Here is a 115,343-nt window from a genome sequence, read left to right as displayed (position 1 = left end):
AAAATATTGTTCCTCGATGAAGCTACCTCACATCTTGATGTAGGATTAGAGTCTGTAGTGAATACTACAATAAAGAAATTAAACATTACAAGAATAATTATTGCTCATAGACCCGATACCATTGCAATGGCAGATCGAGTAGTTGCATTACAAAACGGCCAGCTACTAGAAGCAAAAATACCAGATATTGCTGTAACGATTTGATGATATTGTTGTAAAAAAGAATACCATATCTGATCAGATATGGTATTATATGAGATTGTAAAGGGTGGTTTTTAAAATTGTTTATTTTCTATCCACATAAATAGTATCACAATCATTATTACGCTTACAAGATTGAGAGGCACAGCCGGCCTCATTTTGAGGTGTACTACCTCCTCCTGGAAATCCTCCATAAATTTTACTTAATCCATTAAGTTTAGAAATTTCAAGTTTTTTTAAAGTTAGTTTTTTTGTGTTGAGTGATTTTTTTTTCATGACTAATATGTTTTGTTGTTTTGTGAGTTGATCACGAATGTATGTAAAAACCGTTGTTAAAAATGGTTTTGAAACTATTCATCTTCTAATCAAATTGATAATAGATAGAAGAATCACATTTTCCATTATTTCCACAAGAGTCAGAGACACATCGAGCAGCTCCATTTTGCGGTACACTACCTCCTCCGCCTCCATAAATTTTATTTAACTCATTAAATTTAGAAATTTCAAATTTTTTTAAAGTTAGTTTTTTTGTGTTGAGTGATTTTTTTTTCATGACGTAATATGTTTTGTTGTTTTGTGAGTTGATCACGAATGTATGTAAAAACCGTTGTTTTTAAATGGAAAAATTATTCACATTACACGGAATTCTGGAATTTCGTGTTTTTAAGAAGCGTTAATAGCTTAAATAAATGGAGTTTCTTTATCATTTTTTACCTTTCTTAATTCTTTAATAAAATAAGAAGGTTTTATCTTTACCTGTTTGTAAAAGGCGTTAGAAAAAGTCTCAGCACTGTTATATCCAAATTCGCTAGCGATAGCTTTTATAGTAAACTTTTGTAGCATTACATTTTCCTGTAGTTCTTTTACAGCATAGGTGATTCGTAACTCATTTAGATAGCTGGTGAAACTTTTGTTTTTGTAATGATTAATGACTCGTGATAGATATTTAACATTGGTTTCTATATCATCAGCCAGAGATTGAGAACTTACTCCAATATTTAAAAAACCATAGTTTTTTTCAAACTCATCAAGCTTACTCAGTATATAAGTTATATGTTTTTCGGGTACTTTTAAATCCGAACTTTTAGTAGACTTAACTTCTTGGTTTGAATGAGGTGTATGCGTATTTGATTTAGAATCGATAATCAGCTGTTCGAACCTAATTTTATACAATCGTCTTTTTCGATACTGGTAGTAGATTAGTCCTCCAGAAATTAGTAAAAGTATTCCCGAAATTAATAATCCCGAAATGTAAGTATCATTATTTTTATTTAGTTTTTTTATGATTGCCTGTTGCTCCTCTATTAGCAAAGGAATATCATAGTCTTCTTTTACTTTTCTACTAATAAAAATTTGATCATTTAGATAATTATCTAATACAGTATTTAATTTATCTAAATATTTATTTTGGTTAGGTAGATCATTTATTTCTTTATAGTAATTTTTTAAGTACTCGTAGGTTTTAACATGTTTGTATTGTGGGATAGAATTTAACGTTTCTAATATAGAATCTGTTTTTTTAAAAAGTGGTATTGCTTTTTCTTTGTTACCATGGTCATAATATGATTTTCCTAAATAAAAATTACTATCAATGATATTAGAAATATCGTTATATTCTATCATTGTAGGTATAGCTTTATTTATACTGTCAATAGAGGCTGTGTATTTTTTTTGAGTATATTGGTTAATCCCTTCACATAAAATAAAATAGGCTTTCATTTTGTTTTGTTCAGTATTAGCCCCGTTTACAGCTTTGTTATATCCCAGGTTATTATAATATGATGCAGAATCGTATTTTTTAAGACCTATATACGTTTCTGCAATTACATGTAGAGTAAATAAATATCTATAGATATATTTGTCGTTATCTTTATAAAATTTTTCAGACTCTTTAAAAATAGCCAAAGCCTCCTCTTTTTCATTTAAATGCTCACTTTTAATAATGCCAATGTGATGTTTTATTCTATATAAAAGACGGGTATTGTTATTCAATTTTGCATACTTACGAGCCAGGTTAAGATTATTTAATGTCTTTTCAATATTTCTTTGTTGATGTAGAAAAAACTGTGCTTTCCTGTGATAAGCAAAGGCAGGGTAGTTTTTATTTTGTTTATTCTTAGTAATGGCAATAATACTATCTAAATAGGGTTGTTTTTTTTCTTCACTTTTATCCAGGCAATAAAGTCGAAAGGCTTGTGCTATTTTCAGAGTATCTAGGTTTTTCTTTGCTTTTTCTATATAAACCTTCAAAATCTTTTTTGCGTTTACAGAATCTACATTGCGATTTTCTAAAAAAAGATTTTGTAACTCTTTATAACTTTTTTGCTGTAGTGAATCTGAATAGTGTTGCGCCTTTAATGAGGTCGGGGTAAAAAGAAATTGCAGTAAAAAACAATATATAAAAAACCTATACATAATATTTTTTTGAAGGAACATTTATTTTAGAGCAATATGTTAGTGCTATTCGCAAAAATAGCATTATTTTTATTGGTCGAGTAGATTGCAATATAAATCATATAGTATAATAAAAAAATGAAAATAGATCTTAGAAGTGATACCATAACCAAACCTACTCCAGAAATGCTTACTGCAATGATGAATGCTGAGGTAGGGGATGATGTGTATAAAGAAGACCCTACAGTAAATGCATTAGAGGAAAAGGTAGCACAAATGTTTGGTAAAGATACTGCATTGTTTTTCCCTTCGGGGAGTATGGCAAACCAGGCTGCTATTAAATTGCATACACAACCAGGCGAGCAATTGATAGCTGATAAATTTGCTCATGTATATAATTATGAAGGAGGAGGAGTTTCTTTTAATAGTGGCGTATCATGCAAATTACTAGATGGCCATAGAGGAATGGTTACAGCAGAACAGGTAGAAGCAGCAATTAATCCACCAGATTTTTATCATAGTCCGTTAACAAGTTTGGTGTGCATAGAGAATACGACCAATAAAGGAGGTGGAGCATGTTATGATTTTGAAGAAATTAAAAAAATAAGACAAGTATGTGATCAGCATCATCTTGGATATCATTTGGATGGGGCACGATTATGGAATGCCCTAGTAGCCAAAAATGAAAGAGCTGCACAATACGGAGAAGTTTTTGATTCGATCTCTGTTTGTTTAAGCAAAGGTCTGGGAGCACCAATAGGATCTGTTTTAGTCGGTAGTAGTGATATTATGGAACATGCGATTCGTATCAGAAAAATATTAGGAGGAGGAATGCGCCAGTTAGGGTATTTGGCAGCTGCCGGATTATATGCTATAGAACATCATATCGATCGATTAGCAGAAGATCACAAAAGAGCCGAAGAAATTGGAGAAGTATTAGAAAAGCTACCTTTTGTAAAACAGGTCGAACCTATAGATACCAATATAGTTATATTTATTATAGATGGTAATGAAGAAGAGTTTATTGCAGAAATGGCATCAAAAAATGTTCATTTTTATGGAATGGGGCAAGGTAAATTAAGATTTGTAACACACTTGGAGTATACCCAAGAAAAACATGAATACTTTTTAGAACTACTAACTTCGGTTACTTTGGATAAAAATAAAACTGCTCATGTATAAATGAGCAGCTTTATTTATAAACACTTAAAAATTAAATTTCTTTAGTATCGGCACCCGATGCATTTTCTTTAACCGAATTGATGCCATTTTCCATTCCAGATTCAGAAGCATACATCTGACTACTACCTATTACCTGGCCATTACCTGCTTTTAGGTTAAAATAGAATTTACCATTTTTTGCTGTCTTACGCTCATATCTTCCATCTTCAGATGCATTTTTCTTAACCGATGCAATTCCGTTTTCTGCAGCAGATTTACTATTGTAAACCTCACTACTTAAGATAACTTGTCCGTTTTTAGCTTTTAAGGTAAAATGATAGCTAGACCCTTCCTTATTTTTGAGTTCAAACATATTGTCAGATTTTAGTTAATTTTTTAGCTTTTGTTAAAATTATAGAATTAAAAGGAGAAAGAAAAATATAAAAATAGCTAACTGCACTTTTTTAAAGTCCAATACCCTTTAATTAATGACAAGGCTATTTAAATAAATCCATCCCGGGGATATTTGGCATACCTTCTTTAGCAACGGCAGCCAATTCTGTTTCATTAACCTGTGTTGCTTTTGTGATAGCCTTATTTAAAGTTAAAATTAAATAATCCTCTAGCTGTTCCTTGTCTTCTAATAGTTGATCGGATATAGCAATTTTTTTGACTTCTCGATTTGCGGTGAGCGTAATTTTAAGTAAACCATCAGAACTTTCTTCATCTACCAAAACGGTATTTAATCTTTCTTTAGTTTTCTCTACTTTTTGCTGGGTTTCCTTTAATTTACCCATCATCCCCATCATATCTCCAAACATGTGTATGTGTTTTTAAAATTTATAAATACAAAATTAGTACTTTGGCTGTTAATAAACTAACAAGATTATTATGAAAACTTCATTCATTATATTCTTATTATCTCTTATTTTTGCAACTTCTTGTAAATAAAATACCATGACGACATTGGATTCTAAAGTTCAACCTCCTATAGCAGCTAAAAAACCAACAAATCTAGAAAAACATGATGATGTTCGTGTTGATAACTATTTTTGGTTAAATGATCGAGAAAATCAGGAGGTACTTGATTATTTAGAACGAGAGAATGCTTATAATGATAAGATGACTGCTCATACAAAGAAGTTTCAGGAAAACCTTTTTGAAGAAATGAAAAGTCGTATCAAAGAGGATGATTCTTCAGTTCCGTATAAATTAAATGGGTATTGGTATTTAACTCGTTTCGAAAAAGGAAAAGATTATCCTATATATTCCAGAAAAAAAGAAAGCCTTGATGCAGAAGAAGAAATTCTTTTTGATTGTAACAAAGAAGCCGAAGGATATAGTTATTATAGATTATCCGGACTTAGTATTAGCCCTGATAATAAGTTAGCTGCATTTGGTGTAGATACCGTAAGCAGACGTAAATATACCATACGAATAAAAAACCTTGAAACAGGTGAAATATATCCAGAGATTATAGAAACTACAACTGGCGGTAGTACCTGGGCTACAGATAGTAAAACCTTATTTTATACCAAAAAAGATAATGAAACATTACGGTCTAATAAGATTTATAGGCATGTTCTGGGAACTTCAATATCAGATGATGTAGAGATTTTTAATGAAACAGATGATACCTTTTCTACATTTGTATATAAAACCAAATCTAAAAAATACCTTGTAATAGGGTCAAGTAGTACGCTAACTTCAGAATATAGAATTTTAAGATCCGATGACCCTACAGGAGAATTTAAAGTTTTTCAGCCAAGAATAAGAGGAGTAGAATATGGGATAGCACATTATGAAGATCATTTCTATGTGTTAACCAATGCAGACGAAGCTACTAATTTTAAGCTGATGAAGGTATCTGAGGATAATACTGCCAAAGAGAACTGGAAAGATGTCATACCACATCGAAAAGATGTTTTACTAGAAGATGTAGAGATTTTTAAAGAGTATTTAGTTATTAGTGAGCGTAATAATGGTTTAAATAAGATTAATATCAAAAGATGGGACGGTACTGCTGATTATTACCTTCCTTTTGATAATGAAACCTATACCGCTTATGTAAGTACAAACCCTGATTTTGATACCAAAAGCCTAAGATACTCTTATAATTCTCTTACTACTCCTAATTCGGTAATTGATTTTGATATGGAATCTAAGGAGAAAAAAGTAAAAAAGGAACAAGAAGTCCTTGGTGGTAAATTTGATAAAAGTAATTATGTTTCAGAAAGAGTATGGGCAACCGCCGAGGATGGAACTAAAATTCCTATTTCTTTAATATATAAAAGAGGATTACAAAAGAATAGAAGTAACCCATTATTACAATATGGTTATGGTTCATATGGATCAACTATAGATCCTTATTTTTCTACGGCGAGATTAAGTTTGCTGGATAGAGGATTTATTTATGCCATTGCCCATATAAGAGGAAGCGAATATCTGGGACGATCCTGGTATGAAGATGGAAAACTTCTTAAAAAGAAAAATACGTTTACAGATTTTATTGATTGTTCAAAGTCTTTAATAGCACAAGGATATACTTCTACCAATCATTTATATGCTATGGGAGGTTCTGCAGGAGGATTATTGATGGGGGCGATAGTTAATATGGCGCCAGAATTATATAATGGAGTAGTAGCATCGGTACCTTTTGTAGATGTTGTAAGTACAATGCTTGATGATAGTATTCCTTTAACCACAGGAGAATACGATGAATGGGGTAATCCTAATGAAAAAGAATATTATACATATATGAAGTCATATTCTCCTTATGATAATGTTGTAGCTCAGAAATATCCTAATATGTTAGTAAATACAGGTTTGCATGATTCTCAGGTGCAATATTGGGAACCTGCAAAATGGGTAGCAAAATTAAGAGAGTTAAAGACAGATAAGAATTTATTGATATTACATACAAATATGGAAGCCGGGCATGGAGGAGCCTCAGGAAGATTTGAAGCACTTAAAGAAGTGGCAGAAGAATATGCCTTTTTATTAGATTTAGAAAGTATCAAAGAGTAATTAAAAAAAATAATGTAACTTCGTACCGTTTTTGTAACAGTTAGTGGACCCCCATTTTATCCCACAAATCTGTAAAACACAATTATATGAGAGAAGATATTAGGGCTTATAATAATGTTTTAGAGCTTATTGGCGATACCCCGCTTATAAAATTAAACAGAATTATGAACGATTTTCCGGGAAATTACTACGCAAAAGTAGAATCTTTTAACCCGGGACACTCCACCAAAGATAGAATTGCACTTTATATTATAGAAGAAGCAGAAAGAAAAGGTATTCTTAAACCTGGCGACACCATTATTGAAACAACAAGTGGTAATACAGGTTTTAGTTTAGCAATGGTTAGTGTGATCAAAGGTTATGATTGCATTCTTGCTGTTAGTTCTAAATCCTCTAAGGATAAAATTGCAATGCTTAAGAATATGGGAGCAAAGGTATATGTATGCCCGGCCCATGTAAGTGCTGATGATCCAAGATCGTATTATCAGGTGGCAAAAAGACTTCATGAAGAAATAAAAGGATCTGTATATATAAATCAATATTTTAACGAATTAAATATTGACGCTCATTATAATTCTACTGGACCAGAGATTTGGGAGCAAACCAATGGTAAGCTTACACATTTTATAGCATGTTGTGGAACCGGAGGAACTATCTCAGGTACTGCAAGATTTTTAAAAGAAAAAAATAGTAATGTACGTGTATTGGGAATCGATGCCTACGGATCGGTTATAAAAAAGTATCATGAAACCAGAGAATTTGATGAGGAAGAAATATATCCTTATAGAATTGAAGGTCTGGGTAAAAATTTAATCCCTACTGCAACAGATTTTGATGTTATTGATAAATTTGAAAAGGTTAGTGATGAAGATAGTGCACATACTGCTAGAGAATTAGTGAAAAAAGAAGGCCTGTTTTTAGGATACACAAGTGGAGCAGCTATACAAGGTGTGAAACAACTTGCAGAACAAGGTGAATTTGATGAAAATAGTAATGTTATTATTATTCTTCCCGATCATGGATCACGATATATGAGTAAAGTATTTAGTGATGATTGGATGACAGAACAAGGATTTTTTGATAGCAAGAATGAAATTGATGCAACAAAAGTGCAATTCATTAAATAAAATATATTTAAAATAGAATTATAAACATCCCGATATTTTGGGATGTTTTTTTTTGATATTATTTTCATAATATGGTTCCTATTTCCTCAATTGTTGATATCAGTTTTATTTATTAAATTACAAGAAATCATTAAAATACTTATGGTTCATTGTGTAGTAGATTTTGTAAAGTGTTAAAATAGCACTTTATAAAAGTGAAATTGAATATAATTATGTCATCAAATCAATTTTCCGTATTTTCGCACACTTATAAGAAACAATTTTTTGATAAATGAGAGATTTATTTGATAAGATTTATAAAGACAAAGGACCATTAGGAAAGTGGGCGGATCAGGCAGAAGGATATTTTGTTTTTCCTAAACTAGAAGGACCTATATCAAATAGAATGAGGTTTCAAGGGAGAGAAGTAATTACCTGGAGTATCAATGACTATTTGGGATTAGCAAATAAAGAAGAAGTTCGTAAGGTAGATGCAGAGGCAGCAGCAGCTTATGGATCTGCGTATCCAATGGGAGCTAGGATGATGAGTGGGCATACAGATCTTCATGAACAATTACAAGATGAATTAGCAGAGTTTGTCGATAAAGAAGCAGCATATTTATTAAATTTTGGATACCAGGGAATGGTTTCTACAATTGATGCACTGGTAAGTAAAGATGATATCATTGTATATGATGTAGATGCACATGCTTGTATTATTGATGGAGTACGATTACATCAAGGACAGCGATATACGTATCGACATAACAATATAGAAAGTATTGATAAAAACTTGATGAGAGCCACCAAAATGGCACAAAAGACTGGAGGAGGGATTTTACTGATTTCTGAAGGTGTTTTTGGAATGCGAGGAGAGCAAGGAAGACTAAAAGAAATTGTAGCTTTAAAAGAAAAGTATAACTTTAGATTGTTTGTTGATGATGCACACGGATTTGGTACATTAGGAGCAACAGGAGCAGGAACAGGTGAGGAGCAAGGTATTCAGGATCAAATCGATGTATACTTTGCTACGTTTGCTAAATCTATGGCGAGTACAGGAGCATTTATTGCTGCTGATCAAGAGATTATAGATTATTTAAAGTATAATTTACGTTCTCAAATGTTTGCAAAATCATTGCAGATGCAATTAGTAGTAGGAGCTCTTAAGCGTTTAGATATGCTTAGAACAATGCCCGAACTAAAAGCTAAACTATGGCAGAATGTAAATAATTTGCAGAATGGACTTAAAGAAAGAGGGTTTGACTTAGGAACTACGCAGAGTTGCGTAACACCAGTATATTTAAAAGGAAGTATTCCTGAAGCTATGGCTCTGGTAAAAGATCTTAGAGAGAATTATGGGATTTTCTGTTCTATTGTAGTATATCCAGTTATACCTAAAGGACTAATATTATTGAGGTTAATTCCTACAGCCTCTCATACCTTAGAGGATATAGAAGAAACACTTAATGCATTTTCTGCCATACGAGAACGATTAGAAAACGGAACTTATAAACGTATGTCTGCTGCTGTTGCTGCTGCAATGGGAGAATAAAAAGCTAACACCAATATTTCTTGAAATAGGGTAGGGAGTTGGTTTTACTACAAAATAAATAGAATTATAAAAAAGGCTACTAAAATTACTTTTTAGTAGCCTTTTGAGTATAAATACTCTAAGTATTTTAGCAATGACAAGTCACATTTAATGTTGGATCTTTGGTGATCTGCTCATCCATACGTACTCCACCAACAATTTTTCTAAGATTTAATTCTGTAACAGTTGACTTTTCAAGGGATAATTTTTTGAAACTTAATTTTTGTTTTTTCATAATAGTAATAATTTAAAGTAAATTAATATTTAATAGATTTTTCCCGAACCATTATAGACACTCAGGCATATGTCTTTGTGTTTACTGTTATTACATTGGATAACTGAGGTAAATGTAGAATTTGACTATAATGTTCTGTCCTGATTCTTTTAGTTTTCAAGAAATCAGGACAATATTTTGATTATAGAAAAATTTATAGATCAAACTGTGACCAAATCTGAATGTTTCGCTACTTGGGAAGTTGTTAAGGAGATAATCAATATCAATCATATAAGGAGGTACCATATTGATCAGTTATTAACTATATTTGAAAAACGGGTTCAACTTTAAAAAGTCAAACCCTTAATATTTTTGTTTTTAGATTGCATTATATCTATTTACTACAAGTAGAAATGTTGGTCTTACTAAAAATAGATGAAATCTACGAAGATGGTGTTAGCTATTCATTATTTAACTACGTATTAATAATCTTAAATATAAAATTAGGATTATAATAATCCTCCTTAACACAATTAATATATAGTTAAAAATAAAAGGGGTTAAATGCTTTTTCTAAACGTTCGCCTCATCTTATGTTGCTCATGTTCATAACCATTCCAAAGGGCCTGGATTGCTTTATTTTCTTCAAGCTCGGGATTAGTTTCGACAACTTCGATCCCATTACGAAGAAAAGCTTCATTCATTTCTTTAAAGATAAGTGCAGTAACTCCTTTATTTTGGTATTCTGGATCAACTCCTATAAGATAAAAAGCTGCTGTATCATTTCTACGTTGTGCTTTTAGGATATGTAAAAATCTTAGCGGGTATACTTTACCATTCATTTTTTTCAAAGCCTTAGAGAATGAAGGCATTACGATCGAAAATGCTATAAGTTTCCCTGTTTTATCAGCAATGCAGGTAATATATTCGGGATTTAGATAGGGTAAGTATTTTTTCTTATACATATCTATCTGGTACTGCTGTATAGGAACAAAAGTTTGTAAGCTACTATAGGTTTTGTTTAGTAGATCAAACATGTCATCTGCATACTGAAGTATTTCTTTACTTTTTTTGAATTTGAGAAGTTTAAGCTGATAGCGTTCTTTAATTACCTCAGCAAATTTTATTACCTTTTCTTTTGTCTTTTTCGGAACTCTTATTTTGTATTCTACCCATGTAGCAGCTGGTTCAAAATTAAGTTGCTCCATATGTTTTGAATAGTAAGGGTAATTATACCAGGTAATCATGGTATTTAACTCTTCGAATCCTTTAATTAGAATTCCTGCTTTATCCATATTCGAAAAACCTACCGGGCCTTCCATATATTCTAAACCATGTTGAGTTCCATATTCTGAAACTTTTTTTAATAACGCTTTAGTTACTTCAATGTCATCGATCACATCAAACCATCCAAAGCGTACTTTAGGTTTTTTTTGTTCGTTTACTTCAATCCAATTTATAATTGCAGCGATTCTTCCTACTATGGTATCGCCTTTGTAAGCCAAAAAATATTTTGCATCAGAGTTTCTAAAAACAGGATTCTTCTTTGGATTCATCACATCTACTTCTTCTTTGATAATAGAAGGGACATAGTATGGGGAATCTTTATATAATTCAAAAGGAAATTTAACAAACGTTGTTAAATCTCCTTTTGAAGTAATTTCTTTAATCGTAATCATATATCATCTCTAATTCATCACAAATATATAATCCTTTTATTAAATATTATGGTTGCATACAGATCATTTTAGTAATAATTGCATTAGATTCTTTATTTAGGTGCTTTAAAGAGTTTTATTCCTGCTTTTTATCACTAATTACTGATCTATTTTTTCTAATTCTTTATCAAGATCCGAATCATCGGTTTTATTATCCTTTTCTTCTTTGCTTTTGCGCTTTTGTTCTTCTTTTTTCCTTTTCTTTTCTTCTTTTTGACGCTTCTTTTCCTCTTTTCTTCTTCTCTTTTCTTCTGCTTTCTTAGTTTTTTCTTGTTCTTTTTGATACTTTTCGTATTCAGCATCTACATCTTCCTCTTCCTTTTTCTCTTCTTTTTTCTCTTCTTTTTTCTCTTCTTTTTCTTGATTATCAGAATCTAAGTCTTTTTCCATTTTTTCGAGTTCCTGAAGCTCTTTATCTATATCTTGTAGTTCTTGATCCACACCTTGTTCTTTCTCCATTTTATCCAATTCGGCATCGATATCATTGATCATTTTTTGCTTTTCTTTCTCGGCTTGGATTTCAGCCTTTTCAGCTTTTCTGGCTTCTTTTGCTTCACGTTTTAGACGTCTAGCTTCTTCTTTTCTAAATTTCTTATCTTCTTTTTTAGCTATTTTCTCGTTTTCAATACGTTCACGTTCCAGTCGTTCTTCAGTTCGTCTTTGATCAAGGTCGCTTTCGATTGCATCTCTGAAACCATCGTCTTCAAAATCATTAACAAAAGGAGTTTTTCTCAATTTAAGGCTATCATTTTCTATTTCTTCTCCTTCTTCAAGTTCATCCAACCCATCTTGTTCATCTTCTTCATTCTCTCCTTCATCCTCATTTTCTTCTTTCTCTCCTTCTTTAATGCCGCCTTCTAATCCTGGTTGCTCAATGATCTCGTCTTTGGTATGCCAATCAAATCGATAAGATGCCCCAAAACTAAAAGTAAAAATAGAAGGGGTGTCTTTAAAATTGAAAGCAATGTTTGCATCCAGCTGCAGATCTTTATTGTATAAATAGGCTCCTCCAAGTCTAAGAATATTATCACTATAAAAATCACTTTTTTGCCCTTGGTATTCTCCAAAAGCAGCCCATTTTTCATTTATTGTATGAGTAGAAGTAATAATCCAACCGATAATCGGATCATCTGTTGTTACTTTATCGACAATCAAATTAGTTACCAATACCCAGTTTCCATTCAAACTCGTAGTCCAGTTATTCTGGGTCATTAAAACAATCTTTGGACTAAAGGTATCATCATTAGGTGCAGTAAAAGGGTTGTCTTTTGATACAAAATTGGCTCCTACATAAGCAGAAACTGCAGGGATTAAGCTTTTCCACTTAAATCTGTAACGCTCTTTCCAGCTTTTTAATTCATCATAATTAGTAGAATCTTTTTTTGGCTTCTTATATGGATCATAAATCAAATATTTTGCACCAATCGTATTTACTTCAAAGTTACTTCTCTTTATTTTTTCTTCATTACCTCCAATGGTTTGTTTTACTCCATCTGCTCTAAAGGTACCATTTAGTCTAAGTTCTAATTGTTCGATTAATAAACCGTATCGCACAGAATAATCGAACTTAAAAACATTTGTCTTTGTATTAAGGAGTTTATGTTTTTCTTTTCCAAAGCCAAAACCACCTTCTAATTGTAAAACATTATTACCAACCGAGAAAGCACCCTGTGATGTACCAGGTCTATTGGTATTGATCTTCTCGGTATATTGTGCAGAAACCGTTAGGGTACATAGAAATGTGATAATTAATAACAGAATAGACTTAGGGTACATACTCAATAGATTTGGTTCAAATATAGCAGATTTTATCATTTTTTTAGGACTGTCTACATGTAATTGTATACAGAGTTCATTATTTTTGAAAAAAAATGTTATGCAGGAAGCATCGCTACAAGGGGTATTAAAGATAATTCTCATTATAATCTTAGTATATTATGGACTAAAGATAATAACGCGGTTATTTGGTCCTCTATTGCTTAGATATGTTACAAAGAAAGCTGGAGAGAAATTTAAACAGCAATTTGATCAATATCAACAACCCCGGCAGTCTACAGAAGGTGAGGTAACTATTGAAAAAAAAACTAAACAAAATTATTCTAATAAAGATGTAGGAGAATATATCGATTATGAGGAAATTGATTAATTTGGCTCTTTATTAGTAAACTCACACACATCATGTCTTTAATTAAAAGATTTTTACCTCATATTCTTGTCGTTTTAGGTTTTGTAATAGTTTCATTAGCTTATTTTAACCCAGTATTAAGTGGGAAAATGCTCTATCAAAATGATATAAAGCATTATGAGAGTATGGCTAAACAACAAAACGATTATCGAACTAATACCGGTAAAGAAACGTATTGGAATAATTCTGCTTATGGGGGAATGCCTACTTACCAGTTAGGAGCAAAATTTCCGCATGATTACATGGATAAATTGGATCGTTTGATTCGTTTTTTACCTAGACCAGCAGATTATCTTTTTCTTTACTTGCTTAGCTTTTATATTTTGATGCTTGTCATGCGCATCCCATGGAAAATTGCTATTTTGGGAGCGTTAGCTTTTGGGTTTTCGGCATATTTAATTATCATAATAGGAGTGGGGCATAATTCTAAAGCACATGCTATTGCTTACTTTCCGTTAGTTCTTTCGGGAATTATAATGGTTTTTCAGAAAAGATATGTTTGGGGGTTTTTATTAACAGCACTGGCAATGGGCTTAGAAATACAAGCCAACCATTATCAGATGACATATTATCTGGGGTTACTTACTCTGGTTATGGGAGTAGCTTATTTTATCGACGCTATACGAAAAAAAGAAATTCCACATTTTTTAAAATCTGTAGGTACATTGGTGCTAGCGGTGCTATTAGGGTTGGCGACAAATGCAACAACTTTATTATCTACATCAGAATATGTTGATACCAGTATTAGAGGTAAAAATTTATTGGCAGAAACTACAGCGACTTCTTCAGAAAAGAATGGATTGGATTATGAATATATTACAGAATACAGTTACGGTAAATTAGAATCACTAAACCTTTTTGTTCCTAAATTAATGGGATTAGGTAGAGCATCTGATTTGGGGATGGATTCTGCTTTTTATCAAAAATTGATTGAATTAGGACAGCCGAGAGAACAAGCTAATTATTATGCTAAAGTTACAGGCCTGTATTGGGGAGAACAACCTTTTGTAGAAGCTCCTCCATATTTAGGAATAACAGTAGTGTTTTTAGCCCTTTTAGGGTTGTTATTGGTTAAAGGAAGGCTTCGCTGGTGGCTACTGGCAGGAATGATATTATCTCTCGCTTTAAGTTGGGGTAAGAATTTAGAATTTCTAACAAGATTTTTTATAGATTATGTACCTTTTTATAATAAGTTCAGAGCAGTATCAAGTATTCAGGTCATTTTAGAGTTATTAATACCTATTGCTGCTGTTTTTGGGTTGCATCGATTCTTTAATGACAAAATATCTATTGAAGAAAGGCAAAAGAAATTTTTAATTTCATTAGGAGTTTTTGGAGGATTGTGTCTGATTTTTTGGCTGTTTGGAGGAAGTTTATTTAGTTTCAAATCATCTTCAGAAGTTCGACTAGGGATTGAACAACCTGCTATTTTTGATGCTATCAAAGAAGATCGAATTGCAATCATGAAAAGCGATAGTTTGCGTTCACTTCTGTTTATAATTCTAATGGGAGGTGTGCTTTGGCTTAGTTTAAAGAAAAAGTTTTCAGAAAATATTACCCTTATCGCACTAGGAGCACTAATTGTAATGGATTTGGTTACCGTAGATAGACGTAGTGTTGATAATGAGGGTTTTATCTCTAAGCGTGAATACAGAAACTATTTTCAACCAACTGCGGTGGATAAAGAAATTTTAAAAGACGAATCTTATTTTAGAGTATTAGATCAGGCAAGAGGTTTTAATAATTCACACACGAATTACTTCTTTAATTCTATTAATGGGTATACTGCAGTACGTCCCAGAAAAATGGAAGATATGTATTTCGGCCATATTGCCAAAGGTAATCTGGAAGTAATTAATATGCTTAATGTAAAATATGTAATTCAACAAAATAAAGAAGGACAGCTAGATGTTCAGCAAAACCCTTCAATTAATGGAGCAGCCTGGTTTGTAGAAGAACTAAAATTTGTAGACAATTATAAAAAAGAATTTGAATCATTAAATACTATAGATACCAAAAAGACGGCGGTTATTAGAAAAGATTATCAAGGAGATTTAGAAGGTTTTACACCTAAAAAGGATAGTATTTCTACAGTATCAATTTCTAAAACCCAACCTAATCATCTGGCATACAATGTTTATGCAGCTAATCCAGGTTTTATTGTCTTTTCTGAAACATATTATAAAGATGGTTGGAATGCATATATTGATGGAGAAACTACACCTATATACCCGGTAGATTATATGCTAAGAGGTCTAAAAGTACCAGCAGGAAAACATTCGGTAGAATTTAAATTCGAACCTCAGGTTGTTAAAACAGGAAGTACCATTACGCTTACAAGTTCTATTCTTTTTGTTTTACTGATACTTGGCGGATTGTATTTTCAATATAAGAAAACAGGGAGTTTGCTATCTTTAACCAAAGAAGATAAGTAAGATATATTGTGAAGGTCCTGATCATTACATATTATTGGCCACCTGCGGGAGGTCCTGGAGTACAGCGATGGCTTAAGTTTGTTAAGTACTTTAGAGATTTTGATATAGAACCAATAGTATATGTGCCCGAGAATCCTACATATCCTCTAGAAGATACTTCTTTATTGTTTGAAATCCCTGAAGGAATAGAAGTGTTAAAACAATCTATTTTCGAACCTTATCGTTTTGCTCAGGTATTTTCTAAAAAGGAGACCAAAACAATAAGTAAAGGGATTATTGCCGGTGCAGCAAAGCAATCTTTTATGCAGCGATTGCTATTGTATGTACGTGGTAATTTTTTTATTCCAGATGCCCGTAAATTCTGGGTGAAACCTTCGGTAAGATATTTAGAAAAGTATCTTTCAGAAAACAAAATTGACACTATAATTACTACCGGGCCACCCCATAGCGTACACTTAATAGGGAAGGAGTTGAAACAACAAACTGGCCTAAGGTGGTTTGCCGATTTTAGAGATCCATGGACTACCATAGGGTATCATGATAAACTGAAACTCACAAAACGATCTATGCAAAAGCATATATCTATGGAGAAAGAGGTATTGAGTACCGCAGATCATATTGTTGTTACTAGTTTTACTACACAAAAAGAATTTAAAGCCATTACCAATACTCCGGTTTCTGTAGTGACTAATGGTTATGACAGAGAATCGATTCCTGAAACGATTTTGGACACTAAATTTACCCTTTCACATATAGGATCTTTATTGTCTGGTAGAAATCCAGAGAATCTTTGGAAAGCCTTGTATGATTTAACTAAGGAAAACGAAGCATTTTCTGAAGCATTTCAATTACAATTGGTAGGAGCTGTTAGTGATGACGTATTGTCTTCAATTCGAGAGGCTGGGTTATCAGATTTTTTAGAATTGAAAGGATATGTCCCGCATATAGATGCTATTAAAATTCAAAGAAGTTCGCAAGTTTTACTATTGATCGAAATAGATAGTAAAGATACCCGATGTATTATACCGGGTAAATTATTTGAATACATGGTATCTAAAAGACCTATTATAGCGTTGGGGCCTGCAGGTGCAGATGTATCTAAACTTATTTTTGATACAAATTCAGGATGCTTTTTTGAATATCATGAATACGAAAAGATAAAAACACAAATACTCGAATATTTTGTTCAGTTTCAAAAAGGAACATTAGCATCTCATGTTATTGGTGTTGAAAAATATAGCAGGAGGGAGTTAACTAGATCAATATCTGGTTTATTAAAAGAAGTAATCATAAGAAAATAAAATTTAAGTTATCTAATGATAATTAATTGAGGTTTTTATTTTAGAAGGACAACCTAATTTCCATATTTTTTTATAATTTCTTCTCTACTATTCACTTGTAATTTTTCATAGATATTTCTGGTATGAGTTTTTATTGTATTTATGGATACATTAAGCTCATTACCAATTGAGGCGTAACTTTTTCCTTTTGATAAGAGTTGTAGAACATTATTCTCTCTATCAGATAAACTTTTCTCTTTCGGTAAGACAAAAGATTCTACAACTTTTCTGGCAATTAATGCACTCATCGGTGCTCCTCCATTATATGCTTCGGTTAATGCATTGATTAATTCTTCGGGCTCTGTGTTTTTGGTTAGATATCCAATAGCTCCTGCACACAGTGCATCAAAAATATACTTTGTGTCGTTGTATACCGTAATCATTATGGACAGAAGGTTTGGTTTGATGCTTTTTAATCTTTTAACTCCTTCAATTCCATTTATACCGGGAAGTCGTATATCAAGAAGAGCAATATCAGGATCATCACTTTTTATATTTAAAATAGCCGTTTCGCAATCTTCATATGTGCCTATAACTTTAAATATCTCGGCTTCATTAATGATGTCTTTGTAAGAATCTAATAAAGTGATATTGTCCTCAATGATTATTACTTTTATTTTAGAATCACTCATTTTTTAAATAAAATTATGAATTTAAGTTACCTACAAAGGTTATTTTTAACCCGTTTTTACTTTTTATATTTACTTCTGAATTAATTTTTTTAGCTCTTTCAATCATATTCGTTAATCCGTTTTTTCGCTTTAGTACGCTGATATCACATCCTATCCCATTGTCTTGAAGAGATAAGGTTAGTATTTTTTCTTCGATGTTTATATATAACAAAACCTCTTTTGCTTTACTATGTTTTAAACAATTGGTCATGGCTTCTTTAAAAATAAAAATAAGCTGTTTACTCCAATAGTAAGGGAGCGAAATCTGCCCAGGTGTATCTAGATTTTCTACATAAAAAGTGATGTCTGAATTAGAAAACAAATCTTCTCCAAAATCTTTTAGATAACAAAAAACATGATCTAACTCATTGCTGTTTTGATCTAAGGACCAAATAAAATCTCTCATTCCAGAGTATAAAGAATTAGAATCTCTATTGATTTTTTTTATCTGTTTAAATTCTTTGGTATTCTCTTTCATTTTTTTACTCATTAGATTAGAGAGTACCGATATACTAGCAATTTTGTTTCCTAATTCATCATGAAAATCTTGAGCAATATTTTTATGAACGTTAGCCAATTCTTTTTTCAAAAGTTCTCTTTCGTGCAATGTAGCTTTTAGGAAAGAATTCTTTGCTTTACTTTTTTCTAATTTCAAGCTGATAATAACGAGAAGTAAGGCTGAAGTTATAATTACAAGAAAAGTAATAAACCAGGGACGTTCGTACCAAGGGTGATAAATGGTAAAAGATTGTGGTGAATTTATTTTCCAATCACTTAATCCGTCTTTATATTTAAATTGAATTTTATGAATTCCGTGACTTAAATATTGTACAAATAATGTATCTGCATTTAAATGCCTCCAAGAATCTTTATTTATTTTGTACTGTATTTTTATACTATTGGGATTTAAATAATTTATAGGATTAACAATAAAATTTGCTTCCTTTTTTTTAATGATAATATCTGTGTTAGATTTCACTTTAAAAGGATAAAGATTATGTTTAATAAACATCCCCTTATTACCTGATATATATATGTAATCATCTAACTCCATAATTGAGGTTACAAAAGAAGATTTTTGCCCCGAATCCTTATCTAGAGTGTACATAATATCATTTTTATAGATATTTACACCTCTTTGAGTTGCAATCCATAATATGTTATGTTGATCAAAATAGATATCATTAATATGGTTACTTAGGAGTCCTTTCTGCTCACTAAAGTTTTTTCTTATCTTATTTTTTTCTACAATAAATAAACCTCTATTTGTAGCAATCCATATTTTATGATTATGGAATAATACTTTAGTTACTTTTTGTAAAGGAAAACCTGTTGTTTTATCCCAAGTTTCAATTAGTGTTCCTTTATAGGCATCATAAATTCTTATACCAGGTTGATTATCCCGAATTATGTAAAGTTTACCTTTATGTACATAAACCTCTTTTAACAAGTCTCTTTTAAAGCTAATACTATATGTTTTCTCGCCATTTTTGTAGGCATTTAATTCACCTCCATGTTTAACATTTTTATTGGAAATAAGAATGTTACCATCTTCAGTTAATAGTTCAAATTGTTTATTAGCAACGACATTAACTGGTGTTCCTTGAATTTTATATTTTTTACCCTCATAACTTCCAAATATGTTAATGCTATGGTTGTTTTTATTTGCCTGAATTTTTTCACGATGTTCAGTAATACTAATAGAACTTAAAATTTGTTTATCCTTGATTTTGTATAATCGATTTGTAGATAAAACATACAAGGTGCTATCAAGTTTTTCAATATCTTTTAGATCATGGTTTATAAATGTGTTACTTCCTAAAAAAAATGGTGGATCCTTAGGAAGCATGTAGACTCCTTCTCCGTATGTTGTAATCCAAAGATTACCATTTTTATCTATTAAATTATCTGAAACCATACTTTTAATACCTATCTCTTTTGATAAATCAATAAGTTTTTTAGACCCTAAATCATATTTCAGAGTGACTCTACTTGCATCTGTTATACTTTTGCCTATACAATATAATGTCGAGTCTTTCACTTGTATATCAATAATAGTTCTTTGCATATTGGTAGGAAGTACGATACTATCGATCATTCTATCATCTTTGTACTTGTAAATAGTGTTTAGTCCACCCAAAAAATACGTGTTGTCTGCTTTAGTAATGGTATAGATTTTTTTGCTTTTTACTTCATGAAAAATAGAAGTAACTTTCAAAGTTTTTGTATCTAGTGTATATACACCTTTAACATTACCAGTAATGCGATCTCCTTTGAAATTTGAATGTATAAAAAGAGTGTCGTTTATAATACTTTCATTAGATAACATTTGAGTGTTTGTAGAATCATTTCTCGAGAAAATTGTATCTAAATAAAGTTGTTGTCTTTCCTTATTTTTATTTTTCAGATAGTAATTTTTATTATGATTTTTATTAAAATCATAAATCGAAAAACTATATCTATTCACATTTGCGTATAACAAATTATTAGATAATAAATGTATCTTATCAATCTTTGTTAATTTTTTTTGCCCAACAGAAATATGGTAAATACTATCGTTTTTTAATTGATAGACTCCTGCTCCCCATGTGGCTACATAAAAGGATTGATTAGAACTGTTTTCAATTATATCTATAACAAACGAAGAGTCTAATCCTTCTTTATAGTTATACGATTTAAAATGATTTCCATCAAACTTTACTAAACCGTTATCTGTACCCATCCATATAAACCCTTCCTGATCTTGAATAATTTGATACGTAATATCATGAGGTAAACCATTATCTGTTGTAAAATGTTTGAAAAACTGAGATTGTGCATTAAGAATCACACCATTTAGGACAAGAGTATAGCATATTATAATAAATCTCGACATAGATATGATTATGTTTTTACAAAATTAGTAATCTAAAATAGATAGTATTATTGATTGTCGATATATTTTATTAGCATTAAACACTTGAGTAGTACAATAAACCTACACTTTAAAATTTACTATTTAATAGTTTACATATAGATTTCAAAAGTGTCAAAATAAATTTATAAAAAAATCACCCTAAACGGGTGAAAATTGAAATTGAGTAATGAGATATTTTTGGCGTATAATTTAAATCCAAATATATCATGAAAAAAAACTACAATCTAAACTATTTCTTCGCAAATACTAATCAAGATTTTGATTGCCCAAATTAAAGTATTTGACATATTAACTAAATTAATTTAAGGAATACATCTATTCTTCTAGACTTATTTACTTGAGATTGTGCTTAAAATAAATACATAATGTTTTCTGCAGTTTGCTATGAAAACTTAACACTTTATTCGTGCGCTCAAGATAGATAGTAGCATCTCAAAAAATTACACCAAAATAAAATCTAATTATGAAAACATATTTAACAAAAGGAATTATACTACTTATGGTATTGGTAACATTCTCATGTAGCAATGATGATGAACAACCGCAAACCCCTCCTGTAGTTAATAAAGCACCAGAGATCAGTGCTCAAACATTTACTGTAGCAGAAGATATTGCAGATGATACAGTTATTGGTAAAGTAGCAGCCACAGATCCAGAAAACAAAGCACTTACATTTACACTGACTAAAAATAGTGACGCTCTTTTTGAGTTAACAGATACAGGGGAATTAAGTTTGGTAACTGATAAAAAACTGGATTTTGAAACCACTACTTCGTATACGCTTTCTGTAGAAGTATCAGACGGTACTCATAAGGCCAGTGCAGATATTACGATAACTGTAGAGAATGTATCAGAACCTTTTATTACCACCTGGAAAACTACAACCGCGAATGAAGTTATTACTATTGACCTTAACAAGGATGTAATTTACGATTACACCATAGATTGGGGTGATGGTACTGTTGATAAGAATCAGACTACCACTCCAAGTCATAGCTATGTAACCGCCGGGACATATACAGTTTCTATATCAGGAACATTTCCTATGTTTAGGATATCAGAAGATAGCAGGGAAGCACTCGAAACCATAGAGCAGTGGGGGGATAACCAATGGGAATCGTTTTATGGAGCTTTTTCGGGAGCTGTAAATATGACATATAATGCTAAAGATGTACCAAATTTATCCAAAGTAACCAATATAACAGGTCTATTTGCTAATTGTGCTAAGTTTAATGCAGATCTTAATGATTGGGATGTTAGTACTATTACAGATATGATAGCGGTGTTTGATAATGCTATTTCTTTTAATGGAGATATTAGTAGCTGGGATGTAAGTAAAGTTGTAAATATGACATCAATGTTCGCTAATTGTCCTAAATATAATGCTGATCTTAATAATTGGGATGTAAGTAGTGTTACCGATATGGAAAGCATATTTTATAAAGCCTTGTCTTTTAACGGAAATATAAGCCAATGGGATGTTAGTAAAGTTACAGATATGACAGGTCTGTTTTATGGAGCGACTGCTTTTAATGGAGATATAAGTAAGTGGGATGTAAGCAATGTTACTAGGATGAGAAGCATGTTTATTGATGCTACATCTTTTAATGGGGATATAAGTCAATGGGATGTAAGCAACGTTACTGATATGGGAAGCATGCTTTCTGGGGCTACATCTTTTAATGGAGATCTTAGTAAATGGAATGTAAGTAAAGTTGTAAATATGAGATCTATGTTTTGGAAGGCTACATCTTTTAATGGAGATATAAGCGATTGGGATATTCAAAATGTTACAGTTATGGAAGGAATGCTTGATAACACTAATATTTCTACAGTCAATTACGATGCACTACTTACCAAGTGGTCGTCTTTGCCAAATGTACAATCTAATGTAACTTTTGGAGTAGAAGGATTAATCTATTGTAGTGCAGCTAGAGAAAGAATCAATTTAACAGACGGTAAACGTTGGAGAATTATTGGGGACACTTCTTGCCCTAGATAAATATAAGTGATCAGTAACATAAAAAAGGAAGCTATCATATAATTTGAGAGCTTCCTTTTTTACCAGATTTTGAATATTCTATATTCAAATTATCAACCAGTTCCTTTTAAAAACGTATGCACAATACTTGGCAAAAAACTACTGCTGTATTACCACTAATAGCTAGTCATAATAAAATAAGAACTGATATCTGTTACCTGAGATACTATTAAAATTTTGAAATACTACTTAACTAATAAGTAGTTGTTAAATAAAACTTTTATGGTAAATTTCTGTAAATCAATAAGTAAAAGTAAATGGTTTCAAAACTTGGTCACCATTGCAATTTTAGTTGCTGGTGTCCTGGTTGGGATTGCTACGTATCCCAAATTTTCTTCAGAGCATGAAATTGTATTAGAGGTATTAAATGAAATAATTTTAGGGGTTTTTATTATAGAAATCGTTGTAAAAGTGATTGCAGAAGGAAGAAAACCCTGGTTGTACTTTACAGATGGGTGGAATGTTTTTGATTTTATCATTGTAGCAGCTGCATTTCTCCCTTTTGGAGGAAGCTCTATAGCCATATTACGTTTACTACGTTTATTAAGGGTTTTAAAACTTATAAAAGCATTACCAAAACTTCAAATGTTGGTAGGAGCACTATTAAAAAGTATCCCTTCTATGGGATATGTTTCTATTCTATTATTGTTGCTCTTTTATATCTATGCTGTAGCCGGTGTGTTCTTCTTTTCAGAAAATGACCCAATACATTTTCAGGATTTACAAAGATCAATGCTATCCTTATTTAGAGTGGTAACATTAGAGGATTGGACAGATATTATGTACATCAATATGTTTGGGTGCGAGAATTATGGGTATGATGGTAATATGAACCTTTGTATAAATTCAAAAGACTCTTTAGTCCTCTCGGTTACTTACTTCGTATCATTTGTCCTTATTGGTACTATGATTTTCTTAAACTTATTTATTGGAGTTATTATGAATGGTATGGACGATGCTAAAAATGAAATGTTACTCGAAAATCAAGTGCAATCCGGAGAACAAGATACAAGTATCGAAGATGTAGAAGGCAAAATATATGAACTACAAGAACTGTTGATGCTCTATAAAATTCAGCAAAAAGATGATGAAATATAAAAGTGAATGGGATTCAATAATTAAATAAAACTAATAAAATGGGATTTTTTGATAAAGTAAAAAATAAACTAGGTATTGGAGGAGTAAAAGTAACCTTACAACTTCCAGGACATGTTGCTAAAGAAAGTAAACAAGTAGAAGGTAAGGTAGTGTTAACAACCAAAAGCGAACAAGAAATTATCGAAGTCGAAATCAAATTTGTAGAGGAGTTTACAAGAGGACGAGGGGATAATGCGAGTACAGAATCTTTTGATTTGGGTGTGGTTAAGTTTACTGAGACTTATGCTATTAAACCAGGGGAAGTAAAAGAAATCCCTTTTGTTTTACCGTTTAAGTTATTAAAATCTAAAGCAGATTCATTGGCCGAAAAAGGAGGAACCCTTGGTAAAATAGGAAAACTTAGCAAATTTGCATCTAACGAAAAATCAAAATACATAGTAGAGGCTAATGTAGATGTAAAAGCAGCTGTCCTTGACCCTTCGGATAAAAAGGATATTAAATTAACCTAGAAATGGTTGCATCAAAATATCAATTATTAAAAACAAAATTACGTATACCCCTCTGGTTTTTTGATCAGAGCGTAATCCTGATAAATTAATATACAAATGAAGAAACAAAAACAAATTAAAGTAAGCGCATTGGCTTTATTTATAATGGCCATAATAGTAACAGGATGTAAAAGCGATGACGAAAATATTGCACCGATCACGGTGACAACTGCTGATTTTACTATAGCAATAGATGAAAACCCGACAGTAGGGCAAAGTATAGGAAAAGTAACCGGCAAAGCTAGCCAAGGAGAGGTGTCTTTTACTCTGACTAGTCAGGATCCTAAAAATGCGATGTCTATTGATGCTAAGACAGGAGAATTAAAAGTGAAAGAAATATCACTGTTTGATTTTGAAACCCGTACTTCGATTATTGGAGTAGTTACTGTAAAAAGTGGTACAGTTTCAAAAGAAGCTAAAATTACGATAACAATTGCAGATGTTGATGAAACAGATCCACCAACAGTGATCGTAACGACAACCGATTTCAAAACAGAAATAAATGAGAACCCAGAAGTGGGACAGAGTATTGGTGTGGTATCCGGTACAGCGAGCGAAGGAGATGTCACTTTCAGCATCACTTCTCAAGAGCCTGCAGACGCTTTAAGTATTAATAGTGCTACAGGAGAGTTAAACGTAAGAAATCCATCTTTATTTGATTTTGAAACTCGCACTACTATTACAGCAGTGGTAAAAGTAATGAGTGGAGAAGTATCAAAAAACGCTACTGTAAACATAACACTAAAAGATATAGCTGCTAGCTGGAAAATAGTAGGTAAAGCAGGATTTTCTGTAGGAAGAACCTATGAACATAGCCTAGTTATTTCTAATGGAATACCTTATGTTACGTATGGTGATATTGGTAATCAATTTAAGGCTATGGTAATGAAGTATGAAAATGGTAGTTGGAAACATGTTGGATCAGAAACTGGGGTTTCTAAAGGAGGAGCGGGTCACCCAAGTTTAAAATTCTATAATGGAATCCCTTATATGGCTTATAGTGATCATAATAGTGAAAGAAAAACAAGTTTGGTGAAGTTTGAAGGAGGAGTATGGAAAAATATTGGTGTTGCCGGTTTTTCTGCTGTTAGAGCATCTCATCAAAGTTTGGCTATTAACAATGGAGTGCCATATGTAGCTTATAGTCAGAATGGGAATGATGGAAAAACTACAGTAATGAAGTTTGAAGCTGATAAATGGATAAATGTAGGTGAAGAAAGGTTTTCTGCAGGTTTTGCCAGTTATCAAAGTTTAGTGATTGATAATAATATTCCTTATGTAGCATATAAGGATCAGAATAATGGTAATAAAACTACTGTAATGCATTTTAAAGATGGAAAGTGGAGCAATGTAGGTAATACTGAAGTATCAGCAGGACGAGCAGAATACCAAAGTATGGTAATTGATAATGGAATACTATATGTTGCATATAAAGATTATGTGAATGGCGGAAAAACAACAGTGATGAAATATGAAAATGGTGCTTGGAGTACAGTAGGAAATCCTGGTTTTTCTACACGTTCTGCAAGATACCAAAGTTTAGTGATTCATAATAATATCCCTTATGTGGCATATATAGATGGAGGTACTGAGGTTACTGTTATGAAATTTGAAGAAAATAAATGGCAAAAAATAGGAACTGCTGCTGGATATACTCTATCAGAAGCAAGATCTGTAAGTTTGGTAGTCGATAATAACGTACCTTATGTTGCATATTCGGATTCTGTAAATGAAAGTAAAACTACTGTGATAAAATTTGATGAATAGTTATTTTTTTGAGTCATTTTATACTTCAAAAAAGTGTTTTTCTGGAAAGGTTGCCATTATTTGGCAACCTTTATTTAAGTAGTGTTTCACTATAGTATCAATTTTTATAATATTAATAACTACGTATAATCAAATATCAAATAAAACATAACGAATATCTAACAAGGTATACCGAATAAAAAATAACATCTTTTCGTGATCATCATCTTTCTAGGTTTGTATCAAAATATCAAGTATTAGAAACAAAATTACGTAAGCTCTGAGATTTTCTCTATAGAAAGACCGAGAGTGAGCCTCAAAAAAAGGGATGCAAAAATGATGAAACGAAAACAAGTAAAAGTAAATGTATTGGCACTATCGATGATAGCTATATTGTCTATTGGATGTAGTAAAGACGATGATGTACAACCTCAGACAGAAACCCCTGGTGAAACCCCAACAGCAGAAGTTAATAAAGCACCAGAGATCAGTGCTCAAACATTTACTGTAGCAGAAGATATTGCAGATGATACGGTTATTGGTAAAGTAGCAGCTACAGACCCAGAAAGCAAAGCACTTACATTTACACTAACTAAAAATAGTGATGCTCTTTTTGAGTTAACCGATACGGGAGAATTAAGCTTGGTTGCTGATAAAAAACTAGATTTCGAAACAGTTACTTCACATACGCTTACCGTAGAGGTATCAGACGGAAAACATAAAGTTAGTGCAGATATTACTATATCTGTAGAAAATATAGTAGAACCTTTTATTACGACCTGGAAAACTACCACCGTTAATGAAAGGATTGCTATGTTTATAAATGGAGGATTCACATACAACTATACTATCGATTGGGGTGATGGTACTATAGAAGAGAACAAAACTGGCTCACCATCGCATACTTATGTAACAGCTGGGACCTATACCGTTGCTATATCCGGAGATTTTCCTGCAATAACATTGCGTGAGACCGGAAATGCTTCAAAATTAGTAACAATAGAGCAATGGGGAGATAATGAATGGGAATCTTTTTTAGAAGCTTTTATGTTTTGCGAAAATATGACCTATAACGCAACAGATATCCCAAACCTATCTAAGGTAACCAATATGAAGTATATGTTTTATGGAGCTACACTTTTTAACGGAGATGTAAGCAATTGGGATGTAAGTAATGTGACTAATATGGAAGGTATGTTTACTATTGCCAGATCTTTTAGCGGAGATTTAAGCAATTGGGACGTGAGCAATGTGACGAATATGAAAGATATGTTTGCTAATACTAACTCTTTTAATAGTGACCTAAGTAGTTGGAATGTAAGTAAAGTGACTAATATGTATGCGATGTTTTCTCGTGCAGGCTCTTTTAATAGTGATCTAAGTAATTGGGATGTAAGTAATGTGACCAATATGTATGCGATGTTCTGGAATGCTACTTCTTTTACTGGAGATGTAAGCAATTGGGATGTAAGTAAAGTAACCAATATGGAAGGCATGCTTAGTAATACAATACTATCTACAGCTACTTATGATGCATTACTTACCAAATGGGCAGCTTTACCAAATTTGCAATCCAATGTTACTTTTGGAGTAGAAGGATTGGTTTATTGTGATGCATATGTAGCTAGAAGTACATTAATAAACGACAAGAACTGGACATTCACTGGTGATAATAGTTGTCCTAGATAGGTAATTGAGGGAAATTTGTAAAAAAATAGGTTGTCTGATCAGACAACCTATTTTTTTTATCAGGTTTTGAATGCTCTATATTTAAATTAGTAATCATTTCCTTTTGAAAATATGTGCATACTACAGATATCAAATAAAACGTAGCGAATATCCAACAACGTATAGCGAATAAAAAACAACTTCTTTTCGTGATAAACATCTTGCTAGGTTTGCATCAAAATATCAATTATTAGAAACAAAATTACGTAAGCTCCTCAGGTTTTCTTTTTTTGAAACCTGAGCATGCGCCTCAAAAAAATTGTACAAATGAAGAAACAAAAACAAATTAAAGTAAGTGTATTGGCCATGCTGATGATGGCCGTACTATCTATTGGATGTAGCAAAGATGATGACGCACAACCCCAGCCTCCTGCAGTTAATAAAGCACCAGTGATTAGTGCTCAAACATTTACTGTAGCCGAAAATATTGCTGATGATGTAGTTATTGGTACTGTAGCAGCAACAGACCCAGAACAAGCTTCGATTACTTTTAAACTTACCCAAAATAGTAATGATCTTTTTGAGTTGACCGATGCAGGAGAATTAAGCTTGGTAGCAGGTAAAAAACTAGATTTTGAAACAAATACTACATATACGCTTACCGTAGAAGTATCTGATGGTACGCATAAAGCAAGTGCAGAAATCACCATTTCTTTAGAAAATGTTGAAGAATCTTTTATTACAACCTGGAAAACTACTGCAGCTAATGAAGAAATTATTTTTCAACTTAATGATGAGCTAACCTACAATTTTACTATCGATTGGGGTGATGGAACCATAGAAGCTAATGTAACAACTACCCCGAAGCATACCTATGTAGAACCAGGTGTACATACCGTTTCTGTTTTTGGAGTATTACCTGCAGTTCAATTTAAAGATAAACCTGGTGAAGTTGAAGGTGAAGATGCTGTTTCAAATGCAGCAAAATTAGAAACGATAGAGCAGTGGGGAGATAACGCTTGGGAGTCTTTTGCAGAAGCTTTTATTTTTTGTAAAAACATGACTTATAATGCCAAGGATATACCAAACCTATCCAAGATAACAGAATTGCAATCTATGTTTTATGGTTGTACTAAGTTTAATGGGGATATTAATAATTGGGACGTAAGTAGCATAACAAGTATGAGAAGGATGTTTGAAGGAGCCAAATCTTTTAATAAAGATCTTGATCAATGGGATGTTAGTAATGTAACGGATATGACAGGGATGTTTAGTGGTACTACTTCGTTTAATGGAAATATAAGTAATTGGGATGTAAGCAAGGTAGAGCGTATGGGATCTATGTTTTGGAATGCTACTTCTTTTACAGGAGATCTTAGCAAATGGAATGTAAGTAATGTAACTTTTATGGGATCTATGTTTTATAATGCTACTGCTTTTAATGGTGATTTAAGCCAATGGAACGTTGGTAATGTAACTGAAATGGGATCTATGTTTGGCCAGGCTTTTTCTTTTAATGGAGACCTTAGTAATTGGAATGTTGCTAATGTAGTTAATATGAGAGGAATGTTTTCTATCGCAAAGGTTTTTGCAGGAGATCTTAGTAAATGGGATGTGAGTAAAGTGGTACATATGGAGAACATGTTTAATGGAGCTATTGCTTTTAATGGAGACCTTAGTAATTGGAATGTAAGTAATGTAATTACTACCAAAGGAATGTTTACTCATGCTCAATCTTTTACAGGAGATCTTAGTAAATGGGATGTGAGTAAGGTTGGTAATATGAATTCTATGTTTTCTTACGCTACCTCTTTTAATGCAGATATTAGTACATGGAATGTGAGTAGTGTAGTAAGTATGTCATTTATGTTTAATAATGCTACGTCTTTTAATCAAGATCTTAGTACATGGGATGTGAGTAAAGTAGTGAATATGTCAGGAATGTTAGACGATTCTATGCTTTCTAATCATAATTATGATACGCTATTAATCGAATGGTCCAAATTACCAAACATACAATCTGATGTAACTTTAGGAGCAAAAGGTCTAGAGTATTGTAATGGTAATGTAGAAAGAAACACTTTAATAGTTGCAAAAGGCTGGACTATTACAGGGGATGTGGCTAAGATTTGCCCTAGATAAAAATATATATAATGTCATTAAAAGAGGTTGTTACTTCTAACAACCTCTTTTTTATTATAACAAGTAATACTGTAGTATGAAAGAATTTGATATGAAAAAATAATGAAATCGTAATAAGCTATTATCCCTAATCTCGTATTTTGTACTTTTAGACTCTAAAATTAAAACTATCGAGAAATAGTAATGGGTGTAGTTGTTAATCAAACCATACGAAATATTATTATTACCTGTCTTGGGTTTGGTATTGGAGCTATAAATACCTTGTTCTTATTCACCAATTTTATGGATGAAGAACATTATGGATTGATTTCTTACTTGATTACAGCTTCAAATCTGATATGGCCATTAATGGCATTTGGTGTACACAATACTCTGGTGAAGTTTTTTTCATCCTATTCAGACCAGAAGCAACAGGATAAGTTTTTAACTATGATGTTGATCTTACCATTATTGATAGCTCTAATTCTTGGAGTAATAGGTTCGTTTTTCTATACTACAATTCTAGGCTTGTTCAGTGATAAGAATACAATAGTACAACCTTATGTGTGGACTATTTTTATTCTGGCCTTTGCAGTATCTTATTTTGAAGTGTTTTTTGCATGGTCTAAAGTAAAGCTGAAGAGTGTGTTCGGAAACATCATGAAAGAGTTATTTTTAAGGCTATGTATAAGTATTCTTTTGTTTTTGGTATATTTTGAAATTCTTACAATTCAGCAATTCGTATATGCACTCATGAGTGCATATGTATTGCGTACTGGGATTATGCAAGCATATGCATTGAAGCTTCACCGTTTTAAGCCACAATTCTCATTACCCGATAATTATATTTCTGTATTTAAATATTCTGGATTAATATTGATTGCCGGCTCTGTGGCTACCTTATTAATTGATTTGGATAAAACAATGATAGAACGTTATCTTCTTATAGAAAATGTGGCTAAATATGGTATATGTGCTTATATCGCTAGTGTGATTATTATTCCTTCTAGAGCCATGCATCAGATTACATATCCTTTAACCGCTAAATTAATTAACGAAAAGGCAAAAGATCAATTGCGAGATTTGTATAAAAAAAGCTCTCTAAACCTTTTAGTAACCAGTGGATTACTTTTTGTGCTAATTATTTGTAATGTACATCAGCTTTTTGAAATTATTCCTGATGAGTATGAACTGTTTATCTGGGTTGTAATTTTGATAGGGAGTGCTAAGCTATTCGATAACCTTTTAGGAAATAATAATGCAATTCTATATAGTTCAGATTATTACAGGATGGTACTATATATAGGAGTAGGGATGGCAATTCTCACTGTGATACTCAATATGCTTTGGATTCCTACATATGGAGTTACTGGTGCAGCTATCGCTACATGTATTGCTGTATTTTGTTATAATTTTGCTAAGTTATGGATTGTCTATGCTAAACTTGGGATGCATCCATTTTCGAAAAAAACAGCTTTGGCATTAGTGCTCATTATAGCTTTTGTTTTTGGATTTTATTTTTGGGAATTACAGTTTCATCCGATTCTTAATATCGTTCTTAAGAGTATTATGATTGGTCTAGGATATGCTACTATTTTTTATATCCTAAAAGTATCTGTAGATATTAACAATTTAATACAGAAAATCCCTCGAGATGCTTAAAGCATACTACTCTGAGGGATTTTCCAACTAACCAACCAAAAAATTTAATATCTTATATATCTTCTTAGCTTCTACTTCTGCTGCTACGAGAACGAGAAGTATTTGATCTCGATGCTCTGTTAGAAGTATTGCTTCTTTGTCTATTTGTTGTTGTTCTAGGTCTATTTGTTCTCTTACTACTATATTGACTGTTATTAGAACGTTTTGTTACATTACCAGAGTAATTTCTACCAGAACTTCTTTGTCTTTGAACCTGATTTGTCTTTGCTGCGGTACTACGAGATCTACTGCTTCTGTCGTACTTAGGTCTGTTAGTTACAGCACTTCGGGTTCTTTTTTGAGTTGACTGAACTCTTTGTCTAGATGGTGTACTTCTATTGTTTGATTGTACTCTCTGTCTGGTCTGTGTATTTCTACTCGTTGTACGTGCTCTTGTATTTGGCGTTACAGAACGTGTTCTGTTTATGTTTCCAACCTTATTGTTATTCGATCTACTTCTGGTAGTAGTTCTGGTTCCATAATTATTTGATCTACTTCTAGCATTACTTCTAGTGCTATAATTGTTTGATCTGCTACGAGTCACATTACTTTTATTGTAATTAGATCTGCTACGAACTACTCTACTATTATAGTTACGATCATTTCTTTTGTACATTGCTGTTCTATGATCTCTTGTTCTATAATTGGTGCTTCTGGCACGAGAACCTCTATATCCTCTATTATAACTCGATATTCTACTATTAGGCCTGTAATAATTACGACTTCTATAGGGTCTGCTATAGTATCCATTATAATAATTAGTTCTGTATACGGTATATGAACATCTATACGGAGTATAATATCTTCTGTATGGTCTTTGATATACAATACATCTACTTACTACTGGTACTGTGAAATAAGCGTGAAATGGTCTGTATTCGTAATATCTGTTATAACGGTTAATATAACCTGTATAGTTTAAGAAATTTCCGTAGCTATTATAATGAACATATAATCCACCAACTCTAGAAATACGACCATAATTGTTATAATTAATGTAAATATCTCCTGCTTGTACAATTCTACCATAATAGTCATAAAAGATAGGTACATCTTCTACTTGCACTACAGCTCCATAATCATCATATTGTACATAAGCGTCATAGTCATACCCAGAATTAAAACTTATATTTACTCCCGGCGCATTAACTCCAATACTTACACCGCTTCTTTGTCCGTTGATATAAAAATCAAATTGACCATCTGCGTATACCGAAAAATCGATTCCTCCTTCAGAGAAAATAAATGATTTTCCATAGTTATAATATCGAGCAGATGATTCTGTATTCGTTTCTGAAGCGTTAGCAGTAAATGATGCTAACAATAAGCCTGTAAAAAGTAAAACAAAATTTTTCATAATCTGTGGTTTTAAAATGAGAACAGAAATTAATTTTTCATTCTCAATTTTATAGTATCAAGCAGTGTGCCAAAAAGTTAAATATGTGAAAATCAGTTATTTGTGTTTTAAAGGTGTCTAAAACTGTTCTACTTGTGTATAAAAGATTATAAAAATATATTCATAATAGGGGTAACAATACTCTTTGTGTATTGATATGAAGATGTAAAACTTTAAAAATTAAGATGATGAATACGTTAAAGAATATATTCGGAATGATATTGGTATTATTAACTGCTTTTTTGATAAGCAGTTGTTCAAAAAATGATGATGAACTTATACCACAGCAAGAAATTCTTGGGTATCAAGATATCCTGGGATTTTATGAGGCAAATGGTGTACAAAAACAAGATTTTACAATTGATGCAACGACTGGGGGTACTATTACTGGAGAAGATGGGACTAAGATAATTTTTCCTCCAAATTCTTTAGTCGATAGTGATGGAAATTTAATTGGAGGTACAGTAGATGTTTCTATTAGAGAGATTTTTACAGCAAGTCAAATGATTTTGTCTAATAAACCTACTAATGCAGTTAATTTTTCTAGTGAAAACACCTTTCTTCTTTCTGAAGGAGAGACAGAAGTTGTGGTTACTCAAAACGGAAATTCTCTGGATATGGCACCAGGTACATTTTATCAGGTTCAGGTTCCATCTGCGGGAGGCGAAGATAATGATATGCTCCCTTTTGCTGGTACTGCAACAAATGATGGAGGTATTGTTTGGAATGCAACACGAGATGTTGGAATTGGTAATGGAACAAGTGGTATTGCATATAATGCAGCTCCGTCTTCTTATATCTATGATGTATTTGAAACGGGATGGTCAAATTGCGATAAGTTTTATGCATATCCAGGGGCGAAAACCACAAATTATATCAATTTAACTAATAGCCCTAATGCTACAGAAACTGCTGTGTATTTGGTCTTTAAAGAAAATAACTTGCCTGCTGTTGTTAAGATCTTTAATGCCGGGACTCCAATTATACAAAGCTATACAGACTCTTTACCAGTTGGGCTGGCGGTTACTTATGTAGCAATTACTATAGAAAATAATCAACAGTATTTAGCCACCAAAAATGTGACTATCTCTGAAGAAGAAGAGCTTTCGTTTACTTTTGAGCCTAAAACTACACAAGAAATTTTGGATGTTCTGGCATTATTAGATTAGTAGTATAATTGGTTTATGGTTTAGATTGATATACAAAATATCATATATGCGATATTTTGTATATCAATTGTATTATAATAAGGAAATCTAACAAATCGCTTATTTTCTATTTTGGAAATAGGCTTTTATCGATATTAGGAATTATCTTTAATGCATTTTTATAATACAGCTTTTTTAATACTTCATCATCAAGATCTAACCCGTACATTTTCCAGAAAGCATGATATCTTTTGTAATAAGGAAAATACTCATCGTTTGATTCTAAAACCCTAAAGTAGGTATAATACTCTTCGGGATTCCAAGAGTCTTTTCCAAACATTACTCTATCCTGGTATTTGGTAAGGAAAGCTTTTGCGTTACGGGGCTGCCTGCCTAATTCTGCTATAACCGCTCCAATCTCGCTGTACATATTAGGTATTTCATCCATAAGTTCAGCAAGTTTTGCCAGGTTGTTTCCGTACCAACCTAAATGTGCATTGATAAATTTGGTGTTTTTATGTTTTTTAAAAATATTGTGTTGTTCTTGTATAATGGTTTCCCAGGAACCGGTTACTTTGGAATCTCTTTTTCTTCTTGATCGTAGTTTAAGTTCTAGCCAACGCTCATTCTTATTATCATGTGCATCCCAAAATGATTTTGGATCTGCAGAATGTATCAAAACCGGGATACCTAGCTCACCACATTTTTCCCATACAGGCCCTATTCTAGGATCATCGATCTTAATGCGATTACCTTTACTATCCTTATTATCCATCCCTTGACTTTTATAGATTTTTAATCCGTTGGCTCCCATGGCTACATCTTTTTCTATTTGAGCAACTGTTTTTTCTGTCCAACCAGGTTCATCAATTCCTTTAAGATCAATATTTGTAAATACGATAAATCTATTTGGGAAATTAGTTTTAACATTTTCTAGTGATTTGATAAGATGTTCATCAGATCCTCGACCTCTTCCTGATAGATTTACCATAACCCCCATGTTTAGTTTATCCATTTCGGTAACAACATCCTGCAGGTTTTGGGTTGGCATTCTAAATTGATGGTTATGAACATCGATAAAAGGGAATTTTGCTTTTTTAATTTCTGTCTCGGGAACGACTAGAGTAGAGGGCGGGTCGTAGTCTTCGAATTGCATTTTTTGAGCATGTATTGATGCACTAACGATTATAAAAAATAATAGAAAAGTTTTGCAGAAATTCATATTTTTTTGATTTGATATTTATTGAAATGACTACTGGTATAAGGTATAAATATATAATATTCATACTGTCTTGAAAAAAGGTTAACAACACTTTAAATTTAAGTCAGAAATGAGATGAATCAATTGTATGTATTTTGCGTTAGGGATAGTAGTGTAAATCCCACAGTGCGCAATAGCGTGCGAGGAATTGCAACGGATAGCCCGCTCGAACGCCCTAAATAAAAAACCCCGCTACCAAATACTCCTGGCAACGGGGTTTAAACAACTAACCAATCTTTATACGTTCTATTTTCTAATCATCATCGTTATCACTATATCTTTTTTTTCTTTTTCTATTTTTATAATAATGGCCATCATCATCGTCGTCGTCATTATGTTTATAATGTTTATTTTTCCAATTTCGGTTATAGTATGGGGAATGAGTGATTGAACATCCGTCTATTCCACAATACCCACAACCATCATAGTGAACATTACCTTCTACATATTTTATTCGTCCATATTTTTTATAGTAGATGTGTAGTCCTCCTATTTGATACACTAATCCTCTTCTGTTATATCTCATAGATATCGAGCCTATTCTACGTACTCTATTGTATCGATCATATGTAATATAATTACGTCCTACCTTTTTTAGTCTACCATAATAATCATATCTAATGAAGTTATTATAGTTTCTGCGATGTGCATATGAACCTGGTGTATTATATACGTTATGGTTCCAGTTTCTATGATGGGACCTACCTCTTCTTTTAATGATTCTGTAATCAATGTCTCCTTCTGGATACACAAAAAACTTTATTCCGCCCTCTACAAATACAATAGGTTGTGCATGGTGATAGCGTTTTGTAACCCTATCCTGGTGATCCGAGTGTTTTTGGTCGGTCGCTTGTGCAGTCGTTCCTACTAGTAATAATACTGCAATAAAAAGTATCATTTTTCTCATAACTTACATGTTTTGGGTTTATGCCTACTCATTAGCTTTTCGGCTTCCGCTATTTGATAAGTAGTGTTTCAAATGGCGTGCCAAAAATTTGCAAGAAATTGAAAGTTGATTGTAATTAATTGTTTTTTAGGATGTTATTTTTTGAAAAAGTATTTTCGTTCTCTATGGTTCTTTATTGAAGAAATGGTAGCTGATGATTCTATTTTGATTGGTTGTTGAGATTAGAATTATAAAAATTTATATAAATTTTGGCTGGATTTTTAAGTGGACACTATTTTATAAAATAGTGTTCAAAATACTTTGAATTTGCATGTTTTGGTAGGTTGTATTGATTTCGGATTAATGAAATATGTAACAAATTAACCTATTGTATACTTTGTAATTACGAAGTAAGAAGTATTAGAACATACAACGAGTTAGAGTGGCATTACTTTTGATAATAAAATATCGCTAAAATTATAACTTCTCTTTTAAATATGCTCCTGTATAAGATCCCTTGATTTTTACAATTTCTTCGGGTGTTCCTTCTGCAATGATATTACCTCCGTTTTTACCACCTTCGAGTCCAAGATCAATTATATAATCGGCACATTTTACAAGATCTAAATTGTGTTCTATCACTAAGATAGAATGCCCTTTTGCAATCAATTCATTAAAAGATTTGAGCAATTTTTTGATATCATGAAAATGAAGCCCTGTAGTGGGTTCATCAAAGATAAATAATGCTTTGTCTTTGGTATTTCCTTTTACCAAAAAGGAAGCAAGTTTAATTCGTTGAGCTTCACCACCAGAAAGAGTAGAAGAACTCTGTCCTAATTGTACATATCCCAAGCCTACATCTTGTAGAGGTTGGAGTTTCCTCTGTATTTTGGTTTGATTATGATCAGAAAAGAAATCAATAGCATTATCTATGGTCATCGAGAGTATATCATGAATATTTTTATCATGAAATGTTACTTCGAGAACATCTTTTTTGAAGCGTTTTCCGGCGCAGGTTTCACATTCCAGATGTACATCAGCCATAAACTGCATCTCTATGGTAACTTCTCCTTCTCCTTTACAGGTTTCGCATCGACCACCATCTACATTAAAAGAAAAGTGTTTTGCTTTATAATTACGAATGCCGGATAATTTTTGGGAAGCAAATAAATTACGGATATCATCATAGGCTTTAATGTAAGTAACAGGATTAGAGCGCGAGGATCTACCAATTGGGTTTTGATCTACAAACTCTACATGTTTTATATTACTATAATTGCCTTTAAGTTCTGTAAACTGCCCGGCTTTTTCTCCGTACCCTCCTAATTGTTTGAGCAAAGAAGGGTAAATGATTTTTTTAACAAGTGTACTCTTACCACTACCAGATACTCCTGTAATAGCTGTAAAGACTCCGAGAGGAACTTTTACATCAATATTTTTTAAGTTATTCTCACGTGCACCTATGATTTCGACATAGTATTTTGAAGTTCTTCGGGTTTTGGGAACTTCGATTTCTAGAGCTCCATTAAGGTATTTTGCGGTAAGAGAATCTGCTTTCAGGATTTGATCAAAAGGGCCTGTTGCAACGACATGACCTCCATAAGTACCTGCTTCGGGGCCTATATCGATAATTTCATCTGCAGCTTTCATAATATCCTCATCGTGCTCTACGACAATTACAGTATTTCCTAAATCACGAAGAGATTGCAGTACTTTAATCAACTTTTCGGTATCTTTTGGATGTAGCCCTATACTGGGTTCATCAAGGATATACATAGAACCAACCAGACTACTCCCTAGTGAGGTTGCCAGGTTAATACGTTGCGATTCTCCTCCGGATAGTGTATTCGATTTACGATTAAGCGTTAAGTATTCTAATCCTACATTTTGTAAAAACTCTAATCGACTATTAATTTCTTTAAGAAGGCGCTTAGCAATTTTGGCATCATATTCATTAAGCGTAATGTTTTTAAAGAAATCTGCTAATTCGTTTAAAGGTTTCTCTACCAAATCTGTTACTGTAGCTCCATCAATTTTTACATAGTTTGCTTCTGTACGCAAACGCTTTCCTTTGCAGGTGTTACATTTCGTTTTTCCGCGATAGCGAGAAAGCATTACCCGATTCTGAATTTTATACGCTTTGGCTTCTAGTTCTTTAAAGAAGCTGGTAATACCTTCAAAATATTCATTTCCTTTCCATAGTAGTTCTCTGTCCTGGTCTGATAATTCGAAATACGGTTTATGAATAGGGAAATCAAATTTATAGGCACTATTTACCAATTGTTCTTTATACCATCCCATACTATCGCCTTTCCAGGGAAAAACGGCTCCTTCAAATACACTTAATGCAGTATTTGGGATAACAAGATCTTCATCGATACCAATTACATCACCATAACCTTCGCATTCTGGACAGGCACCATATGGGTTATTAAAACTAAATAAATGTATATTAGGTTCGAGGAAAGAGAGTCCGTCTAATTCGAATTTATTACTAAATTGTCTTAGGCTACCTTCCTTTAATGTCTCGATAAAACAAGTGCCTTTACCTTCAAAAAATGCAGAACCAATAGCATCTGCCAAGCGATTATAAAAATCTTCTTCATCTCTTTTTACAATACGATCGACAACCAGATAAAAATCATCTTTTTCTTGTATAGTAGCATCTTCTATCCTGGTTACAGTACCATTGTTTTTTATACGCGCATATCCTTGTTGTTGTAATACTTTTAATTTTCCTTCTAGTGTACGACCTTCTTCGATATGAATAGGAGAGAGGAGCAATAGTTTTTCACCATCTTCAAAAGATTTTATGTATTCGATAACATCGGTTACGCTATCTTTTTTTACCTGGTTACCCGTGATAGGGGAATAGGTTTTACCAATTCTGGCAAAAAGTAATTTCAAATAATCATATATTTCTGTGGTAGTACCGACAGTAGATCTTGGATTGGTAGAGTTTACTTTTTGCTCTATTGCAATTGCTGGTGCTATACCTTTTATGTAATCTACTTTGGGTTTATTAAGCCGTCCTAAAAACTGCCTGGCATAAGACGAAAGGCTTTCTACATATCTGCGTTGCCCTTCGGCATATAAAGTATCAAAAGCTAAACTAGATTTACCAGAACCAGATAATCCTGTAATGACTACTAGTTTGTTTCTAGGAATAACGGCGTCTAAATCTTTCAGGTTGTGAAGTTTAGCTCCTTTAATAATTATATTCTCTTTTGGATCTAAGGTTGTAATGTCTTGAATCATAGTAAATATGCGGTAAGAGCGCAAAGATAAGGATTACTAAACAAGTATTATAACCTATATAGATTGAAAGTTTAGTTAAAAAAATTAACAAGAAATTGTTTGAAATTCAATGAATGTTATTATATTAGCCCCTAATTAAGGAACCAAAATTTAAACAAAACTGCCTATAGCATACCTTTACTTTAAAAGTTTAACATAGCACGAGCCCCACGCTTGTTTGTACTAAATAATAGTCAAGGTATGAAAAATTACACCCTAACAGACGCAGTTCTGGTTAATAACTACATTAAAGGAGACGAATGTGCCCTTTCTGTCCTTATCGAACGTCATAAGCAACGTATTTACAGTTTTATTTATTCAAAAGTTTTTGATAGAGATGTCTCTGAAGATATTTTTCAGGATACTTTTATTAAAGTAATCCGAACATTAAAAAACGGAAAATATAACGAAGAAGGGAAATTTCTTCCTTGGGTAATGCGTATTGCCCATAATTTGGTAATTGATCACTTTAGAAAAGGAAATCGTATGCCAAAATTCGAAGATAATGGAGAGTTTAGTATTTTCTCTGTAATCAGTGATGGAAATCTAAATGCTGAAAAGAGATTAATAAAAGATCAGGTAGAAGAAGATTTGCGTAATTTGATTCAGGAATTACCAGATGACCAGAAAGAAGTCTTAATAATGCGTATGTATAGAGACATGAGTTTTAAAGAAATATCTGATAAAACCGGTGTAAGTATAAACACTGCTCTTGGTAGAATGCGATATGCTTTAATTAATTTAAGAAAAGTAATAGAAAAAAATAATATTGTTTTAACAAATTAATCACTTTTTTATACAATAAAGCAGAATTAGTGCCGTTATCCTTATATAACCCTTTAAATTTAAGATTATATAATATGGCAAAATTTTACTTTAAGTCTTCTAAAAAAGAAGAAAAACATTTAGTACCAAGCAGAAGAACAATAGATTTTCTTCTAAACTATTCAAAATCGTTACAGGTTGTAGAATATAACAATCTTAAGTTTGAAACGATTTTAAATTAAACTTATAAAAGGCCTATTTTTTAATAGGCCTTTTTGCTTTTTGGTACTCGTCTAAAACAGTTTTTCTACCTATAGTTTTGGTAATGATATCTTTATCTAGATCCCAGCCTCTTGCAGGAGAATATTCTCTACCGTACCATATGATTTGAAGATGCAGATCATTCCATAGTTTTTTTGGGAATAGCCTCTTGGCATCTTTTTCGGTCTGCGTAACGTTTTTACCATTGGTAAACCCCCATCTATACATTAATCTATGAATATGTGTATCTACAGGAAATGCAGGTACGCCAAATGCTTGAGACATAACTACACTAGCGGTTTTATGACCAACAGCAGGCAATGCTTCTAGGGATTCAAAACTTTGAGGAACCTCGCCATTATGCTTGTCGATCAATATATGTGATAGTCCATAAATTCCTTTGGCTTTCATAGGGCTTAAACCTACTGGTTTTATAATTTCCCGAATCTCTTCTACAGATAACCGAATCATTGCATGTGGATTATCTGCTCTGTCAAATAAGAGTGGAGTGATTTTGTTCACTCTTACATCTGTACTTTGCGCACTCATTAATACCGCAATGAGTAAAGTATAAGGGTCTTTATGATCTAATGGGATTGGTATTTTAGGATATAATTCCTGAAGTGTCTTAATAGTAAAATCTACCTTTTCCTGTTTGGTCATATTGCAAAATTAATTTGCACTAAAGTTAAAAATAAAATTAGTAGTCTGAGGTTTAATAGTTATTAAAACATTAATTGAGGTCATTTATTAACTTCAGTAAAATTTCTTTTTTTCTGGTAGCCAGCGGAATTTTACTTTTATCTTTTAATACCAGATAATCTCCTTCTCGTTTATCATATCTTAATAAATAATCGAGATTTACTAAATGAGATTGATGACATCTAAAAAAATGTTGCGAAGAAAGCATATTTTCATATTCTTTAAGTCCTTTAGATACAAGTAAGCTATCCTGATTATGGATGAAAAATTTGGTGTAACTACCACTTGCTTCCAGATGCACGATATCTTTAACAAATACAATCTGAATACCATATTTATCTTTTAGAACCAAACGAGTAGGTTCTTTTGATTGATCACTTATATTATCTATAAGCGTTTGTACTCTCTGTGGTGTCTTATGATGCTCAAAATCAGATTTTGCCTTTTGGACAGCTTCTACAAGTTCTTCTGGATCAATAGGTTTCAGGAGATAATCCAAGGCGCTAAATTTTATTGCCCTTAGTGCATATTTTTCATGAGAAGAAGCAAATATTACCTGGAAATTGATTTCTGGTAATTTTCGTAATACATCAAACCCGGTACCATCTGGCATCTCGATATCTAGAAATACAAGATCTGGCTTACTAGACGTAATTAGGGCAACTCCTTCTGCTACATTTGTCGCTTCTCCTATAAAATCTATAGTAGGACAATACTCATTAAGTAATTCTAAAAAATTTCTTCTTGCCGCTGGATTATCTTCTATTAGGACTACTTTCATTTATATGTATTGAAATGGTAAATTAAACGTTACTTGTGTACCTTGAGAAAGGTCTTGGATGTTAAATGCAATTTTTTTCTTTCGCATTTTACGATAGAGATCGATACGTTCTTCTGTTATTTTTATAGCATGAGATACATGATCTTTACGTTTTACCTTTATAGCTTCTTCTATCCCAGATCCATTATCCAATATTTTTAAGACCAAATAGTCTCCTTCCATCGAAAAATGTATATGGATAGTAGCTCCTTCTTTTATAGTAGTAACACCATGCTCTATGGCATTTTCTACAAAAGGTTGCGCAAACATAGGAGGGATGGCAATTTCATCAGTAATTAAATCATCGTCCACTTCAATCTTAAAATTAAATGGTTGATCACGTTTTAAGTTTTGAATACTTAAGTAATTATCGAGCATGTTAATTTCCTGATCCAGGCTAATAAACTCACTTCTTGAGTTGTCTAATACTTGTCGAATGAGTTTCGAGAATTTTACGAGATACATACTGGCTTGTTTAGCATCTCCCTGATTCATATAATCCTGTATAGAAGTCATGGCATTAAAAATAAAATGCGGATTCATCTGCACACGCAGTAGGTTTTGTTCTATATCCTGTGCTCTTTGTTGTAATGCTAATCTTTTTTGCCTGTTTACCAAATACAATACTAACCCCAAAAGCAATAAAACCACACTTACAATACCAAAAATGGTTTTATTAAAATTAGCTTGCTTTAATTCTAAAGACTGTATCGAAGCTTGCTGTGCTAAACTCTTGATTTCCTGTTCCTTTTTCTCAGTTTCGTATTGTACTTGTAATTGTGATAATTGTTTTGATTTTTCTTCGCCGAGTAGAGAATCATAAGTGGCATGATACAATTCATAAGATACTAATGCAGCTTTATGATTGCCTAATGCTTTCTCTACTTCAACAAGGGTTTTTGTTGCATCTCTTAGATAAGTTTGGTTTTTGATCGCCTGAGCAAGCTTAATACCTTCTGTAAAATATTCTTTGGCTTGAGTATATTTTTTTAATTTCCAATCAATCGTTCCTATGGTTATTAAAGCTTTACTTAAGGTTAATTTATCTCCAATTTCACGACTAACTTTAAGACCTTTTAATGAATGGTCTAAAGCCTTAGGATACTTTTTTTGATATACATAAACGCGGCCAATATCTACAGAATTTACAGCAATAAATTCTTTGTTATTTAGTTCTTCTGCAATTTTTAAAGACGTAAAAAAGTGTTCTAATGCTTTTGTCGGATTATTTTGTATATAATAAATGGCTCCAATATGATTATTGATTAAAGAAATCTGATTTTTATCATTAATGTCTTCAGCAATTTTTAAGGCTTTAAAAAAATATTCAAAAGCTTGAGTTATACTATTCATCTCCTGATAAATACTACCAATATTATTATAGCCAAAGGCTATACTAGCCTTGTCGTTTATTTCCTCAAGGACATCTACCGACTTAAAATAATAACGCAAAGCTTCTGTATAATTACCTTGATCGCTATGTACAGAACCTAAATCAATTTGATTAATAGCAACCCCTTTTTTGTGTCCTAGTTCTATATCTATACATAAAGATTTTGAATAATATTCTATAGCTTTTGAATTGTCGCTTTGTTTGGCATAAATAGTTCCTATATTATTATAACAAAGTGATATTTGATCTTTGTTTTCAAGCTGTTCAGCAATTTTAATAGCTTTAAAATGATAATCTAAGGCTTGTGGGTAATTACTTTGTTCTCGATATAAAACACCAATATTTAAATAGCTAAGTGCCATTTTGCTTAGGTCATTTAGCTCTTTTTTTATTCCTAAGGATTCCTTATGATATTCTAAAGCTTTAACATAATCCCCTTGGACTTCGTATAAAATACCTATATTATTAAGTGTATTAGCAGTTTCTGATTTATCATTTAATTTTTTTCTAATTTTTAATGTTTGAAGAAAATAATCAGTTGCCTTAGCAATATCTCCTTGGTGGTAGGCGATAATTCCTAAATTATTGTAGATACCACTTTTTCCTTTAGGGTAAGTGTTGTTTTTGTCTAACTCTAACGCTTTATTGCCAATATCTACTCCTTGTTTATAATCCCCTTTTTTTAAGGCTATTCCAATTATTTGAATATAACTGTCAATAATTCCATGTGAATAATCTATTGTTTTTGCCAAGTCTATAGCATGTTCGAGATAGTTTAAAGTTTTAATAGAATCTACTCCCTTATACTGCAAGGCCAATAAATTATATGTATCAACTTTTTCTTTCTCAGAAATATTTGTTTCAAGTGCCTGTAAAAGCGAATCAATTTTAGTCTGATTTTGTGCAAAAACATTGAAAACAATTAAAAAAGAAAAGATGGTTAGTGTATTTTTTTTCATAGTATATATTCATATCTATTTCGAAATACAAGATTTAATTATTTTTTAATTAATTCCTCTGTCTTTTTTGCAAGAGTATTGAAATGATAATTAGTAAAGGCAAATTTATAAAACTTCTTCTTGCTGTATAAATGTTTTGAAAAAGAATTATTTTTTATAGATATTGAAAAGGTAAATTAAACGTTACTTGTGTGCCTTGAGAAAGATTTTGTATATCAAATGCAATTTTTTTCTTTCGCATCTTACGATAAAGGTCGATACGTTCTTCTGTTATTTTTATAGCATGCGATACATGATCTTTGCGTTTTACCTTTATAGCTTCTTCTATCCCAGATCCATTATCCAATATTTTTAATACCAAATGGTCTTCTTCCATCGAAAAATGAATATGAATAGTTGCACCCTCCTTTAAAGAGGTAACACCATGTTCAATAGCATTTTCTACAAAAGGTTGCGCAAACATAGGAGGGATGGCGATTTCTTCAGGAATTAAACCATCTTCTACTTCAATTTTAAAAGTAAAGGGATGATCACGTTTTAAGTTTTGAATGCTTAGGTAATTATCGAGCATGTTAATTTCCTGATCCAGACTAATAAACTCACTTCTTGAGTTATCTAACACTTGCCGAATGAGTTTCGAGAATTTTATGAGATACATGCTGGCTTGTTTAGCATCTCCCTGATTCATATAATCCTGTATAGAAGTCATGGCATTAAAAATAAAATGCGGATTCATCTGTACACGCAATAGATTTTGCTCTATATCCTGTGCTCTTTGTTGTAATGCTAATCTTTTTTGCCTGTTTACCAAATAGAATACTAATCCCATAAGTACTAAAACTACACTTACAATACCAAAAATGGTTTTATTAAAATTGGCTTGTTTTAATTCTAAAGACTGTATCGAAGCTTGCTGTGCTAAACTTTTGATTTCCTGTTCCTTTTTCTCGGTTTCGTATTGTACTTGTAGTTGCGATAATTGTTTTGATTTCTCTTCACCAAGCAGAGAATCATAAGTGGTGTGGTATAATTCATAAGATGCTAATGCAGCTTTATAATTACCCAATGCTTTCTCTACTTTTACTAAGCCATACGAAGCACTTTTTACAGCAGTAGGAAAACCAATCTCCTGACCAATAGTAATACTCCTGATAAGATATTCTTTGGCCTTTTGATAATTTTTTAATTCAAATTCAATTTCACCTAAAGTATTCATTACGGTGGTAGATGAAGACAAGTCTCCAATTTCCTGGCTTAATACTAATCCATTTTTTAAATATTTCAGGGCTTCTTTATATTTTTTTTGATCGAGGTATATTTCACCAATTAGGCAATAGTTAGATATCATAATACCTTTAATATTGAGTTCTTTGGCAGTTTTTAAGGATTTAGCAGCATACGTTAAAGCTTTGGTGTTATCCCCTTGTTCAAAATAAATATTTCCAATATTTAAATAATCTTCAGATATACTCGCTTCATTTTTAGTGCTTTTGCTAATCGTTAAGCATTTAAAATAATATTCTAATGCTAAGTCATAATTTCCTAAAGTTTCATAAATAAATCCAATATTGCTAAGCGAAACAATAGCTTTTCTTTTACTACCTATTTCATCATTAATTTTAGAAGCTTTTATAAAATATTCTAATGCAGAGGAATAATTACCTTGATGCACATTGATCATTCCCATATTGTTGTATCCAGAAAAGATACCGTTCTTATTATTTAATTCTTTAAACAACTCCAAAGCTTTAGAATTAAAATCTAATGCTTCGGTGTAATTTCCTAATCTAACATGTACTTGTCCAATATTACTATAACAGAACGCTACATCTTTTTTATTTCCTAAAGAATCTCTAATTTTTAAAACTTTCGTGAAATGCTCTAGTGCCGTAGCATACTCACCTTTTTTTTTGTAAGTAAGTGCTAAGTCATTATATGCTATGGCTTTGCCTTTTGCATATTTTATTTTTTGAAATACATTAGATGCTTTATCCGAATACACTAATTTTACAGTAGCTTGACTTATATTATAATGAGCATTAGAAATACCTTCAATATAATTTAATTGCTTAGAAAGATGAATAGCTCGATTTGCATAGCTAAAGGTTTTAGTAGAATCTGTAGAAGAATATTGCAAAGCTATATGATTATAAATATCTACTTTTTCTTTATCGGTGATTTTAGTGGTAAGTAGTTGTAATAGAGAATCTATTTTGACCTGATTTTGTGCAAGAGCGCTACATACACTTATGTAAACAAAAACAGTAGGTAACAGTATTTTTTTATTACTATTTAGAAACGCAGACAACGACATATATCAAAATAATCTTGATTTATTTATATGCAAGAATACATAAATATCTGAACGCAACAAAAGAGTTATGATGGGAATTTCATCGATTATTATACCGTCTTTTACTTCAATTTTAAAAGTAAAAATAGCGTTTTAGCTTTTCTTCCCCTAAGGTTGATTATCATGTCGAAATGATATCAAACATGACAGGATCTTTTTAACCCAGATTATGCATTAGAACTTCGTTATGAGACTTGAAAGTACCATAAAATATGGCATTTTCTTAGTTTTAGCATAACATCGCTACGGTAAAACTTAAAAATGTAGTGCAACGCTATATTTTGAAGTGGTTTCATGAGATAATAGATTTTCTAATGCATAATCCGGGTTTAAAGATCGATTATCCCATTTAGCATCAAAAACTATTGAATATTGATTTTTTACACTAAAAATAAAAAGCTTATTGTCGTTGTGGGTTTAAGGTAAAATAATTATCAACCTTATAAGAGACAATGATAGATAATAACTACCCTATTAGCAAAGCTAATAGGGTAGTTCATTGATGTTTATAATTTCTTTAATTTCATTACTTCTGAATGATTGTCATCTATTAAATGTATAATATATAATCCGCTTGTGAGATGACTCATATCAATTATAGATGTACCATGATCAATATTACGTTCTACAAGTAGTCTTCCATTTAGGTCAAACAACATTACTTTGGCACTCTTTGTAGCTGGTGGTAAATTAATGTTGACACTGCTGGTTATTGGATTAGGGTATATCGAAAATCCTGCAGCTATAATTCCTACTTTATTATCATCAACAGTTACAGTATCTGTATTAGCTGTTCCTGGAGTAGGAATAGCTTGTGTATAATTATTGGTGTTTCGCAATCCTCCTGATCCATTAGGGAAACGTTGTATAGAATGGAAATCCTTATTTCCTTTTTCACCTTCATTTATTTGAGGTTCGCCAGAATTTAGTAAGACCAATAATTCGGCATCATCAGCATCATTGGTATCATATACTACAGCGTCTATAAGGTTATCCGTTGTGATTACAGAACCATTAGCAAAAACTTCTTCTGTTTTATATAAAGCTACTGCATCTGCTCCATTTTGTAATTTATTATTCGCAAAAGTATAGGATACATTGGCTACACTTTCACTACCAATAACAAAATATCCACTGGCATCTGTAGCATATCCGTCCAGATCATAACTACTATAACTTTTATTATTAGAACCATTATAAAATACCAATACATATCCATCTAAGGGAGTATTTCCTACACCGCCATCATACAATTCTACAAACTCGAGTGTATCTGTACCTTGGCTATCTGCATCAACTTCGTTGATAAGGACAATTGGATCTTCAACAGGAGGAGTGCCTGGGTCTCCATTTTCATAAGCGCCTGCTGTTGGAGAAGGTTTACGTAATTTGCCATCAATATCCGATGGGATAATTGTTGTAAGGTCTTTTGCGACCCCCGATATAGCATCATTTGTAGCACGTAGATTAGTATTACTTACAAACTCAGGATCTAATACTTTTGATTTTACATCCTCTGCAGTAAAAAATCGCCAATCATTAATAGTTTCCCAGTTTTCTTTCCAAAATCCAAGGTGTGTACCTGTATGGTGTAATACGTTATTATTTAGATGACCCATTGATTCTGGTTCTTGTATATCATAAACATATCCATCGCCTGTACCGGTCTGAGAAAATATATTATTGAAAAAATCATTAAATTCTCCATAAGGTTTACCAACTTCTTTTTTGTTGTAAGCTATAACCGCCGCATTATCTCTATATGAATGTACCCAGATACTGTTGTGATGTGTATTCGTATTGCTTACGCTTTGAAAAGAAACTCCATGTGCACCTCCTACAAAATTCTCTACTACTCTAATTACATTATTATACACATTGATATAACTGCTTTGGATTAAAGTCATTCCTTTTGCAGGAGCATCAATAGAAACTTTATTACTTACAAAAATACGGTTGTTACTTATTGCAATAGGATTTTCTGCGTTTCCTTTTGTATTAGAAATAGTAATTCCTATTTTTTCTATCTTCTGTAATGTGTTCCCAGAAATTTTTCCTTCCCCACTAGAGTTGGAGATATTAATCCCGGTAGAGAACTTATTTGTATTAGAACTAAACATATTATTGACGATAGTAAATTTTTCCAGATCATTAAGTACAATTCCAGTAGTGTTAAAATTATTAAAAGTATTTCCAGTAATGGTTATATTTCTATTGATGGCTTCTCTATTACCGATGTGACTTGAATGACAATATCGTCTTGTATTAATGATCGAATTTTTTCCGCCATCGAAAATATTGTTATTTATAAAGATATCTTTACTATTATACTGGTCTATATGTACAAGGCTGTTTTGGGTTGTCTCTGACTGTATTGTATTGTTTTCCAAAGTGACATCCAATATATTATCATGATAGTATACCACAACTCCGGTACTTATTAGTTTTGTGTTTTCAAAAACAATATGGCTTGCAGATTTGTGAAAGGTTAGTGCAGGTTCATCAGCCCCATCAAAAATAACCTGATCTGTGGTAGCCTCTGACCCAGTAAAAGTAACGGTACGATTATCAGTAACTCCGGGAATAAAAGGTATTTTAATTCCGGGATATGTTCCTGCAGCAATATTTACGGTTACCGAGGACTTGATTCCTTTTGCTGCCAAATCTGTGATTGCCGCTTCGACCGTTGAATAATTCCCTGGGATAGTCAACGTACCACTTAAAGCATTGGGATGTGGGATGTATGTACTAGCTCCAACATACGGGGTTGCAGAATGTGGATTCCCTTCTCTATCGGTAGGAACAGTACTTCTAAGATCATCTCCAAACTGTAAAAAATTATTGGCAGCATGCACCACTCCATCAAAAAAATTAGGGTCTATTTGCTTAGAGTGTAATCCATTCCCTAAAGCTTGCCACTCTTTAAGCCGAGATGCAGTCTTCGAAAATCTATATCCTTCATAAATTTTACCGCATTCACTTTCTACAAAAAGATTGTTGTAATCAGAATAGACACGACCATCAAAACTCATTAAAGAATAATAGGTTCCTCCATAATAAAAATTATTATTCTGTATTTTTAATTTACCTCTTGATCTATATTCTAAAAATAATACCCTTCCATAGAGGCCAGTAGAAATCATTGTGTTTTGCATTATTGTCATGTCGGATTTCATATGACTTGAAAACACACAAACACCGTGTTCACTAATTGGATCATCAATTACGTTATTTATTATTAATCCAGAAGTACAATTAATACCATAACGATTTATGCCATGAATGTAATTGCCTTTTATGGTTATATTACCCTCACTATAAGTTCCATTCTGTGAGTTTTTAATCTCATTATTTTCGATAGTATGAGAACCATAAATGGAAATAGCATAATCCTCAAAAGACTCCATAGTATTACCAGAGATCAAAAAATTGGAATTATTATATAGAGTCGTCCTTATTCCAAATTTTGCGTTAGTCAAATGGTTATTCGAAATCGTAATATTTTTATTTTGGGTACAACCAATTAACGCAGATGTTAAGAAGCCATTATTGCTATCATTAGAGGTATTTATGGATTCTATTTTATTACCCTCTAGAGTAACATCATGAGTATTGTTAAAGTGAAAAACTAAATCATAATGTTCTGATGAGTTTATAAATCTCATATTTCTAAAAGCAAAAAACGCAGCTTCATTTTGAAAACGGACTACATGGGGATCTTCATCAAGAACGGCAGGATATACCAAAACCACATCTTCGTTTTGGCCTGTCGCCGATTGAAACGTAATCGTATTGGTCTCGGATGCTCCCTGTACCCTATCGATGTAGAGTTGTTCGTAATAAAACCCAGAAGCAACATTAAAGGTTACGGCTGCATCTATACCTTCGGTATTAAGTGCGTTGATTGCACTTGCAAAAGAGGTAAAATTTGTCTGTGACATTGGTTTGTCACCATCAATGGTATATATACCACTAAGTTGAGCATGAACAGTAAGGTTTATAAATAAAAAGCCTACTATCAAAGATAGGCATAGTAACCGTTTAGGTTTAAGAATGTGATGATTCATAAGTGTGTTTAATTTAAAAGATTTAAATAAAAATGTTAGATTATGATCATAAAGTGTTAACGTTATGAATATTAAAAAATGTAATGTTCGTCAACATTACAAAATATAGGGTGGGGTAAACGAGCCGGAAATTTAGATAATGTTAGTGTTTTGAAAAATTTGAATAGCTTGAAAAATGAATTATAATCACTTTAATTTATTGTATTTTTTAACATAAACAGTTGATTGAAATGTTCGTGATTTCAACTTGCAGTTTTTGATTATAACTTTTAAAGATTTCATAACTTGCCTTACTTTAAGAAGTAAGTAACAGCACTTATCTTGAGTACTGCTTTAACTTACAAAATTTGGAGAAAAAAGTGACAAAAACCTGCTGAGTAGATAAATAGCTACCCTATCAGCTTGCTGATAGGGTAGCTCATATTGATGCTTATAATTTTTCTAGTTTCAGTATTTTTCTTCGATGATTCAGGCTTGTTAGGATCAATAGTTTTCTCACCACTAAGCTTCTGTGCATGGCTCTAGTAAGGTTGATAAACAAGAAGCCCACTATCAGAGATAGGTAGACTAATGCTTTGGGCTTAATAGTAAAATAATTCATACTGTATTCGATTTAGAAGTTAATAAACAATTCAAAAGAAAAATGATCTTTATAACTGGTGCAAATATAATGCACGCATAGTATTTTGTGTAATCAAATCCCCTGAAAAAAGAGGTTATTTAACTCCAATCCATTGTATTTTTTTATGTAAACAGTTGATTGAAATGTTTGTGATTTCAACTTGCAGTTTTTGATTATAACTTTTAAAAATTTCATAACTTGCTGTACTTTAAAATATTCAATTTATTATACAATGACAACATTAAAAGCAGGGGATAAGGCTCCTAATTTTTCAGCATTAGATCAGGATGGAAATACGGTTACCTTAGGGGACTATCAAGGGAAAAAACTAGTTGTTTTTTTCTACCCTAAAGCAAGTACCCCTGGTTGTACAGCAGAAGCCTGTAATCTAAGAGATCATTATCAAACTTTTCTGGCCCAGGGTTATGAAATTATTGGTGTAAGTGCCGATAGTGCCAAACGGCAACAAAATTTCAAAAATAAATTCGAACTACCTTACCCATTATTAGCAGATGAAGATAAAACAGTAATTGAAGCTTTTGGAGTATGGGGACCAAAGAAATTTATGGGTAGAGAATATGATGGTATTCATCGCACTACTTTTGTTATCGATGAAAAAGGAATAATTTCTGAAGTTATTGCAAAGGTGAAGACTAAGGATCACGCTGCTCAAATTTTATAAGCGCGAGATTATTATAATTAAAAAAGCAGTATAGTAAAATAACTATACTGCTTTTTTAATGTGTTTTGTATAGGTAACTTATTTTACAGCTTCTATGGATTTGTATCCAAAGAAGTTATTAGCTTTTATCATTTCTGGTATCAGGTCTGGTAATTGATCTTCCCATCCAGATTCTCCTTCTTGAATTTTTTGTAGTACTTCTCTTGAGAAAATATTCATAATAGAGGGATCATAATCCGTAATATCCTGTAGTTTACCATTGTATTTAAAGAACTTATACAGTTCTTTCATCCTTGGGTGTACTTTAAGAGTATCACTAGTGGTTATCTCTCCGGTTTTATGATTCTTTAATGGGTATAGGTATACTTTTAAATCTTTAAAGAATAATTTACCAAAAGCTTCAAGAATACCTCCACTAAGGTGTCTATAGTATTTTTCATCAAAAATATCTACCAAATTATTAACTCCCATAGAAAGTGCCATACGTTCTTTGGTATAATTAGAGAAATACTCAACTACTTTATAATATTCTTTAAAATTAGAGATCATTACGGTTTGTCCTAAAGAACAAAGTAACCTGGCTCTAGCCATAAAATCCTCTTCGTCGATTTCACCTTCGGCCCTTAAGTTCGATAGTGTTACTTCAAAGATGACTACGGTCTTTTCTTCGTTTACTTTATTTTCACTCAAGAACATATTGAGTGACTTTTTGTATATATCCATATTAACCTTAGTCACGGGTCTAAAACTCCCACGTAGTGCTAATATATTTTTCTTATATAATATTGCAGCAGGTAAAATATTATGTCCATCGGGTCCAAACATTACCGCTTCGGTCATTCCGTTCTTAACCAATTGTAGACTCATTAGTCGATTATCTACTTTTGTAAATCGCGGTCCAGAAAAGTTAATCGTGTCAATTTCTATTTGATCCTTATCCAGGTGATCATATAGATATCTCAGTAATTTTTTAGGATTATCGTATTTGTAATATGCTCCGTAAATAAGGTTAACACCTAAGATTCCTAAGGTCATTTGTTGCAATCGGGCATCATTTTCATGAAACCGAATATGAAGTAAAATTTCATTATAATCTTCATTTGGTGTTGTCTGATATCGAATGCCTACCCAACCATGACCTTTATATTTTTTAGCAAAATCAATTGTTGCAACAGTATTTGCATAACTAAAAAACAACTTATTAGGGTGTTTCTCTCTGGTAATTCTTTCTTCTATAAGACCAACCTCATGTCTAAGCATTTTTTTTAACCTTGCTTCGGTAACATAACGTTTATCATTTTCAATACCATAAATAGCATCACTAAAATCTTTATCATACGCACTCATTGCTTTTGCAATGGTACCAGAGGCTCCGCCTGCTCTAAAAAAGTTTCGAACAGTCTCCTGACCTGCACCTATCTCGGCAAAAGTACCATAGATGTTTTGGTTCAGGTTAATACGCAAAGCTTTACTCTTTATTGAAGGGACAGATTCAAATTCTTTATCTCCCATTATCTTAATAGGCATAGTAAAAAGGGCTTTTTTTGTTTACCGTAAAGGTAATAATACAATGAGTATTAAAAAAGGTTTGAATGCAAATTTCTATATTCCCTAATATTTTAAGTATTATTTAAGGAAAATATGTGATTTTTGACCAAAAAAATATAAGTACATTTGCCTTAGTTTATTAAAATATGGAAGTAATTTTTCTTGGTACAGGTACATCACAGGGGATTCCGATTATAGGAAGTACCCATCCTGTTTGTTTAAGTGATGACTCCAGAGATAAGCGACTTCGCGTTTCTATACTTATATCCTGGGATGATTACCAATATGTTGTGGATTGTGGACCAGATTTTAGACAGCAAATGCTCTCGAATCAGATATCTAGAATCGATGGGGTAGTCTTTACTCATGAGCATGCAGATCATACTATGGGATTAGATGATATACGACCATTTTTTTTCAGGCAAGGCGATATCCCTATCTATGCGCATAAGAGAGTTTTACAAGCATTAAGAACTAGGTTTGAATATATTTTTTCTTCGGAAAATAAATATCCCGGAGCACCAAGTGTTATTGAAAATGAACTTACTAATCAACCTTTTCAATTGGGTAATCTAGATGTGATTCCTATAAATACGTTTCATAATCGTTTACAAGTGTTTGGATTTCGATTTAGAGATTTTGCATATCTAACCGATGTAAAAACGGTTGAAGAAGAGGAAAGATTAAAGTTAAAAGGAGTTAAGGTTTTGGTGGTTAATGCATTAAGAATAGAACCCCATCATTCACATTTTAATCTAGAAGAAGCTCTTGAGTTTATTGAAGAAATACAACCCGAAAAGGCATATCTCACTCATATTAGTCATATGTTAGGTTTTCATGCCGAAGTTGAGAAATTATTACCAAAAAATGTATATATAGCTTACGATAATTTAAAAATAACCATCTAGAATATGAAAAATAAGATCTTTTTATATCTATTCATTTTTGCTGCATTATTTATTCTTTTTCAATTTATGAATGCTAAAAAAGCAAAAGAATCCTATGATACAAAAATAGAGAACTTAAAGACCAAAATAACAACAAAAGAAGTAACCATTGATTCATTGATTAGTGCAAATATGGATCTTACTTACTTTTCATTAGATAGTAATGAGGATGCAGTAAGTTATTTTGAAGAGATGGGCTATGATGCTAATAAGCTTGCTTTAACGATAAGTGACCAGATTATTGGGCAAAATAAGGCAGGAAAGGATAACCCAATAATTCCGTTTGTTGGGATGGAGGGTAATATGAGTATTAATAAAGTAAGATTACTAAATCATAAATGGATTATAGCTGATTTTACCGATGGTGTGTATTGGGGAGAGCTTTTTATAATATATGAAGTAAGAGAAGATGGAGTCATAGATTTTGAAGTAGAAAAATCATTTTTGTATCCAAGAGACTAGAAGAATACTTAATTTAATAAAGGCCAGATGTATATCCTCTGGCCTTTATTAAATTTACCATTAATTAAAAGTATACGTTCTTCGTGATACTTGTGTTAATCTAAAATAACCATGGGCATAATTATTCGCATTATCCAGATTAATACAATTTCCTTTTAAAGCCACCGGAGTTGCGCTAAAAAGACCGACACCTTCAGATTGCTCGATAAGTATCCTTATGTAGTTATAATATCCTTCAGAAATACCATATAAGTCAATATTTACAACATCTCCAGAAGTAAATTCTTGAGTATTAGTATTGGTATCTTCTTCTTTTTCATAATACCAGTTAATTTCATTTCCGTTTACAAATTCATCATCAAGATCTTCAAATTCTGATAAAAGATCTCCTTCTTCTTTAAATCTGAAAAGATAATAGTTGTCTTCATCTACAGGATCATCGAATGTAAGGTTAACTTCTAAAACTTCATCATCAAAACCATTTTCGGTAGATTGATTAACTTCTTTAATATCAACAACAGGCATTAGGGTTTCTGTAGCTGAATAATTTTCACCATTATGAATAACCTCTAGCGTATAGGATTGATTAAGTACTGGTACAAATTCTGTAGTTGTATATTCTCCATTATTTTGATCTGTAAAAATAAACTCGACTCCGCTAGAATTATTAGTAACTTTAACTGAAGCACCAGTAACACTTGTATTAGAAGTTGTATCAAAGTATGCAGTAGATGTACTTAGTTTTATAGTTTGATTATTTCCTGTTGTACCTTTTTCCCAATCTAATGAGGCTTCAATAGTTAGTCGGGCAGGAGCGGTTTGCACATCCACGTCTATTACATCTTCACAAGAGGTAAAGATTATAGTAAAAAGGAATATTATTATTTTAAAATAAGCTTTCATATGTTTATATTTTATTAAAATTTGAAGTTATAGATTACCGATGGTACTATACCAAAAATTGCTGTTCTTGTAGCTTCATTTGCCCCTGTCTCTACATTTTGACCAAAGGATATTGAAGCTGCATTTTTCTGATTATATACATTGTATATTCCGAAGATCCATTCTCCTTTCCATCTCCTGTTTGGTTTTCTATTAGGTCTGTATGTTGCAGAGATATCAAGTCTGTGATACGATGGTAGTCTATCAGAATTTCTAGCGGCATAACTAGCTACAGATAATCCTTCATATTCATATTGACCATTAGGATAAGTTACAGGTCTTCCGGTCTGAAAAACCAGATTTGCTCCAAAACTCCACTTATCATTTAGTTTATAGGCTCCCGTTACCGAAAAATCATGGGTTCTGTCATACGCAGTGTTATACCAATCTCCATTATTGATTCCTGGCCCCCCTGCATTACTACCAAGACTTCTTTGTTCTGCTTTTGATAAAGTATAAGAAATCCATCCTGTTAATTTGCCTTCATTTTTACGTGCCAAAAATTCTAGTCCGTATGCTCTGGATTCTCCATTTAATATTTCGGTTTCAATAGTATTGTTTCCTATTAAATCAGATCCATCGATATAATCTATTCGATTATCAGTGGTTTTATAGTAGGCTTCTACTTCTAAGGAGTACATTTTATCTTTAAAGTTTCTAAAATACCCTAGTGCATATTGATCTGATAATTGTGGTTTTATATATTTTCCACTTGGTGTCCAGACATCTAATGGCGTTATAGAGGTAGTATTGGATAATAAATGAATATATTGCGCTGCTCTTGAATATCCCATTTTAATAGAGGAAACATCATTTAGCTGATATGCCAGGGATGCTCTGGGTTCGAAATTACCATAACTCTTAATCGTTTCACTTTTTTTATAATCGGTTTCACCAATTTCGATACCTCTTTCATAAAAACCTAATGTACTATTATATACTACTGGTTGATCATTAGCATAATTTTTCAAAGCTTGCCCGCCTAATCGACTAAAAGCACTATATCTAACACCATATTGTACAGTTAGCTTATCGGTAAGTTTATGTTCTGCATTTACATATACACCACTCTCAAAAGCTTTTTTTCGATCCAGAGATAAAGGATTTACTGCAGAACTTGCTGATGTGGGCTGTACTTGTCCAGGATCAAAATCATAGTAGATACCGCTAACTCCAAAATCTAATTTAAACTTATTGCTGGCATAATATTTAAGATCATACTTTAGATTATAGTTGTTAATAGACGAAATCCATTCGAATTCCTCCATAGCAATATCGATGTCATAATCATATTTACTATATATGAAGGACGCGTTGGAGAATAATTTATCGTTAAAAATATGATTCCATCTTAAATTCCCTGATAAGTTTCCATACCCTACGCCAAAATTCTCACCAAATTTAAACGTGTCTCTACCAAAATATCCAGAGAGATAGAGTTTGTTCTTTTTACTAAGCGTATAATTAGTTTTAAGATTTAGATCATAAAAACCGGCGGTGTTTTTTTCACCAGCTGCTTTTAATATGAGGTTTACATAAGAACCTCTACCTGCAACCAAAAAGGAACCTTTATCACTAAATAGAGGCCCCTCGGCGGCTAATCGGCTAGAAATTACACCAATCCCTCCGGTAAGACTAAATTTCTTGTTATTTCCATCCTTTTGACGAACATCTAGTACAGAAGAAGTTCTACCTCCAAAACGAGCAGGAATCCCACCTTTGTATAGCTTAATATCTTTAATTGCATCTGCATTAAAAACAGAAAAGAAGCCTAATAAATGAGAAGTATTATAAATTATTGCTTCATCAAGTAAGACCAAATTTTGATCTGCTGCACCACCTCTTACATGAAACCCACTAGAGCCTTCACCGTTTTTAGTCACTCCTGGTAGCATCTGAATAGATTTTATGATATCTACTTCTCCTAATACTACCGGCATTTGTTTTACAGTTTTGATGTTTAGCTTAGATACACTCATTTCGGGTTTCCTAAGACTTACACGTTCGGTTTCCTCACTTTTAATTATTACCTCATCTAATTCTGTAGAAGATTCTATAATATCAAAATCTATTTTTTGATTTTTGTCGAGTAGTACTTCTTTATTAATATCTGTATACCCTACGTAGGAGGCAACAAGAGTATAGTTTCCTTTTGGGGCGGTAATAGAATAAAAACCATACTCATTGGTGATTACACCAATAGAAGTACCCTTTAAAAAAACAGAAGCACCAAAAAGTGTTTCTCCATTATTGTTATCTTTTATTGTACCACTTATGGTGTAGTTGTCCTGAGCTACAGCGCTGGTACTTATAAAAAATATAGTTAAGCAGCATAGTATGAATTGCTGTGTCCTTTTTTTTAGGTTTCTAAATTTAAAATGTCGATGCATATTGAACTTGTTTATAACTTTTGATTTGACTGATTTTTTTAAAAATAATTGTAGTTCTAATGATTTTGTATTTCATAGACAATTGAGAAAACAAAGGGTTGCATGGATAACCAAATATTTAATTTTTACTTTACATATAAACTATTAAAGCCTTGTTTTTACCGAAATTATTGAGCAGAAAAAACCCTCATTACAGTAGTGCAAGAGGGAATTGTATTCAATTATTTTATTACCCTTTTTATGGAGTACAATCACTAGAATAACTGGCAGCTGCATCTTTTTGCCAATTTGCTAAATATGAAGCAGTAGGATCATCTACTTCAATACAGGTAAGATTAGAATTGTTTTGCAGACGTACGGTTCCTAAAATATTGTTATTTCCGTTTTTCATATACAAAGAAACTAATTGTGGGTTGACTTCAAAAATTAAACGTGTTAGAGCAGTGTTTTTGCTTAAATCTAATGAAGTCATTCTATTCCAACCACAATTAAGATTGTCCAGTTTAATATTTTTACTTAAGTCTAGAGAGGTTAGCCTATTGTTATTACATTGTAAAAGGGTTAAAGCAGTATTTTTGCTTATGTCTAGACTTGTTAAGTTATTACTACTACAATAAAGACGAGTTAGGGCTATATTATTGCTTGTATCTAGAGTTGTTATTTTAGTGCTAGAATAATCTAATATTGACAAATTAACTTGTTTACTTACATCTAAAGTGTTGATTAAATTATATTCACAGTATAGGCCTGTCAAAGCAATATTATTACTTACATCTAGAGCGGTTAATTTATTACGACCACAAGCTATTGTTGTTAATGCAGTATTATGGCTTACATCTAAAGCACTAAGTTGATTTTGAGCACAAGTCAACCAATTCAAGTTTATATTTTTACTCAAATCCAATGCAGTAAGCATATTTTCATCACACTGTAATCCGGTTAAGGCAGTATTTTTACTTAAATCAAGAGAGGCTATTTGGTTATCTCGACAACCTAGAAAATCCAAATTTATATTTTTACTAATACCTAAAGAAGTTAATTGGTTTTCGTTACAAGTAAGATAGGTTAGAGCAGTAAAATATTCAATTCCAGAAAGATCAGAGATATTTTTGTTATTTAGATGTAATCTTTTAACAATTAGAGCTTCTCCAGTATCTATTTCCTGATCTCCATTTGCATCTATTATTGGTTTGGTATGTTCTAGTAGCGCTTTTTTAAAGTTCGCATCTGCAAATACAATATTTTCTATAACATTGTTTAAGGTTATTGTTGTCTTAGCTTCTTTACTAATTTCTTTGTTATTTACTACTACTGTGGCAGTAAGTGATGTCCTGGTTTCATAATCAAACAGGGTAGCATCTTTTACCGTAAGTTTTCCTGTTTTGGTATCTATTGCAAAAGCACCTTCTGGAGTTTCGTTTTTTAAACTATAGGTTAATTCTCCCTGGTCTGTTGTGGCCTCAATAGTTCCTAGTTCTTGTCCGGTGGTTGGGTTTTCGTCTATAGTAGTTTCAAAATCTTTTACGGTAATGTTCGAATCCTCTATATCGTTTAGGTGTATGGTTACCTTCGCTTCTTTAGTTAGATCTCCATTTTTTATAAGCACTGTTGCTGTAAGTATTACCTTGGTTTCATAATCAAATAGAGTAGCATTTTTTATAGTGAGTTTTCCAGTTTTTGTATCTATATCAAAAGCGTTGGCGGGCTCTTCGCTTTTAAAAGCATAGGTTAATGTACCTTGGTTGGTAGTTACATCAATTGTTCCTAGTTCTTGTCCGGTGGTTGGGTTTTCGTCTATAGTAGTTTCAAAATCTTTTACAGTAATAGTAGTTTCTATGACAGGAGTATCGTCATCACTAGTACATCCAATACTAATGACAGCTAAGATTAGGGTAGCAAATACTTTTACATTTTTCATGAGCTTACTTTTTAATAGGGGTATGGTTCGAATTCCAAATAGTATTACAATTTGAGTGCAAATATTTATAATTGTTATCACATATACTACCCGGTTTTCAGTGATAATAGAGGATACTCTAGCTACTATATTTTGTAAATATTTGGATGTCTAAAGGTGTTCATCATACAGATTAGAGAATACACTATGGCTATTATGCTATAAAAAAACCACCCGTATAGGTGGTTTTTCTGCTTAGTTGGTTTATTGAGTGAAATGAAGTTAGTTATGCGATGTTATTTTTTTAAGAGTTTCTTTTTGATAAACTCACCATTAATCTCGATTACGGCAATATAGAGTCCTTTAGAAACCTCATACCCATTTTTTGATGTACCATTCCAGATATATGTAAAGCCTTCTTCATTTTGTTGTTGATCGACTAGTTTTCTAACGAGATTACCATGTACATCATAAATATCAATAGATACCGTGTTTTCTTTTTTTAGGGTATTAAAAAAAGTAACCTCGTTTCTAAATGTATTTGGATATACTTTTATGGTATTGGCAGCTATATTTTTTGTATTGGGTTTTATCTCTCCCCATTGTTTTCCTAATGGTTGATCTAGCCATAAAAGAATAAACTCATTATCATCGGGGAGTCCCATACCTATATGGCGACCTACACTAAATGGATAGTTGTTATCATTGAGGACTCCGATTAAAAAAGGATTAAATACCACTACACTTTCTATGGTTACAAATGGAAATGCAAAATCTTTTCCTATTCCTATATCGCCCTCTAATCCCGGCTCAGATATTCTACGAATATCATTGATTTTAAGAAGATCAACATTTAGTCGTTTTTCTATCAATGTTTCGTTTTTATCTAATTCAACCTCATAGATTGCCTTATAACCATGTATATCTCCCTGAGAATTATCTCGCTCTATGATTAATCCTCTTTTTGAGCTAAACATAATAAAATCACCTATGGCACGGGCCTTTTTATCAAGGGGGTATTCGAATTTTTTACCTGTATATGATTTACTTTCTAAATCAAATTCGTGAATCAACAAATTATTGTTTTCAGAGCCTTCAAGAGGTTTTTCTAATAAAGGTAATAGTGTCTTTTTATTAGTACTTAGTGCCATCCCTTCAAAACCTCCACTACTTTTTACCCGAAAAGGAGTGTCTAATTTTGTATTTCTATAGGGCCAATATAGTCCTGCTAGCCAAGGTGTATTTTGCCCGTTTTGATCTTGTAAATTAGTTCCGTCTCCCGTATTACCAACTTTGGGAAAGTCACCAAATAAACATACAGTTCTTATCTCTGGATATTGTTTATGAGCAATAAGGAGTGTTCTGAAATCAAAACTTTGAATATCTGCCCGATCTGTAAGATGATTTGCAATAATTACATCGGCTAATGCTGTTGTAAAAGTTTTTGGGTCTACTGTTCTGTTAGCAAAGATATCACCACGATCATCGACATCTGTCTTTGGATTAATTTTGGTTTCAATATTAAAACGAACCTTGGATGCATTCTTCCAACGTTTCACTGCCTCGGGATCTGAAGCCCCAGGTCCGTTTTGGTAATATGAAACATAAAAATTTACAAAATCGAATACCTGTTGTAAGGAAGGCATAATATATGGATCTATAAACTTGTTTTGGTTTGCAAAAGCAACAGCAACAGGTGATAAAGACAGATCATTGGTTTGAGAAGGCCTTCCTTTTAAGATTTTATCGGCAATAAATGTATTTTGAATTTGATCTAAAGAAAGATCTTTAACTAGAACTTCATCTTTATACTCATAAGTAGTACCATCTGCTTTACGTGTTTTTGCAGCTTCGATATGCGGATCATGATCCAAAACAGGAACACCATCAAGAGTAATACCGCAATCAGTTTCTATGGTTGGCATCAGAAAATCTAATGCAGCTTCTATAGCGGGTAATGTATTCTCTGGACGTAAGTTTCGCGAACCTCTATGACCTTGTGCATCAAATAAATTGATATCGATCAATCCTTCAGCAGTCATAAAATCGGGTTGACCATCTTTATTGTTATCAAAATTTTGAAGAGCTTCTAATAGTACATCAGGGCGATCAGAGATAATTCCCTGTACACCAAGATCCAAAAGTAGGTTGATGTTCTCAAGATCATTTACCGTATATGCAACGACTTGATGACCTGCACGATTTAAAGAAGAGACATTAAATAATTCGCTTGATGCATTGGTAAGGGTAGAAGGAGGGTTTTTTCTACTTCCTACCACTGTATTGGTGTTTTGATCATCAAGCATTACGTACCATGGAGACATTACAGGAGATTTACTTCCATAAGCCTTTGCATGTGATCGCATGGCGTTCATTATTCGCAAGGCACTATATTCTTCACTATATGGATTTTGCGGTGCGCGAAGTTCTTTTCCTGGAGTATCAAAATCAGGTAATGGGATTGGAGGATCTAATAAAACTCCATTTTTATCAAAATGTAACAGAAAAGGTCCAAATTCATCACCAATCCAATACTCCCCATTAGAAGTTCTTTGTATAGATTCTATATCAAAATCTGCCCCGGTAAGAACTCTCGAATCACTAAAATGATTTGTTATGGCAAAAGGAATCAAACCATTAGGATCTCGCAATTCGATATAACTTAGTATATCAATAGATCCATTACCCCAACCAATAATACTTTTAAAATTAGGTTTAATCTTATACAGGCGAAGGTTATAATCTGATGAGTTTTCGATACTTCCAAAACCATTATCAGATAATACGGTAAAAGTTCTATCGTAATTATTTAAAATTGCAGAAAACCCTTGTATAGGCTGTTTATTATAAAAAGGAACTGGCTGTTGATTGATTAATCCCTGGTTGATGTACTGTCCTGAGGTGGGCCCATTGGAGAAACTAGCAGCTGGTAAAACTGCTCTGGATATCAAAATATCTCCAAAGTTAATGAAGGACTTACCAGTTCCTTTTAGGTATGTTTTTCTATTAAAATGGTTATCGGTAGGAAGATCGAATTTAGATTTCTCTAAAGACTTATCTTTTGAGGTCAATTTTTGAGCTTGTAATGTAAATAGCCCCATACATAATATACTTAAAAGTATACAGTATTTTATTTTAGAAATGATTAAGTAATGACGTTTCATGGCGTGTTGTACATTTAAGATTTGCTTGGTTAATGACACCCTAAATTTACATCGCGTATATTACCTGATTGTTTATCATTCTTAAATAAATGATTATGTCTGTTATCTATTTGATACCATTAGTTCTCTTCTGAATTTAATGTAATTAAAAGCTCTTTTTTTTGTAAACTAAACAATAAAACAAGGCCATCTACACTGGTAAATGGCCCGTTTTATATATACTACTGATATTTATTTTCTAATACCATCTGGTAGTGAACTTATGCTACATATTTTTTTACGATATGTAACTCTAATCCTAATTTCGTAAGGCCCAAAAGGTGAATTATGCATAATCCCACCGGGTAATCGCTCATAGTTAGTGACCAGGAATGAAGAATTTGGCTTATTGTCAATAGCCAAATCCATCCAACCGTCTAATCTGCTATTAAAAACATCAGCAGAATTACAACAATTGTTTAAATACAATTTTATGATACGGGTTTGGGTTATATTTCCTCTCCACCAGGTACAATTAGATGGGAGTTCTTCGGTACGGCAGTTATTGAGTAGATCATCAATGATATATTGATGAGGCATATCTCTTCCGGATCCCGAAATAAAATTACATTCATCTACATCCAGAACCAGATCATCACTACAAGATGATCTGTCAAAAGATGCACATGTAGAAACCCCGATAGTTTCTCGTTTCAGATTTTTGCTATCTGAATTTTTAAGGATTGTATTTTCTTTTTCTGAAGATACAACTTCTTCTTTCTCACAGGATGAGAAAAGGAACGCTCCAATAAACAAGATTAGAATTGAGTAATTTACATTTTTACAGGTTTTAATTTTCATAATAATGAGTATTTGATTTTCCTACTCTTTTTTTAGGATTTTCGGTTCCTCCTTTTTGCATTTCTACTTCTATATCAGCTTCAACAAAGTTTTGTTACCCCATATGCAGCACTTTATGATAAACACATTTTGATGCCTGGTTTGCACCAGAAATTCTTACGAAAACGTTGTAGTGATTTTTTGAGATTCTTATTACGTAAATCGAGTTTTACTAAAAAATCAATAATTCTTCTGATGTAGCTGCTGTTATACCTTTATTCTATGGGGATTCCGTTATATTTGAGTACTATCTATTGATAAAAATATATGTTGAATATGAATTCTAAGTTTACTCTTTTTTTAGTATTTGTAACCCTTATACTCACGACAATTTCTTGTAAAAAGAAATATGAAGGACCATATCAAGGTTTTAAAAATAAAGATACCCATATCGAGGTTTTTAAGGATAACGGAAAATACATAATTAAACCCTATTCTGATAAAATTATAGAAACCTCATTTGTACCAATAGGGGAGACTTTTGATCCACAGTCTCATGCCGTAATCTTAGACCTGGTGACCACAAAAGTACAGATACGAGAAAACGATAGTGTATTAACTATAGATACCAGGGGTATTGATGTACATATTACCAAAGAGCCTTTTCATATTTCATATACGTATAAAGGAAAAAAATTGATTTCTGAAAAGAAGGGATATATAAAGACAGACTCTACAGAAATTTTGGATTTTAACCTGGATAAAAGCGAAGTAATTTATGGGGCTGGTTCTCGAGTGGTGGGGATGAATCGCAGAGGTAAAAAGCTTCAGTTATACAATAGAGCACATTATGGATATGAAAACTATTCTGAGTTAATGAATTTTACAATGCCTTTGGTACTTTCCTCTAAGTTATATGCTGTTCATTTTGATAATGCCCCGATTGGATTTTTGGATATCGATAGTAAAAAAGATAACACGTTGCAATATGAAACGATTAACGGAAGAAAAACATACCAGGTAGTTGCAGGAGATAATTGGAAAGATCTGATAGATCAATATACCAATCTTACAGGAAAACAGCCATTACCCCCGCGTTGGGCATTTGGAAATTTTGCCAGTCGTTTTGGATATCATTCTGAAAAAGAAACTAAAGAAACGATTGCCCGGTTTAAAGCAGATAGTATCCCATTGGATGCAGTAATTCTGGATATTTATTGGTTTGGAAAAGAGATCAAAGGACATATGGGAAACTTTGAGTTTTTGAAAGACTCATTTCCAAATCCAAAACAGATGATCAATGATTTTAAAGATCAGGGAATCAAAACAATATTGATTACAGAACCTTTTGTACTAACGACTTCAAAAAAGTGGGAAGAAACCGTAAAGAGAGGAGTCCTGGGGAAAGATATGCAAGGAAACCCATTTAAGTACGATTTTTATTTTGGAAATACTGGGATTATTGATATTTATAATCCTAGAGGAAAAGAATGGTTTTGGGATATTTATGCCAAATATACTCGGGAGTATGGAGTAGCAGGTTGGTGGGGTGATTTGGGAGAACCCGAAGTACATCCTTCAGAATTACAGCACGCTACAGGAAGTGCAGATGAGGTTCATAATATTTATGGTCATGATTGGGCACGATTGGTACAAGAAGGGTATCAAAAAGATTTCCCAGAGCAACGCCCATTTATATTGATGCGAGCAGGATATTCGGGATCCCAACGATTTGGAATGATCCCCTGGTCTGGTGATGTAAGCAGAAGTTGGGGAGGATTGCAATCTCAAACCGAAATAGCATTACAAATGGGAATGCAAGGATTGGGCTATATGCATTCTGACTTGGGAGGGTTTGCTGGCGGAGAAACATTTGATCCCGAGTTATATACCCGCTGGTTGCAATATGGGGTGTTTCAACCCATATTTAGACCACATGCTCAGGAGCATATTGCTCCAGAACCCGTTTTTCATGATACAAAAACAAAAACCTTAGCCAAGAAAAGTATCGAACTTAGATATAGTCTATTGCCTTATAATTATACCATTGCTTTTGATAATAATCAAACTGGTATACCATTGATGCGGCCTTTATTTTTTGAAAACACAGATAATAAAGAATTATCCGAAATAAGTTTTACCTACATGTGGGGTGATGATTTTCTGGTGTCACCCGTAATACAACCTGGTATTGCATCTATGGATATTCCGTTTCCAAAAGGAACGAATTGGTATGATTTCTTCACGGGACAGAAATTTGAAGGAGGAACATTTAAAACGGTTGAAATAGTAGAAGATCACATTCCTGTATTTGTAAAAGCAGGAGCATTTATTCCTATGGTACACCCAGTACAAACAACCAAAATGTATTCGACCAAAGATATAATGCTGCATTACTATCATGATAATACTATAAAAAATAGTTCTGGTAAGGTATATGATGACGATGGTAAAACACCAAATGCTTTTGAAAAAGGAAAATACGAAATATTAAAATTTGATAGTGCACTAAGCAATAAAAAACTATCAATAGCACTAACAGTAGAAAAAGGAACTAAATATGCATATAGTGATAGAAAAATTACGTTGATTATTCATAATATTCAGGCTTCTCCAAAATCTGTAACAATAAGTGGTATCTCTCCTTCGTTTGATTGGGATGAAGAAGGTAAAAAGCTGAAAATAAGCTTTGAGTGGGATTCTAAAGAAGCCAAAAACATAAATATTTCTTTGTAGAATGCTCTAAAATATAGAAATTGTAGCCTCAAAATCTATAAGGTTTACATAATCAAAAAAGAGATATAGATACAAAGATGTTTGGTGTGGCAATCATGATTAAAATTTCTTTAGATTTGATAAAATATTTAGAATTTTAATATGAAAATAGAATGAAATCCAAGAATGTACTGTTCTTTTTTATTGCCTTAATTTTAGCAGGATGTAAAACCGATGATATCATATGGCTCAACGGCCAATGGGAAGGAGTGGGGTGTCAATTAGATTTAGAAGACAATAATACCTGGTCTATTAATTTAGAGATTGATATCTACCAACAATCATTTGAGATAAAATATCCAAGTTTAGAATGTTCTGGGCGATGGGAACTGGTCGAGTATTCATATAATCGTGCTACCTTTAATGAATTAATTTTAGAGAATACCAATACCTGTATAAAAGAAGGAACGGTAATTATAACCAAAGTGGATGAAAATCATATTAGTTTTAGCTATTATATTATAGATGGAAAAGATGTTTTAGCTTTTTCTACGTTGAAAAGAAAATAAGAATACTAGCGTATTATATACTAAATGAAGAAGCCAAAAATAATAGGTGTAAGCAAGAGTCAATCTCATACCTTTAATAAATTTAGTTGCGAGCATATAACGCTTATCAAAGGATTGGGTGTTAAAGGAGATGCCCATATGGGAAAAACAGTAAAACATAGATCCAGAGTAGTAAAAGATCCAACTCAACCCAATTTAAGGCAAGTACATTTAATTCATTTTGAGCTGTTTGAAGAATTGAATGAGAAAGGATTTTATATTAAGAATGGAGAAATGGGAGAGAATATTACTACTGTTGGGATAGATTTGTTAAATCTTCCGAGGTATACTATTTTGAAACTTGGTCAAAAAGCGAAAATTAAAATAACCGGTTTAAGAAATCCTTGTAATCAATTAAATTCGATAAAAGAGGGGTTAATGAAAGCTGTTTTGGACCATGATGAGAATGGAAATTTAATAAGAAAAGCTGGTGTTATGGGAGTAGTGGTAGAGGGCGGAGAAATATCTGTTGGTGAAGAAATAGAAATTGTGTTACCAGAGAAACCATATCTTGGACTGGAAAGAGTATAAGAAAAGGAATAATATGTCTATAATTTGATAATTTTCTGAAAACTTATAAATTTAATATCTCGAGCTATGCAAAAAAATAAATCAGTTGAGGAATTTATTTCAAAGAATCAGGAGTGGAAAGAAGCTCTGGAAATCTTAAGGTCAATACTACTCACTACCGAAATGAAAGAAACGATAAAATGGGGAGTACCGGTATATACAGTTAATGATAAAAATGTGATAGGAATAGGAGCATTTAAGTCGTATGTAGGAATATGGTTTTATCAAGGTGTATTTTTAGAAGATAAGGCAAAGAAGTTGTTGAATGCTCAAGAAGGAAAAACCAAAGGCTTACGACAATGGAGATTTAATGCCGTAGAAGATATTGATAAAGATTTAGCGCTTCACTATATAAAAGAAGCTATCCAAAACCAAAAAGAAGGTAAAGAAATCAAACCAGAAAGATCAAAAACAATTAAAATTCCTTCTGAATTATTAATGGCACTCGACGCTAATAATAATTTAAAAAAATCTTTTGAACAGTTAACTCCTTTCAAACAAAGAGAATATTCAGAATATATAGCTGCAGCAAAACGAGAAGCTACACGTATAACAAGATTAGAAAAAATAAGCCCAATGATACTAGATGGTATAGGGTTGAATGATAAGTATAGATAAAATTAATACTATTTTTTGCAAAACAATTACAGCTTTTTTTGCTCTAGACAACCAAAAATACGACTCAAAAACACCGTTTTGAAGCAAAACACCTTAAAATATCCTTTAAAAAACAGATTAATTTATGCTCTTTTTTATATCGGAAATTGATTGAAATAGAATGATTTTTCAGGGAGTTTTCAGCTCGAAAGAAACTCTGTTTTCAGCTTAAATTCACTCAATAAAACAACATCTTTTTATTTAATATTATATGAATACTATTTAAGAACAGATACGTTACTTCGAGTGAAATTCTGTAAGAATTTAGTATCGAGAAGTACTGTTTGCCTATAAATTTTCTTGTTTTCAATTTACCAAATCAGAGATTTGGCACTCAAACAGACGAAAATTTCTTATCGATTATTCACGTTAATATTCTAAAATTGAACAGGTATTATAGAATATACAGGAATATGAGGTAAATAAATTATATGTGTTGTTACCTAGTGATTGGGAGGTATTACAAAGCAAAATGGCTAACTGTTCATATAATCCTGCCATTTTACCAAAAGATACTTTCTTTTCTGGTTTTCCTTAAGATCCAGGAATCCATATTCATAACAAAACAAATAGATCTGCCCTTTTTTGTTTTTCCAATAATGAGTAAAATAAGTAGGGTCAAATCCCTCAGATAGTAGCTTTTCTTTACGTACAGTAGACATCCCGGATTTGTTATAGGCTTTTAAGAGCTTACGATTAGTTTTTAACTTTTTGTCAATAGTGTAATATAAAGCTTCTTCTGATTTACGTTTTTGATATTGATGTGCAGATTTACAATGGATAGAACAATATTTCTTATCGGATCTACCTATAATTTCGGCTTTACAATGTGGACATATATTCATAATTTCTAATGAATCGAATAGTAGTCGAATCCTATTCGAATGTTATTCGACTAAAATACTACTATGATTTTTAAATACCGCATTTTTGTACAATGAACCTTACTAAACATATCACATTAAAACACTTATTGATTGGCAATCAAAAGATGATTGGGTTACAGTTTTATCCTGATAAGGTGATCCAGGCATTGATAAAGGAACTTCCAAACCCTAAATGGAGTAAGGGGTTTTCGATGGTATATATTGCAAACACTAAAGAAAATCTCGCCGAAGTTTTTGAAAAATTTAGAGGAGTAGCGTGGATAAACGGTAATTCTTTTTTTAAAGAAAAGCCAATACGTGACAATCAACCTGTGGATATTAACTGGTATCGAAACCGAAGTAAAACGACTTCTTACAAGTATGTTCCTGAAGAATACCTGAGAAAATTAGAACTCAAACGATATGCCTTAAATACCTGTAAAACCTATATAATACAATTTGAAAAATTCATTAATCACTATTGTGATAATGATATTGTGGCCTTGTCAGAGGAGGAAATCCGAAGCTATTTACAGCATCTCATTAGTCAAAACAAATCTAATAGTTATATTAACCAGGCCATTAATAGTATTAAGTTCTATTATGAGGTGGTCATGGGAATGCCTAACAGGTTTTATAGTATCGAAAGGCCCAGAAAAGAACAGAAACTCCCACAAGTGTTATCAAAAGAAGAAATACGTTCTATAATTGCCAATACCAATAACATAAAACATCGTTGCATAGTAAGTCTATTATATTCTTCTGGATTACGCAGAAGCGAATTATTAGATCTAAAACTAACTGATATAGATAGCAAACGAATGCTGATTCACATTAGGAATGCAAAAAACAATAAAGATCGATATTCCTTACTATCAGAAAAGGTAGTAAAAGATTTAAGAATCTATTATAGACAATGGAAACCCAAAGAATACTTATTTGAATCCCCAAATGGGATGAAATATTCAGGAAAAAGTGTAGGGGCAATTGTAAACAGAGCAGCAACAAAAGCATATATCAAAAGAAAGGTCACTCCACATATACTCAGACATTCGTTTGCCACCCATCTATTAGAAAGTGGAACCGATCTAAGATATATCCAAACTTTATTAGGACATAGTAGCACAAGAACTACAGAAATTTATACTCAAGTATCTATAAACAAATTCAAAGCCATCAAAAATCCATTAGATGAGTAAAAATATATCTTACAAAATCGTCACAAAAACAATTGATTTCATCACATTTTATAGCAATAGTACCAAAACAGAGAATAAAGACTTTATTTTTGTAAATTATAGATCAAAAAACATAAATATCCCCAAAGTGGGAATATAATAAATAGAATATATAGGACATATGTCGTATATTCTGTTGTTAGGCAACATTATGAAAAAAGAATCATACTTGATAATATCATTAATTTCAATCTTACTTTTTAGTTGTCAAAACGAGAAAATATCTGACATTTATAATAAATGCTATTCTGAAAATGTGACTGTTGACGGAAAATCTATCAGACGTTATATAAAAGGATTTGAAAACGAACTTATAAAAAGCAGATTATTAAAAGACTCAACTGGCAAGAGTTATAAGGATTTTTTCTTTGAATTATCTGATAATAATTATGATTACATCTATTTGGAAAATCAATATTCCTTTCTCGATAGTATAAATGGTTTAGAATTCGAAGGAGTTTTAGATTGTCCTTTAGTAATCAGGAGTCATAAAGATTTTGAAAACTCAATCTTTGGCAGGTTGACAAATTATATGAAACAGAATAATGGAAATCACGAAGATTTTTTTAAATCACAAGAAATTGACTCTATCTTTAACGAAAAAACATTTGAATACGATTATATAAAACATAAGTTGTTCAACATTCTAAAAGTTTATGATAAGAGTAAGAATCACGATGGCAAAATTTTATGTAAAACTGAGGATTGCCCTGAACGAAAAGAAATACTCGGTTATTAACGTTGCCTAACAACACCTATACGATAATGCGGGGTTTTGGTTTAATTCAAAGATTGTTGCTTATTTGGTATGTCGCCAAAGATTTAAATTTAGTATTTTAGAAAAGATAAAAACAAAACATAAACTTTGGCTAAGTGCTAGATCGAAAACCTGTGATTTTTTGCTCCCGCACTACGCATAGCTAAACGTTAGCAACAATAATGAAAAACCAAATGCAGAAAATTAGAATACTTATTCTATTAATAGTAATTGTAACATTTAGTTCTTGTCAATTTAATCAATCAGTAAACAAAGATTTGACTACAGGAGCATATTCCAGAGGTGATGGAATTGGAGTTGATGATATTGCAATAGAGGTTAACGGAGAAACCGACAATAGAAATAAATTTGTTTTTGGCGAAGACGTAAACCTGATATTTAACAATGTTTCTGGATTAACCCATTCCAATGGAAAAACCTATCCAGAATTATCAATGTACATTGTCAAAAATGATAAAGACACGGTTTTCTCTAATCAAAACCTACTGAAAAGCTTAAATAACGGAACTGATCTTTCGCCTCTTCAATTACAAGCGAATTTTATTTCTGCTTTACCAAATCAAAATGATGAAAAGTATAAAGTGCTCGTTGAGATTACCGATAAAAAAGGAGACGGAACATTTAATTATGAACTGCCATTTACTGTTAAGGAAAACGACTTATTAGATGTGAAAAGCAATGGAATTGAATATTCAACTATTTATTTATGGAATGAAACTCTAAAACAACCTGTTTTTAAAAGTAATATAAGTTCTGAACATCTTTTTATTTTGATACTTAATGACATTGAAGGTTTAGAATTAACCGATGATAAGGTTTTTCCAATTTTCTCAGTTGACTTAACCGATAACAATGGAAACAAAATACTTTCGAATTCAAATCTTTTAAGTGCTTATGAAGACGTCGGAGTAAATCCTAAAGATTTGAAAAGTCAAGTAACCGCTAAACTTACTTTTACAAAAGGAGAGATAAATAACCCTTGCAGATTGACTGCAAAACTGAAAGATAAAAATTCAAAGAAAGAAGTTAATATTTCGACTGAATTGAATATAAATTAAAGTTGCTAACATAGGCTATAATTAATACGGGGGTTGATTCTTAATCCAAAGTTTAGTGTATTTTTATAAAGTCCGCCAAATCTTTTGATTTGGCTTTAGAACAAAAAAGATAAAACAAAATAAAAAGTTTTGGCTAAGTGCTTAATCGAAAGTTCGTTACTTTTAATTTCCGCACTAACCATAGCCGAGCCGTTAGGTGCAATTAGAAAAAAGGAAATGTTCAAAAAATACACTTCTATAGAAAACACTTACCGCGACGAATTTATTGACAGAATAAAGGGTCATGAATTTTGGAATGATGAATTTATTGTTCAAGAAAAGGTACATGGAGCGAATCTAAGTTATTGGTCGACGAATGGTGATGATTATTTTTCTGCAAAAAGAACTGACCAAATTACTAATGAAGAAAAATTTTTCAATCACGATTTAATTCTAAAGGAGTTAAAACCAAAGCTTAAAAACATTTGGTCAGATTTAAAAAATGAAATTGAGAATTTAAAGCAACTAACAATTTTCGGAGAAATTATTGGAGGTGATTATCCTCACAAAGAAGTTGAAATTGATAGAAAAGCAATAATGGTTCAAAAAGGAATTTTTTATAGCCCTAAAAATCACTTCTATGCTTTTGATATTTTAATCAATTCAGAAACATATTTAGATGTTGATGTAGTGAATAGTCATTTTGAAAAACAAAAAATACTTCACGCTAAAACAATTTTCAGAGGAGATTTAAAAGAATGTCTAGATTATCCAAATGATTTTAATTCAACTCTGCCAAAAGAACTTAACCTTCCTGATTTAACTCCAAATGTTGTGGAAGGAGTGGTTATTAAACCATCAAAGACACGACACTTTAATAATGGTGTCCGAGTTATTCTTAAGAACAAAAATGAGAAATGGTCTGAAAATAAAAAGTATCATAAATCTATAAAATTGGAAGATGAACTTTCTGATAAAGTAATTAAACTTCAAGAAGCTATTCTTACATATGTGACTGAAAATAGATTGAATAATGTTGTGAGTAAAATTGGAGAAATTTCTCAAAAGGATTTCGGAAGAGTATTGGGTATGTTTAATAAAGATGTAGTCGAGGATTTTTTAAAAGACTATAACCAAATAACTAATGAATTAGAAAAGAAGGAATTGAAACTAATTACTAAATCCTTTGCCAAAACTGCGGCGGAATTAGTGAAAAATAAAATAAAAAGCACCTAACACTGTATATGAAATCATAACACCCTACGGGATGTTACGCTTCATATACTTAACGTTAGACACAAGCACAAATAATATGACTAATACAATCTCAAAAATTCCAAACAATTTTCAAAATAGAGATTCTGTCGCTTGGCAAAAATTATGTGAATATGTTGAACTGATAGCTAAAAACGGATCTGATGAATTTGTTCCCAAAGAGTATCTAGGTGATGAATTATTCTCTCAAATATATACCCTTCCAAAATCTATATCCAAACTCAAAAGAGTGAAAAAAATCGGGCTTTATGGAAGTAACTTAAAAAGAATACCTCCTGAAATTGGAGAAATGGAATCTCTTGAATATTTTGACCCTTACGGTTCTTACGATTTAAATTGGCTTCCTTATGAAATAACTAATTGTAAAAACCTAAAAGACAGCAGAATAAGTACTAGAGCATTATACGGGAACTATAAAAACAGAAAGGGATTCCCTAGATTAAATCATAATCCTGTAAAATACACTTCTGATATAATTAATTGTAGTATTTGTAAAAGAGAAATGTCTTTTATCGACAATAGTCAATATTGGATAACATTAGGTGTAGCTACCGATATAGTTCCTTTGTTAGTAAATGTTTGTTCAGATTCTTGCAAAAAAAGTTTACCAAAACCTCCTGAAGATTATGTTCAACATCCTCATAGAGGTGGATCAGACCTAAAACAACCTGATATGGATGAATGGGATTATATTGAGAAAAATTACAAAAAAGTTACCATAAGTGATGAGCCTAAGGAAGAGAAAAAAAACTCTCCTGGCAAACTACCAATAATCAAATTAATACGGAAGATATGGGAAAAATAGCCTGTGTCTAACATTATATATGAAATCAGAGCAAAGTTTTAGTGCTAGATCGAAAGGTTATTTCCTTTTTGTGGTGGCGCTAAATTTTTATAAATTAAACAAGAAATAAAAATGCGCAGATAGATCGATTGGTTAAGGTATACTTGCCTTGCTCCGATTCATATATTTGGCGTTGTGTATAATTAAAATGAGTTTTCAAAATATGAATGAAAAAAAAGTATTACTCTCTATGTTTTTGACTGTAGTTTTATTATACTCTTGTAATAAAAAGGAATCGAAGAGCAAGCCTAATTCTGATCCTGTTATTGATTTATTTAAAAAAAACTTAATTGAAACCAAAATCGGGGGGAGTAACTTGTACATTTCCTTACCAACGAATTACAAGATTGAGGAAAATTTGGGTCCTGACTTTAAAGTGTACCATTTCAAGCATATAGATACAAATAGCGTACAAAATCTCTCAGGCGGTTTTTATCTTGGTTATCATCCGAGTGAATTTGCACCAGATAATGATGACTGTAAAACAGAATTTTCGGAAAGTGAAGTTTTTAATAAGCAAAGAAAATGGAGAATTTATGATTGTAATGGTGAATTTTCAATGCAATCTATTATAATCAATGAAAGTAATGAAATTTGGAACGAAAAGATTCATGCTTTTGGAAATGCAACAACTAAAAATGACTTGGATAAATTGATGAAAATTTATTCTACGCTAAATAAAAAATGAAAAATACATAACAATTTGTATAATGCATATGCACCTTTTGGGATGCAAACGCATTTTACACTAAACGTTGTATACAATGCCCTATGAAAACAAATAGAAAGAATTATAAACTATGGTTTTATTCAGAAAAACCTCTTGAAGATATCGCAACCGAATTTTATAATAAAAAACTAATCGAGGAATTTCAATACGATTATGAAAATGTTTTTGAATGGATTGAGGCGCATTCAATTGACTTGTCCTATGAATTCAATATTTCTAGAAAACATTCTTATTGGAGTGATTTTAAAGAAGGGAGTGTTGAACAAAAAAAAGAAAATTTAAAAGAACCGATTTCAATAATGTTAATGTATGAGAATATCGAACCCTCTGACGGACTTTTAGAAGAAATAGCAAATCAAATCCATTTAACCTTGAACTGTTCTGTCTATTTGGGAACAATAAACTATTTAGGTGGAAATGACTTTGAATATATTAAAACAAAGGAAATAATTGAAAATTAGAATAAAAAGCACTGTACACAACAACGTGTATATTTAATTGCTTGTTCTGTGTGTACTCGGAAAATCCTACGGATTTTCCTCTGGTTCGTTTTTGTTTACTAACTTAGTCCTAACCATACACAAACACGTTGTAACACATTTACCAAAACCAACCAATGGAAAAAACATTTTTCAAAAACCAAACATTTCAAGTTTTAATAATAGCTACACTCGGACTTTTAATTTGCTGGAATCTATACACATTTTTGATTTCTAAAAGTTTGATTGCGCTCATTCCTACTTTAATTCAAATAATAGTTCTAGTCTTAGTTTTGATGAGACATAAGCATGCTAAAATGGGAATTAATGTCTCGGCCGTAATACTAATGCTGGGAGGCGGACTTGTAATTCTTGGAAAGCTAATAAAATTATTTATTGGAGATGATATAACGGACGGAATAGGGAAGTTGATCTTGAATGTATTAATATTCTCAGCTGGACTTGCTATCTACAATTACAATCAAAAAACAGTCGAGGTAAAACGGACGGACGAAAAAATGTCGGAATAAAAACGTGTTACAACAACATATATGTGATCATAGCTGATTAGTGATTAATCGATTGGTTCTTGTATATTTATGATGGCGCAGTGATTTTAAAACTCTATAAATGTATAAAATCTACGCAGAAAATATCGGTGGCTTGGTAACATTTTGCTCTGCTACGACACATATATTAAACGTTACCTACAATTATGAAAAACACCACCATATTAATATTTTTTCTAATATTAAGTTCATTCGTATTTGGACAGAATCTGAAAGGAAATTATTCTGGATATTGGGCTTCGACAAAATGGAGTTATATTTTTGATGGCAATGGAAATTTTGAATATGTGACAACTGGTCATTTTGGATTTACAAATACTAAAGGAAAATATGAAATCAAAGGAGACACAGTTTATTTGAAAGCAAAGAAAACAGGAAAAGGTACTTTGGACGTTAGAAGAAGAATGCTGATTGATAAAGATTCTTGTATAATTGATTTGCGTATGAGATATGATTATTGCAAGTCGAGAAATAGTGAATTTCTAAATTCTAAGAAACGGAATTTTAAATTTCCTCAAACAAAAACTGATAATCCTAAAATTATATCAGATTTAAAAACCGTTTTAAATTCTGCATTTACCAATCCCAAAGTCGTTAACTATCTCCATTTTGATGAATTACCCGAGAGAAAACTAATTTTTAAACCTTATTTTGGATTAAATCAATCAAATTTCCCCGATTTAAAAATTGGAAATAAGACCGTAGAATTTCAACAAAATGATTTACCTAAATTCTACATTGAATTTGTTGAAATAAATCAAAATAAAGATAGTATAGAAATTGAATTTGAAATAAAAGGCGAAGGAGCAAATTTTACAATGATTTATGAAATTACAAATGAAGAATGGAAATTAGAATATGAAAGTAATCATGAATATTAACTGTAGGTAACACGGTGTATAAAACATAGCAGCTAAGTGATCAATCAAATGGTTGTTGTATTTTTGATAAGGCGCAATGCTTGCAGAAAGGAAAAGTTAGCAACCAATGCGCAGAAAAATTAAAAAGTAAGGTAACATTTTGCACAGCTACGACACATATTTTTAACGTTGTAGCACATATGAAAAAACTCATTTTGATATTAATAATTGGACTGATTTATTCTTGTAAACCAAGAATAAAAAACAATCCAGAAACTTTGGAGAAAGTTTTTGCTATGTCGGACTTTGATATTGAAATTCAGAATTGGGGATGTTTTGGAGGAAGTGAAGAACATTTTAATGTTACTGTTAAAAACAATGGATTCTTATTAAAATCAAAAAGAACAGGAAAAAGCCATTTAGTTTCAAAAATTAAAATGGACTCACTTAAAAACTATCTGAAAACAAAAATCGGGAAAGAAAATTATGGAGGTTGTACTTCTAGTGAATATATCAGAATAGGTTCATTATTCAATTCTGTTGACTATCAACACAGTTATTGTAGCGGAATTGAGGCGACAATGATTAATGACTTACTAAACTATTATGAATTGATTTCTAAAAATGAAAAGGAAAATTAATAATGTTTTAGGCTTAATTCAAATAATATTATCTGTTGTCTGGATATATCAAATGATTGAACTCTATTACAAATATCATTATACAGATATACTTTTTGCATTTATGTATCCGAATTGGGTCATATTTTCAAATGTTATTTTAAGTATTATAAATCTATACTTTGGAATAAAATTAATGTCCGGAAAAACATCCAACAAACGAAGTTACTTGACAATGTTCTTTTTAATAACGATTGGAGGATTGATAAATATTTTTAGTGTTACGTAAATAAAAACGTGCTACAACAATATATATGTATTCATAGCAGCTAAGTGATAAATCGAATGGTTCTTGTATATTTATGATGGTGCAATGTTTGCTAAAAGAAAAAGAAAAGTTAGCAATCAATGCTCAGAAAAACCGAAAAGCTAGGTAACATTTTGCCCTGCTACGACACATATATATTGTTGCCACACATTTGAGAAAAACCCGATGAACATTAAATTTCTGCTTACATTTTTCACTCTCATTTCAGGACTATCTGTCTTTGGACAGTTTAGTCGTGAAAACATTTCCACAGATTCGTCAGAAATTGAAATTATTAGAAATTCTGTTTATCACATTTATGAAGAAAGCTTCAAAAACAAGGATTCTGTTTGGAGAAGTGTACATTTTATAAAAGATACTACAAGATTAAATACAGAAGGTTGGACAAAAAAAAGCGGAAAGAGAATCGGAATTTGGAAAGAGTATAACTTCAATAAACAGTTATTATTCACTCGAGATTATGACAATGCAATTTGTGAAGTTAACAAAAAACTATTTCCACATCACGAAATACTTGAAGGAATGAAAAAAACGGCTGACAGCTTGATTATTTCTAATTATGGTCAAGAGTTTTTTGATAACCAAGTACGTTTTGATTTTAACTGTTACGCTTATGATAAAGATGGTTATGTAGGTAGTTGGACAGAATCTATGAAAAGAAAACCTACTGAATTTCTTTTTAGATATCAAGTCAGACTTAAGAACTCGGATTGGCAAAGCGAAATGATTGGAATTAGTCTTGACGAAAAAGGCAACTACATTCCGAGTCACGATAGATTTAACAACAACGGATTTGAAAAACTAAACTCAAAAAACAGAACTTTTGAAATTGACAAAACGAAAGCTATTTCAGTTGCAAAAAAACACGGATTGAAAGGAGAAAATGTTTCCGAATTTTTAAAATGGGAAAGGTTTAATAAAGCAACTTTTTATGATGGACAGTTTAAATATCATATTACCGAATTAATAGACCAAATAGACGAAATTAAAAAAGAAGGTCGTTCGAGAATAACTTACAAGTTCAATGTTTATTCATTTAATCCTTGGACAAGAGAATTCTTGGAAACAAAGAAAATGAAACAAATTAAAGAATGGGGAAAAGACAGCGGATTTACATCTGATTTATTACCTGATGAATAAAAACGTGTGACAACAACGTGTATAATTAATTGCTTGAGTATCGTATGTGCTAATCGGAATATTCTCCGAATATTCCTCAGTTCCGTCCCCTTTTGCTATCTTAGTTGCTTACGCAACTAACCATACACAAACACGTTACCAGCAATTCGACAAAGCGCAAATGACAGATCAATTAAACCAAATTAAAGAGAAACTCGACCGATTGAAAAAGCTGGATAGAAGTTTGCACGCATTTGGCGCTGAAAAACATAAATACAAGCTGAATAAAATAAAATCTGAAAGAGAACTAACTAACTTTGAGAAAGAGCATAAAATTACTCTACCAACTGGATATAGAGAATTTATTAAACAAATTGGAAATGGCGGTGCGGGACCATATTTCGGATTAGAGCCGATTGAAAACGGAATTTATGCTGACCTAGATTATAAAAATGCAGATCATTTGAATGACTTATCTAAGCCATTTCCTCATACCCAACATTGGAATCTAGATTTTGGAGAAGTAACTAGTGAAAATGAGGACGAATATTTTAGGAAAAAGGATAAAGAATATTTTCAAAATAAATGGACCAATGGAATTTTAAGAGTTTCAAATTTTGGGTGTGGAGTTTCATTGAATCTAGTGGTAAACGGGAAAGAATACGGGAATATGTGGGTTGATGACCGATGTAATGATCAAGGGATTTATCCTAACCCATATTTTGACACAGAAGGGCGTGTGACTTTTTTAAATTGGTATGAATTGTGGCTTGACAAGGAATTAAAAGAAAGAAAAGCAGGTAACAATGGCTATAATTCATTGTGGCGGAATTTTCTACGGAAAATTCCTATCTTTAAATAATGGCTTGGTTCTCGCGGAATGGTCCTAGCGGACAATTCCACAACGAAACCATAGCCCAACCGCTACCAAACATATTAAAAAAAGAAGTCCAAATTCAAGAACTATTAAAATTATTAATATTGACAATCGTATCGCTAAATACTTCCTTTGCTCAAAAAAAACAAGTACCTAATTGCAAATATAAATGATAGAAATAAACAAAGTAAAGACAATAAAACTATCAATGCTTGACGGTATTGAGCTAAAGTCTGCCATGTTCATCGATAAAAATTTTCCTTCGCATTTTCATCAATCTTGGAGTCTGGCTCATATAGAATACGGAAGCGAAAACATTGCATTTGACAATTCAGGTTTTTTGGTCAGTAAGAATGCAATACAATTAATCCCACCTTATTCAATTCATAAAAACTGGGGTAATAAAAACAATCCTTGGACTTATAAGGCTCTTTATATAAGCGATGATGTAATCAAAAGTATTTCAAAAAAAATAAATGCCGATTATTCTCACCTGGCAAGCTTTCCCTATTTTCTATCCTACTGTAACAGTGGGTTCTACATAAACGAAGCATCAATTTTTAAAATCATTGAAAACCTTTTTTTGGATACTTTGAATGACGATGAGCAATCATATTCTCAAAAAAATGCTAACGAACCTTTTGACGATATCCTTAATTACTTGTTTCTAAATTATAATCAATCAATCACTTTAGAAATACTACAACAAAAGTTTAAAGTGAATAAATTTAAACTACAAAAAAGCTTTAAAAAGAACATTGGTTTAACACCTTTGGAATATCTAACTACCATTAGAATAGAAAACTCAAAAAAGCTTTTTTATACAGATGTTCCTTTGGTAGAAATTGCACTTGAATCAGGGTTTTATGACCAAAGTCATTTTACGCATAGTTTCAAAAAATACGTTGGAGTAACTCCTGGTAATTATAAAAGGAATAGCAAGATTTTACAAGACTTGTAATTCTCTCAAGAAGTACATTTGCTTTCTTAATTAAATCAATGAGAAATCAACACATTTATAAATAAAGGAAAAAAACATGAAAGCTACAAAGTTATTAATATTGACATGTGTTTTATCGCTAAACACAATCTTTGCTCAAGAAAATAAGGAAAATGACAAATCTAAATCATCGTCCCATGCAATTGCCTATACTTCAAAGGGAGTAGCAAAAATTTATTCAATCGATAAAGAAGGTAAATCAAATATTAAAAGTATAAATACGAAGGGTGATTACTTAGCGTTGTCTCCTAATGGAAAAACATTTGCTTTTCGAGTATATCATGATGACGGAAAGACTTGGTCTATTCATACAATGAACAGTGATGGTACGAATAGCAAACGATTAACTCATGCAAAAAACAAATGGGATAGTGCACCTGAATGGACTCCCGATGGAAAAAAAATTGCTTTTGCAAGAGAATATAAAGATTCGGAAGACGTTTGGCAGGCAGAAATTTGGATTATGAATCAAGATGGTAGCGAAAGAACTCAAATAGAATCACTGAAAGGCAGTAACCCTTATTTTACTCCAGATGGAAGAATAGTATTTACTTCGGATTACAAAGATAAAAAAGGTGAGATAAGCATAGCAGATATTGATGGCACCAACATTATCCATTTGACAGATAATGAAGCTGAAGAATGGCATCCTGAAGTTTCTACTGATGGTAAGCAAATCGTTTTTATGTCTAATAGAGATGGAAATTTTGAAATTTATGTGATGAATATTGATGGTTCTAATCAAAAACGATTAACATTTAATAATGTTGGTAATTGGCACCCATCCTGGTCCCCTGATGGTTCTAAAATAATTTTTTCATCAACCAACAAGGATAAAAAATCACATATTTATATTATGAATAAGGATGGTTCTTCAGTAAAAAAGATTCTCTCTCATGGTAGAAAAGCGACATTTCTGCGTTAGCCAGGACCAAATAATGAAGCCCTGCGGTTTCACCTAATGGCATGCAAATCGCTTTTATGTTGATATGGACGGAAAATATGAAATCTATAGATGGGTCTAATCAAAAACGGTTGACCCATAACACTGTTGAAGACTGGTATCCATCATGGGGCCCTAGACGATTCTAAACTGATATTTATGAGTAAAGTAGATGGAAAACCGAATATCTACATGATGAACAAAGATGGTTCTTCGAAAAAGAAAATTATAGAACATGGTACACATACCGTATGGTTAAAAATAGCTAACTAAACAGGCACTAAGAGTTGATAAATCATGAAACAAATAAATCGGATAATAATTATACTCACGTTTGGTAACAATGTATAAAAATAATAGCGGTTTAATCGTTAAATTGAAAGTAAGTAAATCTAAAAAAAGTCTGAGTTTAACCGAAAAGTTAGTGTGTAAAATCCGCTACTATTCTTATACTAACCGTTAGCATTAATTAACCCAAAACTATGACCAATGAATTAATAAGAAAGAATCTGACAAAAAGAAAAGAGTCTTGTTTGTCTATTCTTAATTCTATTTCAAACCTAGATAGTTATCTGAAAAACATTTTTAAGAATTTAAGTGAATTCGATTTTGAAAACTACAAACAGAATTTAGAAAATGAAATTCTTGAAAATTTAAAGGAATGGTGGACAAACCCTAACCAAGGGATTAAAAAAGAAGAGCAGTTATTTGCAATTCTTTTTGAATATGATTATTTCTTTCAGAAAAATGTAGAAGCAACCGCATACGGAATTGGGGAATGGAAAGATTATCAAGCACAAACGGACAAGTTTGATATGGGATTTGACTATGATTTCACAACAGAGTTTTACTCTTGCCCTGGAATAAAATTAAACTTCTTTGATAGTCTTGAGGCTTTGGACCATTCTAATCTGCCAGAAAAATACACTGATAATTATTCTGAAGTTGATGATATAGAAGATATTGAGGGTTCTAATGAACTGATTGAGTTACATAAATTCGAGGGAATGATTGCAATTCACGATGTTCTATCAAAACTTAATTCAAATAATGAATTTGAATCCCTAAATTATATGAATAATTTTATGTTCTTAATTGATGAACACGACTCTGGAGAAGTATACCCATTGCTTATCAAAAACAAATAACTAATGCTAACAACGTGTATAATTAATTTCTCTGGCAAGTATTTGTTTACTAAATTAGTTGCTTAACCACGCAACTAACCATACACAAACACGTTACAGCCAATAATCGAAACACTTTACAAATAGTCAAAAACATTAAATGAGAAAAAAACTAAAAATTATATTTCTTACAATACTTTCATTTGTTCTATTCCTCTTAGTACTTCTTTCTATTCAATATACACCTACCTATGTTTATCGACTTATAACAATGAATGTAGCGGATGTTCATGATTATAAGAACTTTAAAAATCATGAGATTCAGGGAGCAAAAAATACCAATACATTCGTTTCTAATCCTAAAGAGAAATATGTTGAGTCACTATTTGGGGAGCTGGTAACTAAAACTGGATTTAATAGCTTTGAAGAGTGGGCTATTGAGTCTCAAACTACTGCACTAATTGTTATAAAAAAAGATACAATCATTTATGAGAAATACTTTAATGGTTTTAGTAGGGATTCCTATTTTCATTCTCAATCTATGGCAAAGTCGTTTATATCGTTTTTAATTGGTGCTGCTATTGATGATGGTCTAATCAAAAGTATAGAAGAGCCAATAACAAATTATGTTCCTGAACTTTTGGAGCGTGATCAACGCTTTAAAAAAATATCCATCAAAGATTTACTTGAAATGCGTTCAGGGCTTGAATACAATACAAGCCTCATACCATCCACTAATATTCATTCTCCTTGGCATGATGAAGCAGTTGGATATTACCACCCTAATGTTCGAAAGCTGCTACTTGAAAATGTAGAAATTTCATCTGAATCAGGAAAAGACTTTCAATATTCTAATTACAATACAAGCTATCTGGGATTGATTCTTGAAAGAGCTACTAATTTAACTGTATCTAATTATCTAGAGCAGAAATTGTGGTCAAAAATAATGGAGTATGATGCACTCTTTTCTATAGATAGCGAAGAATCTAATTTTGAATATATGCCAAGTCGTTTGATTGCTCGGGCGATTGATTATGCACGTTTTGGTCAGCTTATGCTCAATGAAGGAAATTGGTATGGTAATCAAATTATATCAAAAGATTGGGTCCAGGAGTCTACTCTAGAAAACAAATCAATTCCTCGAGATGTTTATCCAAGATGGTTTGGAAGAAGCGACAAAAGAATTTATTATAATTATCAATGGTGGGGTCATGCAAATAAAGACGGTACTTTCCATTTTTATGCAAACGGAAATCTTGGACAGAATATTTATATTATCCCGCATAAAGAAACTATAATTGTTCACTGTGGTAATTCACTTCAATATTATAGTGGTGATTTTGATTTATGGAATGTTGCTTTACTCTTGAATTAGAAATTAAACGATAACAATGAATTAAAATAAATACTGGCTGTAACACGGTGTATAAAACATAGTTAATAAAGGTTAAACCGAAAGGTTCGTGCTTATTTTTAAAAACCGCCAAATTTTTTAATTTGGCTTTTAAGATTGATAAGTTAAAAACAAAAAATAAAAAGTTTTGGCTAAGTGCTTAATCGAAAGTTCACTACTTTTAATTCCCGTACTAACCATAGCCGATACGTTACCAACAAGCTAAAAAAACAAAGTTTAATGAATAAAATAATCCTAGTCCTCTCAATTTTCATTTTGGTAGTTGCTTGCGGACAAAAAAACAACTCTAAGAAAAAGAACACAAAGGACTATTCGGAAATTAAAGATACATTGACTGCTCATATTAGCAAAATCAATGAGAAAGGAAAAATAGTTGGATTTTCTGTCGCAATGGTGAATTCTACTGGGATTCTCTATAATGAAGGATTTGGTTTGGCAGACTCCACAACCCAAAAACCATATTCGATCCAAACTGTTCAACCCATTGCCTCAATTTCAAAGACCTTGATTGGGCTTTCATTGTTTAAAGCCCAAGAAATGGGCAAACTTAATCTTGATGAACCCATAAATAAATATCTTCCATTTAAAGTATCAAACCCAAACTTTCCAGAGACACTTATTACAATAAGACAATTGGCCATCCACACGTCCTCAATAACCGATTCAGATAGTTTTTGGGAAAGCGATTACATACTTATTAATAAAGACCATAAAAAAGGCACAGGAATACCAGATTATTTCAATGAGCCTAAAACCAAAATATCACTTGCCGATTTTTTAAAAAGTTTATTGACCGAAAAAGGCGCCCTGAACAATGGCAAAAGTTATTCCGTAAACAAACCGTCTGCAAAATTTGATTATTCAAATGTTGGGTCAAACCTATGCGCACTTGTAATTGAATCGGCAACTGGAATTCCTTATCAAACATTTACTACAAAATACATTCTTGAACCTTTACAAATGAACTCATCAAGCTGGACTGCTAAATATATCGAATCAAAGAACCGTTCGACATTATATGCAACTAACGAACAAATTATGGCGGATTATACAACGGTGGGGTTTCCTGCAAGTGGACTAATTACATCAAGCACCGATTTGGGAAAATATTTGTCTGAGTTAATAAAGGGCTATTCAGGAAACGGAAGTTTATTATCAAAAGAAAGTTATAATGAGATTTTTAAAAAGCAATTGATTAAAAGTCAGCTTCCAGAAGGAGTTGACGCAAACACAGGTATTTTTATGGATTATTCGAAAAGGGGAATTGGTTATAATGGTTATGACCCAGGTGTTATGGCGTATATGTATTTTAATCCTGAAAGCTTGATCGGTAAAATAGTTTTAATAAACACCGACACAGATTTTGATGAAGAAGTTCGACCGACCTTAGATAAAATTTATAACATTTTAGGCGAATATGAAACCAAGCTCAAGTGAAAAAGCCAGTTGGTAACAATGGCTATAGTTAATACGGGTTTTGGTGCTTACCCAAAATTTTAGTGTTTTTAACCAAGTCCGCCAAATCTTTTGATTTACAATTGTGGTTTTTATTTTAATTTTGATAGTTGTAGTCCTTCGGTGGGCTTTAGAGAAAAATATAAAACAAAACAAAAAGTTTTGGCTAAGTGCTTAATCGAAAGTTTAGTTACTTTTAATCCCATACTAACCATAGTCGAGACGTTGCACACCATTATCAAGATGTTACGAATCTAAAGAAATTAATAGTTTCTTTAATAATTCAGAAAGCTCTTTCTTTTCTGATTCACTCAAAGTTTTTATAGATTCGCTAGCCTCTATCATTCTCCATTCAATAGCTTCATCTATTATTTTTAATCCCTTTTCAGTCAAGCCTACTAATTTCATTCTACCGTCTTTTGAATTAGAAGAGCGGTAAACTAATTCTAATTTGGTTAGCCTGTTTATTAAGGCTGTCATAGCACCTGAACTAATAAGAACCGACTTCATTAGTTGTGAAGGTGTTAATTCATAGGGATTGCCAGAACGTCTAATGGTAGCCATCACATCTAAATCGGTATAGTGAATATTAAAACCTACTACAGCCACACCTGCTCTTCTTTCTAGAATTTTACCCAGCATTAAGATACGTCCAACTATTTGCATTCCAGATGTATTTAGTTCTGGTCGTTCATTCTTCCATTCGGATTGCAATAAATCAATTAAGTCGCTATTCTTCATTTTTAAAGTGTTGATTTTGAGGTGAAAATACGAAAATATATCTTCACATGAAGATATATTGTATATTTGTAAAAGTATCTTCATGTGAAGATATATTTAACACGATAGATAACTTAAAGAATATCGACATGATTACTAAACCAACGCTTATAATAGACCAGCAGAAATGCAGAGAAAACATCAATCGAATGTTTAACAAGGCAAAATATCATAATTTAGACTTCAGACCGCATTTTAAATCTCATCAATCATTAGAAATTGGTTCATGGTATAAAGAGCTGGGGGTAAATAAGATTACGGTTTCATCAGTTGATATGGCAAAATACTTTTCAGAAGATTGGAAAAATATTACTATCGCCTTTCCTGTTAATATTCTAGAAATTCAATCTATTAATGATTTAGCTTCAAAAATCATTATAAACCTGGTAGTTGAAAATGTTGAGAGTATTTCTTTCCTATCAGAACACTTAATTTCAAATGTAAACGTCTTTCTAAAAATAGATGTAGGATATCACCGTACAGGTATTAATCCAAAAGATAAAAACTTAATGGATACTATTCTTAAAGTTATTAATGCTAATCATTATTTAACTTTTGTAGGTTTTTTAGGTCACGCTGGGCATACATACAAATGTAGAACACAAGAAGCCATTAAGGAAATACATCATATTAGTTTAGAAATTATGACAAGTTTAAAAGTTCAGTATAAATCTCAATATCCAAACTTAATTGTTTCGTTAGGAGACACGCCTAGTTGTAGTGTTGCTGAAGACTTTACAGGTGTTAATGAAATACGCCCAGGTAATTTTGTTTTTTATGATTTAACCCAACATAAAATTGGTTCCAATAGTATTTCACAAATCGCTGTTGCTATGACTTGTCCTATTGTTGCTATTCATGAAGACCGTTCTGAAATTGTGGTTTATGGTGGTGGTGTTCATTTTTCTAAAGATCGATTAGAAGATAAAGAAGGGACTATTTTTGGAAGAGTTGTTGAGAAAACCGAAATGGGTTGGGGAAATATCATTCTCGGAATGTATGTAAACAGTCTGTCTCAGGAACATGGTATCATTTCGGTTCCAAAATCTGAAATAAACAATTACAAAATTGGAGATTGCTTGTTAATTCTACCTATTCATTCTTGTATGACAGCAAATTTAATGAAATCGTATCTAGATATTAATAATAAAGTAATCACAAGACTATAGCTTATCATGAAAAAAACACTACTATTTAACCGCTCTTCATTTGAAAAGCAATTAGATATGAACGATTATATTCAGGCAGTATCTTATGCTCATCAATTACATGCTGAAGGAAATATAATTGAAACCAACCTTATACATGCAGATGCCCCAAATGGAGAATATCATATAAAATCTGGAGGCATAATAGGAGAAAAATCATATTATGGGCTTAAAGCAAATGGTGGATTTTTTAATAATCAGAATAGATATAACCTGCCTAATATTTTAGGAATTATATATTTATCAGACGCCGAAAATGCTTATCCGTTGGCTATTTTTGAATCTTCGTTAATTTCTAAAATGAGAACAGCTGCAGCTACGGCAGTTGCCGCAAGATACTTGCAACCTAAAGATCCTATTCATTTAGGAATTATTGGCTATGGTAATCAAGCCGAAGCACAAATAGAAGCCTTGCTATGTGTATGTGATGTAAAATCCATAAAAATTTCAGGTAGGAATCAGCAAAAACTGATTGAGTTTGCTAAAAAAATAAAAGATGAACTATTCATTCCTGTAAATACAAGTAGTTTAGAAAACACATGTAAAAATTCTAATATTATAATTACCTGTACTCCATCTACTAAGCCATTCGTTAATCATGAATGGATACAACCAGGAACTTTTATTGGAGCTATTGGAGCTGATAGCCCTGGAAAAAATGAGTTGGATCCAAAAATTATACAAAACTCAAAAATTATTGGCGATATTAAGAACCAAATTATAAAGGTGGGTGAGTCTCAGCATGCCATTAAAAGCAATTTGATACTTCCTAAAGATATTTATGGTGAATTAGGGGAGTTAATTACAGGCAAAATAAAAGGACGCACTAATGATAAAGAAATATTTGTTTATGACTCAACAGGAACAGCTATTCAAGATATTGCTTGTGCTGCATTTATATATAAAAAATTAAAAAACGAACCAAATATTGCTGGAATTGACTTTTTTGGTTAAATAAAACTAATCATCGATGATGTAATTAATTTGATTTTTGCAAATAAATCTATATAATAATAGTGTACAACAACGTATATAAAAAATAGCAATCTTAGTGTTTAGACAAAAGATAAATAATAAAATAAGGTCAGTTATAATCTGAAAAATTAGTGTGTAAAATCCGCTACTTTTCATATACAAGACCGTTGTAGACCATTTTGCCGTCAGAATACCCAATATTAGGTATTTGATTGAACAGAACTTAGAGTTAATTTTAAATCAAAATTTTCAAAAACCAAACTGATGAAAAAAATTATACTACTTCTATTGTTCTTAGCAATCAACTTTCAATTATTTTCTCAAAATACGAAGAAGAATAACTGCTCTGAAAAACTACAAGTAACTTTCCTTAGTAGAGAAACCGCAAAATGGGAATTAAAAAACCATACTACTGCTCGTGATTACTTGAATATAGTAGTGGACGAAAAAGGTATTTTTTATAAAAATGAGACTTTAAGAGATGGAAGTCACTTAGAACGTTTAATCAAAAAAGATAATACACTATTCAATGAATTTAACGCAGTTATAGGAATATACAACGAAGCAAAATTTGAAATATTTACCGACTTGTTGTGTTGGCTAAATAATTTTGAGAGTTATCAAGTCAGTGAAGTACAAATTTATCATTTCGATAATTCGTAATAAAGAGCTGTTATTCAACTAAAATTTATAAAAATGAGAAAACCAACGTCAATTTTAAATCTAAAAATCATTGAATTTCTGTTCACAGATGAAAAATTAACATCTATGCTTAAAGCTAGAGATAAAAACGAAAAAGCAGCTGGAACAGAATTATCCTGCAAATTCTTAAGAAAAGATGAAGATGACTCAAAAAAATCTATTTACATAGTTCAATTCATCTATAAAACGAAAAACAATTACAAAGAGGATTCAGATGACTTGAGAGTAATTGTTGTCGTAAAAGATAATAATCCTGTTGAATTTGAAATAGAAGATATAAAACCATATTAATAACTGCATACAACAACGTGTATAATTTATTGCTAGTTCTAACCTACTAACGAAAATCCGTGAGGATTTTCTATTCGGTTTTTATTTGCTAAATTAGATGTTTAAACACGCAACAAATCATACACAAGACCGTTAGGTGCCAATTATGAAAACTCTAATTCTAATATTTTTTATTCTGTTTTTTACTAATTCTTTTGCGTGTGATTGTGCAATCATCCGACTTATTGACGGATATGAAAAAGCAGATTTTGTCGCTACAGCTGAAATTCAAAAAATTACTCCTGATGGAAATCACTATCACAATCTTGAAATAAAAATCGACGAGATTTTCAAAGGCTCAAAAGTATCTAAATTGAAAATCAAAAGTATCTTGAATTCATCCTGTGCATTCTATACTCCTGAGGGGTCGAACTGGTTGATTTTTGCTTATGAGGATAACGAAAAAGAACTAGTCTTTGGTTCATGTTCTGGGGCAATTCAACTGGACAGAAAAGTGAACGAGGAGAAATACCCAGGACTCACTAAAAAAATCGAATTAAGCAATTATAGAAAACTTAACGTACTTCGCTACATAAAAGAGAAGGAACTAAACATTAAAAACGACTTTCGATTGGATTACACCTTTCTGAACGATTGTCTTGACAATGGAAAGGGATTTGAACTAGAAGAAGGGGCTTTTGGACTTTTTAAAATTAGGGTAAGTAAAAAATTAAAAGTCAAAAAAGTTACCAGCATAAAAGGACTGCAAAACGAGACACTTAATGGAATTGTAACTCAATGTTTCATGGAAAGTTTTGAACTATACATGAATGACGAATCGAAAATTCCAAAATCTTCAGAAATTACTGTTGGGATTTATTTCTATGGTACTGAGGGTGAACATCAAAGTTTTGTTACAACGTATGACCTGTAAATAACTGGTGCCAACAAGGGGTATAATTCATTGCAACTTTCTTACTAACTTTAAACCTATTAACCATTAACACGGCTGCATTTCATACGGACAATTTCCGCTGGAAATGTCCGCAACGAGGTCATAGCCGAGCCGTTATAGCAGCTAATTATTGAATCGAAAGGTTATTATATTTTTATGCAGGCGCAATGCTTGCAAAAGTAAAAGTTAGCAACCAATGCGCAGAAAAATCGAAAGGCGGGGTAACATTTTGCTCTGCTACGACACATATATTAAACGTTACCACCAATTAGGTACGTTAAAGGCACACCGTTTACACTTTTTAAGGTATAATTTGAGAGGAAAATCAAATTATCCTGCTTTATCTAAATTGAAACACTGATGAAAAATATATTATTATTCTCTTTTATAATTTTAGTATACTGCAAATCCGACAAGCAAGATAATTTTCTAGAAAACCACGATCATTCAAAACACATAAACCAGAAGATTAAAAACGAAAAAGCTACTGAGTTCTATCATAAGGGCACTAAATTATTTGAACAAAGAAACTTGGATTCTGCAAAAATTTATTTGAATAAATCTCTAGAAATAGAAAAGAACTCAATCGTAATAGATGAACTTGGAACAATTGCATTAACTGAAAAAAAATATCAAGAAGCCATTAGCTATTTCGATGACAGTATAAAACAAGATTTAAATTATTGGCCAAGTCACATTAATAAATCAAGAGTATTTATCTTAGCAAACCACTTCGATAGTGCAGAGAAAACTTTAAGAAATATGTTACTTAAATGCGAATCTGAATATTGGAGAGCTTATGCTAATCTTTATTTGACTTACATCTATACAAACGGAGTATTAGATTGTGAAAAAGCAAGAGAGTCTTCAAAAAAATCCGTGTTCATAAAAAATGATATGAAGTTAAAAAATCAATATGAGAGCATTATTAAAGGAGTAAAAAAAGACTGTAGTTAACATGATATATGAAATCAGAGCAAAGTTTAATGTCAAATCGAAAGGTTAAATTCCTTTTTGCAGAGGCACTAAATTTTTATAAGTTTAAAAAGAAATAAAAATGCGCTGATAAATCAATTACTTTAAGCATACTTACCTTGTTCCGATTCATATATTTAGCGTTATCTTCAATAACTCAAAAAATTCTTGCTACTATTAATTTCTTAAGGTTTCTATTAATTTATCAACCCTTTCTAATCTTGGATTAATTTCATTTTTTACTCTTTTTTTATTTAGAAAATATCCGTAAACCCCCAATCCAATTGCAACCAAAAAAGTAATGACTATTACATATCGTTTTGCAGGTATGTGCCAAAAGCCAATAAAAAAGAGCAGCAATATTGGATAAATAGGTAAAACTACCCAATAAACGGAAGTTTCAAGCAATTTCTTTTGGGCGTTAAGATATTTCATAGTTTTTTTGAGATATTCAAGGTAGTTTTCTTCCAAATCATTTGGTTTAATTTTTTTTATGCCAAGCACCTGAAGTAATATATTAATCGAAAAGATAATTAATAGGACAGAAGCAATTTTGGTGGTAGTGAACGGAGCCCAATAAGCGATAAAACCAAATGACAGAATACAAATAGTTGCAGAAATTACCTCTACAAGTTCTAGATATTTCCACCATCTATACAACCGGCCTAAACTTGATTGTAATTCTATCATCAATTTCGATTTCTCGAATTTTATACGTTCCTGATTACTGGACGATTGCCAGATTTTAACCAATTCATCTTCTATCATAATAATTCATTTATACAGTTCAACAATTTTGATTTAATTCGTTTGATTTTTACTGCTACATGGTTTTCAGACAATCCCAGAATATTTGAAATTTCCCTATAGACTAGCCCTTCCAAGTACAGAGCAACTATAGCTTTATCACCTTCATTCAATTTTTTAACACACTTTCTTAGAGCTTTTAGTTTTTCATTTCCGTCTTCATTATTTACTTCTGACCTAAAGTTGGAAACAGTAATACTATCTAACCTTATCATTCGATTTTGATTCTTAGTATGTTTAGACTTGAAACGAAGGCAAACATTTAAGGCAACTCTAAACATCCAAGTACCAATAGATGAATTACCTTTAAAGGCGTTCATCGATTTCCAAACATGAATCAAAACCTCTTGAAAAAGGTCTTTCGTATCTTCATCATCTTTGGAATAAATCGAACAAATTCTAAATAGTTTCTCCTGATTCTCTTCTAAGGCATTAAGAAATATAGTTTCACGTTCTTTTCTCATTGTTAAAGCTTGTCTCTACTATTTTAGTTACCATAGTTTTCAAAATATGACACTTTAGTATATTATTTTTTTTAAATCAACAACTGAAGACTTTTCATTACAACAAATTTTTTAGTTAGTTTGCGCAGATGGACATCACTTGGATGTAACTGTTACGTATCACTACAAAAGATAACAATATATAAGAAAACACAAGGTTTTTGAGTACAATAGATAACCTCATAGACAAGTTGGAGTCTAAACTAGAAAGCTTAAATAAACCTCATATTATTGAGAGTGATAAAGAAGTAGGGTTGTATTGGGTTGAATGACAGGTATCGATAAATGGTGTGTTACAAGACATTATATTAATAAAAAGAGGTGTTTGATTTTTAAAACACCTCTTTTCTTATTTTGAAGAATTTTAATCTCTAATAATAACTTATTTGTGAATAAAATAAAATATTTGGGTTAAATGGTAGCTATAGTATTGGTACATATTTTGGATACTATTTCGACCGCTTTTTCACAATCTTCTTTGGTAACATCCAGATGAGTTACTAATCGTATTCGTTTATCTGATGTACAAAGAAATAGCAAACCTTCTTTTCTGGCTTCACTTTCTAATTGGTGTGCATTAATAGTATCGTGAATTACATCCAGAATAACCATGTTGGTATGGGTTTTTTCAATATTTACTGATATTCCATCAATTTCATTAAATCCATTTGCTAATATTTTTGCATTATGGTGATCATCTTTTAGTCTTTCGAAGTGATTTCTAATCGCATAAAGCCCTCCTGCAGCAATAATTCCTGCTTGCCGCATAGAGCCACCTAAGATTCTACGTAATCGATACGCTTTTTTCATTGTTTCAGAATTGCCGGCTAACAAAGAACCCACTGGAGCCCCAAGGCCTTTGGATAAACATACAGATACGGTATCAAATCCTTTTGTTAATTCTTTTAAAGGGAGGTTATGATAGATTGCGGCATTCCAGATTCTGGCACCATCCAGATGTTTGGATAGATTTAGGTCATCGGCCATTTTTAGCACCTTATTCATTTCTTTTCTATCCCAGGTTACTCCTCCGCTAACATTATGCGTATTTTCTATAGATACCAAAGTAGTAGGAGCAAAGTGTACATTATCTGGTTTATAATGTGCTTTTACTGCTTCTGCAGTAAATCTTCCATCTCCAGGAAGAACAGTTAGCTGTATAGAAGATATAAACCCTGCAGCGCCAGACTCAAACATCCAGTTATGAGCGTTTTGTCCAACTAAAATATCATCGCCAGGTTGGGTTTGAGCTTTGATTGCAATCTGATTCGCCATACTCCCTGTAGGAAGATATAGTGCTTTATCTTTGCCTAAAAGGTTTGCTACTGTTTCTTCTAATTCGTTTACAGTAGGATCTTCTCTATACATATCATCACCAACCTCTGCATTAGCAATTGCTTGCCGCATAGCTAAGGTTGGTTTAGTTACGGTATCAGATCTTAGATCGATTACTTTTTTTACTATCATTACACACCATGTTTTACTAAGTCACTAAAATAATCTCTGATCTCCTTAAAATGCGGATAGGCGACACCAATACATCCTCCAAAATCAGGATGTTTTTTTGCATCCATTAGTGAATCTATTACATCCTGATCCCAAATAATGTTATAGTCATCATCAATTTCTCCTACTTTTAGAGTTAGATTTACAGGACATACATACACATTAGGGTATACAACACCAAATAATTGCTCACCAGCTACACAACTTCCTACACCTTCAGGGAAATTCATTATTTCTACTCCCCAATTACCAAAATCTTCACTTACACTTAATTGAAGAGGGCCTTCGTGTTCATCATACACTTTTTTCATAATCTTATAAGCTTCGATAGTATCCTCTTTAGTCATTCGTAATTCTGGATATTGATCTTGTACATCTGCGAATCGATTTACTCGTATAATATCTACCCCCAGGTTTTCACAATGCTCAAAATACGATGTCAGGGTTTTTACAGACATGTTTTCTTTATTTAAAGTAAAGGTGAGGATGATCTTGAATGGATATCCAAATTTTTCTTCAAACCGGCGTATATTCTCTATTGCTTTTATAACTACAGAAGGCTGAGTTAATCCTTTAAAGTCTTTGGCTTTATCTTCGGTTCCGTGGCTAGTCATAATTATGGTATCAATTTTATTTTTTACACATAATAAAAGAAGTTCTTCATAATTATCTTGTAGTAGAGGTCTACCACTAGACCAGGCAGCATTTTCAAAATACCATTCGTCATTTTGATAAAATAATTCTGTTTTTAGGTATTTTCCGTTTTCGGCAAATGTATCTGATACCATGGGTAAAACGGTATACCCTTTAGCAGCTAAACCTCTAATTCTTTTGATAGCGATTTCTGGCTCTTCAACATGTTCACTTAGATGATCTCTTTTTAACCAACAAAATTCGCATAAAGCTTTGCAAGTTTTTTTTCCTAGCCTTGTGTCTAAGTAGTAGTGAAGTTCTGTTTTTGATGGATCTGTGTGATCGTCATAAATAATTGGTTTTTTCATGAGTTTGTTTTTACGAGTTAGTTTTTGTCTTAGATAATTTGTTAATGCAATTTTGAAAACAATCAGAGATACTTGGTTAAGCAGTGTACTATTTCTGAAGACTCTTCTTTAGAATTAAGATATGATGGGGAAAAACGGATATACCCATGCCATAATGCTGTATGAATATTATGACTGAGCAATTTTTGATGTAACTCCTCTGAGGTTATTTTTTTGTGTTTTACAGATAAAATCCCTGATCTTGTTATTGGCTCTTCTTTATGTTTTAGATATGAATTAAAACCAATGTTTTTTAATGCCTCATCCAGGTATTTGATATGCGCAGTAGTCTGTTTTTCTATTTTCTTAACAGAGATGGTGTTAATAATTTCAAGAGCTTTATTAAGTCCTATAGCGACGCTAAGTGTAGAAGAACTGTATTCAAATTTTCGTGAATCTTGAAAAAAAGTAAAAGGATATTTTGGGGAATAAATATTTACTTCATCTAATGCATCGGCTCCTACATATACTGGTGTTATGTTTTTTAAAAGTGCTTTTGAGCAGTATAAAAAACCCACACCTACAGGTGCCATGATCCATTTCCATCCACATGTGGACAGGGCAGTTATATTGGATTTTTTTACATCTATTGGGAGTACACCTGCACTTTGCGCTGCATCAACAAAAAAGTGAATGTCATTTTGCTTACATAGTTCACCTAGCTTATTTAACGGGGCTGTGTAACCAGATAAGTACCCTACATGACTTAGAGCTAATATTTTGGTATTAGAGTGTATTAATTGATTTATATCTTCTAGAGCTATTACTCCATTTTTTGTTGGGATATAATCAATTATAACTCCTTTGTTTTTAAGAAATAACCAGGGATATACATTAGCTGGATACTCATTATCAGGAATAAGAATTCTATCTCCTGGTTGCCAGGGATATCCTTGCGCAATGATATTTATACCTTCAGTGGTGTTTTTGGTAATTGCTATTTCTTCTGATGAGCAGTTGATTAATGTAGAAATCTCATTTTTTAAAGACGGTATGGTATTCTGAGTACTATTTTTTATACCGACTTTCCCTTCAGTAGCGTGGGTACAATAGTAGTTATTTATTGCACTAATCACCGAAGGTTGAATCCTCGAGACTCCGGCTGTATCAGAATAAATGATTTCCTGAGAACTTGACATGTGTTGAGTTTGGTTTTAAGAGATAGTATTTTTTTTACATATGCTTTGTTATTTGTGAGGAATACGATTAAGATTTATATATTGTTTTGATGTCGAAATTAAGTAATTGCTAATATTTAAAATGTAACATTTATAGGTGTTTTATTGCACTTTTATGCTTGTAAACCGATAGTTTTATACCACATTGGGGTGATTTCAAACAGCTTATGCAAAAAATCAGATGAGATTTGTATGGATAATGATTTTGTTATTTCCTATACGGTGATGGCCCAATAGGATGCTCCTCTCATAATAGATATATCAATCATTTTGACTCTATTTTATAATTCTGAAAAGAGTAGTAGAGTCGTTCACACAATCTTCCTGATAAGGGATAAAATTCTTGAAATATTATATTATGATTTGCTCAAGTATATATTGAGCTATACCAACATCTATTTATTTAGGCAATCTTCCTTTATATGAAAATAAGTGTGTTAATTTCAAATATCAAATAAGTAGCGTCGAATATCTTCTAAAGTTCAACGAATGACAAATAGTCAATTTACTACGCTTGTATATATCTAATTTCGTCACCTCAAATTCATTGTATAATTCGGAATATATAAATTATAAGAAAACCTAAAATGAAAAAAAGACAAAACAAAGTATGGCTAGCAATGATCACCTTGTTTTCAATCATATGCGTATTATCTTGCAAAAGTGATGATGATGATGTAATCCTCCCGCCAAAGATTAGTAGTTTTACTCCAGCTCTGGCAAAAGTGGGAGAGGAAGTTACTATAACTGGAAGTGGTTTTAGTACTATAGCAACAAATAATAAGGTGAATTTTAATGGTGTGGCTGCTACTGTGAGTAAAGCTACAGCAACTTCTCTAAGTGTAACGGTTCCTCAAGGAGCTACTACAGGAAAAATCGCAGTGAAAGTTGGAGAACTAGAGGTGACAACTGCTACTGATTTTACTGTAGTGTTACCGCCAACAGCCACTTCATTTTCTCCAAAAGAAGGCATAATAGGTACAGAAGTAGTTATAACCGGTACAAATTTTAGCACTACGGCAGCGGATAATGAAGTGAAATTTAATGGTATAGCAGCTACTGTAAGTGCGGCTACATCAAATTCATTAACAGTAACTGTTCCGGCGGGAGCTACTACAGGGAAAATAGTAATAAAAGTTGATGGACAGGAAGTAATGAGTGCTACGGATTTTACTGTAATCTTTCCACCAACTATAAGCTCATTCTCTCCAGAGGTAGGTGCAAAAGATACAGAAGTAATTATTACAGGTACAAATTTTAGTACTACGGCAGCGGATAATGAAGTGAAATTTAATGAAACTATCGCTACGATAAGTGCTGCTACCGCTACATCATTAACCGTTAATGTTCCAGCGGGAGCTACTACTGGTAAGATTTCGGTAGAAGTTAATGGTCAAATAGGGGTTAGTAGTACTAATTTTGGAGTAGAACAAGTGGTCACTACTCAAGATTTTATAATGACTATAGATGAAAACCCGACAGCTAATCAAAATCTGGGAACCGTATCGGCTACAACCACAGATGGTGCTATTGCCTACGCGTTATCTAGTCAGACGCCATCTGGAGCATTAGCTATAGATGCTTCTACTGGAGTGTTAACTGTTACAGATGCAAATCTGTTTGATTATGAAAGAAATACAACAGTAACAGCAACCTATACAGCTTCTGTAGGCCAGTCTACAAGTCAATCTACTATTACCATAAACTTAAATGATCTAAAAGTAGATCAAACCGGTTTGATAGCAGAATACAAATTAGATGGTAATTTACAGGATGCAACAACCAATGGAAATCATGGTACTGAGAAAGGAACATTAACTAGTGTTACAGATAGACACGGAATAACTAATGGAGCATATCAATTTAGGGTAAATGATTTTCTACAAGGTTATTTTACAATTCCTAATATACTTCCGGGTTCAAATTTATCATTTACAATTTCAATGTGGGTGAAAAGAGATAGAGCTTCTTTTGGTTTACTAATAGATAAATCAAATGGAAGTTTTCCTGCATATAATTGGTATGTGGCAGGAGCAGGGTCTAGCGAAAATAGTTTAAGAGCATATTATCAGGAATCATTAGCTTCCCCTGGGACTTTTCCTGCTGTAGTTACTAATACAGGTGTCAATGTCACCCCTATTAATGAATGGGTTCATCTAGTACTAACTATACAAAATGGATCAACAATTAAAATATATGTTAATGGAGAAAGTAAAGAAATAGGCTCATCTAATAGTGTAGCTACTATTAATACTTTAAGTCAGGAAATTATTGCCATAGGATCGCAAGATGAGGGTTTTACTAATACACTTGAAGGTAGTATGGATGACATATTGTTTTATAATAGAACGTTAACCGATAGTGAAATTGCTGCTTTAGCAGCAGATAAATTTTAAAAATTCTAATGAAACTTTATTAGTTAGTCTATCAGACAATATAAGATTTCGTTATACTATCACAAAACCTTTATTCTTAGTTTATCTGAGAATAAAGGTTTTGTGGTATTTTTTGTATACCTAAGATTGTACTGTACCGTTTTTGTTTTCAACTTCTTCTTTTATCGAGTTGTAAATATTCGTATCATCAATCTTAGTTATCGAAGATAACTTTTTGAGTAATAGCATTGCTTCATCTTTACTTTCCTCAAACATATTTATAGTGCTCTTATTAAATGTGATATTTTCTTCGGCTTCCATTTTTAATATGTGAGACTGATATAAGAAATTTCGTATAATATGATTACTTGCATATAACATTGAGTGATATATTTTTCTCTTTTCAATGTTTCGCTTTTTTTCTAAAATCACTATGATATTCAGCATAATAAATAAAGTAAAGAACTTAAACCATAGAAATATCAATTCATCGATTTTTGATGATTTAATAAAATTAAAGTATATATCTATTTGTTCTGCTAAATTTATATTTCCTATGATGCAATATAAATACCCAATTGTGGATAATAAAAATCCAACGATCACATAAACATATTTTTTTAAAACCAGTTTCATTGTATGTTATTATTTTAATTATAATTATTTTTAGTTATATAACAATACAACCGTAATGTATAGTTGATTTTAGGGTAGCTGCTATAGTAGGCTATAACGGATGTTGTTTTTAGAATTTGTATGCTAATCCAAAATTGATATGCTCAAAATCAAACCCTACAATAATTTCGTCAGTAGATTTTTCTCCTTCATCAGCTTTCATAGATTCATAAGATATAGCTCCCCATAAAGCTTCAATGGCAAAGTGATCATTTAGGAAATAGGTTAATCCAGGGATAAGCCCGATTTTATACCCTTTTTCTTTATTTTTTATACCATTTCTTTCTACATCAGCTGTAAGGTAATCTACTCCAAGTTCACCAAAAAGAGAGAATTTATGACCTGGCGTAAAATCATATCGTCCAAATACTCCGATAAGTCCATGATGAGATCTAATTTCTGTTTCTCCTTCTTCTTCTTTTTCACTTTCGTATCCAAATTTCACACCACCAGTTACAGTATTAGAAATGAGGTAACCGACTCTGGTAAATACATCTAGCATAATATCTTTATGTTCTTCTCCTTCATCTTTAATTGTTTTAGAATCAAATCCAAACAAAGCAGAAACAAATATATTTCCTTGTTCAAATTCTCCTTTTTTATCATAATCTTTAGCAAAATGATGCTCTTTTGTAGCATTATTATGATGTTCTTGAGCATTTACAAAAGCGAAAGATGCCATTGCTGTAGTCATTAAAAGTATTTTTTTCATGCGTTAGTGTTCTTAAAATATTTAATTTATTCTTTTACATCTCTACATTCTAATACACTACTTTGTACTCGAAATAGGTGATATTTTATGGTTAGGTTTAAGAGTGGGTATAGAAACTAATCTTTAGAATTTTTCGAAGCAGTGCCCTGGGGATAAGGCACATTAATTAGTTCGAAAGGGTATGAATGTGTAGGGGGATTAGCTTAGATTTTGATATGTTGTCTACAAAACCAGGGGAGGAGGTCTGTTATAGTTTGGTATGCTCGTATAAAGTTGTTATTTCATTATATGCTCTGGTGAGTTTATTAGAAATATCATAGATTTCTTTATGCTTGTATCCTTGTTTTCCAAGTTTATTTTGTTTGATAAGTTCCCAGATGGTTAATGCATTTGCAATTTTTTCGTCTATTTCGGCATTATCAAAGTCTGAAAGAAGTAATGGGGTATTCATTCCATCTATTTCATTGTATATGTTTTTCAACATTTGTTCAGAATTTTTGTCTTTCAGTGTTGGGTGATTTGCTAAATAATATAACGCCAGTCTTTGTGCAAGCATACGCTGTCTTCCCGAGACGGTTATGATTTTTTTCAGTTCTATATCTTTTTCGTTATAAGAGTCATCATTGGCCAGTCCTTTTATAGTTTTATTAGCATTTTTGGATTCTATCACAATCGAGCGTACAACACTTTCTGTTTCTTTAAGTAAATCTGTATTTAGGTTCAGAATTTTTTTAGCATCATCAAAATTGGGAGTACTTTCTATATGTTTTTTAAATACTACCCATAGATTTCCTACTTTTTTTATTTTACTCTTTGTTACCTTATTGCTAGAGTTTTTAGACAAAATTTCATTTTGTTTTTCAAAAATAATTTTACTTGTCATGAGATCTCTTGACGCCTTGTCATCATCAGAATTTTCTACCATATATAGATAATCTTTAGCCATTTTCTGAATTAGCATACCTTGTTTCTCAGATATATTGATGGCTTTATTATAGGTCATTACGCCATATTTGGGCTTAGACTGGGCATTGATACTAAATGTCGTTATTCCCAGTATAAAGAGTATATACACTGATTTAGCAGTTAAATAATTATTTCTCATTTCTATTATTTTTAAGTATTTATATATTAGTATTCTTCAAGAATTAATGTTGTAATTTTCTTATCGGGAGATAGTCCCAGAATTAGAATCATAGAAGTATTTTCGAATTCTGTTAGGTATCTTTTTGCTTTGTCTTCATCTAATAAAAAAAAAGAAGTTCCCATTGGTCCTTTTTTTGACTGGTTTTCAGAAACGAATTGCTTTACTTTTTCGATCGTAAATGTCGATTGTAAATGAGGTGAGAACGAGTTAAAAATCTTATCAGCATCTTTTGCGTTATATGCATCAGTTACTTCGCTAATTATTTTTTGATAGTCTTCTTGGGTTTGTGAAAAACTCATTTGTAAAAAAAGAAATAAGATTAGACTAAGTATTTTTTTCATAATATTTTAATTGCGGTTAAAACATCTTTTAATTATGGTTAAATTGTTGTTTTGTAACCAGTTTGTTTTATTGGGTGCGAAAGTAGAATTAGAATCTGTAGAGAATTTGTGGAGAATCTGTAGGAAATCTGTAGAAGTTGTTTAGATTCCTTTTTTTTAAGGTAAATATTTGTAAAACAGCTTGTTATGTAGTTGTTTTTAAGTTGAAAATCAATTCTATTTTTGAAGATGAATATTGTTTGCGAAAACTTTTGCTTTCTGATAATTATTTGTTTCTTTAATTAAAGGTAATTGGAGTATTAAATTTAATCTGAAAGAAGTGAAAATTCTAATTATAGAAGACGAACATATGCTTGCCGAATCGATGGTACAATACCTTGGGAGAGAAGGGTACCATTGTGAATGGACAGATAATCTAGCAGAGGCAAAAGAAAAAAGCTGGGATTATGAATATGATTGCCTCGTTGTTGATATTAACCTTCCTGATGGTAGTGGTCTTGATGTTATTAAACAGATTAAAGGAATGAGATCAAAATCGGGAATCATCATTGTATCTGCACGCAATGCTATCGATGATAGAATTTACGGCCTTGATATTGGAGCAGATGATTACCTTACAAAACCATTTGATCTTGCAGAACTAAACGCACGTATAAAGGCGATTATACGTAGAAGAAATTTTGATGCCCAAAATACAATTACCTTTAATGAAATTGAAGTGTGCCCTTATGAAATGAGTGTTAAAGTACATAACAAAATTTTAAAACTTACTAAAAAGGAGTACGATCTAATGTTATATTTTATCTCGAATCCAAACCGTGTAATCCCCAAAGGATCTATTGCAGAACATTTATGGGGAGACGAAATGGGGATTGCAGATTCTTATGATTTTATCTATTCTCATTTAAAAAACCTTAGAAAAAAAATTCTCGAACATGGTGGTAAAGATTATATACAGACGGTATATAGTGTAGGGTATAAATTTTCTGATCAATGAAACTACTAAGCTTATCTAATCGTTATTATTTTACAGGATTATTTATTGTATCTCTTGTGGGAGGTTTATCTTCTTACTTTGTTATTAGACGTACTGTAAATAGTGAGTTTAATGATAAATTATTTGCAGCAAAAGAAGAATTGATTGATGAATTGTATAGGCATGATGAGTTATTAAGTAGTTATAGCCTAAATATTGGGGATAATATTACTATCCAAAAAGTTGATAAAGACCCAAAAATCCAAACATTTATAAAAGACACGATATTATTTAATGAATACCAAAATGAGCAGATGAACTATAGACAGATCACCTTCTCTGACAAAGTGAGAAATAATTTCTATATCTTTTCGATAACCAAATCATTACTTTCTACAGAAGATTTAATACGAGGTGTTACACAGGTTATTGCTTTGATTACTGCATTATTTTTTATCACGATGCTTGTATTGAGTAATATCGTTTCGCAACGAATTTGGATACCTTTTTATAATACGCTAAACCAGATAAAAGATTTTAATGTTAAAAAGCCGAAGCCTTTATCTTTTAGTGAAACTAATATAGTAGAATTTGAAGAGTTAAATTCTACACTCGAACTTATGACAAATCAAGTTGTAAAGGATTATAAGAATTTGAAAGAATATACCGAGAATACTTCTCATGAGATACAAACACCATTAGCAATTATTAAAAATAAAATGGAACTTTTGATGCAGGATAAAAATCTTTCTGAACAGCAAATATCCATTTTAGGACAAGTATATGAGTCTACAGGAAGGTTATCAAAGCTTAAAGATAATCTTTCCTTACTATCAAAAATTGATAATAATCAATTTATAGATACATCAAAGCTAATCGTGGCAGAATATCTTAAAAAGAAAATTGGAAGAGTAAAAGAATTACTTGATATTAAAAATATAGAGGTAACTCTTGATCTTAAAGAAAATCCGTCGATAGCGATTAATGAAACAATGGCCTATGTGCTCTTTAATAATTTGATTAGTAATGCTATAAAACATAATATAGAATCAGGGAAAATCATAATGACACTTACCAATGCATATTTTGAGATTAAAAATACGGGAGAACCATTAGAAATGTCAGAAGAAGAATTATTCGGACGTTTTAAGAAATCTGGAAACAAGCTTGATTCTAGTGGTCTTGGTTTATCACTAGTATATCGAATTGTTGATTACTACGACTTCTCAATAAGTTATAAAAATACTGATATTTGGCATACGATTACACTTAAATTCTAATGTTAAATGTGAGTACTCAACCATTCTTTAAATTGATAAAAATTTTGGGGTGCGACACCATGACCTACCTCAAATTCATTTAAGGAACTTGTTATACCAAGTTCTGAAAGTAGCATAGGAGCTTTACGGGCCCAATCTACAGGAATTACTTGATCTACACTACCATGAGAACAATATAGATTAAGCTTAGAAAAATCATTTGTTTTGTAATTATCTGTCAGAATATCTTCATTTATATACCCACTTAACGCAATTACATTTTTTACTTTTTTCGGATAGGAGAGTGCTACCGCATAACTAAGGATCGTTCCCTGGCTAAATCCAAGAAGAGTAACATTATCCTTATCCAAATCATAAGCATTGATCGCTTCATCAATAAAACCAGCAATTTTATCTCTGGATTCGATAGCTTGTTTATCATCACTAAATTTTCCCTGGGCAGCATCAAAGTAAATTGCATACCATGCATTACCATAAGGTTGCATTGGATAAGGTGCTCGAACCGAAATAACGAATAATTCTTCTTGTAATTCTGTAGCAAAAGAAAAAAGATCATTTTCATCACTACCATATCCATGAAACATAAATAGAACAGGAGTCTTGTCTTTTTTTATTGTTGGTTCTTTTATAATATGGTATAGGGATAGTGGTTTGGTTTGCATAGTTTTATTTTAATTGTATATGTATATGATCATCATGCCGTACTGCCTGGCATCCATGAAATCGTATTTTGGTACTCTGTATCTTTAATCTATTCTTTAGATGTGGTTCTATAAAAACCTTCTCTATCTGTTTTTGTTTTACGATTGCCAAAAGTAAATCTTTTGTAGCTTTTTCAGAAAATTTTAACCCTTTGTTTACGATTCCAAAAGTTATGTATTTGGTAAAATCGTATTGCCAATTTCCTTTTTGTTTACAAATTAAGGTTTGATTATATTCTTGTTGGGTAGGGGGGGCAAATATTCCATAGCCACTAATTGAAGGTTTTTTGTTGGTCGTCTGATTATTATGATCTTGATAAATAAATGAGATGTCAATCTTTTTTCCATCATCATGACTCAAATGCGGAAGCAATGAAAAACCATCTATAAATGGAAAGTTAGCATCCAGATATACTAATGCGATATCAGGATTAGATCGATGAAATGAATTTGCAATTTCCTCTAATGCAATATGAAGCTCGGGACGTACATAATTTCGATTTAGAAGTTTTGTTACGAAGCTATGCGTTTTTATTTGTGTAGTATCTTTAATTTTTTCTCTACCAAATAATGGGGCGATATAGGGTATAATCAAAAATGTTAGACATACATAAGTGATAAGAAATATGGCCGTTTTTTTAAGTCTATACTTGTGTATGTTTCTTTTAACAAGTAATTCTGTAAGAATATATATCACTCCCCCAATTTGCGTTAGAGCCGTTAAAAAAAGAAATAATAAAAGTTTAAGAACTAGTTTTGCTATTTTTTTAAACATAAAATAGTTCGTTATAATCTTCTATTTAATGAAACTAAACCATTCCTGAAAGTAAGGCCCCAAAATAGGAACTGTTTTTTGCTCTTCTCGTATTGCCAGGATAAGTCCAAAAACAATTAGCACGATACAGAAGATATAGAAAGCAATATGAATCATTAGTGAGTCAAAAATATTAGCCAAAGCTATTAAGAGATAGAAACTAATCCATGAACCCAGTGCTTGTCTGATATGAAAACTTGCAAACTGATTTTTACTTTCCTGATTCATGAAAAAAGCTATAATTGTACCAATAATGGTAATATATGAAACAATAGCTGCCGTTTTTCCTTGTTTTGCGTAGTCAGATTGCATAATTGTTGTATTATTTTATTTTATTACTACACTAGATCGTAATGAAGAATTAGTTTAGTAATATACTTATTTTAATATCATTTTTCCGTTAGCGATAATACCATAAGGAGCTCCTTTTGTAGATTTCCCTATAAAAGCACTATTTTTTGAAGAAGATATAACATGCTCTTCGCTAAAAGTAGCATTACCTATAGGGTTAAATAAAGATAAATCTGCTTTATTACCTTTTTCAATACTTTCACTTTCTATTTTGAAAATAGATTTACCACTGGTAAGCATTGCTATGGTTTGTTCAATATCTAATAGTGTATTAAGAGTTCCGAAAGCACTTTCTAAACCGGTAGTACCGTATTTTGAGTGATCAAACTCTACCTTTTTATGTTCTACATCTATAGGTTGGTGATCACTGGTGATCATATCAATTGTACCGTCATTTATACCTTTTACCAAGGCATCTACATCTTTTTGTGTTCTTAATGGGGGGAGTACTTTATAATTAGTGTCAAATGTAACTAGCTCTTTATCGGTTAGGGTTAAATGATGAACGGTAGTACTACAACTAATTTGTAATCCTTTTGCTTTAGCATCCCGAATTAATGCTACCGATTTCGCTGTCGAAATTGTAGGGATGTGTAAGGTGCCACCGGTATATTCTAGTAGAAACAAGTCTCGCGCAATCTGTAATTCTTCTGCTAGGGCAGGAATTCCTTTCAATCCAAGTAAAGTACTTTGTTCTTCTTCATTAACCATTCCTTTTCCGGCAATATTATTTTCTTGAGGAAAAGATAGGACCAATCCGTCAAAATTTTGTGCATAGAGAAGAGCAATCTTTAATAGATTAGGGTTTTGAATGGCTTTTTTATAGTCACCAAAAGCAATAGCACCTGCCTGTTGCATATCATATAATTCTGCCATATCTACGCCCTTAGACTGTATTGTCAACGCTCCGATAGGATATAATGATACTGCGCTATTTTGAGACTTTCCTTTCAGAAAACCTACAGAAGTGCTATTATCGGTTACTGGTAATGTATTTGGGTGTAACGCTATAGCTGTGAAACCACTTTTTGCAGCCACTTGTAAACCATGATCAATAGTCTCACGTTCTTCATATCCTGGTTCACCAAAACTTACACTACTATCAAACCATCCTTGTGAGATGTGTAAGTTATCTAATGTAACTTCTTCAACATGATCGGGGGCTTTGATTGTCTTCTTTATATCTGTAATTATTCCGTTTTCGATTAATATATCAACTGTTTGACGATGAAAGGGAGATTTTTGGTCAATTACAGTAGCAGCCTTTAATAAGAAGTTCATTTTAGATATTTTAATAGTAGTATTTCAATTAGCAAGAATATCAACGCAAAAATAACAAACCATTTCCAAAGTTCGTTAACACTAGTCTCTTCTTTTATTTGGTCAAAAAGCTCTGTGACTGATTGGCTTACTTGATAATCTTCTGTAGTAGTTAAGTTATAGTATTGTAAATCACTCTCTGCACTATTATAATTATAACTTACATGTTGTTGAACACTGTTGTTTTTATCTTGTACCCTGTAAATCCCTGCTCGTGTAGGAACTTCGTCTGTCGTTATACTCACTTTTGTAGAAAAACTCTGTTGCAATGGTATAATATTTTCTTGATCAGAAACCAAAGACAATATTCCATCTTGTCCGAGAGATATAGGAATATCATAAGAATTAATCTGCCCAATAGTATATGATATATCGGTAAGCTGTAGACTTTGTTTACCAATATTATATAATGTAGGAACGATCAAAGGGGAATTCTTAAAATTAGAATTTTCCTGATTTATAGCCGATGTAAATACATATAAATTATTTGTTTTGTATAAGAAAGGGCTACTATCTTCAAAAGATAATATGATATTGGATGCATTTGCCTGATAATAACTATTTACCTTTGGATATTGAAAATTGGTAATCTTTTTATCAAAAACCCCACGATATAATGGATGTGAGAAGTTAATAGCAGTGATTTTCTTTTCACGTGTTGTTTCTGCCAATAACCCTTGTGTCGAATATCCGCTTATAAACTGTTGATACGAAACCAAATCTCCATTTGTGGCAGGAATAAAACAAATAGTACCTCCTTGATCAACAAAAGGCTTTAATGCATTGATAAGTGATACCGGAATTTGTTTAACCTCATTAATGATCACCAGGTTTGCATTACTAATATTATTATAATTAAGCCTTTCGGCAGAGCTGCTTAGCACTACAAATTCATCTGAAGTAAAAATATTTTTTATAAAATTATCATCTGTTTCATTAATAGCAACAACTTTTATTTTTTCTGGAGCATTTATGGTAAAAAACCTTGAATTATCAAAGGTTATTACGGGATCTTCTATAGTTACCCGACCGTTAATTTTTATATTCTCATCTAAACGGAATTCAGTTTCGGCTGTGCCATTTTCCGGAATAGAAACTGCAGTTTTGGCAATCAATTTATCGTCATTATATAGCGCAATAGAAGTGTTTTCTGCATTAGTATCCGTATTGCTTAATACTACATTAAGAGTGAGGTCATTATTGGTGTTATGCCTTAAATACAGGCTGTCGATAGCAATATTTTGCCTGGTGACAGGTTGTAGCTGAACAAGGTGTGTTTTTGTATCTGTATCTTTTTGTATACTAAAGGCATTTTCTTTTTGTTGAAAATCTGAAACCATTATGATACGTTTATTGGTTTCTGAAGATATTCCTACTAATTGTTTAGCTTTAAGATAAGCTGCGGAATACGAAAGTTGATTAGACGAGTACTCGATTTGTAACAAGTCGTTTTGAATATCTTGTTTAGAAACATCAATAAAAGTTTCTGTATTGGTAAAAAGAGATATGGTTTCCTCTTCAGGAAGATCACTAAGGATTTCTTGTACAGCACGTTTTAGTAGAGGCCCTTTAGAACCTTTGGCCTGCATACTAAACGAATTATCAAGGTATAATACGGTTTTACTTTTTTTACCAACAATTTCTTCTAATGCCAGAAATGGTTGTGCAAAAGCAAAAATGATAGCTGCCATAGCTAATAATCGAGCAAGAAGCGTCAGCCATTTTTTGATCTGAGAACTTTTTCGAGTTTGTACCGTAACCGCTTTTAGAAACTGAACATTTGTAAAATTAACCTTCTGAAAACGTCGTAATTGAAATAAATGAACTAGAATAGGAATTATAAGTGCAAAGAGAGCGTAAAGAAATTCTGGGTGTTTAAACTGCATTCCTTAGTAAGGTTTGTCAAATATACTATAAGATTTGGGATTTATGAATTTCAAAATTATCAATTCACAAATTATCAGTCAAAAATTAGAAAAAGGATGGAGTAGTAAGGGAAGGGAGCATTATTTTTTTATGTCTAAAAAAAGCGGAAGTTTTACTTCCGCTCTTTCTATATAAATCTTTTGTTTACTAAAAGATATAGTATCCAACAGAAACTTGAAATACAGAATTTTTAGCTTCTACATTATCTACAATATCAGTAAATCCAATATTATATCGTAATTGACCGAAAAAAGAACCAAATTCTACTCCGGCACCTACAGCTGCACTTAGATCAAAACTTTCTGGATCAGTACCTGCAGGATAATTGTCATTAACTACAAAACCAAATTGAGGTCCTGCTTCTGCACTAAAAAATTTAGCGAATTTAAATTTTACCAAAACAGGAAGATTTAAATAATCTATGTCTGTATTTTCAATTCCCTGTGCAGAATATATAAGTTCTGGCTGTACAGCAAACATATCTGATAATCCTATTTGAACTACAGCACCAATATGATATCCTGTACGTCCATCTAAATTATCATTCACATTGTCTCCATTTAATGTAGCAAAGTTTACCCCACCCTTAAAACCAAGTTTGATGTCCTGTGCATTTGAAGAAATTGAAAAACCGATTACCGCAATTGCTAATAAAAAAAGCTTTTTCATAATTGTAAATTTAAGGTTTGTTTGAGGTCAAAGATAGGGACTAATATCTTAAGAAAAGGTTAAATCTAGAAAGATTCAGCTTGTTTGCTAGTATTATTTTGATGTTTTTTAGGTGTCATTTTGAAACAAAGAAAGTTGTATCTTCGCCCTAAATTCAAAACCTAAGCTAAGATTGCAATACGAATTCACGATACAAGTTTCACCAGAAATTGCGGCACATCCCGATCAATTAAAAAGTAAGGTAGCACATAAAAACGGGATCCCTTTGGATGAAATTAGACATATTCAGGTTTTAAAACGTTCTATAGATGCTCGACAACGGGCAATTAAGGTCAATTTGAAGCTAAAAGTATATGTACAGGAAGATTATATAGATCAGCCCATTGCATTACCAGAATATCCAGATGTTTCTAATGCACCAGAGGTCGTTATCATTGGAGCTGGCCCTGCAGGCTTGTTTGCAGCATTACGCTGTATCGAATTGGGTTGTAAACCCATTGTTTTAGAACGAGGAAAAGATGTACAGGCACGTCGTAGAGATCTTAAAGCTATTACCAGAGATCATATTGTTAACGAAGATTCTAATTATTGTTTTGGAGAAGGTGGAGCAGGCACATATAGTGATGGTAAATTATATACCCGATCTAAGAAAAGAGGAGATGTACATCGTATTTTAGAGCTTTTGGTTGGATTTGGAGCTACCGATCAGATTTTGGTCGAAGCACATCCACATATTGGGACAAATAAATTACCTAGTATTATAACTGCAATACGAGAGAAAATTGTTGAAAGAGGAGGAGAAGTACATTTTAATACTCGTGTAATTGATTTTGAAATTAGAAATTCTGAAATCAATGGAGTCACTCTATTGGATGGAAGTACTATTGCTACTAATAAAGTTATTCTGGCCACAGGACATTCTGCAAGAGATATATTTACGCTATTGTATGATAAAAAAATAGAAATCGAAGCAAAACCGTTTGCTTTGGGAGTACGAGTAGAACACCCACAAAAACTCATAGATCAGATTCAGTATTCTTGTGAAGTTCGAGGACCTTATTTACCTCCTTCACCATATAGTATCGTAAAACAGGTAACCGGCAGAGGAATGTATTCTTTCTGTATGTGCCCCGGCGGTGTGATTGCTCCCTGTGCTACTAGTCCGGGGGAAGTGGTAACAAATGGCTGGTCTCCTTCTAAAAGAGATCAACCTACCGCCAATAGTGGTATTGTTATAGAATTGCGGATAGAAGATTTTAAGGAATTTTCTAAATATGGCCCTTTATCGGGGATGTATTTTCAGAAATATATAGAGCAGCACGCGTGGCAAGTAGGAGGGAAGACTCAAAAGGTTCCCGCACAAAGACTAGTAGATATGGCTGAAGGAAAAATATCAACACATCTTCCAGAAACTTCGTATAAACCAGGTTTAACATCTGCCGATATGGGGGTAGTATTCCCCAAATTTATCCATCAAACATTACAAGATGGTTTTAAAGCATTTGGTAAAAGCATGAAAGGATATCTTACCAATGATGCTGTAGTGCACGCTCCCGAGTCCAGAACATCATCACCTGTTCGTATTCCCAGAGACTGGAAAACATTAGAACATACACAAATTAAAGGATTATATCCTTGTGGTGAAGGAGCAGGATACGCCGGAGGTATAATTTCTGCAGCTATCGATGGTGAAAAATGTGCTCAGGCTTGTGTAGCAAAAATACTATCTAAAACAGTTTAAATAGATTTCTTTATAGAGAACTCAAAAGTGGTCTGAATTTTTTCTTTAGAAGATACTTTAATATCCCCCCCTAGGTTCTTAACTAATTTTTCTACTGTAGAAAGCCCTATACCATTACCTTTATTACCACTTCTATCTGTAGTATTAGCAGTAGTGAAAAGCTCAAAAATAGTAGCTAACTTATCATTCGGAATCCCCATTCCGTTATCTGTTATTCTGAAATAGTAGAAATTTTCATCTTCGTTAGTTTCTATTGATATAATGATCTGATCTTTGTCATTATATTTAATACTGTTTCCGATAAGATTAAAGAAAATTTGTTTTAATGCTAGTTTATTACATTGTATGATTGGATCTTCTTCTGGGAAATAGATAGTAAAATCCGGTTTCATCGTAAGTAAATCAACAATTTTACTCAATAAGTGGTTTAAGTAAAATTCTTCGGGTTCATTATGTATTAAACTTTCACTCTCATAATGATCAAGTACATCACTAATATAACTACTCATAGAGAAAGAAGAAGTTTTGATGTATTCAAAATATTCTAAACTTTCATTATCGAGTTTATCTTCCAGTTTAAGTTTTAACAAATCTGTAGATGTAATAACATTGGCTAATGGCATTTTGAGATCATGCGATATCACTCTAGCAAATTCTCTTAAAGATTCGTTATGTTTTTTTAACTTGTTTTGAATTATTTGAAGATCATTATTCTTTTTGTTAAGCTCAAAAAGAATAATCACCTGCTTTGCCAGAGCGTTAAGGGATTCTAGTTGCTTATCAGAAAGTTCTCTGGGAACGCTATCCATCACACATAAGGACCCCAAAGCAAAACCATCTTTATCTATCAAAGGAATTCCGGCATAAAAAATAATAGGTTTTTCTTCTAGAATAATTGGGTTGTCATTAAAACGCTTATCTTCTCGGGTATCTTTAATTATTAAAGGAGTATGAGGTTGTAAAACAACATGAGAGCAAAGTGAATTATTACGAGGAGTCTCACACGTTTCTAAGCCGTGTTTAGACTTAAACCATTGTCTATCATTATCTACCAATGAGATTAGTGCCATATCTGTTTCACAGATATACGCGGCAAGAGCAGTAATTTCATCAAACTCCTTCTGTGATTCGGTATCCAGAATGTCTAATGATTTTAAAGCTTCTAACCTAAAGTTTTCGTTTATGGGTATAGCATTCGATATCATCCTCTTACAAAGAATTGATTTATATAAGAATCAATTCCTAATAAAATTAACAAAAATAACCCAGATATTACGAATTAATTAGCATCACATAACAATTTTACGTGATAACCGTAATATGATTCAAAAAAGATATGCGACCATCTATACCCCAATTGATGAGCGGGTTAATAGCAATCAAATTCTTTTTTAATAGGTTTTAATATCATCTTCTAATGTATGTATAAACGAAATAATATCCTCTATTTCCTGATTAGTGAGATGTAACGGGTCGGGAGGTAAGGTTTGATATTCATTCTGGATACCTATACCAATACCGCCTCCACGGTTATAAAAATCCATAACACCTTCTAGAGTAGTATATACTCCATTATGCATATAAGGAGCAGTTTTCCCGGCATTTCTAACCGTGGGAGTCTTAAAAAAATGTTTCCTTTCGGGGGTTTTATACACATAATACCTCCCTAAATCTGCACTAATAGTAGCATTAATAGTGTCATTTTGTTCTGGAACTCCGATCAATTCGATTTCTGATTCTTTATAGTTAGGAGGTACAGTACCATTAAAAACAGGAGCAAAATGACATGTAGCACATTTGGCTTTACCATTAAAAAGATTAAAACCATTAATTTCATTTTGAGTAAGCGTATTCTCCAGAGTGTTTATGTTTCTATCAAATTTAGAGTTAAAAGGTGCTAAACTTCTTATATAACTGGCTATAGCATTCCTAATTTCTGCATTACCAATCTTTTGGTTTTCAAAAACTTCGGCAAAACTTTTTGTGTATGTACTATCTTGTGTAACAACTTGTCTCAGCGTTTCTAAATCTGTATGAAATTCATTTTTATTTTCTATCACAGCAATGATCTGACCTTCTAAACTACCGGCTCTTTTATCATAGAAAAATGCCTTTTGCAGACCAGCATAAAATAATGTAGGAGTATTACGTGTAACTTTTGCTCCAATTTTCAACCCATCTGTAAATGCTTTATCTGGATGATGGCAGGTTGCACAACTAATTTTTTTATTCGAAGATAAGTTAGTATCGTAAAATAACTTTTTCCCCAATGCTATTTTTTCTGAAGTCATTTCTCCAGAATTTCTATCTGCAAAATAGGTGTGATTATAAGTATCCTTAGAAAAAAGAGAAGTAGCATCATTTTTTATTGCTAACTCAAAAGGAAAGCTCACATGCCAATCATCTACGACCTGATTCCATAATTTTAATTGTTTATGCGTATGATTTTTAATGAAATCATATCGGTTAAACGTATTAAAATCAGCATTTAGATCTTTAATTGATGCATCTATTTCGTAATTCCATTTTTTTAAAAGTGCTACGTCGTTAAATTCATTTTTAAAGATAGATAAATAGGTCTTTAAACTTTGGTATACTATTTTAGACTCTTCTAAAGAGTTTTCTAAGACAGGAGAATCAAAA

The 115,343-nt window shown here is 32.1% G+C and carries 95 protein-coding genes (2 of these 95 only partly in view); 51 read left to right on the top strand and 44 right to left on the bottom strand.

Features of this window, described 5'->3' with window-relative positions:
* Positions 1–204: the 3' end of a peptidase domain-containing ABC transporter gene (locus NNH57_RS25750; RefSeq protein ID WP_108807424.1), read on the top strand. Its footprint begins 1,926 nt before the window's first position; only the last 204 of its 2,130 coding nucleotides appear in the window; its start codon lies off the left edge, out of view; the stop codon is at positions 202–204.
* An 81-nt stretch (positions 205–285) separates the two neighbouring features.
* On the opposite strand, the gene NNH57_RS25745 is transcribed toward NNH57_RS25750, so the two are convergent.
* From NNH57_RS25745 to NNH57_RS25735, 3 genes are all read right to left on the bottom strand, one after another.
* A complete protein-coding gene (locus NNH57_RS25745) occupies positions 286–477 on the bottom strand; it encodes a hypothetical protein (RefSeq protein WP_025668011.1) in 192 nt (63 codons plus the stop codon).
* Positions 478–562: 85 nt separating this feature from the next.
* The gene (locus NNH57_RS25740) at positions 563–754 is read right to left on the bottom strand and encodes a hypothetical protein (RefSeq protein WP_074405923.1); all 192 of its coding nucleotides are present in this window, start codon (positions 752–754) and stop codon (positions 563–565) included.
* A 128-nt stretch (positions 755–882) separates the two neighbouring features.
* The gene (locus NNH57_RS25735) at positions 883–2,616 is read right to left on the bottom strand and encodes a helix-turn-helix domain-containing protein (protein ID WP_159099163.1); all 1,734 of its coding nucleotides are present in this window, start codon (positions 2,614–2,616) and stop codon (positions 883–885) included.
* Between the two features lie 117 nt (positions 2,617–2,733).
* On the opposite strand from NNH57_RS25735, the gene NNH57_RS25730 reads away from it, so the two are divergent.
* Positions 2,734–3,777 carry a threonine aldolase family protein gene (locus NNH57_RS25730; RefSeq protein ID WP_108807425.1) on the top strand — a complete coding sequence of 348 codons (1,044 nt, stop codon included), beginning with the start codon at positions 2,734–2,736 and terminating at the stop codon, positions 3,775–3,777.
* Between the two features lie 31 nt (positions 3,778–3,808).
* Here NNH57_RS25730 and NNH57_RS25725 read toward each other — a convergent pair whose 3' ends face one another.
* Positions 3,809–4,129 (bottom strand): YegP family protein, encoded by a 321-nt coding sequence (locus tag NNH57_RS25725; RefSeq protein WP_074405926.1) that lies wholly within the window; start codon positions 4,127–4,129, stop codon positions 3,809–3,811.
* 124 nt (positions 4,130–4,253) lie between these two features.
* Complete coding sequence (locus NNH57_RS25720) at positions 4,254–4,577, bottom strand: YbaB/EbfC family nucleoid-associated protein (RefSeq protein WP_074405927.1); 324 nt, start codon at positions 4,575–4,577, stop codon at positions 4,254–4,256.
* Positions 4,578–4,713: 136 nt separating this feature from the next.
* Between NNH57_RS25720 and NNH57_RS25715 the strand changes: the two genes are divergently transcribed.
* The 3 genes from NNH57_RS25715 to NNH57_RS25705 all read left to right on the top strand — a co-directional run bounded on the left by NNH57_RS25715 (position 4,714) and on the right by NNH57_RS25705 (position 9,441).
* Positions 4,714–6,783 carry a S9 family peptidase gene (locus tag NNH57_RS25715; protein WP_082994721.1) on the top strand — a complete coding sequence of 690 codons (2,070 nt, stop codon included), beginning with the start codon at positions 4,714–4,716 and terminating at the stop codon, positions 6,781–6,783.
* 86 nt (positions 6,784–6,869) lie between these two features.
* Positions 6,870–7,910 carry a PLP-dependent cysteine synthase family protein gene (locus NNH57_RS25710; protein ID WP_074405928.1) on the top strand — a complete coding sequence of 347 codons (1,041 nt, stop codon included), beginning with the start codon at positions 6,870–6,872 and terminating at the stop codon, positions 7,908–7,910.
* Positions 7,911–8,181: 271 nt separating this feature from the next.
* Positions 8,182–9,441 (top strand): aminotransferase class I/II-fold pyridoxal phosphate-dependent enzyme, encoded by a 1,260-nt coding sequence (locus tag NNH57_RS25705; protein ID WP_074405929.1) that lies wholly within the window; start codon positions 8,182–8,184, stop codon positions 9,439–9,441.
* 127 nt (positions 9,442–9,568) lie between these two features.
* Here NNH57_RS25705 and NNH57_RS25700 read toward each other — a convergent pair whose 3' ends face one another.
* The 3 genes from NNH57_RS25700 to NNH57_RS25690 all read right to left on the bottom strand — a co-directional run bounded on the left by NNH57_RS25700 (position 9,569) and on the right by NNH57_RS25690 (position 13,227).
* The gene (locus tag NNH57_RS25700; RefSeq protein WP_159099164.1) at positions 9,569–9,715 is read right to left on the bottom strand and encodes a hypothetical protein; all 147 of its coding nucleotides are present in this window, start codon (positions 9,713–9,715) and stop codon (positions 9,569–9,571) included.
* A 539-nt stretch (positions 9,716–10,254) separates the two neighbouring features.
* Complete coding sequence (locus NNH57_RS25695) at positions 10,255–11,373, bottom strand: GNAT family N-acetyltransferase (RefSeq protein ID WP_074405930.1); 1,119 nt, start codon at positions 11,371–11,373, stop codon at positions 10,255–10,257.
* 138 nt (positions 11,374–11,511) lie between these two features.
* Positions 11,512–13,227, bottom strand: a complete 1,716-nt coding sequence (locus tag NNH57_RS25690) for a transporter (protein WP_234423327.1) — start codon at positions 13,225–13,227, stop codon at positions 11,512–11,514.
* A gap of 61 nt (positions 13,228–13,288) precedes the next feature.
* Here NNH57_RS25690 and NNH57_RS25685 point away from each other — a divergent pair, with 61 nt between their 5' ends.
* From NNH57_RS25685 to NNH57_RS25675, 3 genes are read left to right on the top strand one after another with little or no spacing between them, the layout of a single operon-like run.
* Positions 13,289–13,558 (top strand): DUF4834 family protein, encoded by a 270-nt coding sequence (locus tag NNH57_RS25685; protein WP_074405931.1) that lies wholly within the window; start codon positions 13,289–13,291, stop codon positions 13,556–13,558.
* A 32-nt stretch (positions 13,559–13,590) separates the two neighbouring features.
* Positions 13,591–16,032 carry a YfhO family protein gene (locus NNH57_RS25680; protein ID WP_108807426.1) on the top strand — a complete coding sequence of 814 codons (2,442 nt, stop codon included), beginning with the start codon at positions 13,591–13,593 and terminating at the stop codon, positions 16,030–16,032.
* Between the two features lie 8 nt (positions 16,033–16,040).
* Positions 16,041–17,333 (top strand): glycosyltransferase family 4 protein, encoded by a 1,293-nt coding sequence (locus tag NNH57_RS25675; RefSeq protein WP_328515235.1) that lies wholly within the window; start codon positions 16,041–16,043, stop codon positions 17,331–17,333.
* A gap of 53 nt (positions 17,334–17,386) precedes the next feature.
* Here NNH57_RS25675 and NNH57_RS25670 read toward each other — a convergent pair whose 3' ends face one another.
* Both NNH57_RS25670 and NNH57_RS25665 read right to left on the bottom strand, forming a co-directional pair.
* Positions 17,387–18,004, bottom strand: a complete 618-nt coding sequence (locus NNH57_RS25670; RefSeq protein WP_074405934.1) for a response regulator transcription factor — start codon at positions 18,002–18,004, stop codon at positions 17,387–17,389.
* A 13-nt stretch (positions 18,005–18,017) separates the two neighbouring features.
* Positions 18,018–20,918, bottom strand: coding sequence for a sensor histidine kinase (locus NNH57_RS25665; RefSeq protein ID WP_074405935.1), 2,901 nt, complete (start codon positions 20,916–20,918; stop codon positions 18,018–18,020).
* Positions 20,919–21,423: 505 nt separating this feature from the next.
* Between NNH57_RS25665 and NNH57_RS25660 the strand changes: the two genes are divergently transcribed.
* From NNH57_RS25660 to NNH57_RS25630, 7 genes are all read left to right on the top strand, one after another.
* Entirely contained in the window at positions 21,424–22,962 is a 1,539-nt protein-coding gene (locus NNH57_RS25660; protein WP_074405936.1) for a BspA family leucine-rich repeat surface protein, read from the top strand.
* A 261-nt stretch (positions 22,963–23,223) separates the two neighbouring features.
* Positions 23,224–24,099, top strand: a complete 876-nt coding sequence (locus NNH57_RS25655; protein ID WP_108807428.1) for an ion transporter — start codon at positions 23,224–23,226, stop codon at positions 24,097–24,099.
* A gap of 38 nt (positions 24,100–24,137) precedes the next feature.
* Complete coding sequence (locus NNH57_RS25650; RefSeq protein ID WP_074405938.1) at positions 24,138–24,608, top strand: sporulation protein; 471 nt, start codon at positions 24,138–24,140, stop codon at positions 24,606–24,608.
* 96 nt (positions 24,609–24,704) lie between these two features.
* Entirely contained in the window at positions 24,705–26,414 is a 1,710-nt protein-coding gene (locus tag NNH57_RS25645) for a cadherin repeat domain-containing protein (protein WP_108807429.1), read from the top strand.
* A 315-nt stretch (positions 26,415–26,729) separates the two neighbouring features.
* Positions 26,730–28,082, top strand: coding sequence for a BspA family leucine-rich repeat surface protein (locus NNH57_RS25640; protein ID WP_132065978.1), 1,353 nt, complete (start codon positions 26,730–26,732; stop codon positions 28,080–28,082).
* A 306-nt stretch (positions 28,083–28,388) separates the two neighbouring features.
* A complete protein-coding gene (locus NNH57_RS25635) occupies positions 28,389–30,203 on the top strand; it encodes a BspA family leucine-rich repeat surface protein (RefSeq protein ID WP_159099165.1) in 1,815 nt (604 codons plus the stop codon).
* Positions 30,204–30,386: 183 nt separating this feature from the next.
* Positions 30,387–31,844: an oligosaccharide flippase family protein gene (locus NNH57_RS25630; RefSeq protein ID WP_108807432.1), complete on the top strand. Its 1,458-nt coding sequence runs from the start codon at positions 30,387–30,389 to the stop codon at positions 31,842–31,844.
* 64 nt (positions 31,845–31,908) lie between these two features.
* On the opposite strand, the gene NNH57_RS25625 is transcribed toward NNH57_RS25630, so the two are convergent.
* Positions 31,909–33,240 (bottom strand): hypothetical protein, encoded by a 1,332-nt coding sequence (locus tag NNH57_RS25625; protein ID WP_074405942.1) that lies wholly within the window; start codon positions 33,238–33,240, stop codon positions 31,909–31,911.
* Between the two features lie 227 nt (positions 33,241–33,467).
* Here NNH57_RS25625 and NNH57_RS25620 point away from each other — a divergent pair, with 227 nt between their 5' ends.
* Entirely contained in the window at positions 33,468–34,448 is a 981-nt protein-coding gene (locus tag NNH57_RS25620) for a hypothetical protein (RefSeq protein ID WP_108807433.1), read from the top strand.
* Between the two features lie 106 nt (positions 34,449–34,554).
* Here NNH57_RS25620 and NNH57_RS25615 read toward each other — a convergent pair whose 3' ends face one another.
* The 3 genes from NNH57_RS25615 to uvrA all read right to left on the bottom strand — a co-directional run bounded on the left by NNH57_RS25615 (position 34,555) and on the right by uvrA (position 39,832).
* On the bottom strand, positions 34,555–35,649 hold the full coding sequence (locus tag NNH57_RS25615; RefSeq protein WP_108807434.1) for an amidohydrolase family protein: 1,095 nt from the start codon (positions 35,647–35,649) through the stop codon (positions 34,555–34,557).
* A 292-nt stretch (positions 35,650–35,941) separates the two neighbouring features.
* On the bottom strand, positions 35,942–36,595 hold the full coding sequence (locus tag NNH57_RS25610) for a hypothetical protein (RefSeq protein ID WP_132065980.1): 654 nt from the start codon (positions 36,593–36,595) through the stop codon (positions 35,942–35,944).
* A 456-nt stretch (positions 36,596–37,051) separates the two neighbouring features.
* On the bottom strand, positions 37,052–39,832 hold the full coding sequence (uvrA, locus tag NNH57_RS25605) for an excinuclease ABC subunit UvrA (RefSeq protein WP_108807436.1): 2,781 nt from the start codon (positions 39,830–39,832) through the stop codon (positions 37,052–37,054).
* A gap of 240 nt (positions 39,833–40,072) precedes the next feature.
* Here uvrA and NNH57_RS25600 point away from each other — a divergent pair, with 240 nt between their 5' ends.
* Positions 40,073–40,657: an RNA polymerase sigma factor gene (locus tag NNH57_RS25600; protein WP_024769545.1), complete on the top strand. Its 585-nt coding sequence runs from the start codon at positions 40,073–40,075 to the stop codon at positions 40,655–40,657.
* Positions 40,658–40,891: 234 nt separating this feature from the next.
* Here NNH57_RS25600 and NNH57_RS25595 read toward each other — a convergent pair whose 3' ends face one another.
* The 5 genes from NNH57_RS25595 to NNH57_RS25575 form a co-directional block, all read right to left on the bottom strand.
* Entirely contained in the window at positions 40,892–41,560 is a 669-nt protein-coding gene (locus NNH57_RS25595; RefSeq protein WP_108807437.1) for an endonuclease III domain-containing protein, read from the bottom strand.
* Positions 41,561–41,630: 70 nt separating this feature from the next.
* Positions 41,631–42,380 (bottom strand): LytR/AlgR family response regulator transcription factor, encoded by a 750-nt coding sequence (locus tag NNH57_RS25590; protein WP_108807438.1) that lies wholly within the window; start codon positions 42,378–42,380, stop codon positions 41,631–41,633.
* Entirely contained in the window at positions 42,381–44,771 is a 2,391-nt protein-coding gene (locus NNH57_RS25585; RefSeq protein ID WP_108807439.1) for a tetratricopeptide repeat protein, read from the bottom strand.
* A 154-nt stretch (positions 44,772–44,925) separates the two neighbouring features.
* Positions 44,926–47,085, bottom strand: a complete 2,160-nt coding sequence (locus NNH57_RS25580; RefSeq protein ID WP_108807440.1) for a tetratricopeptide repeat-containing sensor histidine kinase — start codon at positions 47,083–47,085, stop codon at positions 44,926–44,928.
* Between the two features lie 545 nt (positions 47,086–47,630).
* On the bottom strand, positions 47,631–51,191 hold the full coding sequence (locus NNH57_RS25575; RefSeq protein WP_108807441.1) for a T9SS type A sorting domain-containing protein: 3,561 nt from the start codon (positions 51,189–51,191) through the stop codon (positions 47,631–47,633).
* Positions 51,192–52,045: 854 nt separating this feature from the next.
* Here NNH57_RS25575 and bcp point away from each other — a divergent pair.
* Complete coding sequence (gene bcp / locus NNH57_RS25570; RefSeq protein ID WP_025665491.1) at positions 52,046–52,495, top strand: thioredoxin-dependent thiol peroxidase; 450 nt, start codon at positions 52,046–52,048, stop codon at positions 52,493–52,495.
* 78 nt (positions 52,496–52,573) lie between these two features.
* Here the strand turns inward: bcp and NNH57_RS25565 are convergent, their stop codons facing one another.
* On the bottom strand, positions 52,574–54,022 hold the full coding sequence (locus NNH57_RS25565; protein ID WP_074405953.1) for a TonB-dependent receptor: 1,449 nt from the start codon (positions 54,020–54,022) through the stop codon (positions 52,574–52,576).
* Between the two features lie 167 nt (positions 54,023–54,189).
* Here NNH57_RS25565 and NNH57_RS25560 point away from each other — a divergent pair, with 167 nt between their 5' ends.
* The gene (locus NNH57_RS25560; protein ID WP_074405954.1) at positions 54,190–54,951 is read left to right on the top strand and encodes an MBL fold metallo-hydrolase; all 762 of its coding nucleotides are present in this window, start codon (positions 54,190–54,192) and stop codon (positions 54,949–54,951) included.
* A gap of 3 nt (positions 54,952–54,954) precedes the next feature.
* Positions 54,955–55,452 carry a hypothetical protein gene (locus NNH57_RS25555; protein ID WP_074405955.1) on the top strand — a complete coding sequence of 166 codons (498 nt, stop codon included), beginning with the start codon at positions 54,955–54,957 and terminating at the stop codon, positions 55,450–55,452.
* A gap of 60 nt (positions 55,453–55,512) precedes the next feature.
* Here NNH57_RS25555 and NNH57_RS25550 read toward each other — a convergent pair whose 3' ends face one another.
* From NNH57_RS25550 to NNH57_RS25530, 5 genes are all read right to left on the bottom strand, one after another.
* On the bottom strand, positions 55,513–56,355 hold the full coding sequence (locus tag NNH57_RS25550) for a DUF4249 family protein (protein WP_074405956.1): 843 nt from the start codon (positions 56,353–56,355) through the stop codon (positions 55,513–55,515).
* Between the two features lie 14 nt (positions 56,356–56,369).
* On the bottom strand, positions 56,370–58,784 hold the full coding sequence (locus NNH57_RS25545) for a TonB-dependent receptor (RefSeq protein WP_082994722.1): 2,415 nt from the start codon (positions 58,782–58,784) through the stop codon (positions 56,370–56,372).
* 238 nt (positions 58,785–59,022) lie between these two features.
* Positions 59,023–60,702 carry a cadherin domain-containing protein gene (locus tag NNH57_RS25540; protein ID WP_108807442.1) on the bottom strand — a complete coding sequence of 560 codons (1,680 nt, stop codon included), beginning with the start codon at positions 60,700–60,702 and terminating at the stop codon, positions 59,023–59,025.
* Positions 60,703–60,977: 275 nt separating this feature from the next.
* A complete protein-coding gene (locus NNH57_RS25535) occupies positions 60,978–63,782 on the bottom strand; it encodes an esterase-like activity of phytase family protein (protein ID WP_159099166.1) in 2,805 nt (934 codons plus the stop codon).
* A gap of 294 nt (positions 63,783–64,076) precedes the next feature.
* Complete coding sequence (locus tag NNH57_RS25530) at positions 64,077–64,685, bottom strand: hypothetical protein (protein ID WP_074405959.1); 609 nt, start codon at positions 64,683–64,685, stop codon at positions 64,077–64,079.
* Between the two features lie 315 nt (positions 64,686–65,000).
* Between NNH57_RS25530 and NNH57_RS25525 the strand changes: the two genes are divergently transcribed.
* From NNH57_RS25525 to NNH57_RS25510, 4 genes are all read left to right on the top strand, one after another.
* Entirely contained in the window at positions 65,001–67,400 is a 2,400-nt protein-coding gene (locus tag NNH57_RS25525; RefSeq protein ID WP_074405960.1) for a glycoside hydrolase family 31 protein, read from the top strand.
* Positions 67,401–67,552: 152 nt separating this feature from the next.
* The gene (locus NNH57_RS25520; RefSeq protein ID WP_074405961.1) at positions 67,553–67,948 is read left to right on the top strand and encodes a hypothetical protein; all 396 of its coding nucleotides are present in this window, start codon (positions 67,553–67,555) and stop codon (positions 67,946–67,948) included.
* A gap of 24 nt (positions 67,949–67,972) precedes the next feature.
* Positions 67,973–68,518, top strand: a complete 546-nt coding sequence (locus NNH57_RS25515; protein WP_108807444.1) for an MOSC domain-containing protein — start codon at positions 67,973–67,975, stop codon at positions 68,516–68,518.
* Between the two features lie 66 nt (positions 68,519–68,584).
* Positions 68,585–69,175 (top strand): YdeI/OmpD-associated family protein, encoded by a 591-nt coding sequence (locus NNH57_RS25510; RefSeq protein ID WP_074405963.1) that lies wholly within the window; start codon positions 68,585–68,587, stop codon positions 69,173–69,175.
* 515 nt (positions 69,176–69,690) lie between these two features.
* Here the strand turns inward: NNH57_RS25510 and NNH57_RS25505 are convergent.
* Positions 69,691–70,059 carry a hypothetical protein gene (locus NNH57_RS25505; RefSeq protein ID WP_074405964.1) on the bottom strand — a complete coding sequence of 123 codons (369 nt, stop codon included), beginning with the start codon at positions 70,057–70,059 and terminating at the stop codon, positions 69,691–69,693.
* 92 nt (positions 70,060–70,151) lie between these two features.
* Here NNH57_RS25505 and xerA point away from each other — a divergent pair, with 92 nt between their 5' ends.
* The 17 genes from xerA to NNH57_RS25420 all read left to right on the top strand — a co-directional run bounded on the left by xerA (position 70,152) and on the right by NNH57_RS25420 (position 86,755).
* Positions 70,152–71,279, top strand: a complete 1,128-nt coding sequence (xerA, locus tag NNH57_RS25500; RefSeq protein WP_175392657.1) for a site-specific tyrosine recombinase/integron integrase — start codon at positions 70,152–70,154, stop codon at positions 71,277–71,279.
* Between the two features lie 190 nt (positions 71,280–71,469).
* Positions 71,470–72,057 (top strand): hypothetical protein, encoded by a 588-nt coding sequence (locus NNH57_RS25495; RefSeq protein WP_108807445.1) that lies wholly within the window; start codon positions 71,470–71,472, stop codon positions 72,055–72,057.
* A 212-nt stretch (positions 72,058–72,269) separates the two neighbouring features.
* Positions 72,270–73,154, top strand: coding sequence for a hypothetical protein (locus tag NNH57_RS25490; RefSeq protein ID WP_074405979.1), 885 nt, complete (start codon positions 72,270–72,272; stop codon positions 73,152–73,154).
* A 129-nt stretch (positions 73,155–73,283) separates the two neighbouring features.
* Positions 73,284–74,369, top strand: a complete 1,086-nt coding sequence (locus tag NNH57_RS25485) for an RNA ligase, Rnl2 family (protein ID WP_108807446.1) — start codon at positions 73,284–73,286, stop codon at positions 74,367–74,369.
* A gap of 76 nt (positions 74,370–74,445) precedes the next feature.
* The gene (locus tag NNH57_RS25480; protein ID WP_108807447.1) at positions 74,446–75,213 is read left to right on the top strand and encodes a hypothetical protein; all 768 of its coding nucleotides are present in this window, start codon (positions 74,446–74,448) and stop codon (positions 75,211–75,213) included.
* 202 nt (positions 75,214–75,415) lie between these two features.
* Entirely contained in the window at positions 75,416–75,940 is a 525-nt protein-coding gene (locus NNH57_RS25475) for a hypothetical protein (protein WP_108807448.1), read from the top strand.
* Positions 75,941–76,023: 83 nt separating this feature from the next.
* Entirely contained in the window at positions 76,024–76,443 is a 420-nt protein-coding gene (locus tag NNH57_RS25470) for a hypothetical protein (protein ID WP_074405983.1), read from the top strand.
* 155 nt (positions 76,444–76,598) lie between these two features.
* Positions 76,599–76,991 (top strand): hypothetical protein, encoded by a 393-nt coding sequence (locus tag NNH57_RS25465; protein WP_074405984.1) that lies wholly within the window; start codon positions 76,599–76,601, stop codon positions 76,989–76,991.
* 185 nt (positions 76,992–77,176) lie between these two features.
* Entirely contained in the window at positions 77,177–77,911 is a 735-nt protein-coding gene (locus NNH57_RS25460) for a hypothetical protein (RefSeq protein WP_108807449.1), read from the top strand.
* Between the two features lie 179 nt (positions 77,912–78,090).
* On the top strand, positions 78,091–78,531 hold the full coding sequence (locus NNH57_RS25455; RefSeq protein ID WP_132065950.1) for a hypothetical protein: 441 nt from the start codon (positions 78,091–78,093) through the stop codon (positions 78,529–78,531).
* A 472-nt stretch (positions 78,532–79,003) separates the two neighbouring features.
* On the top strand, positions 79,004–79,978 hold the full coding sequence (locus NNH57_RS25450) for a hypothetical protein (RefSeq protein ID WP_108807452.1): 975 nt from the start codon (positions 79,004–79,006) through the stop codon (positions 79,976–79,978).
* Positions 79,979–80,138: 160 nt separating this feature from the next.
* Positions 80,139–80,819, top strand: a complete 681-nt coding sequence (locus tag NNH57_RS25445; RefSeq protein ID WP_108807577.1) for an SMI1/KNR4 family protein — start codon at positions 80,139–80,141, stop codon at positions 80,817–80,819.
* Between the two features lie 184 nt (positions 80,820–81,003).
* Positions 81,004–81,795, top strand: a complete 792-nt coding sequence (locus NNH57_RS25440) for a helix-turn-helix transcriptional regulator (protein ID WP_074405992.1) — start codon at positions 81,004–81,006, stop codon at positions 81,793–81,795.
* Between the two features lie 76 nt (positions 81,796–81,871).
* Positions 81,872–82,759 carry a TolB family protein gene (locus tag NNH57_RS25435; protein WP_074405993.1) on the top strand — a complete coding sequence of 296 codons (888 nt, stop codon included), beginning with the start codon at positions 81,872–81,874 and terminating at the stop codon, positions 82,757–82,759.
* Between the two features lie 500 nt (positions 82,760–83,259).
* Positions 83,260–83,925, top strand: coding sequence for a hypothetical protein (locus NNH57_RS25430; protein ID WP_074405994.1), 666 nt, complete (start codon positions 83,260–83,262; stop codon positions 83,923–83,925).
* Between the two features lie 250 nt (positions 83,926–84,175).
* Complete coding sequence (locus NNH57_RS25425) at positions 84,176–85,279, top strand: serine hydrolase domain-containing protein (RefSeq protein WP_159099167.1); 1,104 nt, start codon at positions 84,176–84,178, stop codon at positions 85,277–85,279.
* Between the two features lie 258 nt (positions 85,280–85,537).
* Positions 85,538–86,755 carry a serine hydrolase domain-containing protein gene (locus NNH57_RS25420; protein WP_108807454.1) on the top strand — a complete coding sequence of 406 codons (1,218 nt, stop codon included), beginning with the start codon at positions 85,538–85,540 and terminating at the stop codon, positions 86,753–86,755.
* Positions 86,756–87,019: 264 nt separating this feature from the next.
* On the opposite strand, the gene NNH57_RS25415 is transcribed toward NNH57_RS25420, so the two are convergent.
* Positions 87,020–87,514: a MarR family winged helix-turn-helix transcriptional regulator gene (locus NNH57_RS25415; protein WP_159099168.1), complete on the bottom strand. Its 495-nt coding sequence runs from the start codon at positions 87,512–87,514 to the stop codon at positions 87,020–87,022.
* Between the two features lie 47 nt (positions 87,515–87,561).
* Here NNH57_RS25415 and NNH57_RS25410 point away from each other — a divergent pair, with 47 nt between their 5' ends.
* The 6 genes from NNH57_RS25410 to NNH57_RS25385 all read left to right on the top strand — a co-directional run bounded on the left by NNH57_RS25410 (position 87,562) and on the right by NNH57_RS25385 (position 92,620).
* A complete protein-coding gene (locus NNH57_RS25410) occupies positions 87,562–88,722 on the top strand; it encodes an alanine racemase (protein ID WP_082994726.1) in 1,161 nt (386 codons plus the stop codon).
* Positions 88,723–88,728: 6 nt separating this feature from the next.
* Positions 88,729–89,715, top strand: a complete 987-nt coding sequence (locus NNH57_RS25405; protein ID WP_108807456.1) for an ornithine cyclodeaminase family protein — start codon at positions 88,729–88,731, stop codon at positions 89,713–89,715.
* A 285-nt stretch (positions 89,716–90,000) separates the two neighbouring features.
* Positions 90,001–90,399, top strand: coding sequence for a hypothetical protein (locus tag NNH57_RS25400; RefSeq protein WP_074405998.1), 399 nt, complete (start codon positions 90,001–90,003; stop codon positions 90,397–90,399).
* A gap of 33 nt (positions 90,400–90,432) precedes the next feature.
* Positions 90,433–90,729, top strand: a complete 297-nt coding sequence (locus tag NNH57_RS25395; RefSeq protein WP_074405999.1) for a hypothetical protein — start codon at positions 90,433–90,435, stop codon at positions 90,727–90,729.
* Between the two features lie 145 nt (positions 90,730–90,874).
* Positions 90,875–91,642, top strand: coding sequence for a hypothetical protein (locus NNH57_RS25390; protein ID WP_132065948.1), 768 nt, complete (start codon positions 90,875–90,877; stop codon positions 91,640–91,642).
* A gap of 381 nt (positions 91,643–92,023) precedes the next feature.
* Positions 92,024–92,620: a tetratricopeptide repeat protein gene (locus NNH57_RS25385; RefSeq protein WP_074406001.1), complete on the top strand. Its 597-nt coding sequence runs from the start codon at positions 92,024–92,026 to the stop codon at positions 92,618–92,620.
* A 195-nt stretch (positions 92,621–92,815) separates the two neighbouring features.
* On the opposite strand, the gene NNH57_RS25380 is transcribed toward NNH57_RS25385, so the two are convergent.
* From NNH57_RS25380 to NNH57_RS25360, 5 genes are all read right to left on the bottom strand, one after another.
* Positions 92,816–93,406 (bottom strand): hypothetical protein, encoded by a 591-nt coding sequence (locus NNH57_RS25380; protein ID WP_108807458.1) that lies wholly within the window; start codon positions 93,404–93,406, stop codon positions 92,816–92,818.
* Complete coding sequence (locus NNH57_RS25375) at positions 93,403–93,909, bottom strand: RNA polymerase sigma factor (protein WP_108807459.1); 507 nt, start codon at positions 93,907–93,909, stop codon at positions 93,403–93,405. Before NNH57_RS25375 ends, NNH57_RS25380 begins: the two co-directional genes overlap by 4 nt.
* Positions 93,910–94,359: 450 nt before the next feature.
* Positions 94,360–95,415: a low-specificity L-threonine aldolase gene (ltaE, locus tag NNH57_RS25370; protein ID WP_074406004.1), complete on the bottom strand. Its 1,056-nt coding sequence runs from the start codon at positions 95,413–95,415 to the stop codon at positions 94,360–94,362.
* On the bottom strand, positions 95,415–96,455 hold the full coding sequence (locus NNH57_RS25365) for a radical SAM protein (RefSeq protein ID WP_074406005.1): 1,041 nt from the start codon (positions 96,453–96,455) through the stop codon (positions 95,415–95,417). Before NNH57_RS25365 ends, ltaE begins: the two co-directional genes overlap by 1 nt.
* Before the next feature lie 62 nt (positions 96,456–96,517).
* Positions 96,518–97,633 (bottom strand): aminotransferase class V-fold PLP-dependent enzyme, encoded by a 1,116-nt coding sequence (locus tag NNH57_RS25360; RefSeq protein ID WP_108807460.1) that lies wholly within the window; start codon positions 97,631–97,633, stop codon positions 96,518–96,520.
* 626 nt (positions 97,634–98,259) lie between these two features.
* Here NNH57_RS25360 and NNH57_RS25355 point away from each other — a divergent pair.
* Positions 98,260–100,068: an IPT/TIG domain-containing protein gene (locus NNH57_RS25355; protein WP_108807461.1), complete on the top strand. Its 1,809-nt coding sequence runs from the start codon at positions 98,260–98,262 to the stop codon at positions 100,066–100,068.
* Between the two features lie 120 nt (positions 100,069–100,188).
* Here the strand turns inward: NNH57_RS25355 and NNH57_RS25350 are convergent, their stop codons facing one another.
* The 4 genes from NNH57_RS25350 to NNH57_RS25335 form a co-directional block, all read right to left on the bottom strand.
* The gene (locus tag NNH57_RS25350; protein ID WP_132065946.1) at positions 100,189–100,368 is read right to left on the bottom strand and encodes a hypothetical protein; all 180 of its coding nucleotides are present in this window, start codon (positions 100,366–100,368) and stop codon (positions 100,189–100,191) included.
* 424 nt (positions 100,369–100,792) lie between these two features.
* Positions 100,793–101,434, bottom strand: a complete 642-nt coding sequence (locus NNH57_RS25345; protein WP_108807462.1) for an outer membrane beta-barrel protein — start codon at positions 101,432–101,434, stop codon at positions 100,793–100,795.
* 247 nt (positions 101,435–101,681) lie between these two features.
* Positions 101,682–102,539, bottom strand: a complete 858-nt coding sequence (locus NNH57_RS25340; RefSeq protein WP_108807463.1) for a hypothetical protein — start codon at positions 102,537–102,539, stop codon at positions 101,682–101,684.
* A gap of 26 nt (positions 102,540–102,565) precedes the next feature.
* On the bottom strand, positions 102,566–102,922 hold the full coding sequence (locus tag NNH57_RS25335) for a hypothetical protein (protein ID WP_108807464.1): 357 nt from the start codon (positions 102,920–102,922) through the stop codon (positions 102,566–102,568).
* Positions 102,923–103,241: 319 nt separating this feature from the next.
* On the opposite strand from NNH57_RS25335, the gene NNH57_RS25330 reads away from it, so the two are divergent.
* Positions 103,242–103,919: a response regulator transcription factor gene (locus tag NNH57_RS25330; RefSeq protein WP_074406012.1), complete on the top strand. Its 678-nt coding sequence runs from the start codon at positions 103,242–103,244 to the stop codon at positions 103,917–103,919.
* Complete coding sequence (locus tag NNH57_RS25325; RefSeq protein ID WP_074406013.1) at positions 103,916–105,178, top strand: sensor histidine kinase; 1,263 nt, start codon at positions 103,916–103,918, stop codon at positions 105,176–105,178. The genes NNH57_RS25330 and NNH57_RS25325 overlap by 4 nt, the downstream gene beginning before the upstream one ends.
* A 2-nt stretch (positions 105,179–105,180) precedes the next feature.
* On the opposite strand, the gene NNH57_RS25320 is transcribed toward NNH57_RS25325, so the two are convergent.
* The 6 genes from NNH57_RS25320 to NNH57_RS25295 all read right to left on the bottom strand — a co-directional run bounded on the left by NNH57_RS25320 (position 105,181) and on the right by NNH57_RS25295 (position 110,959).
* The gene (locus tag NNH57_RS25320) at positions 105,181–105,840 is read right to left on the bottom strand and encodes an alpha/beta hydrolase (RefSeq protein WP_074406014.1); all 660 of its coding nucleotides are present in this window, start codon (positions 105,838–105,840) and stop codon (positions 105,181–105,183) included.
* Positions 105,841–105,844: 4 nt separating this feature from the next.
* Positions 105,845–106,654 (bottom strand): hypothetical protein, encoded by an 810-nt coding sequence (locus NNH57_RS25315; RefSeq protein WP_074406015.1) that lies wholly within the window; start codon positions 106,652–106,654, stop codon positions 105,845–105,847.
* A gap of 21 nt (positions 106,655–106,675) precedes the next feature.
* Positions 106,676–107,005, bottom strand: a complete 330-nt coding sequence (locus NNH57_RS25310; RefSeq protein ID WP_074406016.1) for a hypothetical protein — start codon at positions 107,003–107,005, stop codon at positions 106,676–106,678.
* A gap of 66 nt (positions 107,006–107,071) precedes the next feature.
* Positions 107,072–108,325, bottom strand: a complete 1,254-nt coding sequence (locus tag NNH57_RS25305; protein ID WP_108807465.1) for a dihydroorotase — start codon at positions 108,323–108,325, stop codon at positions 107,072–107,074.
* Positions 108,322–110,250 (bottom strand): vWA domain-containing protein, encoded by a 1,929-nt coding sequence (locus NNH57_RS25300; protein ID WP_108807466.1) that lies wholly within the window; start codon positions 110,248–110,250, stop codon positions 108,322–108,324. Before NNH57_RS25300 ends, NNH57_RS25305 begins: the two co-directional genes overlap by 4 nt.
* Positions 110,251–110,437: 187 nt before the next feature.
* Positions 110,438–110,959 carry a porin family protein gene (locus NNH57_RS25295; RefSeq protein ID WP_108807467.1) on the bottom strand — a complete coding sequence of 174 codons (522 nt, stop codon included), beginning with the start codon at positions 110,957–110,959 and terminating at the stop codon, positions 110,438–110,440.
* 172 nt (positions 110,960–111,131) lie between these two features.
* On the opposite strand from NNH57_RS25295, the gene NNH57_RS25290 reads away from it, so the two are divergent.
* Positions 111,132–112,700 carry an NAD(P)/FAD-dependent oxidoreductase gene (locus NNH57_RS25290; RefSeq protein ID WP_108807468.1) on the top strand — a complete coding sequence of 523 codons (1,569 nt, stop codon included), beginning with the start codon at positions 111,132–111,134 and terminating at the stop codon, positions 112,698–112,700.
* Here the strand turns inward: NNH57_RS25290 and NNH57_RS25285 are convergent.
* Positions 112,697–113,905 carry a sensor histidine kinase gene (locus NNH57_RS25285; RefSeq protein WP_108807469.1) on the bottom strand — a complete coding sequence of 403 codons (1,209 nt, stop codon included), beginning with the start codon at positions 113,903–113,905 and terminating at the stop codon, positions 112,697–112,699. The two genes, NNH57_RS25290 and NNH57_RS25285, sit on opposite strands and share 4 nt — an antisense overlap.
* Before the next feature lie 186 nt (positions 113,906–114,091).
* Positions 114,092–115,343: the 3' portion of a cytochrome-c peroxidase gene (locus NNH57_RS25280; protein WP_108807470.1), read on the bottom strand. 551 nt of this gene lie beyond the right edge of the window; only the last 1,252 of its 1,803 coding nucleotides appear in the window; its start codon lies off the right edge, out of view — the gene reads right to left on this strand; its stop codon occupies positions 114,092–114,094.

The organism is Aquimarina spinulae (assembly GCF_943373825.1).
Classification (GTDB): Bacteria; Bacteroidota; Bacteroidia; order Flavobacteriales; family Flavobacteriaceae; genus Aquimarina; species Aquimarina spinulae.
The sequence above is the reverse complement of the archived record's forward strand: the minus strand, read 5'-3'. Positions and strand labels throughout refer to the sequence as shown.

Bases quoted from the DNA above. Each gene is read 5' to 3' on its own strand.
- NNH57_RS25435 (WP_074405993.1), top strand. From the start codon at position 81,872: ATGAAAGCTACAAAGTTATTAATATTGACATGTGTTTTATCGCTAAAC.
- NNH57_RS25385 (WP_074406001.1), top strand. From the start codon at position 92,024: ATGAAAAATATATTATTATTCTCTTTTATAATTTTAGTATACTGCAAA.
- NNH57_RS25715 (WP_082994721.1), top strand. From the start codon at position 4,714: ATGACGACATTGGATTCTAAAGTTCAACCTCCTATAGCAGCTAAAAAA.
- NNH57_RS25565 (WP_074405953.1), bottom strand. From the start codon at position 54,022: ATGCCTATTAAGATAATGGGAGATAAAGAATTTGAATCTGTCCCTTCA.
- NNH57_RS25585 (WP_108807439.1), bottom strand. From the start codon at position 44,771: ATGAAAAAAAATACACTAACCATCTTTTCTTTTTTAATTGTTTTCAAT.
- NNH57_RS25745 (WP_025668011.1), bottom strand. From the start codon at position 477: ATGAAAAAAAAATCACTCAACACAAAAAAACTAACTTTAAAAAAACTT.
- NNH57_RS25365 (WP_074406005.1), bottom strand. From the start codon at position 96,455: ATGAAAAAACCAATTATTTATGACGATCACACAGATCCATCAAAAACA.
- NNH57_RS25335 (WP_108807464.1), bottom strand. From the start codon at position 102,922: ATGAAAAAAATACTTAGTCTAATCTTATTTCTTTTTTTACAAATGAGT.
- NNH57_RS25285 (WP_108807469.1), bottom strand. From the start codon at position 113,905: ATGATATCGAATGCTATACCCATAAACGAAAACTTTAGGTTAGAAGCT.
- NNH57_RS25740 (WP_074405923.1), bottom strand. From the start codon at position 754: ATGAAAAAAAAATCACTCAACACAAAAAAACTAACTTTAAAAAAATTT.
- NNH57_RS25615 (WP_108807434.1), bottom strand. From the start codon at position 35,649: ATGAATTTCTGCAAAACTTTTCTATTATTTTTTATAATCGTTAGTGCA.
- NNH57_RS25475 (WP_108807448.1), top strand. From the start codon at position 75,416: ATGAATGAAAAAAAAGTATTACTCTCTATGTTTTTGACTGTAGTTTTA.
- NNH57_RS25515 (WP_108807444.1), top strand. From the start codon at position 67,973: ATGAAGAAGCCAAAAATAATAGGTGTAAGCAAGAGTCAATCTCATACC.
- NNH57_RS25325 (WP_074406013.1), top strand. From the start codon at position 103,916: ATGAAACTACTAAGCTTATCTAATCGTTATTATTTTACAGGATTATTT.
- NNH57_RS25555 (WP_074405955.1), top strand. From the start codon at position 54,955: ATGAAAAATAAGATCTTTTTATATCTATTCATTTTTGCTGCATTATTT.
- NNH57_RS25470 (WP_074405983.1), top strand. From the start codon at position 76,024: ATGAAAACAAATAGAAAGAATTATAAACTATGGTTTTATTCAGAAAAA.
- NNH57_RS25705 (WP_074405929.1), top strand. From the start codon at position 8,182: ATGAGAGATTTATTTGATAAGATTTATAAAGACAAAGGACCATTAGGA.
- NNH57_RS25355 (WP_108807461.1), top strand. From the start codon at position 98,260: ATGAAAAAAAGACAAAACAAAGTATGGCTAGCAATGATCACCTTGTTT.
- NNH57_RS25710 (WP_074405928.1), top strand. From the start codon at position 6,870: ATGAGAGAAGATATTAGGGCTTATAATAATGTTTTAGAGCTTATTGGC.
- NNH57_RS25450 (WP_108807452.1), top strand. From the start codon at position 79,004: ATGAACATTAAATTTCTGCTTACATTTTTCACTCTCATTTCAGGACTA.
- NNH57_RS25725 (WP_074405926.1), bottom strand. From the start codon at position 4,129: ATGTTTGAACTCAAAAATAAGGAAGGGTCTAGCTATCATTTTACCTTA.
- NNH57_RS25660 (WP_074405936.1), top strand. From the start codon at position 21,424: ATGAAAACATATTTAACAAAAGGAATTATACTACTTATGGTATTGGTA.
- NNH57_RS25390 (WP_132065948.1), top strand. From the start codon at position 90,875: ATGAAAACTCTAATTCTAATATTTTTTATTCTGTTTTTTACTAATTCT.
- NNH57_RS25735 (WP_159099163.1), bottom strand. From the start codon at position 2,616: ATGTATAGGTTTTTTATATATTGTTTTTTACTGCAATTTCTTTTTACC.
- NNH57_RS25525 (WP_074405960.1), top strand. From the start codon at position 65,001: ATGAATTCTAAGTTTACTCTTTTTTTAGTATTTGTAACCCTTATACTC.
- NNH57_RS25685 (WP_074405931.1), top strand. From the start codon at position 13,289: ATGCAGGAAGCATCGCTACAAGGGGTATTAAAGATAATTCTCATTATA.
- NNH57_RS25460 (WP_108807449.1), top strand. From the start codon at position 77,177: ATGAAAAACACCACCATATTAATATTTTTTCTAATATTAAGTTCATTC.
- NNH57_RS25700 (WP_159099164.1), bottom strand. From the start codon at position 9,715: ATGAAAAAACAAAAATTAAGTTTCAAAAAATTATCCCTTGAAAAGTCA.
- NNH57_RS25375 (WP_108807459.1), bottom strand. From the start codon at position 93,909: ATGAGAAAAGAACGTGAAACTATATTTCTTAATGCCTTAGAAGAGAAT.
- NNH57_RS25420 (WP_108807454.1), top strand. From the start codon at position 85,538: ATGAATAAAATAATCCTAGTCCTCTCAATTTTCATTTTGGTAGTTGCT.
- NNH57_RS25600 (WP_024769545.1), top strand. From the start codon at position 40,073: ATGAAAAATTACACCCTAACAGACGCAGTTCTGGTTAATAACTACATT.
- NNH57_RS25640 (WP_132065978.1), top strand. From the start codon at position 26,730: ATGATGAAACGAAAACAAGTAAAAGTAAATGTATTGGCACTATCGATG.
- NNH57_RS25720 (WP_074405927.1), bottom strand. From the start codon at position 4,577: ATGTTTGGAGATATGATGGGGATGATGGGTAAATTAAAGGAAACCCAG.
- NNH57_RS25360 (WP_108807460.1), bottom strand. From the start codon at position 97,633: ATGTCAAGTTCTCAGGAAATCATTTATTCTGATACAGCCGGAGTCTCG.
- NNH57_RS25490 (WP_074405979.1), top strand. From the start codon at position 72,270: ATGCAGAAAATTAGAATACTTATTCTATTAATAGTAATTGTAACATTT.
- NNH57_RS25655 (WP_108807428.1), top strand. From the start codon at position 23,224: ATGGTAAATTTCTGTAAATCAATAAGTAAAAGTAAATGGTTTCAAAAC.
- NNH57_RS25575 (WP_108807441.1), bottom strand. From the start codon at position 51,191: ATGAATCATCACATTCTTAAACCTAAACGGTTACTATGCCTATCTTTG.
- NNH57_RS25380 (WP_108807458.1), bottom strand. From the start codon at position 93,406: ATGATAGAAGATGAATTGGTTAAAATCTGGCAATCGTCCAGTAATCAG.
- NNH57_RS25440 (WP_074405992.1), top strand. From the start codon at position 81,004: ATGATAGAAATAAACAAAGTAAAGACAATAAAACTATCAATGCTTGAC.
- NNH57_RS25410 (WP_082994726.1), top strand. From the start codon at position 87,562: ATGAAGATATATTGTATATTTGTAAAAGTATCTTCATGTGAAGATATA.
- xerA (WP_175392657.1), top strand. From the start codon at position 70,152: ATGAACCTTACTAAACATATCACATTAAAACACTTATTGATTGGCAAT.
- NNH57_RS25690 (WP_234423327.1), bottom strand. From the start codon at position 13,227: ATGATAAAATCTGCTATATTTGAACCAAATCTATTGAGTATGTACCCT.
- NNH57_RS25480 (WP_108807447.1), top strand. From the start codon at position 74,446: ATGACTAATACAATCTCAAAAATTCCAAACAATTTTCAAAATAGAGAT.
- bcp (WP_025665491.1), top strand. From the start codon at position 52,046: ATGACAACATTAAAAGCAGGGGATAAGGCTCCTAATTTTTCAGCATTA.
- NNH57_RS25505 (WP_074405964.1), bottom strand. From the start codon at position 70,059: ATGAATATATGTCCACATTGTAAAGCCGAAATTATAGGTAGATCCGAT.
- NNH57_RS25405 (WP_108807456.1), top strand. From the start codon at position 88,729: ATGAAAAAAACACTACTATTTAACCGCTCTTCATTTGAAAAGCAATTA.
- NNH57_RS25400 (WP_074405998.1), top strand. From the start codon at position 90,001: ATGAAAAAAATTATACTACTTCTATTGTTCTTAGCAATCAACTTTCAA.
- NNH57_RS25350 (WP_132065946.1), bottom strand. From the start codon at position 100,368: ATGGAAGCCGAAGAAAATATCACATTTAATAAGAGCACTATAAATATG.
- NNH57_RS25305 (WP_108807465.1), bottom strand. From the start codon at position 108,325: ATGAACTTCTTATTAAAGGCTGCTACTGTAATTGACCAAAAATCTCCC.
- NNH57_RS25320 (WP_074406014.1), bottom strand. From the start codon at position 105,840: ATGCAAACCAAACCACTATCCCTATACCATATTATAAAAGAACCAACA.
- NNH57_RS25425 (WP_159099167.1), top strand. From the start codon at position 84,176: ATGAATGTAGCGGATGTTCATGATTATAAGAACTTTAAAAATCATGAG.
- NNH57_RS25580 (WP_108807440.1), bottom strand. From the start codon at position 47,085: ATGTCGTTGTCTGCGTTTCTAAATAGTAATAAAAAAATACTGTTACCT.
- NNH57_RS25610 (WP_132065980.1), bottom strand. From the start codon at position 36,595: ATGAGAAAAATGATACTTTTTATTGCAGTATTATTACTAGTAGGAACG.
- NNH57_RS25665 (WP_074405935.1), bottom strand. From the start codon at position 20,918: ATGTCGAGATTTATTATAATATGCTATACTCTTGTCCTAAATGGTGTG.
- NNH57_RS25315 (WP_074406015.1), bottom strand. From the start codon at position 106,654: ATGTTTAAAAAAATAGCAAAACTAGTTCTTAAACTTTTATTATTTCTT.
- NNH57_RS25635 (WP_159099165.1), top strand. From the start codon at position 28,389: ATGAAGAAACAAAAACAAATTAAAGTAAGTGTATTGGCCATGCTGATG.
- NNH57_RS25680 (WP_108807426.1), top strand. From the start codon at position 13,591: ATGTCTTTAATTAAAAGATTTTTACCTCATATTCTTGTCGTTTTAGGT.
- NNH57_RS25520 (WP_074405961.1), top strand. From the start codon at position 67,553: ATGAAATCCAAGAATGTACTGTTCTTTTTTATTGCCTTAATTTTAGCA.
- NNH57_RS25455 (WP_132065950.1), top strand. From the start codon at position 78,091: ATGAAAAAACTCATTTTGATATTAATAATTGGACTGATTTATTCTTGT.
- NNH57_RS25310 (WP_074406016.1), bottom strand. From the start codon at position 107,005: ATGCAATCTGACTACGCAAAACAAGGAAAAACGGCAGCTATTGTTTCA.
- NNH57_RS25550 (WP_074405956.1), bottom strand. From the start codon at position 56,355: ATGAAAGCTTATTTTAAAATAATAATATTCCTTTTTACTATAATCTTT.
- NNH57_RS25295 (WP_108807467.1), bottom strand. From the start codon at position 110,959: ATGAAAAAGCTTTTTTTATTAGCAATTGCGGTAATCGGTTTTTCAATT.
- NNH57_RS25695 (WP_074405930.1), bottom strand. From the start codon at position 11,373: ATGATTACGATTAAAGAAATTACTTCAAAAGGAGATTTAACAACGTTT.
- NNH57_RS25535 (WP_159099166.1), bottom strand. From the start codon at position 63,782: ATGGGGCTATTTACATTACAAGCTCAAAAATTGACCTCAAAAGATAAG.
- NNH57_RS25620 (WP_108807433.1), top strand. From the start codon at position 33,468: ATGAATACGTTAAAGAATATATTCGGAATGATATTGGTATTATTAACT.
- NNH57_RS25630 (WP_108807432.1), top strand. From the start codon at position 30,387: ATGGGTGTAGTTGTTAATCAAACCATACGAAATATTATTATTACCTGT.
- NNH57_RS25510 (WP_074405963.1), top strand. From the start codon at position 68,585: ATGCAAAAAAATAAATCAGTTGAGGAATTTATTTCAAAGAATCAGGAG.
- NNH57_RS25545 (WP_082994722.1), bottom strand. From the start codon at position 58,784: ATGCATCGACATTTTAAATTTAGAAACCTAAAAAAAAGGACACAGCAA.
- NNH57_RS25730 (WP_108807425.1), top strand. From the start codon at position 2,734: ATGAAAATAGATCTTAGAAGTGATACCATAACCAAACCTACTCCAGAA.
- NNH57_RS25670 (WP_074405934.1), bottom strand. From the start codon at position 18,004: ATGAGTGATTCTAAAATAAAAGTAATAATCATTGAGGACAATATCACT.
- NNH57_RS25415 (WP_159099168.1), bottom strand. From the start codon at position 87,514: ATGAAGAATAGCGACTTAATTGATTTATTGCAATCCGAATGGAAGAAT.
- NNH57_RS25300 (WP_108807466.1), bottom strand. From the start codon at position 110,250: ATGCAGTTTAAACACCCAGAATTTCTTTACGCTCTCTTTGCACTTATA.
- NNH57_RS25345 (WP_108807462.1), bottom strand. From the start codon at position 101,434: ATGAAAAAAATACTTTTAATGACTACAGCAATGGCATCTTTCGCTTTT.
- NNH57_RS25625 (WP_074405942.1), bottom strand. From the start codon at position 33,240: ATGAAAAATTTTGTTTTACTTTTTACAGGCTTATTGTTAGCATCATTT.
- NNH57_RS25495 (WP_108807445.1), top strand. From the start codon at position 71,470: ATGAAAAAAGAATCATACTTGATAATATCATTAATTTCAATCTTACTT.
- NNH57_RS25465 (WP_074405984.1), top strand. From the start codon at position 76,599: ATGGAAAAAACATTTTTCAAAAACCAAACATTTCAAGTTTTAATAATA.
- NNH57_RS25595 (WP_108807437.1), bottom strand. From the start codon at position 41,560: ATGACCAAACAGGAAAAGGTAGATTTTACTATTAAGACACTTCAGGAA.
- NNH57_RS25645 (WP_108807429.1), top strand. From the start codon at position 24,705: ATGAAGAAACAAAAACAAATTAAAGTAAGCGCATTGGCTTTATTTATA.
- uvrA (WP_108807436.1), bottom strand. From the start codon at position 39,832: ATGATTCAAGACATTACAACCTTAGATCCAAAAGAGAATATAATTATT.
- NNH57_RS25430 (WP_074405994.1), top strand. From the start codon at position 83,260: ATGACCAATGAATTAATAAGAAAGAATCTGACAAAAAGAAAAGAGTCT.
- NNH57_RS25560 (WP_074405954.1), top strand. From the start codon at position 54,190: ATGGAAGTAATTTTTCTTGGTACAGGTACATCACAGGGGATTCCGATT.
- ltaE (WP_074406004.1), bottom strand. From the start codon at position 95,415: ATGATAGTAAAAAAAGTAATCGATCTAAGATCTGATACCGTAACTAAA.
- NNH57_RS25395 (WP_074405999.1), top strand. From the start codon at position 90,433: ATGAGAAAACCAACGTCAATTTTAAATCTAAAAATCATTGAATTTCTG.
- NNH57_RS25445 (WP_108807577.1), top strand. From the start codon at position 80,139: ATGACAGATCAATTAAACCAAATTAAAGAGAAACTCGACCGATTGAAA.
- NNH57_RS25590 (WP_108807438.1), bottom strand. From the start codon at position 42,380: ATGAAAGTAGTCCTAATAGAAGATAATCCAGCGGCAAGAAGAAATTTT.
- NNH57_RS25540 (WP_108807442.1), bottom strand. From the start codon at position 60,702: ATGAAAAATGTAAAAGTATTTGCTACCCTAATCTTAGCTGTCATTAGT.
- NNH57_RS25650 (WP_074405938.1), top strand. From the start codon at position 24,138: ATGGGATTTTTTGATAAAGTAAAAAATAAACTAGGTATTGGAGGAGTA.
- NNH57_RS25340 (WP_108807463.1), bottom strand. From the start codon at position 102,539: ATGAGAAATAATTATTTAACTGCTAAATCAGTGTATATACTCTTTATA.
- NNH57_RS25530 (WP_074405959.1), bottom strand. From the start codon at position 64,685: ATGAAAATTAAAACCTGTAAAAATGTAAATTACTCAATTCTAATCTTG.